General features: G+C 67.1%; 109 protein-coding genes and 1 tRNA gene (2 of these 110 only partly in view). 47 read left to right on the top strand and 63 right to left on the bottom strand.

The window, feature by feature from the left end:
• The 6 genes from AVTE2539_RS21130 to AVTE2539_RS21105 all read left to right on the top strand — a co-directional run.
• Positions 1 to 71 carry the final stretch of a methyl-accepting chemotaxis protein gene (locus AVTE2539_RS21130; RefSeq protein ID WP_284413620.1) on the top strand. The gene continues 1,660 nt to the left of window position 1, outside the view, so the window shows 71 of its 1,731 coding nt (coding positions 1,661-1,731); its start codon lies off the left edge, out of view; its stop codon occupies positions 69 to 71.
• Entirely contained in the window at positions 68 to 1,546 is a 1,479-nt protein-coding gene (locus AVTE2539_RS21125) for a chemotaxis protein CheW (protein WP_284413618.1), read from the top strand. The genes AVTE2539_RS21130 and AVTE2539_RS21125 overlap by 4 nt, the downstream gene beginning before the upstream one ends.
• A gap of 34 nt (positions 1,547 to 1,580) precedes the next feature.
• On the top strand, positions 1,581 to 2,078 hold the full coding sequence (locus AVTE2539_RS21120) for a GAF domain-containing protein (protein WP_284393954.1): 498 nt from the start codon (positions 1,581 to 1,583) through the stop codon (positions 2,076 to 2,078).
• Positions 2,075 to 2,470, top strand: a complete 396-nt coding sequence (locus tag AVTE2539_RS21115) for a response regulator (RefSeq protein ID WP_284393956.1) — start codon at positions 2,075 to 2,077, stop codon at positions 2,468 to 2,470. The genes AVTE2539_RS21120 and AVTE2539_RS21115 overlap by 4 nt, the downstream gene beginning before the upstream one ends.
• Before the next feature lie 91 nt (positions 2,471 to 2,561).
• On the top strand, positions 2,562 to 4,445 hold the full coding sequence (locus AVTE2539_RS21110) for a bifunctional diguanylate cyclase/phosphodiesterase (RefSeq protein ID WP_284413615.1): 1,884 nt from the start codon (positions 2,562 to 2,564) through the stop codon (positions 4,443 to 4,445).
• A gap of 48 nt (positions 4,446 to 4,493) precedes the next feature.
• Positions 4,494 to 5,993: an FAD-linked oxidase C-terminal domain-containing protein gene (locus AVTE2539_RS21105; RefSeq protein ID WP_284413613.1), complete on the top strand. Its 1,500-nt coding sequence runs from the start codon at positions 4,494 to 4,496 to the stop codon at positions 5,991 to 5,993.
• Positions 5,994 to 6,027: 34 nt separating this feature from the next.
• On the opposite strand, the gene AVTE2539_RS21100 is transcribed toward AVTE2539_RS21105, so the two are convergent.
• Both AVTE2539_RS21100 and AVTE2539_RS21095 read right to left on the bottom strand, forming a co-directional pair.
• Positions 6,028 to 6,612 carry a GYF domain-containing protein gene (locus tag AVTE2539_RS21100; protein ID WP_284393963.1) on the bottom strand — a complete coding sequence of 195 codons (585 nt, stop codon included), beginning with the start codon at positions 6,610 to 6,612 and terminating at the stop codon, positions 6,028 to 6,030.
• Entirely contained in the window at positions 6,609 to 7,295 is a 687-nt protein-coding gene (locus AVTE2539_RS21095) for a hypothetical protein (RefSeq protein WP_284413611.1), read from the bottom strand. Before AVTE2539_RS21095 ends, AVTE2539_RS21100 begins: the two co-directional genes overlap by 4 nt.
• Before the next feature lie 141 nt (positions 7,296 to 7,436).
• On the opposite strand from AVTE2539_RS21095, the gene AVTE2539_RS21090 reads away from it, so the two are divergent.
• Both AVTE2539_RS21090 and AVTE2539_RS21085 read left to right on the top strand, forming a co-directional pair.
• The gene (locus AVTE2539_RS21090; protein WP_272566944.1) at positions 7,437 to 7,862 is read left to right on the top strand and encodes an XRE family transcriptional regulator; all 426 of its coding nucleotides are present in this window, start codon (positions 7,437 to 7,439) and stop codon (positions 7,860 to 7,862) included.
• Positions 7,863 to 7,955: 93 nt separating this feature from the next.
• Entirely contained in the window at positions 7,956 to 8,375 is a 420-nt protein-coding gene (locus AVTE2539_RS21085; protein WP_272566942.1) for an XRE family transcriptional regulator, read from the top strand.
• 22 nt (positions 8,376 to 8,397) lie between these two features.
• Here the strand turns inward: AVTE2539_RS21085 and AVTE2539_RS21080 are convergent, their stop codons facing one another.
• Together AVTE2539_RS21080 and AVTE2539_RS21075 are read right to left on the bottom strand one after the other, a co-directional pair.
• Complete coding sequence (locus AVTE2539_RS21080; protein WP_284413608.1) at positions 8,398 to 9,705, bottom strand: DUF445 domain-containing protein; 1,308 nt, start codon at positions 9,703 to 9,705, stop codon at positions 8,398 to 8,400.
• A 41-nt stretch (positions 9,706 to 9,746) separates the two neighbouring features.
• Positions 9,747 to 10,889, bottom strand: coding sequence for an aminotransferase class V-fold PLP-dependent enzyme (locus tag AVTE2539_RS21075; RefSeq protein ID WP_284413606.1), 1,143 nt, complete (start codon positions 10,887 to 10,889; stop codon positions 9,747 to 9,749).
• Positions 10,890 to 11,117: 228 nt separating this feature from the next.
• Between AVTE2539_RS21075 and ltaE the strand changes: the two genes are divergently transcribed.
• Positions 11,118 to 12,191 carry a low-specificity L-threonine aldolase gene (gene ltaE / locus AVTE2539_RS21070; RefSeq protein WP_284413604.1) on the top strand — a complete coding sequence of 358 codons (1,074 nt, stop codon included), beginning with the start codon at positions 11,118 to 11,120 and terminating at the stop codon, positions 12,189 to 12,191.
• Positions 12,192 to 12,611: 420 nt separating this feature from the next.
• Here the strand turns inward: ltaE and AVTE2539_RS21065 are convergent, their stop codons facing one another.
• The 4 genes from AVTE2539_RS21065 to AVTE2539_RS21050 are packed head-to-tail and all read right to left on the bottom strand — an operon-like array spanning position 12,612 to position 18,654.
• Entirely contained in the window at positions 12,612 to 13,733 is a 1,122-nt protein-coding gene (locus tag AVTE2539_RS21065) for an HlyD family secretion protein (protein WP_284413602.1), read from the bottom strand.
• Positions 13,730 to 15,904, bottom strand: a complete 2,175-nt coding sequence (locus AVTE2539_RS21060) for a TolC family protein (RefSeq protein ID WP_284413600.1) — start codon at positions 15,902 to 15,904, stop codon at positions 13,730 to 13,732. The genes AVTE2539_RS21065 and AVTE2539_RS21060 overlap by 4 nt, the downstream gene beginning before the upstream one ends.
• Before the next feature lie 28 nt (positions 15,905 to 15,932).
• Positions 15,933 to 17,258 (bottom strand): glycosyltransferase family 2 protein, encoded by a 1,326-nt coding sequence (locus tag AVTE2539_RS21055; protein WP_284413598.1) that lies wholly within the window; start codon positions 17,256 to 17,258, stop codon positions 15,933 to 15,935.
• A 4-nt stretch (positions 17,259 to 17,262) separates the two neighbouring features.
• A complete protein-coding gene (locus AVTE2539_RS21050) occupies positions 17,263 to 18,654 on the bottom strand; it encodes a TackOD1 domain-containing metal-binding protein (protein ID WP_284413596.1) in 1,392 nt (463 codons plus the stop codon).
• Positions 18,655 to 18,962: 308 nt separating this feature from the next.
• Here AVTE2539_RS21050 and AVTE2539_RS21045 point away from each other — a divergent pair, with 308 nt between their 5' ends.
• The gene (locus AVTE2539_RS21045; RefSeq protein WP_284413594.1) at positions 18,963 to 20,573 is read left to right on the top strand and encodes a methyl-accepting chemotaxis protein; all 1,611 of its coding nucleotides are present in this window, start codon (positions 18,963 to 18,965) and stop codon (positions 20,571 to 20,573) included.
• A 19-nt stretch (positions 20,574 to 20,592) separates the two neighbouring features.
• Here the strand turns inward: AVTE2539_RS21045 and AVTE2539_RS21040 are convergent, their stop codons facing one another.
• Positions 20,593 to 21,315: a YggS family pyridoxal phosphate-dependent enzyme gene (locus tag AVTE2539_RS21040; protein ID WP_284413592.1), complete on the bottom strand. Its 723-nt coding sequence runs from the start codon at positions 21,313 to 21,315 to the stop codon at positions 20,593 to 20,595.
• Positions 21,316 to 21,354: 39 nt separating this feature from the next.
• Here AVTE2539_RS21040 and AVTE2539_RS21035 point away from each other — a divergent pair, with 39 nt between their 5' ends.
• The 4 genes from AVTE2539_RS21035 (at position 21,355) to AVTE2539_RS21020 (ending at position 25,281) form a co-directional block, all read left to right on the top strand.
• Positions 21,355 to 22,398 carry a type IV pilus twitching motility protein PilT gene (locus tag AVTE2539_RS21035; protein WP_092744851.1) on the top strand — a complete coding sequence of 348 codons (1,044 nt, stop codon included), beginning with the start codon at positions 21,355 to 21,357 and terminating at the stop codon, positions 22,396 to 22,398.
• A 77-nt stretch (positions 22,399 to 22,475) separates the two neighbouring features.
• Complete coding sequence (locus AVTE2539_RS21030) at positions 22,476 to 23,111, top strand: cyclic nucleotide-binding domain-containing protein (protein ID WP_272566930.1); 636 nt, start codon at positions 22,476 to 22,478, stop codon at positions 23,109 to 23,111.
• A 33-nt stretch (positions 23,112 to 23,144) separates the two neighbouring features.
• Positions 23,145 to 24,281 carry a PilT/PilU family type 4a pilus ATPase gene (locus AVTE2539_RS21025; RefSeq protein WP_272566929.1) on the top strand — a complete coding sequence of 379 codons (1,137 nt, stop codon included), beginning with the start codon at positions 23,145 to 23,147 and terminating at the stop codon, positions 24,279 to 24,281.
• A 67-nt stretch (positions 24,282 to 24,348) separates the two neighbouring features.
• Positions 24,349 to 25,281 (top strand): NAD(P)-dependent oxidoreductase, encoded by a 933-nt coding sequence (locus AVTE2539_RS21020; RefSeq protein WP_284413590.1) that lies wholly within the window; start codon positions 24,349 to 24,351, stop codon positions 25,279 to 25,281.
• 105 nt (positions 25,282 to 25,386) lie between these two features.
• Here the strand turns inward: AVTE2539_RS21020 and AVTE2539_RS21015 are convergent, their stop codons facing one another.
• The 3 genes from AVTE2539_RS21015 to AVTE2539_RS21005 form a co-directional block, all read right to left on the bottom strand.
• Positions 25,387 to 26,064 carry a BON domain-containing protein gene (locus AVTE2539_RS21015; protein WP_487088864.1) on the bottom strand — a complete coding sequence of 226 codons (678 nt, stop codon included), beginning with the start codon at positions 26,062 to 26,064 and terminating at the stop codon, positions 25,387 to 25,389.
• The gene (locus tag AVTE2539_RS21010; protein WP_284413588.1) at positions 26,061 to 26,657 is read right to left on the bottom strand and encodes an SIS domain-containing protein; all 597 of its coding nucleotides are present in this window, start codon (positions 26,655 to 26,657) and stop codon (positions 26,061 to 26,063) included. Before AVTE2539_RS21010 ends, AVTE2539_RS21015 begins: the two co-directional genes overlap by 4 nt.
• A gap of 103 nt (positions 26,658 to 26,760) precedes the next feature.
• A complete protein-coding gene (locus tag AVTE2539_RS21005) occupies positions 26,761 to 27,144 on the bottom strand; it encodes a YraN family protein (protein WP_284413585.1) in 384 nt (127 codons plus the stop codon).
• Here AVTE2539_RS21005 and rsmI point away from each other — a divergent pair.
• Entirely contained in the window at positions 27,144 to 28,064 is a 921-nt protein-coding gene (gene rsmI, locus AVTE2539_RS21000) for a 16S rRNA (cytidine(1402)-2'-O)-methyltransferase (protein ID WP_284413583.1), read from the top strand. The two genes, AVTE2539_RS21005 and rsmI, sit on opposite strands and share 1 nt — an antisense overlap.
• A 74-nt stretch (positions 28,065 to 28,138) precedes the next feature.
• On the opposite strand, the gene AVTE2539_RS20995 is transcribed toward rsmI, so the two are convergent.
• From AVTE2539_RS20995 to AVTE2539_RS20870, 26 genes are all read right to left on the bottom strand, one after another.
• Positions 28,139 to 29,395, bottom strand: coding sequence for an Hsp70 family protein (locus AVTE2539_RS20995; protein WP_284394015.1), 1,257 nt, complete (start codon positions 29,393 to 29,395; stop codon positions 28,139 to 28,141).
• Between the two features lie 258 nt (positions 29,396 to 29,653).
• A tRNA-Met gene (locus AVTE2539_RS20990) sits at positions 29,654 to 29,730 on the bottom strand.
• Between the two features lie 25 nt (positions 29,731 to 29,755).
• Positions 29,756 to 30,154: a 50S ribosomal protein L17 gene (gene rplQ / locus AVTE2539_RS20985; RefSeq protein WP_284406975.1), complete on the bottom strand. Its 399-nt coding sequence runs from the start codon at positions 30,152 to 30,154 to the stop codon at positions 29,756 to 29,758.
• Between the two features lie 90 nt (positions 30,155 to 30,244).
• Positions 30,245 to 31,237 carry a DNA-directed RNA polymerase subunit alpha gene (locus AVTE2539_RS20980; protein WP_272549398.1) on the bottom strand — a complete coding sequence of 331 codons (993 nt, stop codon included), beginning with the start codon at positions 31,235 to 31,237 and terminating at the stop codon, positions 30,245 to 30,247.
• 111 nt (positions 31,238 to 31,348) lie between these two features.
• Positions 31,349 to 31,972, bottom strand: a complete 624-nt coding sequence (rpsD, locus tag AVTE2539_RS20975; RefSeq protein ID WP_272566916.1) for a 30S ribosomal protein S4 — start codon at positions 31,970 to 31,972, stop codon at positions 31,349 to 31,351.
• Between the two features lie 89 nt (positions 31,973 to 32,061).
• Complete coding sequence (gene rpsK / locus AVTE2539_RS20970; protein ID WP_011793799.1) at positions 32,062 to 32,466, bottom strand: 30S ribosomal protein S11; 405 nt, start codon at positions 32,464 to 32,466, stop codon at positions 32,062 to 32,064.
• Between the two features lie 18 nt (positions 32,467 to 32,484).
• A complete protein-coding gene (gene rpsM / locus AVTE2539_RS20965; protein ID WP_056670935.1) occupies positions 32,485 to 32,850 on the bottom strand; it encodes a 30S ribosomal protein S13 in 366 nt (121 codons plus the stop codon).
• 22 nt (positions 32,851 to 32,872) lie between these two features.
• Complete coding sequence (gene rpmJ, locus AVTE2539_RS20960) at positions 32,873 to 32,986, bottom strand: 50S ribosomal protein L36 (protein ID WP_011793797.1); 114 nt, start codon at positions 32,984 to 32,986, stop codon at positions 32,873 to 32,875.
• A 149-nt stretch (positions 32,987 to 33,135) separates the two neighbouring features.
• On the bottom strand, positions 33,136 to 34,455 hold the full coding sequence (gene secY / locus AVTE2539_RS20955) for a preprotein translocase subunit SecY (RefSeq protein WP_284413580.1): 1,320 nt from the start codon (positions 34,453 to 34,455) through the stop codon (positions 33,136 to 33,138).
• Positions 34,456 to 34,478: 23 nt separating this feature from the next.
• The gene (rplO, locus tag AVTE2539_RS20950) at positions 34,479 to 34,910 is read right to left on the bottom strand and encodes a 50S ribosomal protein L15 (protein ID WP_272569571.1); all 432 of its coding nucleotides are present in this window, start codon (positions 34,908 to 34,910) and stop codon (positions 34,479 to 34,481) included.
• Between the two features lie 10 nt (positions 34,911 to 34,920).
• Complete coding sequence (gene rpmD / locus AVTE2539_RS20945; RefSeq protein ID WP_056670941.1) at positions 34,921 to 35,103, bottom strand: 50S ribosomal protein L30; 183 nt, start codon at positions 35,101 to 35,103, stop codon at positions 34,921 to 34,923.
• A gap of 14 nt (positions 35,104 to 35,117) precedes the next feature.
• Positions 35,118 to 35,636, bottom strand: coding sequence for a 30S ribosomal protein S5 (rpsE, locus tag AVTE2539_RS20940; RefSeq protein ID WP_272549406.1), 519 nt, complete (start codon positions 35,634 to 35,636; stop codon positions 35,118 to 35,120).
• Positions 35,637 to 35,653: 17 nt separating this feature from the next.
• Positions 35,654 to 36,019 carry a 50S ribosomal protein L18 gene (rplR, locus tag AVTE2539_RS20935; RefSeq protein WP_272549407.1) on the bottom strand — a complete coding sequence of 122 codons (366 nt, stop codon included), beginning with the start codon at positions 36,017 to 36,019 and terminating at the stop codon, positions 35,654 to 35,656.
• 11 nt (positions 36,020 to 36,030) lie between these two features.
• The gene (gene rplF / locus AVTE2539_RS20930) at positions 36,031 to 36,564 is read right to left on the bottom strand and encodes a 50S ribosomal protein L6 (protein ID WP_272566914.1); all 534 of its coding nucleotides are present in this window, start codon (positions 36,562 to 36,564) and stop codon (positions 36,031 to 36,033) included.
• A 24-nt stretch (positions 36,565 to 36,588) separates the two neighbouring features.
• Positions 36,589 to 36,984: a 30S ribosomal protein S8 gene (gene rpsH / locus AVTE2539_RS20925; protein ID WP_005793636.1), complete on the bottom strand. Its 396-nt coding sequence runs from the start codon at positions 36,982 to 36,984 to the stop codon at positions 36,589 to 36,591.
• A gap of 20 nt (positions 36,985 to 37,004) precedes the next feature.
• Entirely contained in the window at positions 37,005 to 37,310 is a 306-nt protein-coding gene (gene rpsN, locus AVTE2539_RS20920) for a 30S ribosomal protein S14 (RefSeq protein ID WP_272549410.1), read from the bottom strand.
• 8 nt (positions 37,311 to 37,318) lie between these two features.
• Positions 37,319 to 37,858, bottom strand: coding sequence for a 50S ribosomal protein L5 (gene rplE / locus AVTE2539_RS20915; protein ID WP_272566913.1), 540 nt, complete (start codon positions 37,856 to 37,858; stop codon positions 37,319 to 37,321).
• Between the two features lie 9 nt (positions 37,859 to 37,867).
• Positions 37,868 to 38,188: a 50S ribosomal protein L24 gene (gene rplX, locus AVTE2539_RS20910; RefSeq protein ID WP_272549412.1), complete on the bottom strand. Its 321-nt coding sequence runs from the start codon at positions 38,186 to 38,188 to the stop codon at positions 37,868 to 37,870.
• Between the two features lie 9 nt (positions 38,189 to 38,197).
• Positions 38,198 to 38,566 (bottom strand): 50S ribosomal protein L14, encoded by a 369-nt coding sequence (gene rplN, locus AVTE2539_RS20905; RefSeq protein ID WP_025596343.1) that lies wholly within the window; start codon positions 38,564 to 38,566, stop codon positions 38,198 to 38,200.
• 194 nt (positions 38,567 to 38,760) lie between these two features.
• Complete coding sequence (locus tag AVTE2539_RS20900) at positions 38,761 to 40,353, bottom strand: glycerol-3-phosphate dehydrogenase/oxidase (RefSeq protein ID WP_284413577.1); 1,593 nt, start codon at positions 40,351 to 40,353, stop codon at positions 38,761 to 38,763.
• A gap of 153 nt (positions 40,354 to 40,506) precedes the next feature.
• The gene (locus tag AVTE2539_RS20895) at positions 40,507 to 42,237 is read right to left on the bottom strand and encodes an ABC transporter substrate-binding protein (protein WP_284394143.1); all 1,731 of its coding nucleotides are present in this window, start codon (positions 42,235 to 42,237) and stop codon (positions 40,507 to 40,509) included.
• 113 nt (positions 42,238 to 42,350) lie between these two features.
• Positions 42,351 to 42,659 carry a DUF2160 domain-containing protein gene (locus AVTE2539_RS20890; RefSeq protein ID WP_284413575.1) on the bottom strand — a complete coding sequence of 103 codons (309 nt, stop codon included), beginning with the start codon at positions 42,657 to 42,659 and terminating at the stop codon, positions 42,351 to 42,353.
• A gap of 150 nt (positions 42,660 to 42,809) precedes the next feature.
• Positions 42,810 to 43,622 carry a carbohydrate ABC transporter permease gene (locus AVTE2539_RS20885; protein WP_272549418.1) on the bottom strand — a complete coding sequence of 271 codons (813 nt, stop codon included), beginning with the start codon at positions 43,620 to 43,622 and terminating at the stop codon, positions 42,810 to 42,812.
• Entirely contained in the window at positions 43,615 to 44,511 is an 897-nt protein-coding gene (locus tag AVTE2539_RS20880) for a carbohydrate ABC transporter permease (protein WP_272549419.1), read from the bottom strand. The genes AVTE2539_RS20885 and AVTE2539_RS20880 overlap by 8 nt, the downstream gene beginning before the upstream one ends.
• The gene (locus AVTE2539_RS20875; RefSeq protein ID WP_284394149.1) at positions 44,508 to 45,584 is read right to left on the bottom strand and encodes an ABC transporter ATP-binding protein; all 1,077 of its coding nucleotides are present in this window, start codon (positions 45,582 to 45,584) and stop codon (positions 44,508 to 44,510) included. The genes AVTE2539_RS20880 and AVTE2539_RS20875 overlap by 4 nt, the downstream gene beginning before the upstream one ends.
• A gap of 1 nt (position 45,585) precedes the next feature.
• On the bottom strand, positions 45,586 to 46,668 hold the full coding sequence (locus AVTE2539_RS20870) for an ABC transporter ATP-binding protein (protein WP_284413668.1): 1,083 nt from the start codon (positions 46,666 to 46,668) through the stop codon (positions 45,586 to 45,588).
• 342 nt (positions 46,669 to 47,010) lie between these two features.
• Here AVTE2539_RS20870 and AVTE2539_RS20865 point away from each other — a divergent pair, with 342 nt between their 5' ends.
• The 5 genes from AVTE2539_RS20865 to proC all read left to right on the top strand — a co-directional run bounded on the left by AVTE2539_RS20865 (position 47,011) and on the right by proC (position 52,956).
• Positions 47,011 to 48,276 carry a porin gene (locus AVTE2539_RS20865; protein ID WP_272566906.1) on the top strand — a complete coding sequence of 422 codons (1,266 nt, stop codon included), beginning with the start codon at positions 47,011 to 47,013 and terminating at the stop codon, positions 48,274 to 48,276.
• A gap of 367 nt (positions 48,277 to 48,643) precedes the next feature.
• Complete coding sequence (locus tag AVTE2539_RS20860; RefSeq protein ID WP_284394152.1) at positions 48,644 to 49,408, top strand: DeoR/GlpR family DNA-binding transcription regulator; 765 nt, start codon at positions 48,644 to 48,646, stop codon at positions 49,406 to 49,408.
• 52 nt (positions 49,409 to 49,460) lie between these two features.
• The gene (gene glpK / locus AVTE2539_RS20855) at positions 49,461 to 50,993 is read left to right on the top strand and encodes a glycerol kinase GlpK (RefSeq protein ID WP_284394154.1); all 1,533 of its coding nucleotides are present in this window, start codon (positions 49,461 to 49,463) and stop codon (positions 50,991 to 50,993) included.
• 360 nt (positions 50,994 to 51,353) lie between these two features.
• Positions 51,354 to 52,004, top strand: a complete 651-nt coding sequence (locus AVTE2539_RS20850) for a hypothetical protein (protein ID WP_284413572.1) — start codon at positions 51,354 to 51,356, stop codon at positions 52,002 to 52,004.
• A 106-nt stretch (positions 52,005 to 52,110) separates the two neighbouring features.
• Complete coding sequence (proC, locus tag AVTE2539_RS20845) at positions 52,111 to 52,956, top strand: pyrroline-5-carboxylate reductase (protein WP_284413570.1); 846 nt, start codon at positions 52,111 to 52,113, stop codon at positions 52,954 to 52,956.
• A gap of 94 nt (positions 52,957 to 53,050) precedes the next feature.
• Here proC and ubiA read toward each other — a convergent pair whose 3' ends face one another.
• From ubiA to AVTE2539_RS20815, 6 genes are all read right to left on the bottom strand, one after another.
• A complete protein-coding gene (ubiA, locus tag AVTE2539_RS20840; RefSeq protein ID WP_284413568.1) occupies positions 53,051 to 53,926 on the bottom strand; it encodes a 4-hydroxybenzoate octaprenyltransferase in 876 nt (291 codons plus the stop codon).
• Positions 53,927 to 54,047: 121 nt separating this feature from the next.
• Positions 54,048 to 54,572 carry a Dps family protein gene (locus tag AVTE2539_RS20835; protein WP_284394159.1) on the bottom strand — a complete coding sequence of 175 codons (525 nt, stop codon included), beginning with the start codon at positions 54,570 to 54,572 and terminating at the stop codon, positions 54,048 to 54,050.
• Between the two features lie 153 nt (positions 54,573 to 54,725).
• A complete protein-coding gene (locus AVTE2539_RS20830) occupies positions 54,726 to 56,480 on the bottom strand; it encodes a dipeptidase (protein WP_284413566.1) in 1,755 nt (584 codons plus the stop codon).
• A 230-nt stretch (positions 56,481 to 56,710) separates the two neighbouring features.
• Positions 56,711 to 57,676, bottom strand: a complete 966-nt coding sequence (locus AVTE2539_RS20825) for a LysR substrate-binding domain-containing protein (RefSeq protein ID WP_272566898.1) — start codon at positions 57,674 to 57,676, stop codon at positions 56,711 to 56,713.
• A gap of 808 nt (positions 57,677 to 58,484) precedes the next feature.
• Positions 58,485 to 58,772 carry a hypothetical protein gene (locus AVTE2539_RS20820; RefSeq protein ID WP_284413564.1) on the bottom strand — a complete coding sequence of 96 codons (288 nt, stop codon included), beginning with the start codon at positions 58,770 to 58,772 and terminating at the stop codon, positions 58,485 to 58,487.
• 228 nt (positions 58,773 to 59,000) lie between these two features.
• Positions 59,001 to 59,228 carry a hypothetical protein gene (locus AVTE2539_RS20815; protein WP_284413563.1) on the bottom strand — a complete coding sequence of 76 codons (228 nt, stop codon included), beginning with the start codon at positions 59,226 to 59,228 and terminating at the stop codon, positions 59,001 to 59,003.
• Positions 59,229 to 60,217: 989 nt separating this feature from the next.
• Here AVTE2539_RS20815 and AVTE2539_RS20810 point away from each other — a divergent pair.
• Positions 60,218 to 60,649 (top strand): hypothetical protein, encoded by a 432-nt coding sequence (locus AVTE2539_RS20810; protein ID WP_284413561.1) that lies wholly within the window; start codon positions 60,218 to 60,220, stop codon positions 60,647 to 60,649.
• Positions 60,650 to 60,909: 260 nt separating this feature from the next.
• Here the strand turns inward: AVTE2539_RS20810 and AVTE2539_RS20805 are convergent, their stop codons facing one another.
• The 5 genes from AVTE2539_RS20805 to recG form a co-directional block, all read right to left on the bottom strand.
• Positions 60,910 to 61,221, bottom strand: a complete 312-nt coding sequence (locus tag AVTE2539_RS20805; protein WP_284413559.1) for a hypothetical protein — start codon at positions 61,219 to 61,221, stop codon at positions 60,910 to 60,912.
• An 8-nt stretch (positions 61,222 to 61,229) separates the two neighbouring features.
• A complete protein-coding gene (locus AVTE2539_RS20800) occupies positions 61,230 to 62,966 on the bottom strand; it encodes a polymorphic toxin type 37 domain-containing protein (protein WP_284413557.1) in 1,737 nt (578 codons plus the stop codon).
• A gap of 185 nt (positions 62,967 to 63,151) precedes the next feature.
• Positions 63,152 to 63,439, bottom strand: coding sequence for a hypothetical protein (locus AVTE2539_RS20795; RefSeq protein WP_284413555.1), 288 nt, complete (start codon positions 63,437 to 63,439; stop codon positions 63,152 to 63,154).
• Positions 63,440 to 63,449: 10 nt separating this feature from the next.
• A complete protein-coding gene (locus AVTE2539_RS20790) occupies positions 63,450 to 68,189 on the bottom strand; it encodes an RHS repeat-associated core domain-containing protein (RefSeq protein ID WP_284413553.1) in 4,740 nt (1,579 codons plus the stop codon).
• A 123-nt stretch (positions 68,190 to 68,312) separates the two neighbouring features.
• A complete protein-coding gene (gene recG / locus AVTE2539_RS20785; protein ID WP_284413550.1) occupies positions 68,313 to 70,520 on the bottom strand; it encodes an ATP-dependent DNA helicase RecG in 2,208 nt (735 codons plus the stop codon).
• 124 nt (positions 70,521 to 70,644) lie between these two features.
• Here recG and AVTE2539_RS20780 point away from each other — a divergent pair, with 124 nt between their 5' ends.
• From AVTE2539_RS20780 to AVTE2539_RS20755, 6 genes are all read left to right on the top strand, one after another.
• Complete coding sequence (locus tag AVTE2539_RS20780; RefSeq protein ID WP_284413548.1) at positions 70,645 to 71,931, top strand: cyclic di-GMP phosphodiesterase; 1,287 nt, start codon at positions 70,645 to 70,647, stop codon at positions 71,929 to 71,931.
• A 33-nt stretch (positions 71,932 to 71,964) separates the two neighbouring features.
• Positions 71,965 to 72,936, top strand: coding sequence for an AraC family transcriptional regulator (locus AVTE2539_RS20775; RefSeq protein ID WP_284413546.1), 972 nt, complete (start codon positions 71,965 to 71,967; stop codon positions 72,934 to 72,936).
• Positions 72,937 to 73,003: 67 nt separating this feature from the next.
• Positions 73,004 to 73,795 carry a fumarylacetoacetate hydrolase family protein gene (locus AVTE2539_RS20770; protein ID WP_284413544.1) on the top strand — a complete coding sequence of 264 codons (792 nt, stop codon included), beginning with the start codon at positions 73,004 to 73,006 and terminating at the stop codon, positions 73,793 to 73,795.
• A gap of 132 nt (positions 73,796 to 73,927) precedes the next feature.
• Positions 73,928 to 74,929, top strand: coding sequence for an alpha/beta hydrolase family protein (locus tag AVTE2539_RS20765; protein ID WP_502868960.1), 1,002 nt, complete (start codon positions 73,928 to 73,930; stop codon positions 74,927 to 74,929).
• Between the two features lie 107 nt (positions 74,930 to 75,036).
• Positions 75,037 to 76,134, top strand: coding sequence for a tRNA preQ1(34) S-adenosylmethionine ribosyltransferase-isomerase QueA (gene queA, locus AVTE2539_RS20760; protein ID WP_284413542.1), 1,098 nt, complete (start codon positions 75,037 to 75,039; stop codon positions 76,132 to 76,134).
• A 55-nt stretch (positions 76,135 to 76,189) separates the two neighbouring features.
• The gene (locus tag AVTE2539_RS20755; protein ID WP_442867407.1) at positions 76,190 to 77,068 is read left to right on the top strand and encodes a DMT family transporter; all 879 of its coding nucleotides are present in this window, start codon (positions 76,190 to 76,192) and stop codon (positions 77,066 to 77,068) included.
• 59 nt (positions 77,069 to 77,127) lie between these two features.
• Here AVTE2539_RS20755 and AVTE2539_RS20750 read toward each other — a convergent pair whose 3' ends face one another.
• Together AVTE2539_RS20750 and AVTE2539_RS20745 are read right to left on the bottom strand one after the other, a co-directional pair.
• Positions 77,128 to 78,120 (bottom strand): Bug family tripartite tricarboxylate transporter substrate binding protein, encoded by a 993-nt coding sequence (locus AVTE2539_RS20750; protein ID WP_284413539.1) that lies wholly within the window; start codon positions 78,118 to 78,120, stop codon positions 77,128 to 77,130.
• A gap of 62 nt (positions 78,121 to 78,182) precedes the next feature.
• Positions 78,183 to 79,388, bottom strand: a complete 1,206-nt coding sequence (locus AVTE2539_RS20745) for a pyridoxal phosphate-dependent aminotransferase (RefSeq protein WP_284413536.1) — start codon at positions 79,386 to 79,388, stop codon at positions 78,183 to 78,185.
• A 143-nt stretch (positions 79,389 to 79,531) separates the two neighbouring features.
• On the opposite strand from AVTE2539_RS20745, the gene AVTE2539_RS20740 reads away from it, so the two are divergent.
• The gene (locus AVTE2539_RS20740; protein ID WP_284413534.1) at positions 79,532 to 80,503 is read left to right on the top strand and encodes a LysR family transcriptional regulator; all 972 of its coding nucleotides are present in this window, start codon (positions 79,532 to 79,534) and stop codon (positions 80,501 to 80,503) included.
• Positions 80,504 to 80,546: 43 nt separating this feature from the next.
• On the opposite strand, the gene AVTE2539_RS20735 is transcribed toward AVTE2539_RS20740, so the two are convergent.
• Together AVTE2539_RS20735 and AVTE2539_RS20730 are read right to left on the bottom strand one after the other, a co-directional pair.
• Positions 80,547 to 82,166: a gamma-glutamyltransferase family protein gene (locus AVTE2539_RS20735; protein WP_284413532.1), complete on the bottom strand. Its 1,620-nt coding sequence runs from the start codon at positions 82,164 to 82,166 to the stop codon at positions 80,547 to 80,549.
• Between the two features lie 40 nt (positions 82,167 to 82,206).
• Positions 82,207 to 83,190 carry a Bug family tripartite tricarboxylate transporter substrate binding protein gene (locus tag AVTE2539_RS20730; protein WP_284413530.1) on the bottom strand — a complete coding sequence of 328 codons (984 nt, stop codon included), beginning with the start codon at positions 83,188 to 83,190 and terminating at the stop codon, positions 82,207 to 82,209.
• A 175-nt stretch (positions 83,191 to 83,365) separates the two neighbouring features.
• Here AVTE2539_RS20730 and AVTE2539_RS20725 point away from each other — a divergent pair, with 175 nt between their 5' ends.
• Positions 83,366 to 84,274: a LysR family transcriptional regulator gene (locus AVTE2539_RS20725; RefSeq protein ID WP_284413528.1), complete on the top strand. Its 909-nt coding sequence runs from the start codon at positions 83,366 to 83,368 to the stop codon at positions 84,272 to 84,274.
• 12 nt (positions 84,275 to 84,286) lie between these two features.
• On the opposite strand, the gene AVTE2539_RS26375 is transcribed toward AVTE2539_RS20725, so the two are convergent.
• The 8 genes from AVTE2539_RS26375 to AVTE2539_RS20680 all read right to left on the bottom strand — a co-directional run bounded on the left by AVTE2539_RS26375 (position 84,287) and on the right by AVTE2539_RS20680 (position 93,531).
• Entirely contained in the window at positions 84,287 to 84,715 is a 429-nt protein-coding gene (locus tag AVTE2539_RS26375) for a T3SS effector XopP-like protein (protein WP_502868957.1), read from the bottom strand.
• Between the two features lie 1,822 nt (positions 84,716 to 86,537).
• Positions 86,538 to 88,430 (bottom strand): T3SS effector XopP-like protein, encoded by a 1,893-nt coding sequence (locus AVTE2539_RS20710; protein WP_284413522.1) that lies wholly within the window; start codon positions 88,428 to 88,430, stop codon positions 86,538 to 86,540.
• A 375-nt stretch (positions 88,431 to 88,805) separates the two neighbouring features.
• Positions 88,806 to 89,525: a uracil-DNA glycosylase gene (locus AVTE2539_RS20705; RefSeq protein WP_284413520.1), complete on the bottom strand. Its 720-nt coding sequence runs from the start codon at positions 89,523 to 89,525 to the stop codon at positions 88,806 to 88,808.
• 74 nt (positions 89,526 to 89,599) lie between these two features.
• Positions 89,600 to 90,400 carry an indole-3-glycerol phosphate synthase TrpC gene (trpC, locus tag AVTE2539_RS20700; protein ID WP_284413518.1) on the bottom strand — a complete coding sequence of 267 codons (801 nt, stop codon included), beginning with the start codon at positions 90,398 to 90,400 and terminating at the stop codon, positions 89,600 to 89,602.
• Positions 90,401 to 90,429: 29 nt separating this feature from the next.
• Positions 90,430 to 91,059, bottom strand: a complete 630-nt coding sequence (locus AVTE2539_RS20695; protein ID WP_284413516.1) for a hypothetical protein — start codon at positions 91,057 to 91,059, stop codon at positions 90,430 to 90,432.
• A 188-nt stretch (positions 91,060 to 91,247) separates the two neighbouring features.
• Positions 91,248 to 92,279, bottom strand: a complete 1,032-nt coding sequence (gene trpD, locus AVTE2539_RS20690) for an anthranilate phosphoribosyltransferase (protein WP_284394214.1) — start codon at positions 92,277 to 92,279, stop codon at positions 91,248 to 91,250.
• Positions 92,280 to 92,299: 20 nt separating this feature from the next.
• Positions 92,300 to 92,965: a LysE family translocator gene (locus AVTE2539_RS20685; RefSeq protein WP_284413515.1), complete on the bottom strand. Its 666-nt coding sequence runs from the start codon at positions 92,963 to 92,965 to the stop codon at positions 92,300 to 92,302.
• On the bottom strand, positions 92,962 to 93,531 hold the full coding sequence (locus tag AVTE2539_RS20680) for an aminodeoxychorismate/anthranilate synthase component II (RefSeq protein WP_284394222.1): 570 nt from the start codon (positions 93,529 to 93,531) through the stop codon (positions 92,962 to 92,964). Before AVTE2539_RS20680 ends, AVTE2539_RS20685 begins: the two co-directional genes overlap by 4 nt.
• Positions 93,532 to 94,067: 536 nt before the next feature.
• Here AVTE2539_RS20680 and AVTE2539_RS20675 point away from each other — a divergent pair.
• The 5 genes from AVTE2539_RS20675 to AVTE2539_RS20655 all read left to right on the top strand — a co-directional run bounded on the left by AVTE2539_RS20675 (position 94,068) and on the right by AVTE2539_RS20655 (position 100,288).
• Positions 94,068 to 95,657, top strand: coding sequence for a hypothetical protein (locus AVTE2539_RS20675; RefSeq protein ID WP_284413513.1), 1,590 nt, complete (start codon positions 94,068 to 94,070; stop codon positions 95,655 to 95,657).
• 41 nt (positions 95,658 to 95,698) lie between these two features.
• Positions 95,699 to 96,079 (top strand): HrpB1 family type III secretion system apparatus protein, encoded by a 381-nt coding sequence (locus AVTE2539_RS20670; protein ID WP_272565598.1) that lies wholly within the window; start codon positions 95,699 to 95,701, stop codon positions 96,077 to 96,079.
• Between the two features lie 10 nt (positions 96,080 to 96,089).
• Positions 96,090 to 96,602, top strand: coding sequence for a GNAT family N-acetyltransferase (locus AVTE2539_RS20665; protein WP_284413511.1), 513 nt, complete (start codon positions 96,090 to 96,092; stop codon positions 96,600 to 96,602).
• The gene (locus AVTE2539_RS20660; RefSeq protein ID WP_284413509.1) at positions 96,584 to 97,360 is read left to right on the top strand and encodes a hypothetical protein; all 777 of its coding nucleotides are present in this window, start codon (positions 96,584 to 96,586) and stop codon (positions 97,358 to 97,360) included. The genes AVTE2539_RS20665 and AVTE2539_RS20660 overlap by 19 nt, the downstream gene beginning before the upstream one ends.
• Before the next feature lie 225 nt (positions 97,361 to 97,585).
• Positions 97,586 to 100,288: a hypothetical protein gene (locus tag AVTE2539_RS20655; RefSeq protein ID WP_284413507.1), complete on the top strand. Its 2,703-nt coding sequence runs from the start codon at positions 97,586 to 97,588 to the stop codon at positions 100,286 to 100,288.
• Positions 100,289 to 100,426: 138 nt separating this feature from the next.
• Here AVTE2539_RS20655 and AVTE2539_RS20650 read toward each other — a convergent pair whose 3' ends face one another.
• Positions 100,427 to 101,155 carry a lytic transglycosylase domain-containing protein gene (locus AVTE2539_RS20650; RefSeq protein ID WP_284413505.1) on the bottom strand — a complete coding sequence of 243 codons (729 nt, stop codon included), beginning with the start codon at positions 101,153 to 101,155 and terminating at the stop codon, positions 100,427 to 100,429.
• Positions 101,155 to 102,669: a methyltransferase regulatory domain-containing protein gene (locus AVTE2539_RS20645; RefSeq protein WP_284413502.1), complete on the bottom strand. Its 1,515-nt coding sequence runs from the start codon at positions 102,667 to 102,669 to the stop codon at positions 101,155 to 101,157. Before AVTE2539_RS20645 ends, AVTE2539_RS20650 begins: the two co-directional genes overlap by 1 nt.
• Before the next feature lie 347 nt (positions 102,670 to 103,016).
• On the opposite strand from AVTE2539_RS20645, the gene sctC reads away from it, so the two are divergent.
• The 13 genes from sctC to sctL form a co-directional block, all read left to right on the top strand.
• Positions 103,017 to 104,945 (top strand): type III secretion system outer membrane ring subunit SctC, encoded by a 1,929-nt coding sequence (sctC, locus tag AVTE2539_RS20640; RefSeq protein ID WP_284413500.1) that lies wholly within the window; start codon positions 103,017 to 103,019, stop codon positions 104,943 to 104,945.
• Positions 104,942 to 105,934 carry a secretion protein gene (locus tag AVTE2539_RS20635; RefSeq protein ID WP_284413498.1) on the top strand — a complete coding sequence of 331 codons (993 nt, stop codon included), beginning with the start codon at positions 104,942 to 104,944 and terminating at the stop codon, positions 105,932 to 105,934. The genes sctC and AVTE2539_RS20635 overlap by 4 nt, the downstream gene beginning before the upstream one ends.
• A gap of 26 nt (positions 105,935 to 105,960) precedes the next feature.
• The gene (locus tag AVTE2539_RS20630) at positions 105,961 to 106,224 is read left to right on the top strand and encodes a hypothetical protein (RefSeq protein ID WP_272565616.1); all 264 of its coding nucleotides are present in this window, start codon (positions 105,961 to 105,963) and stop codon (positions 106,222 to 106,224) included.
• Between the two features lie 18 nt (positions 106,225 to 106,242).
• Positions 106,243 to 106,668: a hypothetical protein gene (locus AVTE2539_RS20625; RefSeq protein ID WP_284413496.1), complete on the top strand. Its 426-nt coding sequence runs from the start codon at positions 106,243 to 106,245 to the stop codon at positions 106,666 to 106,668.
• Positions 106,669 to 106,777: 109 nt separating this feature from the next.
• The gene (locus AVTE2539_RS20620; RefSeq protein WP_284394232.1) at positions 106,778 to 106,981 is read left to right on the top strand and encodes a hypothetical protein; all 204 of its coding nucleotides are present in this window, start codon (positions 106,778 to 106,780) and stop codon (positions 106,979 to 106,981) included.
• An 82-nt stretch (positions 106,982 to 107,063) separates the two neighbouring features.
• Positions 107,064 to 107,267, top strand: coding sequence for a hypothetical protein (locus AVTE2539_RS20615; RefSeq protein ID WP_284394233.1), 204 nt, complete (start codon positions 107,064 to 107,066; stop codon positions 107,265 to 107,267).
• Positions 107,268 to 107,349: 82 nt separating this feature from the next.
• Positions 107,350 to 107,553 carry a hypothetical protein gene (locus tag AVTE2539_RS20610; RefSeq protein WP_284394233.1) on the top strand — a complete coding sequence of 68 codons (204 nt, stop codon included), beginning with the start codon at positions 107,350 to 107,352 and terminating at the stop codon, positions 107,551 to 107,553.
• A gap of 76 nt (positions 107,554 to 107,629) precedes the next feature.
• On the top strand, positions 107,630 to 107,830 hold the full coding sequence (locus tag AVTE2539_RS20605) for a hypothetical protein (protein ID WP_284394234.1): 201 nt from the start codon (positions 107,630 to 107,632) through the stop codon (positions 107,828 to 107,830).
• Positions 107,831 to 108,056: 226 nt separating this feature from the next.
• On the top strand, positions 108,057 to 108,533 hold the full coding sequence (locus AVTE2539_RS20600; protein WP_284394235.1) for an HrpB1 family type III secretion system apparatus protein: 477 nt from the start codon (positions 108,057 to 108,059) through the stop codon (positions 108,531 to 108,533).
• Positions 108,534 to 108,560: 27 nt separating this feature from the next.
• On the top strand, positions 108,561 to 108,944 hold the full coding sequence (locus tag AVTE2539_RS20595) for a type III secretion protein (protein WP_272565623.1): 384 nt from the start codon (positions 108,561 to 108,563) through the stop codon (positions 108,942 to 108,944).
• Positions 108,945 to 108,967: 23 nt separating this feature from the next.
• The gene (gene sctJ / locus AVTE2539_RS20590; protein WP_284413494.1) at positions 108,968 to 109,807 is read left to right on the top strand and encodes a type III secretion system inner membrane ring lipoprotein SctJ; all 840 of its coding nucleotides are present in this window, start codon (positions 108,968 to 108,970) and stop codon (positions 109,805 to 109,807) included.
• A 40-nt stretch (positions 109,808 to 109,847) separates the two neighbouring features.
• Positions 109,848 to 110,471, top strand: a complete 624-nt coding sequence (locus tag AVTE2539_RS20585) for a type III secretion protein HrpB4 (RefSeq protein WP_284394238.1) — start codon at positions 109,848 to 109,850, stop codon at positions 110,469 to 110,471.
• Positions 110,465 to 110,931: the beginning of a type III secretion system stator protein SctL gene (gene sctL / locus AVTE2539_RS20580; RefSeq protein WP_284413492.1), read on the top strand. The gene runs 736 nt beyond the window's last position; the window shows 467 of its 1,203 coding nt (coding positions 1-467); it begins with the start codon at positions 110,465 to 110,467; the stop codon falls past the right edge of the window. The genes AVTE2539_RS20585 and sctL overlap by 7 nt, the downstream gene beginning before the upstream one ends.

Here is a 110,931-nt window from a genome sequence, read left to right as displayed (position 1 = left end):
CCTCCACCCAGGACGTCGTCGTGCTGCTGGACAAGCTGCAAGGCGCCAGCTCCGGGCGCCCGGGCGCATGACCCCACCGGGCAGCCCCTCCACGCCAGCGGCGGCCGACGCCCCCGCGCGCGCCCAGGCGCATGTGCGGGTGCGCGTGGGCGATTGCCACATCGCCATCGCGGCGGTGCATGTGGAGCGCGCGATCGCCATCCCGCCGCAGGGCCTGGCGGCCCCGCCCCGCCGCCAGGGCGCCCTGGCCGGCATGATCGACCTGCAGGGCCGGCCGGTGCCGGTGGTGTCGCTGGAGCGCTGGCTGCCCATCGCCGCCTCGCCCGCCGGCGGCGCGCCACAACGGGTGCTGGTGCTGCACGCGGGGCCGGCGCGGATCGGGGTGCGGGTGGACGAGGTCCTGGGCGTGAAGCCCGTCGATCCGCAGGCCATCGTGCGCGTGCACCATGACGGCGGCCAGGAGGAATTGTTCCAGTCGGTCGTGCCCGCCTCGGCCGGCGCGCCGATCCTGTCGGTGCTGGAGGTCGAACGCCTCATGGCCCTGTGCCAGGTGTGGTGCGACGACCCTGCGCTGGCCACGGACCCGGCCCCTGCGACCGCCGCCGAGCCGTCGGCAGCCCGCCCCCTGGACCACCAGGCGCTGGCCGAGCGGCATGCGGTCTTCGCCGTGGGCGACGACCTGTGGGCCGTGCCGGCGCGCGCCATCCACACGGTGGTGCCAGTGCCGCGCATCGAACTGAACGTGCCCCCCGGCCACTTCACGGTGGCCATCAGCACGCTGCGCGGCCGCAAGCTGCCGCTGGTGGACGTGGCCGCCGGTGCCGCGCTGCGCCCCTGGGTGGCCGTGCTGGAAAGCCAGGGGCAGTGGATCGGCCTCACGGCGGACACCTGCAGGCAACTGGCCGACCTGGCCGAGGCCGACCTGGCGCCCACCCCCGGCGATCCGCTGCTCAAGGGCCTGGCCCTGGTGGCCGGCCTGGGCACGCTGCGGGTGCTGGACATCGGCAAGCTGTTCGAAGCCGTGCCCGAGGCAGCCGTGAGCGAAGTGGCGCCCGCGGCTGCGCCGGTGGACGGGGCCGAGGGTGCCGGCGGTGCGCCGACGGATGCGCAGGCCGACGCGGACCAGGCCGGCGGCCACTTTCTGGTGTTCGAGGCCGACGCGCTCTATGCCTCGCCGGTGGACCACGTGGTCGGCGTCGTCGACCTGCCGCAGCCGGTCATCGACGAGCTGGTCCGGGGCCGGACCGCCGTGATGGACTGGCGCGGCACGACGCTGAAAGTGGCGTGCATGCCTTCTCTCAACGGCCGGCCTGGCGCCGAGCCGCCGCGCATGGCCATCCTGCTGCAACCCGACCCGGCGGATCACGCGACCGTGGGCATCGCAATTGCCCGGCTGTGCGACTGGCTGCCGGCCCACCGCGCCGACGTGCGCGCAATGCGGCTCGGCTCGGTGGGCGAGTTCCGCATGGTCACGCACCAGCGCGGCGGCGCCAGCGCCAGCATGGTCGTGGTCGATCTGGGCCAGATGGCCTACCTGCTCGGCTGACGCACCCCACCCTTCTCCCAAGGACCCACCCCCCATGACCCCAGCCAGGACCCCCGAGAACGAAGCGCAGCGCCTGCGCGCGCTGCAGGAACTGATGCTGCTCGACACGCCCCCGGAGGAGCGCTTCGACCGGTTCGTGCGGTTCGCCGCCGAACAGCTGGACGCCCCGATCGCCCTCATGAGCCTCATCGACGACCAGCGGCAATGGTTCAAGTCGCGCGTCGGACTCGCCGTGCCCGAAACCAGCCGCGATGTGTCTTTTTGTGCCCACGCCATCCTGCAGCCGGACCTGTTCGTGGTGGAAGATGCGAACCTCGACGCGCGTTTTGCCGACAATCCCCTGGTGACCCAGGCCCCGCACATCCGCTTCTACGCCGGCGCCCCGCTGTGCGCGCCGACCGGCGAGCGCCTGGGCACGCTCTGCATCATCGACACCAAACCCCGCAGCCTCACCGTGACCGAGCGGGCCGTGCTGCGGGCGCTGGGCACCCTGGCCAACGAAACCATTGCCGGCAAAGACAAAGACGCATGACCCGTCCACCCTCCCTGCCCATCCTTTTGCTGGTGGAGCCGCAATTCGTGCTGCGCCGCACGATCGTCTCGGTCGCGCGCGACCTCGGCCTGGTGGACTTCCAGGAAGCCACCAGCGTGGCGCGGGCCCTGCCCGTGCTGGCAGCCCAGCCCTTTTTCGGCCTGGTGCTCGATTGCGACGATGCGGCTGCCTCCACCGACCTGCTGGCGCGCCTGCGCAGCGGGGCGTTCGCCTGCCCGGCCGACATGCCCGTGCTGGCCATGTCCTCGCTGCCCGACCCGGAGCGCGATGCCTGGCGCGAAGCCATCGGCGTCACGGGCACGCTGCGCAAGCCCTTCAAGATCGGGGCCCTGCTCGAATCGGTGCAGGCCATGGCGGGGCGCCGGCCATGAGCGCGCGGCCCGCTCGCCTGGCGGTGTGCGGCCCCCTGGCAGGCGCGGGCGCCGCGCCCCCGTTCATCACGCCGTTGGGAGACCGCCGCCCGTGCCACCGCTGAGTTCGATCCCCCGCCCCGAAGACACGGACCCGGCGCTCGAACCGGAGCTGCAGCGCATCTGCGCCCTGCGGGCCACCGGCCTGCTGGAGACGCCAGACAGCGACGGCTTCGACCGCATCACGCGGCTGGCGAGCGCCCTGTTCGACGCCCCCATCGCGCTGGTGACGCTGGTGGACAGCGAACGCCAATGGCACAAGTCGCGCGTGGGCCTGTCCGCGCGCGAGCTGCCACGCTCGGTGGCCTTTTGCCACCACACCATCCAGTCCGCCGACGTGATGGTGGTCGAGGACACCCTGCTGGACGAACGCTTCGCCCACAACCCGCTGGTGACCGGCGAACTGGGCGTTCGCTTCTACGCAGGCGCCCCGCTGGTGCTGCCCGGCGGCCAGGCGCTGGGCGCCCTCTGCATCCTGGACCAGCACCCGCGCACCTTCGATGCCGTGCAGTGCCAGCAGCTGCAGGACCTGGCCGCGCTCGTGCTGAACGAAATCGCGCTGCAGCGCACGGCCGGGCGCATCAACGAGATCACCAGCCTGTACAACCGGGCCCAGCTCGTGCAGGACCTGACGAGCCTGTGCAACCAGACGCCGGGCGAAATGCGCACGCTCGTACTGCTGGACGTGATCCGCGACCGCGACCTGCAGCAGGCCGTCCGCGCCATCGGCATCGCACCGCTGGAGGCCGGCCTGCGCGACGTGGTGGCGCACCTGATGCAGGCCCTGGGCCCGCAGGTGCAGCTGTACCACGCGTCCGAAACCCGGTTTGCCTACCTGCTGCCCGAAGGCAGCGCGCAGGCGCAGGAGCAGGCCGTGCTGCGCGTGCAGCGCCACCTGCAGGAGGCGTTCCGCATGAGCCGGGTGGTGCTGGATCTGTACCTGGTGGCGGGCCTGACGCGCTTCAGGCTGGATGCCGAATCCGCGGGCGACGTGCTGCGCCGCGCGACGTCGGCCCTGCACCAGGCGGACGAGCTGAACCGTGCCTTCGTCTGGTACACCCCCGAGTCCGACACCGCCCACCGCCGCGCCTTCGCGCTGCTGCGCGGCCTCACGCAGGGCCTGGCGGAGGGCGAGTTCCGCCTGGTGTACCAGCCCCAGTTCGAGGTGCGCCACCAGCGCTTTTCCGGCGTGGAGGCACTCATCCGGTGGCGCCACCCGCGCCACGGCAACGTCTCGCCCGCCGAGTTCATCGCGCAGGTGGAGCAGACGGCCCTGATCCACCTACTCACCGAATGGGTGCTGCACACGGCCCTGGCCCAGCTGGCGGAATGGAACCGCCAGGGCCTGCAGATGACCATGGCGATCAACGTGTCCGCCCGCAACCTGGAGCACCCGGATTTCGCCACCGTGCTGCGCAACGCCATCGCGCTGCACGGCGTGGCGGCGCAGCAGCTGCACATCGAGTGCACCGAGAACGTCGCCCTGACCGGCCGCGCCACGCAGCGCGTGCTGGAGGAGATCCGCGCCATGGGCCTGAAGGTGTCGCTGGACGACTTCGGCATCGGCTACTGCAACCTGTCGTGCCTGCGCGGGCTGCCGGCCGAAATGCTCAAGCTCGACCAGTCGCTCGTGATGCCCATCGCCCACGACATGCAGGCCTGGACGCTGCTGCGCACCATCATCTCGCTGGGCCAGCGCCTGGGCTACCAGCTCGTGGCCGAAGGCGTGGAAACCCAGGAGATCCTGGACATGGTCTCCGAGGCGGGCTGCGACCTGGTACAGGGCTACTTCCTGGCCTACCCCATGGAGGCCGGCGAGGTCGCGCCGTTCTTCGCCGCGCGGGCGGCGGCGGCTCCGGGAAAGCTTTTCACGGCCGGCGCGAAAGAACTTCACGCGAACTCGCCCGCCCAGCCCCCCGTTTGGCGGCCGGATTGACGTAGAGTGCCCTTTCAGCGGTGCCCGCCTGGGGCCCCGCGGCACCCCATGACGACCGCCAACGCCCCCTCCCCCTCAACGTCCCCCGCCGCCGCCATCCGCGCGCGGCTGATCCCCGCGCTGCAGGCCGTGCTGCCCGCGCATGCGCTGCTGTGGCAGGCCGAGGACACCACGCCCTACGAATGCGACGGGCTCACCGCCTACCGCCAGCGCCCGCTGGCCGTGGCCCTGCCCGAGACCGAGGACCAGGTGCAGGGCGTGCTGCGCGCCTGCCACGCGCTGTCGGTGCCCGTGGTGGCGCGCGGGGCCGGCACGGGGCTGTCGGGCGGGGCCATGCCGCACGCCCTCGGGGTGACGCTGTCGCTCGCCAAGTTCAACCGCATCCTGCGCATGGACCCGGTGGCGCGCACCGCCGTCGTGCAGTGCGGCGTGCGCAACCTGGCCATCAGCGAGGCCGCCGCGCCCCACGGGCTGTACTACGCGCCCGACCCGAGTAGCCAGATCGCCTGCACGATCGGCGGCAACATCGCCGAGAACTCCGGCGGCGTGCACTGCCTGAAATACGGCCTCACGGTGCACAACGTGCTGCGCGTGCGCGGCTTCACCATGGAGGGCGAGCCCGTCACCTTCGGCAGCGAGGCGCTGGATTCGCCCGGCTACGACCTGCTGGCCGCGGTGATCGGCAGCGAGGGCATGCTGGCCGTGGCCACCGAAGTGACCGTGCGCCTCATCCCCAAGCCGCAACTGGCGCGCTGCATCATGGCCAGCTTCGACGACGTGCGCCGGGCCGGCGATGCGGTGGCGGCGATCATCGCGGCCGGCATCATTCCGGCGGGCCTCGAAATGATGGACAAGCCCATGACCGCCGCGGTGGAGGATTTCGTCTGCGCCGGCTACGACCTCACCGCCGAGGCCATCCTGCTGTGCGAGAGCGACGGCACGCCCGAGGAAGTGCACGAGGAGATCGGCCGCATGAGCGAGGTGCTGCGCGCGGCCGGCGCCACTGCCCTCACCGTGAGCCAGGACGAGGCCGAGCGCCTGCGCTTTTGGAGCGGCCGCAAGAACGCCTTTCCGGCCAGCGGCCGCATCAGCCCCGACTACATGTGCATGGACTCGACCATCCCGCGCAAGCGGCTGGCCGACATCCTGCTGGCCATTGCCGCGATGGAAAAGAAATACGGGCTGCGCTGCGCCAACGTGTTCCACGCGGGCGACGGCAACCTGCACCCGCTGATCCTGTTCGATGCCAACGACCCCGACCAGCTGCACCGCTGCGAGCTGTTCGGCGCCGACATCCTGGAGACCAGTGTCGCCATGGGCGGCACGGTGACGGGCGAGCACGGCGTGGGGGTGGAAAAGCTCAACTCCATGTGCACCCAGTTCACCACCGAGGAGAACGCGCAGATGTTCGCGCTCAAGGCCGCCTTCGACCCGGCGGGCCTGCTCAACCCGGGCAAGGTGATCCCCACGCTCAACCGCTGCGCGGAGTACGGAAAGATGCTGGTGCGCGGCGGCCGGATCGCCCACCCGGACCTGCCGCGGTTCTGAACGGCGCGCGGCCGGCCGCTGCCCATTCCCGCGCTCAGAGCATCAGCACCACAAGCAGGCACACCACCCAGGCCGCCAGGGGCGCGAGGCCCTGCCCCAGCCGCCGCGCGCGCCGGTAGAGGTAGGCGGGCGCCAGCCACACCCAGCCGCGAAAGCCTGCGGTGTCGTGCCCGGCGCGCCACAGCCAGCGCTCGTCCACGAAGGCCAGCAGCACGTTGAACGCCACCGTCAGGAAGAAGAACGCCCCCGACTGCACGGCGCGTTGCGACACGTACGGATCGCGGTACACGAGGTAGGCCACGAAACCCTCCAGCGACACGCCCATCACCGGCGCGCAGGCCAGCAGCCAGGCCAGCGTGTTGTTCACGCTGCCGGCCCAGGGATCGGCGGGCGCGGGCAGGCCCAGGTGAGGCCCCAGGTGCGGTCGGAATTCTGAATGCTCCACCGGCACCCAGCACGGCAGGCCCGGGCGCCAGATGCGCTGGCCCGGGGGCAGGCGCCGGGCATCGATCAGGCGCACGATCTCGTCGTCGGGCACCGGGCCGCGGCACTCGCCCTGCGCCTCGTAGAACCAGCGGGCGTCCTCGCCCAGGTGGATGTCGACTTCCATGGTGTTCATCGCAACCACTCCCCTCGGCGCAAGGTGGCGGAGGCCCGCTCGGACGGATGGAGGACGGTGGGATCGGCCGGCGGCACCCGCATGACGGGCCGCGCCGCCGCGAGCCGGTGGTGCACGGCCCCGGCGGCGGGCAGTGGGCGGTAGCCGCGCCATGCCCGCTCCAGCAGGTGCCGGTAGCCCGGCGACAGGTCCGGGCCGTCGTGCGCGGCCTCGGCGAACACGAAGTCGGCCGACACCGGCTCGCGCGCGGTGTGGCTGGCGTATTCGGTGTCCACGCGCGAGCCGATCCAGACCGGCGCGGGCGCGTCCATGCGCCATTCGGTGATCTCGCGCACCCGCCGGAAATCGACCGACCGCTGGCGCAGCAGGTACAGCGCCTCGGCCCCGCCCGGCTCGCGCGCCGGCTCGGGCGGCAGGGCCGCGAGCGCCTCGCGCGTGAGCCGCGCATAGTGCGCCGTGGCGGGCCGGTGCTCGCAGGCATACTCCACGATGCGGCGCCCGCGCGCATCCTGGAACGAGCGCCACTGCACGGCCGCGCAGGCCCCGCGGCCATCGAGCGCCGCGCCCACCACCCGGCCCGGCACGTCGCCGCGCTCCAGCCCCTTCACCTGCCGCACCGCGCCGTCGCCGCAGCCGGCGAGCGCCATCCCGGCGCAGACCAGCGCCACCCATCCCTTGTGCATCGTTCTTGCTCCCCTGCCGAGACCCTCGGCCAAGCCCTGACAGGCCCGCCGGAATTCGGAAAGTTGACTTTTAATCAATTGTTTGCCGTGACTTTATCCGAAAATCAATCTTCCGTCACGGGGTCTGCCTAGCGTGCCGCCATGCACGATCCCAAGCAGCGGTTTGCCGAGAAATTACGAGAAGCCATGACAGCCGCCGGCTATGAGCCCAAGCCCTCCGTGCTGGAGCGGGAGTTCAACACCCGGCACTGGGGCAAACCCATGACCCTGCACGGCGTGCGCCGCTGGCTGCTGGGCGAGACCATGCCCGATGCCCGCAAGCTCATCACCCTGGCCGAGTGGCTGGGCATGCCGGTGCAGGAGCTGGCCTTCGGCGTTGCCGACGGCAACGCGGTGCGCGAGGAAGCCGCCCAGTGGCACGTCGGCGTGGGCTACGAGGACCGCGAGCTGTTCGACACCTACCTCAAGCTGCCGGTGCCCAAGCGCCGCCTGGCGCGCGAGGTGATCTTGGCCATCGCCAAGGCCCACGCGGCCGATCAGCCCAAGCCGGCCGGCAAGCCCCATTGACGCGGTCGCTGATCGTCACCCCGAATCACGATGGCCGCGTAACTCGAAGACGGAGTCAATCCACGGCCAACGGGCGTGCCTAGCGTGCCGCCCATGCAAGATCCCAAGCAACTGTTTGCCGAGAAATTACGCCAAGCCATGGTGGCTGCCGGCTACGAACCCAAGCCCTCCGTCCTCGAGCGGGAGTTCAACACCCGCCACTGGGGCAAGCCCATGACCCTGCACGGCGTGCGCCGCTGGCTGCTGGGCGAAACCATGCCGGATGCCCGCAAGCTCATCACCCTGGCCGAGTGGCTGCGCATGCCGGTGCAGGAACTGGCCTTCGGCACGCCCACGCCGCAGGCGCGCGAAGAAGCCGCCCGCTGGCACGTGAACCTGGGGTACGAAGACCGCGAACTGTTCGAGACCTACCTGAAGCTGCCCGTGCCCAAGCGCCGCCTGGCGCGCGAGGTGATCCTGGCGATCGCCAAGGCCCAGGCCGCCGAACAGACCCCGCGCGGCGGCAACCGCTGACAGCCCCCCGGCCGCCGGCCCCTCAGCCGGCGAACAGGGCGCCCACGCCCTGCGCCAGGTCGTCCGCATGCGACAGCACGAACAGCAGCAGGCCGATGAAGCCCCCCACCACCGTGCCGTTGATGCGGATGTACTGCAGGTCGCTGCCGATGTGCAGCTCCACCAGGCGCGTCAGCTCCTTGGCGTCCCAGCGGTCCACGGTGTTGCGGATGTGCTCGGCCACGAACTGCGACAGCTCGGGCGCCCACTGCGCCGCCCACAGCTCCAGCCGCACGTTCAGCCGCACCCGCAGCGCCGGATCGCCCGCGAGCGACAGGCCCAGCCACTGGCCCATGGCCGCCACCTTGCGCGAGACCGCCGAATCCTCGTCGGCCAGGTCGCGCTGCAGGCGCTCGCGCAGGCTGGTCCACAGCGTCTGCACGTAGCGCCCCAGGGTGGCGTCGTTTTGCAGATAGTGGCGGATCGCCATGCCGCGCTCGGCCCATTCCGGGTCGGACTGCAGGCGCTCCACCAGCCGCTGCACCGCCCCGTCCAGCGTGCCGCGCAGCTGGTGGGCCGGGTTGCCGGCCACCTCGGCCAGCAGGTTCTCGATGGCCTGGGCAATGGCGCCCGCGCCCTTCTCGCTCAGCCAGTCGGTGGGCAGCACCTTTTCCTTCAGCGGGTGCTCGCGCTTGATCCACTGCACGATGGTCTCGGCGATGAAGGTGCGGGTCTGCGGGTCGCGCACCAGGGTGGACAGGCGCGCCAGCAGGTCGTCGAGCAGCGCCTGGTGGCGGCCGTTGTGGGTGAGCGCCTCCAGCGCCATGGCCATGGTGCGCGACAGGTCGATCTGCCCGATCAGCGTGCGCGCGGCGTCGTTCATGAAGCGCTGGATGCGCTCGTCCTCCACCGTCTCCAGCGCCGACAGCGCCAGGCGCGACATCTGCCGCGCCAGCAGCTCGGCGTTGCCCGGCGAGGTGAGCCACTGGCCCAGCATGTGGGCCGGGTCGTGGCGGCGGATCATGGTGACCAGCGAAGGCGCATCGAGGAACTCGTCGCGCACGAACGACGCCAGGTTGCCGCCGATGCGCGCCTTGTTGCGCGCGATGATGTCCGTGTGCCGCTGCACGAAGGGCAGCGGAATGCGCCGGAACAGGGCCGACACGGCGAACCAGTCGGCCAGGGCGCCCACCATGGCCGCCTCGGCCACGGCGCGCACGCATTCCACCGCCAGGCTGCGGGGCAGCGCATAGGTCAGCGCGAACACGGCGGCCACCGCCAGCAACAGGCCGGTGGCCAGCCACTTGGCCCGGGTCAGTGCGCGGGCCTGGTCTTCGTGGGTGCTCTGCATCGCGCAAGGATAGCCCGAGACCCCTGTGGGACAGGGCCGCTTCAGTGCGCTGGCGGGGCGGCGATCCGGTCCAGCGCCGCGGCCAGGTGGCCCACGGTGCGGTCCACGTGGTGCCACTTCTCCAGCCCGAACAGGCCGATGCGGAAGGTCTGGAAGTCCGGGCCCTCACCGCACTGCAGCGGCACGCCGGCGGCGGTCTGCAGGCCAGCCTCCATGAACTTCTTGCCGTTCTGGATGCCGGGGTCGGTGGTGTAGCTCACGACCACGCCCGGTGCCTCGTAGCCCTCGGCGGCCACGCTCGGAAAGCCCCGCTCGCGCAGCAGCGCGCGCACCCGGGCGCCCAGTTCGATCTGTTCGGCGCGCACCTTGTCGAAGCCGTAGTCGCGCGTCTCCACCATCACGTCGCGCAGCTGCACCAGCGCGTCGGTGGGCAGGGTGGTGTGGTAGGCGTGCTGGCCCTTTTCGTAGCCCTCGGCGATCTGCATCCACTTCTTGAGGTCGCAGGCGAAGCTGCTGCTCGTGGTGCCGTCGATGGCCTGGCGGGCGCGCTCGCTGAGCATGACCATGGCGCAGCAGGGCGAGCCGCTCCAGCCTTTTTGCGGGGCCGAGATCAGCACGTCCACGCCGGTGGCCTGCATGTCCACCCACACGGCGCCGGAGGCCACGCAGTCCAGCACGAAGAGCGCGCCCACGTCGTGCGCGGCCTCGCTCACGGTGCGCAGGTAGTCGTCGGGCAGCAGAATGCCACTGGCGGTCTCGACGTGGGGCGCAAACACCACCTTGGGCGATTCGGCGCGGATGGCGGCCGCCACGTCATGGGCCGGGCACGGGGCCCACGGAGCCTGCGGGCCCTCGCCCTGCCGGCGGGCCTGGCACACCACTGCGCCGCCGCCCAGAGCGCCCGCATCGAAGATCTGGCTCCAGCGGTAGCTGAACCAGCCGTTGCGCACGATGAGCACCTTCTCGCGGTTGGCGAACTGGCGCGCCACCGCCTCCATGCCGAAGGTGCCGCTGCCGGGCACCAGCACCGCCGTGTGGGCGTGGTAGACGCCCTTGAGCGTGGCCAGGATGTCCTGCATCACGCCGGTGAAGCGCCGGGACATGTGGTTGAGCGCCCGGTCGGTGTAGACCACCGAGAATTCGAGCAGACCGTCGGGATCGATATCGGGCAGAAGGCCGGGCATGGTTGTCTCCGTGAGGGCTGGGCCATCGCGCCGCACACGCCGCACAGGCCGCGCTGGCCGGCAGACGGGGCGAACAAGGCCGAAAAATTGAGCGGGCCAGCTTAGCACGCGCACTTTCCGCAGGCCGCCCGCCCGCATCGCCGCCGCGATGGACGCAGTGCGCCCAACGCCGCTAGGATGCCGGACCGACCCTTTTCGACCCCAAGCCCCCACCAGGAGCCCCTCCCGATGCCCGACTTTCGCAGCGACACCGTCACCCAACCCACGCCGGCCATGCGCGACGCCATGTTCCAGGCCCCGCTCGGCGACGACGTGTTCGGCGACGACCCCACCGTGAACGCCCTGCAGGACCATGCGGCGCAACTGCTCGGCTTCGAAGCCGCCCTGTTCGCCTGCTCCGGCACGCAGACCAACCTGATCGCGCTCATGGGCCACTGCCAGCGCGGCGACGAAGCCATCGTGGGCCAGAGCTGGCACACCTACCGCTGGGAGGCCGGCGGCATGGCGGTGCTGGGCTCCATCCAGCCGCAGCCGGTGGAGACCCAGCCCGACGGCACGCTGCGCGTGGCCGACATCGCCGCCGCCATCAAGCCCGACGACCCGCACTTCGCTCGCACCCGCCTCGTGGTGCTGGAAAACACCACCGGCGGCCAGCCGCTGCCCACCGGCTACATCGCCGAGGTGGCCGCCCTCGCCCGCTCGCGCGGCCTGGCCATGCACCTGGACGGCGCGCGCATGTTCAACGCGGCCACGGCCAACGCCGAGAAGAACGGCACCGACGTGTACGACGAGGCGCGCGCGATCTGCTCGCACTTCGACTCGGCCTCGGTGTGCCTGAGCAAGGGCCTGGGCGCCCCCGTGGGTTCGCTGCTGCTGGGCTCGCACGACTTCATCCGCCAGGCGCGGCGCACGCGCAAGATCCTGGGCGGCGGCATGCGCCAAGCGGGCTTTCTGGCCGCCGCGGGGCTGCACGCGCTGCAGCACCACGTGCGCCGCCTGGCCGACGACCATGCCCTGGCGCGCCGGCTGGCCGAGGGCCTGGCCGAAGCCGGCCGCAGCCACCCCGTGCTGCAGGGGCGCCTGACCGTGGCCTCGGCCCACACCAACATCCTGTTCACCGACGTGGAGGCCGACGTGGCCCCGGCCTTCACCGCGTGGCTGGCCCGGCACGGCGTGCGGGTGACCAGCGGCCTCTACGGCCGGGGCACGCGCCTGCGCTGGGTGGCGCACCTGGACGTGGGCCCCGAGGACGTGGCGCAGACGCTGGAGTGCGTGCGCCGGTTCGACGGGCGCGGGCAATGATCCGCTGAGGGGTCGGCAGGGGCTGCAGTCCCTGTGTCGCGCCGCAGGGGCGCGTGGGTTGAAACTAAGCGATGAACGGGGGCTCGATGCCTGCCAGACGTCGCGCCTCTCGCAGGCGCGTGGGATTGAAACAACGGCGATATTTCGGACTGGGATGTGTCCAGCGTGTCGCGCCCCAAGTGGGGCGCGTGGGTTGAAACCGTGTCGGGCACCTGGAAGGCCAGCCGGCCTGCCAGGTGCACCGCGCGGACGGGTGGATGCCAGCGCGCTGGATCGGCCCGCGCCCTCGCACAGGGTGGCGCTTGAGCGGACACCCGCCTGCAAGCAAGCAAGCAAGCAAGCAAGCAAGCAAGCAAGCATAATGCTATATTTTTTATAGCAACACAGGCAATCAATACTAGGGCATGAAGGGGTTTTTAATCAAAACCCGCTCCACACCCAGTCGAACCGCACATCCAGCGGCAACTGGTGGATGCGGTAGGCCGCGGGCAGCGGCTCCAGCGGGCGCAGGCGCACCACGATCGACGGCATGCGCGGCGACAGCGGCGAGACGCGCTCGGCGGGAAGGCGTTCGGCCTCGGCCACCACGCCGACCACCTCGGCGCGGATGCGCCCGCCGTCCATGAATTGCAGGCTGGCCTGGCGCCCCACCTGGGCGTAGCGCGCCTCGTTGGGCAGCACGTAGGCGTGCACCATGGGCGCCCCTCGCCCCTGCAGCACGGCCACGTCGGTGCCGGGCACCACCCACTCGCCGCGGCGAACGAGCTGGCGCACCACGGTGGCGTCGAAGGGCGCGACCACGTCGGGCGACGGCAGCGCCGCGCCGGCGGCCAGCGGCCCCGTGCCCGCGTTCGTGCCCGGCGCCCCCGGGGACGCGAGCGGCATGGGGCTCTGCGCGCGCAGCGCCGCCTGGGCGAGTGCGCGGTCGCGCGCCACCTGCGCGGCGGTCTCGGCCCGTTCGGCCCGCGCGCGGTCCACGCCGGCCTGGGCCTGCATCGCCTGCAGGCGCACGCCATCCAGTTCCTGGCGCGTGGCCGCGCCCTGCAGGCGCAGGCCTTCCATGGTGCGCACGCGCTCCTGGTGCAGGGCCGCCTGCCGCAGCGCCAGGCGCTCGGCCTCCTTCAGCCCGGCCAGGCGCGCGGCCTGGCCCTGCGCCACGGCCTGGGCCACGGCCGGATCGGTGGCGGCGGCCAGCGGCGCGGCCAGGGCCGTGGAGGCCGGCGCCCCCGCGGCCGTGGGCGGCTCCAGCACCATCACCGGCTGGCCCGCGGGCACGGTCTCGCCCACGGCCACGATGCGCGCCACGCGCCCGGAGGTGTGCACGCCCACGGCCACCTGCTCGGTGACGACGAAGCCGGGCGCCGTCTCCCACCAGTAGGCGATGGCAAAGCGCATCAGCAGGTAGGCCGGCGCTGCGAGCACCATGGCCAGCAGCAGGTACCAGCGCCAGCGCGGCACCTGCCGCTTGGCGGCGGCGTAGCGCACCGGCAGGCCGTTGGCCTCTTGCGCCGAACCCGGCGGAATGTCGAACTGGATCTTCACGGGGCCGCCCCTTCAAAATCTTCCCACGCCTGCACGACCACGCCGGCGAACGCCGGCAGGTCGGACAGGGACTGTGCGAGCGCGCGCCAGCGCTGCAGGGCCGCGGCGCGGCCCACGCCATGGCTGCTTTCCTCGCGGGTGAGCGAGTCCTCCATGCTCTGGGCCACCGCCACCCGCAGGCCGGGCACGGCCTGCCGCACCAGCGGGCGCGCCAGTTCGGCCGCGCGCTCTGGCCGGCTCACGTAGACCATGGCCACGACCTCGGTGGCGCCGGCGGCCTGCAGGCGCTGCGCGAGACCGGGCACCTGCAGCTCGCGGTAGTGCGTGGTCAGCGCCAGGGGCCAGGGCGTGGCGGCGCGCACCGCGCGCAGCGTGGCCACGGTGCCGTCCTCCCAGCCGGGCTGGTCGGCGGCGTCGAGCTGGCTGCGCTCCAGGTCGAGGTTGAGCCCGTCGAACGGCAGGTGGCGCAACGGCGCCAGCAGCGCCAGCAGGGCCTCGCGCCCGGCGGGCAGCACCCAGCTGGGCTCGCCCAGCATCAGCTCCACCGCCATGCCCCGATCGTGCGCGTGCTCCAGCAGGCGCCGCAGGGCGGCGCGGCCCGGCGGGCGGGCCAGGGCGCGCAACTGCGCGCTGGTGAAGGACAGCAGCACGCGCTGGCTGTCCTGCGGCATGGCATCGAGCCGGGCGGGCCGGTCCAGCAGCGCCTGCCCGCTCCAGGAGAACCACCCCAGGCCCGGCGCGCGGGCTGGCGGGGCCGGCTCGCCCCGCGCCGCCGGCGGCAGCGCGGACAGGGCGGTGAGCGCGGGCGCGAGCAGGTCGGGCAGGGGCTCGGCCGCGCCCGGCTGCGGCGGGCAGGGGCTGCCGAGCGCCAGCACGTCGAGCGCGGCCAGCGCCCGGCGCTCCGAGCCGTCGACGACCTGCAGCGAAGCCTGGTAGAGGGCGTAGCGCGCCATCAGCAGGCGCGAGTAGCCGTCGCCGTCGAAGGCATCGAGCCGCAGGCGCGCCACGCGCAGGCCCTCCTGGGCCGCCTGCAGCCGGTTCAAAAAGCCGGGCATCTCGCCGCCACGCAATTGCCAGTCGGCCAGGGCCTGGTCCAGCACCGAGCGGTATTCGCCCAGGCGCAGTTCCATCAACTGATCGGCCCGGTCGCGCTCGCTCTGCAGCTGGCCCCGGGCGGCGTCGCGCTGCGCGCGCCACTCCAGGGGCATGGAGAAATCCACGCCGACGACGGTGCTGCGGCCCGGCTGGCCGCCGATGTCGCGGCTCACCGATTGCGACAGCGACACGCCGGCCTCCAGGCCCGTGTGCTGCGCGTTCTCCAGCTGCGCGGCGGCGGTGTCGCGCTCGGTGCGGGCCTGGGCGATGGCGGGGTCGTCGCCCGCCTGCGCGAGCAGCGCCTCGCGGTCCATGCAGCGCGCGGGCCAGCCCGGGATGGCGGTGTCCACCCGCGCCACGGGCTGCCCCGCCAGCCGCGCGAGCGTGCGCAGCGCGCTGGACTGCGCGGCGCGCTGGGCATCGTGCGCGGCCTGCACGCCGTCGAACAGCGCCGACAGGTCGAGCCGGTCGGCCTCCAGCATCACGCCGGCCTGGCGCCGATGCAGCAGCTGCGCCTCCACGGGCGCGCGCACGGACAGGAATTCCTGCGCCAGCAGGCGCCGCTGCAGGCTGTGCGCGAACCGCACATAGGCTTGGCGCACGGCCAGCCGCACGTTCCGCTGCGCCTGGGCCTGCCGCAGCCGGCCCAGCGATTCGGCGCCCTCGGCCTCGCGCACGCCACGCTGCTGGGCCTCGCGGCTACCCAGCAGCGGCCAGCGCACGCCGACCTGGGCCTGGCCGCGCTGGTAGTCGCGGCTGGTGGTGTCGGTGACGGACTCGCGAACGCCCCCGAGGCTGGCGCCGCCGAACACGCGCGCGCCCTGCCCGGCGCGCGCCGCGCCGGTGCGCTGCGCGGCCACGTCGGCCTCGGCCTGCGCCAGCCGCACGGCCGGGGCCTGCACCTCGGCCCAGCCTTCCAGCTCCGCCAGGGTGGCGGGCGCCTGGGCCAGCACGTCGGCGGGCAGTGCGGGCGGCGCCTCCAGCGCCACCACGGGGGGCGCCAGCGGCGGGGCCGGCTCGGCCGCCGGCGCGCCCGCGCCCCACCCCAGCAGGCACAGCACCGCGGCCCATGGCAAAAGACGTTCCCCCAGGCGATGCGGCATATCAGAATTTGGTTTTGCGCAGCACCCACCAGGGGGCCATCGCGGAGTCCAGGTGGGTCTTCAGGAAGACCTCCTGCAGGATCGAGAACGTGCAGTGCACGCGGTTGACGAAGGCGAAGAGCGGAAACAGCGGCAGGAACCGCAGGTAGGCCGCGTCGTGCCGGGGCCGCTCGGACACGGCCACGAGGTACAGCAGGAAATAGAACAGCAGCGCCGCGAGGTACACCGCGTAGACGAACCCCAGCACCCCCAGCACCGCCCCCACCGGCAGCGTGAACAGCATCACGCCGGTGTAGGCCACGATGAGGAAGGGCATGAGCACCTGCATCACCAGGCCGTTCACCACCACGAAGAGGAAATTGCGCCAGCCCAGCAGGCGCGGGCGCAGGTTCAGGCGGAACTTGCGGATGAAGATGTAGAACATGTCGCCGTCCCAGCGCAGACGCTGGCGAAAGAACACGCGCCAGGTGTCCGGCGCGTCGGTGTGGCCCACGGCATGCGGGTCGAACACGATGCGCAGGCCCGGATGGCGGCCGAAGTACTGCTTGATGCGCATCGTCATGTCCAGGTCCTCGGCGGTGCCCGCGTCCCAGCCGCCCAGGTTGCGGATGAAGCTGGCGCGGAACACGCCGAACGCCCCCGAGATGTTGTTGACGATGTTGAACTCCGACAGCCCCGTCTTGCCCGCGCCGATGGACAGCATGTATTCCAGCGCCTGCATGCGCGCGGCCAGCGAGCGGCGGGCGTTGCGCACCCGCAGGCTGCCGGCGACGCCCACCACGCCGGGGTCGTCGAAGTGCCGCGTGGCATGGCGCACCATGTCGTTGTCGAACGAGGTGTCGCCGTCCAGCGCCATCACGATCTCGCCGCTGGCGATCGACAGGCCGGCGTTCAGCGAAGACACGCGGCCGCCGCGCTGCCACTTGGGCAGCACCACCAGCGCGCGCCGGCGCGCACCGGCCAGCAGTTCTCGCGCGCCTCGAGCCGCACGCAGCGTGGGCTCGTTCTGCACCGCGCCGTCCACCACGGCGATGATCTCGATGAAGCCCGGGTAGATCTGCTGGGCGAGCGACTGGATGGTCTTGCGCACGTCGTCGCCCTCGGAGTAGCAGGTGATGACGCAGGACACGCGCGGATAGCGCTCGCGCTGCAGGTAGGGCCGGTGCTCGCGCAGGCCGTACTTCACCATGCCCGAGCACACGAGCAGGAAGAACGGCGCCTCCAGCAGCACCACGAACGGGAAGAACTTGAGCGCCAGCTCCACCCACGACTGGTGCGTCGCGCTGGAAAACAGCGTGACGAACGCGAACACCACCTGCTCCCACATGCGTTCAGGCCCCGTCGCGCAGCCGCGCCATCAGGTCCGCGGCCTGCTCGCCGGAGCGCAGGCCGCCCGGCACCTCCAGGTGCCGGATGCGCGTGCGCAGCGGCATCGCGGCCGCGCCGCCGCCCGCGCCCTGGAGCGACGCCTGCAGGCGCGCGGCCAGTCCCTCGGGCGAGGAGAACGGCAGGAAGAGCCAGAGGCATTCCTCCTGCGTGCGCGTGGTGATGTCCGAGGTGCGCAGCAGCTCGTGCAGGCGCCGCGCGAACTCGTCGAGCATCAGGAACACGCGCGAGGCGCCTTCGCGTTCGATCACCTCGGCCGCGTTCTGGAACTCCACCAGCATCAGCGCGAAACGCATCTCGCCGTGGCGCGCATGCGTGGCCAGCGCCCAGTCGAGCATGCGGCGGAAATCGGCGGGCGGCACGTAGTGCGCGGAGTCGAGCGCGGCGAACGATTCCTGGATCTGCCCGGCACGCAGCGCGGCGCGGCCCTGCGGGCTCAGGCGCAGCGACGAGATCTCGCGCACGTCCAGCGTGCTGGGCTCGGCCGTGGTGCGGCAATCCAGGCAGCGGGCCACCACCTGGGTCTCCACGAACACATGGTGGCAGCTGCCGCAGGCGTACTGCGTGAGCGGCCGGTCGTAGTCCACGCCGATGTGCCGCAGCATCGCGTTGCACTTGGGGCACGAGAGCGCGCCATCGGCATGGAAGTCGGCCTCGGGGGCCACGTGGCCGCAGGCGAAGCAATGCAGCGAGGGCGACTTGCGGATGTGGATGCTGGTGCAGTGCGGGCACACGTCCAGGTAGTGGATGTGCGCGCTGCCGCAGGTGCGGCAGTGCCGCGTGCGGTCCACCAGCTCGGCGGGCTCCAGCAGCCGGCGCCGCGTGAGCCCGGCCAGGCACGCATCGGCATCGTCGCCGGGCCGGGCCAGCGCCTCGACCATCGGGTAGCGGTACAGCGCCAGGCTGGCACGGTCGCATTGCGGCTGCAACTGGGCACCGTCGCGCAGGCACAGGAAATACAGCACCCGCTCGTCGAAATGCAGGGCCGCGGGATCGAGCGGCAGGCTGCGCCGCACGGCCAGGCACAGCTCGCTGGCGGCCAGGGCGGCAGCATACGGCGCGGCGCCATCGGCCAGCCAGGGCGGAGCCGCATCGCCGGGCGCCACGAACAGGGGGCGGTCCCACCAGACGCTGGCGCGCAATTGCGCCGCCAATGCGGCGGGGGCATCGCCCTCCCAGCCGTCCAGGTAGAACCCCAGGGGCTCCACGCCGGAGTCTGCGAAGGCCTCCCATGCACTCCAGGCCCCGGCCCTCGATTCGCCGGCCGCCAACTGCCCGGAAGGCCGCAGCACCACCATCGTTTCCAACGCCACGGCCGGCGTGATTTCAACATTCAAAACAACTATCCATTCCCGTTACGCCATAGAGCATGGCCGGCCGCATTCTAAGAGTGGGCCTTCCCGCACCCGGTAGGACAAGGCCGTCCGCAAGCCAGTGCTGTGCAACCCTTTGCAAGCGCGGGCTGGCCGCGAATTCGCCACTCACGCCTACCGAATCGGCTCGGCCCAATCCTCAACAATTCTCAAAAAGGACGGCGATCCAACACCCCGTTTTTGGTGATTGAAATTTGTCACGCACCTGTCAAAAATTACAAAAGGAAACGAACGAAACCAATCCACACCACTCCTGCAACCGAGGTGAAACCATGAAGCTTTCGAACATCAAGATCGCCCACCGCCTGGCGCTGGGATTTTCCCTGCTCATCCTGCTGATGCTCGGCCTGACGGTCATCGGCGTGAACCGGGTGTCCAACATCAACGCCAGCCTGGCCACCATCGGGGACTTCAACAGCGCCAAGCAGCGCTATGCCATCAATTTCCGCGGCAGCGTGCACGACCGCGCCATCGCGCTGCGCGACGTGACCCTGGCCACGCGCCCCGACCAGCTCCAGGCCGAAATCGACCTGATCCAGAAGCTCGCAGGCCACTATGCGCAGTCGGCAGCGCCGCTGGACCAGATGTTCGCCTCCACCCCGATCGAGCCCCGCGAGCGGGAGGCCCTGGACCGCATCAAGGAGGTCGAATCACGCGCCCTGCCGCTGACCCGCCAAGTCATCGAACTGAGCGGCGCCCACCAGCCTGAGAAGGCCATCCAGGTTCTGCAGGAGCAGGCCCGACCCGCCTATGTGGAGTGGCTGGCCAGCATCAACCGGCTGATCGACATCGAGGAGGAAAAGAACAAGGCCGAATCGGCCAATGCGCGGTCCGTCGCCCAGGGGTTTTCCATCCTGATGCTGGTGCTCAGCGGCACGGCGATCGTGGTGGCGGCGACGACGGCCTGGCTCATCTCCCGCAGCATCGTGCGCCCCATCCAGCGGGCGGTGCAGGCCGCCAGGACCATGGCCACCGGCGACCTGACGCAGGCCGTCGAGGCCCGGCAGACCGACGAGGCCGGCCAGCTGCTGCAGTCGCTGGAAGCACTGCGCGACAGTTTCCAGAACGTGCTGTACGACGTGCGCCGCACGTCCGAGGCGGTGGCGGCATCCAGCACCGAGATCTCGCAAGGCACCCATGACGTGTCCAGCCGCACCGAGCACCATGCCAGCGCCCTGCAGCAGACCGCGGCGTCCATGGAGCAATTGGGCTCCACTGTGCGCCAGAACGCCGACAACTCCCGCCAGGCCAGCCAGTTCGCCATCCAGTCCAGCGCCGTGGCCATCCAGGGCGGCGAGGTCGTGACCGAGGTGGTCGAGACCATGAAGGGCATCCACGAAAGCTCCCGCAAGATCGCCGACATCATCGGCGTCATCGACAGCATCGCGTTCCAGACCAACATCCTCGCCCTCAATGCCGCGGTGGAGGCGGCGCGCGCGGGCGAGCAGGGCCGGGGCTTCGCCGTGGTCGCCAGCGAGGTGCGCAGCCTGGCCGGCCGCTCGGCCGAAGCCGCGCGAGAGATCAAGCACCTGATATCCACCAGCGTGCAGCGGGTCGAGCAGGGCAGCGTGCTGGTGAACAAGGCCGGGGCCACCATAACGGAGGTGGTGTCGTCCATTCGCCGCGTGACGGACCTCATGCAGGAAATCAGCGCGGCCAGCAACGAGCAGGCGATGGGCGTCGCCCAGGTCGGCCAGGCCGTGTCGCAGATGGACCAGGTCACCCAGCAAAACGGCAGCGTGGTCGTGCAGATGGCGGCGTCCGCCAGCGGCATGAAGGACCGCACCAGCGCCCTGCTGCAGGCCGTGGGGGTGTTCCGGCTGAATCAGGAAAACGCCGAGGCCGGTTCGTCGCCGCAACTGGGCTGGGCCCGCCGGGCCTGAGCGGGGCGCGGCCCCGGCCTCAGGCGGGGGCCGCCCTGGTGCCGAAGACGCCCGTGCCGACCCGCACCAGGGTGCTCCCCGCGTGGATCGCGGCCTCCAGGTCGGCGGTCATGCCCAGCGACAGCGTGTCGAACGCCGCGAAGCCCTCGCCACCCTCCCCCCGGATCTGGTCGAACAGCGCCTTCGCCGCCGCATGGACCGCCAACTGCGCGGCGAAATCGGGGGCCACGTCCGGAATGCTCATCAGGCCCCGCAGCCGCAACCGTGGCAGCCGCGCAACAGCCTGTGCCAGGGCCCGGGCCTCGGCCGGCGGCACGCCCGCCTTGGTCGCGCCGCCGTCCACATTCACCTGGATGCACACCTCCAGCGGTGCCAAGCCGGCGGGCCGCTGCTCCGACAGGCGCTGCGCGATCTTTTCGCGGTCCACGGTGTGGACCCAGTCGAAATGCTCGGCCACTTGCCGGGTCTTGTTGCTCTGCACGGGACCGATGCAATGCCACTGCAGAGGCGGCGTCCAGGGCATGGCGCCGCCTTGCAGCGCGGCGATCTTCGCCACGCCTTCCTGGATGTAGTTCTCGCCGAACGCGCGCTGCCCGGCCTCGGCGGCACGGCGCACGGCGTCGTCGCCGAAGGTCTTGGAAACGGCCAGCAAGCGCACGCTGGCAGGGTCGCGCCCGGCTGCGGCGCAGGCCTGCGCGATGCGCCCAAGAACCTGTTGGAGGTTGTTACCAATCGTCGTCATAATGATTCCTCTGAGCGTACCAAACGACCGAGGGACCCCGTGGACATCACCCAACTGCTGGCATTCAGCGTGAAGAACAAGGCTTCTGACCTGCACTTGTCGGCGGGCCTTCCACCCATGATCCGGGTCCACGGCGACGTGCGGCGCATCAACGTCGATGCGCTCGACCACAAGACCGTCCACGCCATGGTCTACGACATCATGAGCGATGCGCAGCGCAAGGCCTACGAAGAGTTCCTGGAAGTGGACTTTTCCTTCGAGATCGAGGGCCTGGCGCGCTTTCGCGTCAACGCCTTCAACCAGAACCGCGGCGCGGCCGCCGTGTTCCGGACCATTCCGAGCAAGATCCTGACGCTGGAGCAGCTCAACGCCCCCAAGATCTTCGGCGAACTGGCCTTGAAGCCGCGCGGCCTGGTGCTGGTCACCGGCCCCACGGGCTCGGGCAAGTCCACCACGCTGGCGGCCATGGTCAACTTCCTGAACGAAAGCGAATACGGCCACATCCTCACGGTGGAGGACCCGATCGAGTTCGTGCACGAATCCAAGAAGTGCCTGATCAACCAGCGCGAGGTCGGGCCGATGACGCTGTCGTTCGCGGCCGCCCTCAAGTCGGCATTGCGCGAAGACCCGGACGCCATCCTGGTGGGCGAAATGCGCGACCTGGAAACCATCCGCCTGGCCATGACGGCCGCGGAAACGGGCCATTTGGTGTTCGGCACGCTGCACACCTCCAGCGCCGCCAAGACCATCGACCGGATCATCGACGTGTTCCCCGCCGAGGAAAAGGAAATGGTGCGGGCCATGCTGTCCGAGTCGCTGCAGGCCGTCATTTCGCAGACGCTGTGCAAGACCAAGGACGGCCAGGGCCGTGTCGCGGCGCACGAGATCATGCTGGGCACCAGCGCCATCCGCAACCTGATCCGCGAGGCCAAGGTGGCGCAGATGTACTCCACCATCCAGACCAGCAGCAGCGCTGGCATGCAGACCCTCGACCAGAACCTGACCGACCTGGTCCGGCGCAACGTCATCAGCCCGGCCGAGGCGCGGGGCAAGGCGAAGATCCCCGACAACTTCCCGGGTTGATGCACACCGCATCCCTCCCCGTCCACCCACCCCAGAGATTCGCGGCCTTTTTCAGGCGGCACACCGGAGCATCCCCTATGAAAGGCATCCTCGGCCTGTTGAAGGCCAAGACCCGCGGCGGCAAAGCGGCGGAAGAAGGCGGCGACTCCGTCTTCTTCACCACCGCCTTCGCCGGACAAGGCGTGGACGACGCCATGCTGGTGCCCTGGGAAGCCCGTGCCGTCGAGGTGGGCGCCAGGCGCATGGCCGCCAGCCGCGGCGGCAAGCTGCTGCAGGCGCTGTGGTCCAAGGACAAATACATGGCGCACCTGGACCGGGACGCCGTCGAGCGCATGGAGCGCTTCTTCGAGTTCGCGGCCGTCGCGCCCAACCGCGATGTGATCCGCCAGGACGAGTACGGCAACTTCATGGTGGTGCTGCTCACCGGCACGATCGCCGTCGATCGCGTGCAGCCCTGGGGCGAGCACCTGCGCTTGGCGGAAACCCGTCCCGGCGATATCCTGGGCGAAATGTCGCTGCTGGACAGCGGTATCCGCTTTTCGGCCTGCACCACGCTGACCGACTGCGAGATCGCGGTGCTCAGCGCGGAGGCCATGGACGACATGATGACCAAGGACCCCCAGCTGGCCGCCAGCCTGGTGGCCCTGCTGGCACGCAAGCTCTCGCTGCGCCTTCGCGTCGTGAGCGCCCGCCTGTCCGATAGCCAGAAATGACGCACCGCGCTGCAACCACCCCAGGGAGAGCTGATGGAACGCGATCAGGCCAGTAAATTCATCAACGATCTGCTCAAGCTCATGGTGAGCCGCGGCGGCAGCGACCTGTTCATCACGGCCGAGTTTCCGCCCGCGATCAAGGTGGACGGCAAGGTCACCAAGGTGTCGCCCCAGCCGCTCACACCCGCCCACACGCTGACGCTGGCGCGCGCCATCATGAGCGACAAGCAGGTGGCGGACTTCGAGCGCACGAAGGAGTGCAACTTCGCCATCTCGCCTGCCGGCATCGGGCGCTTCCGCGTGAATGCGTTCATCCAGCAAAGCCGCGTCGGCATGGTGCTGCGGACTATTCCGCTCACGCTGCCGACCATCGACGGGCTGGGCGTGCCGCAGGTGCTCAAGGAAGTCACGATGACCAAGCGGGGCCTGTGCATTCTGGTGGGCGCCACGGGCTCGGGCAAATCGACCACGCTGGCGGCGATGGTGGACTGGCGCAACGAGAACTCGTTCGGCCACATCATCACCGTGGAAGACCCGATCGAGTTCGTGCATCCGCACAAGAACTGCGTGGTCACCCAGCGCGAAGTGGGACTCGATACCGACAGCTGGGAAGCCGCCCTCAAGAACACGCTGCGGCAGGCGCCGGACGTCATCCTGATGGGCGAGATCCGCGACCGCGAAACCATGGAGCATGCGGTCGCCTTCGCCGAAACCGGCCACCTGTGCTTGGCCACGCTGCACGCCAACAGCGCCAACCAGGCGCTGGACCGCATCATCAACTTCTTCCCGGAAGAGCGGCGCGCGCAGCTCCTCATGGACCTGTCGCTCAACCTGCGCGGCATGATCTCCCAGCGCCTCATCCCCAAGCAGGATGGCAAGGGCCGGGCCGCCGCGGTCGAGGTGATGCTGAACACCCCTCTGATCGCCGACCTGATCTTCAAGGGCGAAGTCGCCGAGATCAAGGAGATCATGAAGAAGAGCCGGAACCTCGGCATGCAGACCTTCGACCAATCGCTGTTCGACCTGTTCGAGGCCAACGTCATCACCTACGAAGACGCGCTGCGCAATGCCGATTCGCTGAATGACCTGCGCCTGCAGATCAAGCTGGGCAGCCAGCGCGCCAAGACCACCGACCTGGCCTCGGGCACCGAGCACTTCGCCATCGTCTGACGCCAGCCGCCCCACCACCCGCCCTTGCCCGGCGGGTTTTCTTTTTTCTGAAATGGAGCCCTCTCCCATGCCCAGCACGAATCCCCGCAGCTACGACGCCACGCCTTCCCGCAAGGTCGCCTTTCTCGGCCTGGGCGTCATGGGCTACCCCATGGCGGGGCACCTCGCCCACGCCGGCCATTCCGTCACCGTGTACAACCGCACCGCCGCCAAATCGGCCGCCTGGTGCGAGGAGTTCGCGGGCACCGCCGCGCCCCGGCACGCTCCCACGCCGCGCGAAGCGGCCCAGGTGGCGGACATCGTCTTTTGCTGCGTCGGCAACGACGATGATCTGCGTTCCGTCACGCTGGGTGCCGACGGCGCATTCGCCGGCATGCAGCCCGGCGCGGTCTTCGTCGATCACACCACGGCATCGGCCGAGGTCGCTCGCGAACTGTACGGCGCGGCGCGCACGCTGGGATTGCAGTTCATCGATGCCCCCGTGTCCGGCGGCCAGGCCGGGGCCCAGAACGGCCAGCTGACCGTGATGTGCGGCGGCGACGCTGGCACCTTCGAAAACGTGAAGCCCACGGCGCTGGCCTTTTCTCGGGCCTTCACCCGCGTGGGCGACAGCGGATCGGGCCAGTTGGCCAAGATGGTCAACCAGATCTGCATCGCCGGCATCGTGCAGGGCCTGTCGGAGGCCATCGCCTTCGGCCAGCATGCCGGGCTCGACATGCCACTGGTGCTGGACGTCATCGGCAAAGGGGCCGCACAGAGCTGGCAGATGGACAACCGCGGCAAGACCATGGTGGAGGGCCGCTTCGACTTCGGCTTCGCCGTGGACTGGATGCGCAAGGACCTCGGCCTGGTCCTCGACGAATCCCGCCGCAACGGCGCACGCGTGCCGGTCACAGCGCTGGTGGACCAGTTCTATGCCGATGTGCAGCAGCACGGCGGCGCCCGGTGGGACACCTCCAGCTTGATCACGCGGCTGGGGCGCCAGAAAACGAACGGATAAAAGAACCGATCGCTCAGCCCGGCCGCCCCGGGCCGCGCCTTCGTGGCGGTGGCCAGCGGTCCGGTGTCGGAACCGCTTCTTGACGAACTCGCTGGCAGCCGACGCTCAGCGGACCGGCACGTTGGGCGAAGCGTCCGTGGTGACCGGCGCGGGACGCTGCTGCGCGAAGCCACGCTCCAGTTCCTGCTGCGTGATGATCTCGAACACGCGCACGACCTTGCGCACGCCGTTCACGCCACGGGCGATATCGGAAGCCCGGTCCGCCTCGCGCTGCGTCACGCGTCCCATGAGGTACACCGTCTCGCGCTCGGTGACCACCTTGTAGGCACTCGCGAACAGGTCCTTGGCATCGACAAAGCTTGCGCGCACCTTGCCGGTGATCAGCGTGTCGTTGGAACGCTGCGTGAGGGAACTGGGGGGCATCACGGCCAGGTCGTTGACGACCGAGCGCACGTTCTCCACGGCCAACGCGGTCTGCTCGAGTTTTTCCTTGTCCTGCGCGGTCGGCACTTCGCCCGTCAGCAGCACTTGCCGGTTGTAGCTGGTCACATTGACATGCACGCGGTCGCCGAAGGTGTCGCGAATGCGGTTGGAGGCGCGCAGTTCGATGCCTTCGTCCTCCACCTGCGTGCCCGTCGTGCGCCGGTCCGACGCCATCATACTGCCCATGACGGCAGCGCCGCCTACCACCAGCGGAGCGCATGCCGAGAGGGCCGCCCCCAAGGCGCCCACGGCCAGCAGGGTGCAAGTCAATCGGGTCAAGCGGGTCATCGGGAAGCTCATAGCGGTATCTCCTGTTCACCAAGTAATTGGGCGTCCACGCCGTCGCACAAGCAGTGCAGGACGAGCGAATGCACCTCCCGCACGCGTGCGGCGCGGTCGTGGGGCACGGCGATCAAGACGTCGGTCTCGCGCAGCATGCCGGCCAGCCGGCCGCCGCTGCGGCCCGAGAGGGCGACGATGGTCATGTCTCTTTCATGCGCTGCATCGCATGCGGCCAGCAGCGGCAGGTCATTGCCGGACTCCGACAGTGCCAGCAGGACATCGCCCGCGTGCCCGAGCGCGCGCACCTGGCGCGCCAGCGCGTCGATGTCCGGGCCCTCCAGGCCTGCGGGGGTCCAGATCGCGTCGGGCGCCAGTGCCATGGCGGCCAGTTCCGGCCGCTCCCGCTCGAACCCAGCCACGCACAGTGCCGCAAACTGCTGCGCCTGCGCCGCGGCCGGGCCGCTGCCGCAGGCAAGCACCTTGCCGCCGCTGGTGACGCAGGCGAGGATGGCCTGCACAGCGGAAGCGATGGGATGGCTCAGGGTCTGCGCGGACTGGTATTTGAGGTCGGCGCTGTCGATGAAATGCTGTTGGATGCGTTGCTCTAGCATGAGACAAAGATGATACCCGGGGGGTCGGCGCCGTTTGGGTCAACCATGGACGGCAGGCGTAAAACACTGCATCCTGTTTGACTCCAACCAAGGGCTCGAAGCGTTACTGCGCCTCGAAGGCGCCACGCAGCCACTGCACTGAATCGCCTTCCACCAGGACCGCATCGAATCGACATGGCGGCGGTGCAGGCAGGCGCATCAGGTAGCAGCGGGCGGCGAACACGATCCGCTGCTGCTTGGTCCGGCCGATGCTGGCACCCGCGCCGCCAAACGCGCTGCTGGCGCGGCTTCGCACTTCCACGAACACCACCGTGCCATCGCGATCCCGCACGATCAGATCGATCTCGCCGCCGCCACGCCCGGGCGTTCGATAATTGCGCTCGACCAGCCGCAGTCCAGCGGCTTGCAGGTGGGCCAACGCGAGGTCTTCGGCAGCATTGCCGACCACGCGCGTGGTGGCCACCGGTTTTTTCCCAAGGAATCCCATTGAGCGCCTCTTTCGCTTCAGCCCTGAACGCCGCACGCGACGCGGCGGCTGCGCAGCATTATCCGCAAGGGGCTCTGTACGTGGTGGCCACGCCCATCGGCAACCTGGCCGACATCACACTGCGGGCGCTGCACGTTCTGCAACTGGCCGACACCATCGCCTGCGAAGACACCCGCCACACCCAGGCGCTGCTGCGTGCCTACGGCATAGAAAGACCCGGCAGCCAATTGCTGGCGGTGCACCAGCACAACGAGGCCGAGGCATCGCATGCGGTAGTGGAGCGTTTGCGCGCAGGGCAGCGGGTGGCCTACGCCAGTGACGCGGGCACCCCGGGCGTCAGCGATCCGGGAGCACGGATCGTCGCTGCCGTGCATGCGGCAGGGTTGCGCGCCGTGCCGCTGCCAGGGGCGAGCAGCGTGACCTCGGCACTCAGCGCAGCAGGCGCCGTGGCCCAGGGGGCCGAAGGTTTTCTTTTTGCCGGCTTTCTTCCGACCAAGAGCGGTGAGCGGGCAACGGCAGTGCAGCAGCTCGCCACGGAGACCCGCTGTGTGGTGCTGCTGGAGGCCCCGCACCGCATCGCCGAACTGGCACAGGCCCTTGTCATCCTGGGAGAACGGCAGGTCACGCTCGCCAGGGAGCTGACCAAACAGTTCGAAGAAATTGCCACCCAGCCCGCCCATGCCCTGCCCGCCTGGCTGGCCAGCGGACCACAACGCTCGCGGGGCGAGTTCGTGGTGCTGTTGCATCCGGTGCAGGCAGCGCAGGACGATGGCGACAGCCTGCGCGTGCTGAAGTTGTTGATGCAGGAACTCCCGCTCAAGACCGCCGTCCGCCTGGCGGCCGAGATCACAGGGGCATCGCGCAATGCCCTGTACCAATCGGCTTTGGCGCTCAAGCAGGAAGGTGGAGCACAGGCCTAGCGGACCTGGCACATGCCAAGCGATGCAATGCAGCCACTGGCGATGGTGAACGCATCCCCCTGCAAGCAAGTCCGTTAGCCGACCGTGTACGCAAGTCCGGACGCCACGCCGCCGAACAGGTCGCCTTCCATCTGAGTCACGTGTGGGAAGGCCTTCTTCAACGCGGTACGCAGTGGACGTAATGCAGAAGAGCCACCCGTGAGATAAATGGCATCGATGCCATCGGCATCCAGTCCGGCCTTGCGCAGGCATTCCTGGGCGCAATCCACGATCTGCTGCAAAGGCCCTTCCAGTTGCGCCTCCAGAACATCGGGTGAAATGAAGGATTGCAGATCGGATTCGAGCCAATCCAGCACGATTAGTTCTTCAGCGCTGTTTTGCGACACCGCGATCTTGGCCTGCTCCACCGCATTGGCCAAACGGTGCCCCCATCGCTCGTTGAGCACCTCCATCAATCGGTCGTGCAGGCGAAGGTCTGCATAGTCGGTCCGAAGGGCTTGCGCTTCCCTCAGGGCTTTGGCGCTGTACAGCCACTGGATCAGGTGCCATGTCGATAGATCGAAGAACACGCGGCTGGGGACCTCCCGACCACTGGGTCCGATGTGGCGCAAACCGAGCAGCGGCATGACCTGAGCCCGGCTCAACCGCTGGTCGAAATCGGTCCCACCCAAGTGCACCCCGGAAGTGGCCAGCACGTCGGAACTGCGATCGGCCAGCAGAGCACGTTCGGGGCCGAGGCGCACGACGGTGAAATCCGAGGTCCCCCCGCCAATGTCCACTACCAGCACCAACGATTCCTGTGTGATCCGCTGTTCATGGTCCAGCGCCGCCGCGATGGGCTCCAGTTGGAAGGAGACATTGGTGAACCCGGCATCCAAGGCCGCCTGCCGCAAGGCGTCTTCCGCCTGCGCATCACGCGCTTCGTCGCCATCCACGAAGTGGACAGGCCGCCCCATGACAACGCGGTCCGGCATCGCACCCAGCGCTTGCCGGGCCTGTCCCGCCAACGTGCGCAGAAACAGCGCGATGATGTCCTGATAGCTCACCATGTTCTGGTACACCGCCGTCTTGTCCTGCAGCAGCGCGCTGCCCAGAAGGCTTTTCAGCGACCGCATGAGCCGCCCCTCGGTGCCTGCGAGGTAATGCGCCACGGCATCCCGCCCGATGTGGGTTCGATGGTCTTCCGTGTTGAAGAACAGGGCGGTCGGCAATGTGGTTGCGGCCCCTTCCAACGGCAGCAATGTGGCCACGCCCCGACCCCGTCTCAGCGCCATGGCGGAATTGGAGGTGCCGAAATCAATGCCAAGCGTGGTTTCTTCTGAGGATGTCATCGTGAACAAGGAGAGATGGGCATCAACCCCTGGATGGGTAAGACGGCATCAGAGCATCGAGAAGCTGTTGGCAAACACACCTTCTTAATGTGCAGCGCACCACTGCGAAGCCTCTGGACCCATGAAAGATGCAGCGCTTCACCCGCTTGACTGGAGGCTAGCTGAAGCTCGTTATCAGTATTTATCCAGTGAGTTAAACGACAAAAAACAAAAAAGCCCACTGTTTAGTGGGCTTTTTTGAGAGCGTTTCCGCTTTATTGGTTGCGCGAGGAGGATTTGAACCTCCGACCTTTGGGTTATGAGCCCAACGAGCTACCAGACTGCTCCATCGCGCGGCAAGAGATGAATTATAACCTACTTTTATGCTTCTGCGGAAGCATTTGCGGTTTCTGCAGATTCTTCTGCACGATCAACCAGTTCGACATACGCCATAGGTGCATTGTCACCCACGCGGAAACCCATCTTCAGGATGCGCGTGTAGCCGCCTGGACGTGCCTTGAACCGGGGGCCGAGCACGTTGAACAGCTTGGTCACGCTGTCACGATCACGCAGGCGATCGAATGCCAAGCGGCGATTGGCCAAAGTGTCTTCCTTTGCCAGGGTGATCATGGGTTCCACCACACGGCGCAGTTCCTTGGCCTTGGGCAGCGTGGTCTTGATGGCCTCGTGCTCGATGAGCGAGTTCATCATGTTCTGCAGCATCGCGAGTCGGTGCGAGCTGGTGCGATTGAGTTTACGAAGGCCGTGTCCGTGGCGCATGGTGCTTTCCTTATGAGTAATTAAATCGGGCAGCCGTATCAGGTACTGCCCAAGGCACTGGCTCCCATCGAGGGAGCCCAAAATTATAACTTAACGCTTGTCCAGGCCTGCAGGTGGCCAGTTTTCCAGCTTCATTCCCAGAGTCAAACCACGGGAAGCCAAGACTTCCTTGATTTCATTGAGCGACTTACGGCCCAGATTAGGCGTCTTCAGCAACTCGTTCTCGGTGCGCTGGATCAGGTCACCGATGTAGTAAATGTTCTCGGCCTTCAAGCAGTTGGCGGAGCGCACTGTCAATTCCAGCTCGTCCACAGGGCGCAGCAAGATCGGATCGAACGTTGCACTGCCGCGAGGACCTGCTGGCGCATCGAATGCGGCCAATTCGCCGCCCTCGAGTTGCGCAAACACAGCCAGTTGTTCCACCAAAATCTTGGCGGATGCTCGCACGGCATCTTCCGCCGTAATGGCACCATTGGTCTCGATTTCGACAACCAGCTTGTCCAGATCGGTGCGCTGCTCGACGCGGGCGCTTTCCACGGTGTAGCTCACGCGCTTGACCGGAGAAAAAGATGCATCCAGCACAATGCGGCCGATCGACTTCGTCGATTCGTCGGCATAACGGCGCAGATTGCCCGGCACATAGCCACGGCCTTTTTCTACCTTGATCTGCATGTCCAGCTTGCCGCCCTGCGACAGATGAGCAATGACGTGATCCGGGTTGACGATTTCAACGTCATGGGGCGTCTGGATATCCCGCGCCGTGACCACGCCCTCACCGTCCTTGCGAAGGCTCAGCGTGACTTCATCGCGGTTGTGGAGCTTGAACACCACGCCCTTGAGATTCAACAAGATGTTGACAACATCTTCCTGCACACCATCGATGGATGAATACTCGTGCAAGACACCTGCGATCGTGACTTCCGTTGCTGCGTAACCCACCATGGACGAGAGCAGAACACGGCGAATGGCATTGCCCAGAGTGTGGCCATAGCCGCGCTCAAAGGGCTCCAACGCGACCTTGGCACGATTGTGGCCAAGCTGCTCGACATTGATCGCCTTGGGTTTCAGCAAATTGGTTTGCATTCAGACTTCCTCTCAATACCCCCAGCTCGTTACACCGGTAAGGCTGGTGAAGCGCCTATACCGCGATGCCTCGCGGTATAGGAACAATTTTCTCGAATGTGCGCTAAATGCTTAGCGCGAATAGAGTTCAACGATCAGGGATTCGTTGATGTCAGCGCCGAATTCGTCACGATCCGGGACCTTCTTGAAGATACCTTCGGCCTTGTCGGCATTCACTTCCACCCAAGCTGGCATACCCACTTGCTGGGCCAGCTGCAAGGCTTCGACCACGCGACCTTGCTTCTTGGACTTTTCACGCACAGCCACCACATCGCCCGTCTTGACGAGGTACGAGGCGATGTTGACGGATTGGCCGTTCACCGTGATGGCCTTGTGCGAAACAAGTTGGCGTGCTTCTGCGCGCGTGGAACCGAAGCCCATGCGATACACCACGTTGTCCAGGCGGGATTCCAGCAGGAACAGCAGGTTGGCACCGGTGTTGCCCTTGCGGCGATCAGCGGCTTCGAAATAGCGGCGGAATTGCTTTTCCAGCACGCCATACATGCGCTTGACCTTCTGCTTTTCGCGCAGTTGCAGACCATAGTCGGACGTGCGAGCACCGGAGGTGCGGCCATGCTGACCTGGCTTGGAGTCGAACTTGGCCTTGTCCGCGATAGAGCGGCGAGCGCTCTTCAGGAACAGGTCAGTGCCTTCACGGCGGGAGAGTTTGGCCTTGGGGCCGAGGTAACGTGCCACTTGAGCTTCCTTGGATTGTCATCTTCCGCAACATCATTGCGGGAGCCACCTGCTGCTAAAGCAATCAGGTGGCGGTGGGCTTATAAAAATTAGATGCGACGGCGCTTTTGCGGACGGCAGCCGTTATGGGGAACCGGCGTCACGTCAGAGATCGACGTGATGCGGATACCCAGGGCGCCCAGCGCGCGCACCGACGATTCACGACCAGGACCTGGGCCCTTGATCTCGACATCAAGATTCTTGATGCCTTGTTCAATGGCAGCACGACCCGCGACTTCGGATGCAACCTGTGCAGCGAACGGCGTGGACTTGCGCGAACCCTTGAAACCTTGACCACCCGACGACGCCCAGGACAAGGCATTGCCTTGGCGATCGGTGATCGTGATGATGGTGTTATTGAACGAAGCATGCACGTGCGCGATACCGTCCGAAACGTTCTTGCGAACCTTCTTGCGAACGCGCTGTGCAGCGTTATTGGCGGGAGACTTTGCCATGTTGATCTTTCAATCTTTTTACTTCTTCAGCGCCGCAGCACCCTTGCGCGGCCCCTTGCGGGTACGAGCATTCGTGCGCGTACGCTGACCACGCATGGGCAGACCGCGACGATGCCGGAAGCCGCGGTAGCAGCCAATGTCCATCAAGCGCTTGATGTTCATCGTGGTTTCGCGACGCAGATCACCTTCGATGGTGAACTGCGCGATCTGATCGCGAATCTTTTCGAGATCGCCGTCCGTCAGATCCTTGATCTTCTTGGAATAAGCGATGTCACAGGCTTCGCAGATCTTGCGAGCGCGGGTGCGACCGATGCCAAAAATGGCGGTCAAGCCGATTTCAGCATGCTGATGCGGCGGAATATTAATGCCAGCGATACGTGCCATATGCGTCCTCTAATACTTTCAATCAACCTTGGCGCTGCTTATGGCGCATGTCCGTGCAGATCACGCGCACCACACCTTTGCGGCGGATGATCTTGCAGTTGCGGCAGATTTTCTTGACCGAAGCCGAAACTCTCATTTCATTCTCCTAAAACTCGTCTTTTCGTCCCGGCCCACTGCGCGGAACACAATTTGCGCCCGCGATGACTCGGAGGCATCAATAAACCGTATCCACCAAGGCCAACCCGCCACTATAGCGCATTTGCCAAGATTCCACTTGTGACTGACTCAGCTGCCAGGCGTTGCTTTGAAGTTGGCCTTCTTGAGCAACGACTCGTACTGCTGCGACATCATGTAGTTCTGCACCTGGGCCATGAAGTCCATGGTGACCACCACAATGATCAGTAAAGAGGTGCCACCAAAATAGAACGGCACGTTGTACTTCAAGATCATGAACTCGGGGAGCAAGCACACAAAGGTGATGTACACCGCTCCAGCCAGCGTCAAGCGAACCAGGATCTTGTCGATGTAGCGAGCCGTCTGTTCTCCAGGACGAATCCCAGGAATGAAGGCACCACTCTTCTTCAAGTTGTCTGCAGTCTCCCGGCTGTTGAACACCAATGCGGTGTAGAAGAAGCAGAAGAACACAATGGCTGCTGCGTAGAACATCACATAGATCGGCTGACCCGGGGTCAGTGCTCCAGAAATGTCACGCAACCAACGCATCGACTCACCCGCACTGAACCAGTTCACCACCGTCGCCGGCAACAAAATGATCGACGAAGCAAAGATCGGCGGAATCACCCCAGCCATGTTGAGCTTCAAAGGCAGATGCGACGATTGCCCGCCATACACCTTGTTGCCCACCTGGCGCCTCGCGTAATTCACGAGAATCTTTCGCTGACCTCTTTCGACAAACACGACGAAATAGGTCACTGCCGCCACGATCAGCACGATGAAGATCGCAGCCAGGATGCTCATCGCACCTGTGCGCACCAGCTCCAGCAATCCACCGATAGAACTCGGCAGCCCTGCAGCGATACCTGCGAAGATCAGGATCGAAATCCCGTTGCCCAAGCCACGCTCTGTGATCTGCTCACCCAACCACATCAGGAACATCGTGCCAGCCGTCAAGCTCACCACGGCCGTCATGCGAAACCCGAAACCGGGACTCAGCACCAGCCCTGCGGAACTCTCCAATGCCACAGCAATGCCCAGCGACTGGAATATGGCCAAACCCAGCGTTCCATAACGCGTGTATTGCGTGATCTTGCGCCGCCCTGCTTCGCCTTCCTTCTTCAGCTGCTCGAACGTCGGAACGACGTAGGTCATCAGCTGCATGATGATCGACGCCGAGATATACGGCATGATCCCCAGAGCGAAAACCGTGAAGCGCGAGAGCGCTCCACCCGAGAACATGTTGAACAGGTTCAGAATGCCACCCTGCTGGCCACTGAACAGCTGTTGCAGCTGCGCCGGATCAATGCCCGGCACGGGAATGTGCGCTCCGATGCGGTACACGACCAACGCCAGCAGCAGAAAAACCAGCCGGCGACGCAAATCGCCGAACTTACCGGTTTTCGCAATTTGAGCTGCGTTAGTAGCCACGGATGCGTTCCTTCAGAACGTATTCAAGCCAGGCTGCCGCCGGCAGCTTCGATGGCCGCCTTCGCGCCCGCCGTTGCACCGATGCCAGTCAACTTGACCGACTTGCTCAGTTCGCCACTCTTGATGACCTTCACCACCTTGATCAGCTGACCCACCAAACCGGCGCTCTTGAGCGCCAGCAGGTCGACTTCAGCAAGACCCAGTTGGTCCAGCGCCGTCAGGGTCACTTCTGCATTGAACTTCAGCAGATGGGACTTGAAGCCGCGCTTGGGCAGGCGACGCTGCAGAGGCATTTGACCGCCTTCGAAGCCCACCTTGTGGTAACCGCCAGAACGCGATTTTTGACCCTTGTGACCGCGACCCGCGGTCTTGCCCAGACCAGAGCCGATACCGCGACCAACGCGGCGCTTGGCATGCTTGGCTCCGTCTGCAGGCTTGATGCTATTGAGTTCCATCATCAACCTCTCAGAGGACTTTGACCAGATAGCTGATCTTGTTAATCATGCCGCGCACTTCAGGGCTGTCCTGCAGTTCGCTGATGCTGTTCAGCTTGCGCAGGCCCAGGCCGCGTACGGTGGCACGGTGCGATTCCTTGGTGCCGATCGGGCTGCGCACCAGTTGAATCTTGACGGTTTGTTGCGTAGTCATTTGCTCAACTCCGTTCAGGCGAAGATGTCTTCGACCGACTTGCCGCGCTTGGCTGCCACTTCCGAGGGGGTCGTGGAATGCACCAGCGCATCGAACGTTGCGCGGACCATGTTGTAGGGGTTCGACGAACCGTGGCTCTTGGCCACGATGTCGGTGATGCCCAACACTTCGAACACAGCACGCATCGGGCCGCCCGCAATGATGCCCGTACCCTTGGGTGCGGGAGCCATCATCACGTGTGCAGCACCATGGTGGCCCGTCACTTGATGGTGGATGGTGCCGTTCTTGAGCGACACCTTCACCAGATTGCGGCGAGCTTCTTCCATTGCCTTTTGCACGGCTGCAGGCACTTCTTTCGACTTGCCCTTACCCATGCCGACGCGGCCATCACCGTCGCCGACCACAGTCAGTGCGGCGAAACCGAGAATACGGCCGCCCTTCACGACTTTGGTCACGCGGTTCACCGCGATCATTTTTTCGCGCAGACCGTCGTCCTGACCTTCGCTCTGCACTTTGGGTTGAAATTTAGCCATTTTGTATTTCGCTCCGCTTAGAACTGCAGGCCAGCTTCACGTGCAGCGTCGGCCAAAGCCTTGACGCGGCCGTGATAGGCAAAACCTGCACGATCGAATGCAACCTTCTCGATGCCGGCCGCCTTCGCCTTTTCAGCGATGCGCTTGCCGATGATCTGGGCAGCGGTGGCATTGCCACCCTTGCCAGAGCCACCGAGGGACTTGCGCACATCGGCTTCTGCCGTCGATGCGCTGGCCAGGACCTTGCTGCCGTCGCCGGAGATAACACTGGCGTAGATGTGAAGGTTCGTGCGATTCACCGTCAAACGCGCCACGCCTTGCTGCGCAATGCGAATGCGGGTCTGGCGCGAACGACGAAGACGCTGCTCTTTCTTGGTCAACATGTTGCAGCTCCTTATTTCTTCTTGGTCTCTTTGATCGTGACTTTTTCGTCCGAATAACGGATGCCTTTACCCTTGTAGGGCTCGGGCGGACGAACGGCACGGATCTCAGCGGCCAATTGGCCGACGCGCTGGCGGTCGGCACCCTTGATCACGATTTCGGTCGGGGTTGGAGTCGCAACCGTGATGCCAGCAGGCATTTCGAAGTTCACGGGGTGCGAGTAACCCACGCTCAGATTCAGCTTGGCACCTGCAGCCTGGGCCTTGTAGCCCACGCCGATCAGGTTCAGCTTCTTTTCGAAGCCCTTGCTGACACCCACCACCATGTTGTTCACCAACTGGCGGATCGTGCCACTCATGGCATTCGCTTCACGGGACTCGTTGACAGGCTCAAAGCTGAGCTTGCCGTCCTTGATGGAGACCTTCACAAGCGCGCTCTGGGTCAGCGACAGCGTGCCGCCCGTACCCTTCACATTGATCTGGTCGTCCTTGATGGACACATCCACACCTGCGGGGATGGTCACCGGCATTTTTCCTACGCGGGACATTTCAGTTACTCCTCAATGCCACGTTTAAGCGACGTAGCAAAGCACTTCGCCGCCGACACCGGTAGCGCGCGCTTTGCGATCGGTCATCACGCCCTTGGGCGTCGTGACAATTGCCACACCCAGACCGTTCATGACTTGCGGGATGGAATCACGGCCTTTGTACACACGCAGGCCAGGACGGCTCACGCGCTCGATACGCTCGATCACCGGACGACCGGCGTAGTACTTCAGTGCGATTTCAAGTTCGGACTTGCCGGCTTCGGTCTTGACCTGGAAGCCGTCGATATAACCCTCGTCCTTCAGCACTTGTGCGATGGCGATCTTCACTTTGGAAGACGGCACCAGCACGGTTGCCTTGGACACCATTTGCGCGTTGCGAATGCGGGTCAGCAAGTCAGCGATGGGATCACTCATGCTCATGTTGTATCTCTCCTGCCCGCTTACCAGCTGGCCTTGGTGACACCAGGGATGTCGCCGGCAAAAGCCAGTTCACGGATCTTTGCGCGAGCCAGACCGAATTGGCGGAACGTGCCACGTGGGCGACCGGTGATTTCGCAACGGTTGCGCTGACGCGTGGGGTTGGCGTTGCGTGGGAGCTTTTGCAGACCCAGACGGGCTGCTTCACGCTCTTCATCGCTGCGCTTCATGTCGCTGGCAACTGCCTTCAATTCCGCATACTTTGCTGCGTACTTGGCGGCCAATTTTTCGCGCTTCAGTTCGCGCTGGATCAAAGCTACTTTAGCCATACGCTGCCTCAGTTCTTGAACGGGAAACGGAAACCAGCGAGAAGCGCCTTCGCTTCTTCATCGCTACGTGCCGTCGTGGTGATGCTGATGTTGAGACCGCGCAAGGCATCCACCTTGTCGTACTCGATTTCAGGGAAAATGATCTGTTCCTTGACACCGATGTTGTAGTTGCCACGGCCATCAAAAGCCCGGCCAGAGATACCGCGGAAGTCCCGGACGCGAGGCAGAGCAACGGTCACGAAACGATCCAGGAATTCGTACATCTGAACGCCACGCAGGGTGACCATGCAGCCGATGGCCTGGCCTTCGCGGATCTTGAAACCGGCGATGGCCTTCTTGGCCTTGGTCACCACGGGCTTCTGACCAGCGATCTTGGTCAGATCGGCGACGGCGTTGTCCATCACCTTCTTGTCCGACACGGCTTCGCTCACACCCATGTTCAGGGTGATCTTCGTCAGCCGAGGGACTTGCATCGGAGAGGTGTAACCGAACTGCTTGGCGAGTTCGGGGGCGATTTTTTCGCGGTAGTGTTGTTGCAGTCGTGCCATGTTGACTCCTTAGGCCGCCTTGATTTCAGCGCCGCTGGACTTGAACACGCGAACGCGCGCACCATCAGCCTGCACCTTGATACCTACACGATCAGCCTTGCCGGTAGCCGCATTGAAGATGGCCACGTTGGACTGATGGATCGGCATGGCCTTTTCCACGATGCCGCCGGTCGTACCCTTCATGGGGTTCGGCTTGACATGCTTCTTGACCAGGTTGATGCCGTCGATGACCAGATAGGAGTCATCCTTGCGCAGCGACACTGTGCCGCGCTTGCCCTTGTCGCGCCCGGTGAGCACAACGATTTCGTCGCCCTTGCGAATCTTGTTCATGGCGCGTCCTCAGAGAACTTCAGGAGCCAGGGACACGATCTTCATGAACTTCTCGGTACGCAGTTCACGCGTCACGGGCCCGAAGATGCGGGTGCCGATGGGCTCCAGCTTTGCATTGAGCAACACTGCTGCGTTGCCATCGAATTTGACGAGCGAACCGTCGCCACGGCGAATACCCTTCGCCGTACGAACCACCACTGCGCTGTAGACCTCGCCCTTTTTGACGCGGCCACGCGGAGCGGCTTCCTTGATGCTCACCTTGATGATGTCGCCGACACTGGCGTAGCGACGCTTGGAACCACCCAGCACCTTGATGCACAGGACGGACTTCGCGCCGGTGTTGTCGGCAACGTCTAACCGAGATTCTGTCTGGATCATTTCAATATTCCCAACTTGCACCGGCAGGATTGACAGCCCCAGAGAACGTCTCAAGGGCTGAAGATCAGCCAATCAGTCTTGGGCCCGTCGTCCATGCCGCAAACCATTTGCAGCACTTCCCGCTGGGCAGAAACCTCGCGCTTGAAACGCGAAGCCCTCGATTTTGTCAAAAAGCGCAACTGGCGTCAAGCACTTCACAACGGGACGTCCAAATACTGCCGGGCCAACGCCTGAAACACCTCCAGTTGGGGGTCGAGGCCGAGCTCCTCGCGCAGGATCTCGCCCACGCGCGGGGCCAGACGAGCGGCTTGGGCCGCATCCAGGAAAAGCATCCGGCTGCGGCGGGCCAGCACATCTTCCACCGTGCGGGCGTACTCGTAGCGGGCGGCGAATCGCACCATCGCCTCGGTCAGCCCCTCTGACAGCGCGGTGTCCGCGCCTGGCAGGCCGTCGATGAAGGATGCCTCACTGCCATAGGAGTGCAGGCCTTGGGGCGCGCTGATGCGGTGCTGCACCGCCTGCTGGGGGGAGCCCACGAGGGGAAGATGGCGCGTCACGCCGCTCGGGCGCTCCGTCAGCAACCCCGCAGTGAAGCATTTTTGCAACACGTCCTCCGCCATGGCGCGGTACGTGGTCCATTTTCCGCCGGTGACGGTGACCAGTCCGCTCGCGCTGGCGATCACGGTGTGCTCGCGGCTGATGCTCTTCGTGTTGTCACCGTCGTCGTCCTGCGGCTTGACCAGAGGACGCAATCCGACCCAGATGCTGCGCACATCCGAAGGGGCCGGTGCCCGGGTCAGGTAGCGGGCGGATTCGCTGAGGATGAACGCCACTTCCTCCTTGAACGGTAGGGGCTCTCGGGCTAGGTCCTGGCGGGGGCTGTCTGTTGTCCCCAGGATGACCTTGCCCAGCCACGGCACGGCAAACAGCACCCGGCCATCGGCCGTCTTGGGCACCATGAGCGCATGGTCGGAAGGCAGGAACTCGCGGTCCACCACGATGTGCACGCCCTGGCTGGGTGCCACGATGGGCTTGGCGGGGCGTCCGAGCGCCGCGGCATCCTGCTGGCGGAACGCATCCACCCACACACCGGTGGCATTGACCACGCATTTCGCTCGCACGCTATAGGTGGTGCCGGTTTCGCGGTCCTCGCAGGTGAAACCCGCCACCTTGCCGGCCTCGTGCACCAGATCGCGCGCGGAGCAGTAGTTGACGAGCAAGGCCCCGCGCTGCGCCGCCGTGCGGGCCAAGGCGAGCGCCAGCCGGGCGTCGTCGAACTGGCCGTCCCAGTACTTGACCCCGCCTTTGAGCCCTTCCTTGCGGGCCGTGGGCAGCAGGCGCAAGGTGCTTTCCCGGCCCAGGAATTCGGTGGCGCCCAGGCCGGCCTTGCCCGCCAGGACGTCGTAGGCCTTGAGTCCCACGCCGTAGAACGGCGTTTCCCAATAGCGGTAGGACGGCATCACGAAAGGCAGCGGCTGCGCCAGGTGGGGGGCGTTGTTCAGCAGCGTGGTGCGCTCGTGCAGCGCTTCGCGCACGAGGGAGATATTGCCCTGCGCCAGATAGCGCACGCCCCCGTGCACCAGCTTGGTGGCGCGGGAGGATGTTCCCTTGGCGAAATCGTGCGACTCCACTAGGACCACGCTGAAGCCCCGCGCGGCGGCGTCCAGTGCCACGCCCAGGCCTGTCGCTCCGCCCCCGATCACCGCCAGGTCGTAGAGGCGGGGCTCGGCCAGCCGAGCCAGCAGTTCGGAGCGCTTGGTGTACAGGGGGGTGGTCACGGTATTCATGGGATCGATTGTCCATGCGTCTCGGAAAAACCAAGGGTTAACCCTTGATTCACCGCAAAAAACAAATCCGCCCAGGCCCTTGCAGACAAGGACGAGGGCGGGAGGTGGGCAAATCAGGCCGGCGGTGCGTGGGCGCCGGCCCATCCTGCCGGGTCAGCGCACCTTGCCGTCCTTCCAGGCCTGCAGCAGGCGGTCATAGGCAATGGTTTCGCCCTTGGGCTTTTCGTTGGCCAGCTTGGCCCAGGGGGCAGCCTTGTCGCTCAGCCACTTGGCAGGATCGCCCTTGGGATTGAGCTTGGGTGCGCAATGGGCCATGCCGGCGCGCTCCAGGCGGGCCATGACCTGGTCCATCTCATCGGCCAGCGTGTCCATGGCGCCCTGCGGGGTTTTCTCGCCCGTGACGGCCTGGGCCACGTTCTTCCACCACAGCTGCGCGAGCTTCGGGTAGTCGGGCACGTTGGTGCCGGTGGGCGACCAGGCCACGCGGGCCGGGCTGCGGTAGAACTCGACCAGGCCGCCGAGCTTGGGCGCCATGTCGGTCATGGCCTTGGACTGGATGTCGCTCTCGCGGATGGGCGTCAGGCCCACGATGGTCTTCTTGAGCGAGACGGTCTTGGCAGTCACGAACTGGGCGTAGAGCCAGGCGGCGGCCGTCTTGTTGGCGTCATGGCCGTTGAAGAACGACCACGATCCCACGTCCTGGTAGCCGTTCTGCATGCCGGGCTTCCAGTACGGGCCGTTGGGGCCAGGCGCCATGCGCCACTTGGGCGTGCCGTCGGCGTTCACCACGGGCAGGCCGGGCTTGACCATGTCGGCGGTGAAGGCGGTGTACCAGAAGATCTGCTGGGCGATCTGGCCTTGCGCCGGCACGGGGCCGGATTCGCCGAAGGTCATGCCCATGGCTTCCTTGGGCGCGTACTTCTTCATCCAGTCCACGTACTTGGTGAGCGCGTACACGGCCGCGGGCGAGTTGGTCGCGCCGCCGCGGGACACCGAGGCGCCCACGGGCGTGCACTTGTCCGCCGCCACGCGGATGCCCCATTCGTCGATCGGCAGGCCATTGGGCGTGCCGATGTCGGCAGCGCCCGCCATGGACAGCCATGCGTCGGTGAAGCGCCAGCCGAGCGAGGGGTCCTTCTTGCCGTAGTCCATGTGGCCGTAGATGGCCTTGCCGTCGATGGTCTTCACGTCGTTGCTGAAGAATTCGGCGATGTCTTCGTAGGCGCTCCAGTTCAGCGGCACGCCCAGGTCGTAGCCGTACTTGGCCTTGAACTTGTCCTTCAAGTCCTTGCGCTCGAACAGGTCGGCGCGGAACCAGTACAGGTTGGCGAACTGCTGGTCGGGCAGCTGGTAGAGCTTGCCGTCCGGCGCGGTGGTGAACTTGGTGCCGATGAAGTCCTTCAGGTCCAGCCCAGGGTTGGTGAACTCCTTGCCGGCGCCCGACATGTAGTCGGTCAGGTTCATCATCTTGCCGTAGCGGTAGTGCGTGCCGATCAGGTCGGAGTCGCTGATCCAGCCGTCATAGATCGACTTGCCCGACTGCATCGAGGTCTGCAGCTTCTCGACCACGTCGCCTTCCTGGATCAGGTCGTGCTTGACCTTGATGCCGGTGATCTCCTCAAAGGCCTTGGCCAGCGTCTTGGACTCGTACTCGTGCGTGGTCAGGGTTTCCGACACCACCGAGATTTCCTTCACGCCCTTGGCCTGCAGCTTCTTGGCCGCGTCGATGAACCACTTCATCTCGGCCAGTTGCTGGTCCTTGGCCAGCGTGGACGGCTGGAATTCGCTGTCCACCCACTTCTTGGCTTCCGCCTCGCCCGCCATGGCCGTGTTGCCGGCCAGGACCGCGACGGCCAACGCCAGCGCCGAATACTGCATCTTCATAGTGCTTGTCTCCTGATAGTCAGTTGAATCGACTCCCCTTTGCATTCCAGCGGCCGCCGGGTCCGGGGGATGGGTCGGACCGGCGGCAGAAAAAACTCCAGGCAACTGTGCCGTCAGCCCTTGCGCAGGATCAGCACCAGCAAGGCCATCGACAGCACGAAGCTGATCCAGATCGACGGCTCGGCCGACAGCGAGAACCACTGCACCAGGTGCCCGCTGATGCCCACGAAGGCCAGGTTCACATAGGCGGCGGCCAGCAGGCCGATGAAGAGGCGGTCGCCGCGCGTCGTCGCCAGCGGCAGCCAGCCACGCCGGAGCAGGGTGGGGGACTTGATTTCCCACACCGTCATGCCGGCCAGCATGAGCACGATGCACAGGAAGAAAACGGCCACCGGCGTGGTCCAGGCCATCCACTCAAACATGGGTACCTCCCTGAGCGCCTGCGGCGCTTCCTCCCCGGGGGACGCAGCTGGCGGCCGGGCAAGGCCCGTTCCACGGCTGCCGCTGGCCTTGGACGCATCGCGCGCTCTGCGGTGAAAGTGTGTGATTCATGCTTGTGCTCCCTTCACACGTCAAACCCGGCCCATCGCGAAACCCTTCGCGATGTAGTGCCGCACGAACCAGATGACGATGGCACCCGGCACGATGGTGAGCACACCGGCCGCGGCCAGGGTGGCCCAGTCCATGCCGGAGGCGCTCACGGTGCGCGTCATCGTCGCCACGATGGGCTTGGCGTTCACGCTGGTGAGCGTGCGCGCCAGCAGCAGCTCGACCCAACTGAACATGAAGCAGAAGAACGCCGCCACGCCCACGCCGGCCTTGATGAGTGGCAGGAAGATGGTCAGGAAAAAGCGCGGGAAGCTGTAGCCGTCGATGTAAGCCGTCTCGTCGATCTCCCGCGGGATGCCGGTCATGAAACCTTCCAGGATCCACACCGCCAGGGGCACGTTGAACAGCAGGTGGGCCAACGCCACGGCGATGTGCGTATCCATCAGCCCCACGGTCGTGTAGAGCTGGAAGAACGGCAGCAGGAACACCGCGGGCGGCGTCATGCGGTTGGTCAGCAGCCAGAAGAACACGTGCTTGTCGCCCAGGAACTGGTAGCGCGAGAACGCATACGCCGCCGGCAGCGCCACGGTGAGCGAGATCACCGTGTTGATGGCCACGTAGATCAGGCTGTTGATGTAGCCCGAGTACCAGGACTCGTCGGTGAAGATGGTCTTGTAGTTGTCCCAGGTGAAGTGCTGGGGAAAGAACGAGAACGTGGAGAGGATCTCCGCGTTCGTCTTGAAGCTCATGTTGACCATCCAGTAGATGGGCAGCAGCGCGAAGACGATGTAGGCCGCAAGGAAGAGGCTCCGCTTGCGAAAGCGCTTTTCATTCATGGCCGGCTCCGGTCTGTGCGTCGGTGCCCACGCGCTGCATCCAGTTGTAGAGGATGAAGCACAGCAGCAGGATGATGAGGAAGTAGATCAGCGAGAACGCCGCCGCCGGGCCCAGGTCGAACTGGCCCACGGCCTTCTGCGTGAGGTACTGGCTGAGGAAGGTGGTGGCATTGCCCGGCCCGCCGCCGGTGAGCACGAAGGGCTCGGTGTAGATCATGAAGCTGTCCATGAAGCGCAGCAGCACCGCGATCATCAGCACGCCGCGCATCTTGGGCAGCTGGATGTAGCGGAACACGGCGAACTTGCTCGCGCCGTCGATGCGCGCGGCCTGGTAGTAGGCGTCGGGAATCGAGCGCAGCCCGGCGAAGCACAGCAGCGCCACCAGCGGCGTCCAGTGCCACACGTCCATGACCAGCACGGTGAGCCAGGCCTGCGTGGCGTTGCCGGTGTAGCTGTAGTCGATGCCGATGTACTGCAGCGCGGCGCCCAGCAGGCCAATGTCGGCGCGGCCGTAGATCTGCCAGATGGTGCCCACCACGTTCCACGGGATCAGCAGCGACAGCGCCACCGTCACCAGCACGGCGGAGGACTTCCAGCCCTGCGCGGGCATGGACAGCGCCAGGCAGATGCCCAGCGGGATCTCCACCGCCAGCACGGCGAGCGAGAACGTGATCTGGCGCCACAGGGCCGCATGCAGCTCTTCGTCGCGCATCACGGCGGCGAACCATTCGGTGCCGACGAACACGCGCCGCTCGGGCGAGATGATGTCCTGCACCGAGTAGTTCACCACGGTCATCAGCGGCAGGATGGCCGAGAACGCCACGCACAGGATGACGGGCAGGATCAGGAACCAGGCCTTCTGGTTCACCGGTTTGGTCGTGGTGCTCATGCCAGCAACTCCTCGTTTTGGTAGAAGCAGGTGTGGCGCCCCAACACCTGCAGCCAGACCGTGTCGCCCGCCGAAGGCACCGCCTCGCCGGTGCCCAGGCGGGCCTTGAGCGTGTGCTCGCCCACGCGGGCGGTGAGCAGGAAGTAGGTGCCGATGTCCTGCACCTTCTCCACCGTGCAGGGCAGCGCGCCGGGCTGCCCTGCCGCGGCGATGGCCAGGTACTCGGGGCGCACGCCCACCTGCAGCGCGCCGGCCGGCAGGGCCTTGCCCGCGGGCCGCGCCAGGCGGTGGCCCGCGACGACGATGGCATCCGCTTCGCCCTGCGCGGGCAGGAAGTTCATGCCCGGCGAGCCGATGAAGTGGCCCACGAACACGTGCTGCGGCCGCTCGAACAGCGCATCGGCCGCGCCCACCTGCACGGCGCGTCCGCGCGTCATCACCACCACCTCTTCGGCGAAGGTCAGCGCCTCCACCTGGTCGTGGGTCACGTAGATCAGGGTCAGCTTGAGCTCGTGGTGGATCTGCTTGAGCTTGCGGCGCAGCTGCCACTTGAGGTGCGGATCGATCACCGTGAGCGGCTCGTCGAAGAGCACGGCCGCCACGTCGGAGCGCACCAGGCCGCGCCCGAGCGATATCTTCTGCTTGGCATCGGCGGCCAGGCCCGAGGCGCGCTGGTCGAGCTGCCCGCTCATGTCCAGCATCTCGGCGATCTGGCCGACGCGCTGGCGGATCTGGGCCTCAGGCACCTTGCGGTTCTTGAGCGGAAAGGCGAGGTTCTCGGCCACCGTCATGGTGTCGTAGATCACCGGAAACTGGAACACCTGGGCGATGTTGCGCTCCTGCGGGCTCGCGTGGGTGACGTCCTTGCCGTCGAACAGCACGCGCCCCTGCGAGGGCACGAGCAGGCCCGACATGATGTTGAGCATGGTCGTCTTGCCGCAGCCCGAGGGGCCCAGCAAGGCATAGGCGCCGCCGTCGCGGAACTCCATCGACAGCGGCAGCAGCGCGTAGTCGCTGTCCTGCTGCGGGTTGGGCTTGTAGGCGTGCGCCAGGTCCAGATTGATGCGCGCCATCTCAGCGCCCTCCCCGGCGCGCGGGCGCCAGCAGCAAGGCGCCGTCGGCGCCGAAGACATAGGCTTCGCCCGGTGCCAGGTGCAGCGTGATGGCCGTACCCAGGTCGAAGTAGTGCACGCCCGTGACCTGCGCCACGAGTTCGCCCCAGGGCGTGTGCGCATGCACGAAGGTGTCCGAGCCCGAGATTTCGGCCAGTTCCACCGTGCCGCCCACCGCCACGTCGCCGGGGCGCGCCTGCAGGCGCAGGGCGCTCGCCCGCACGCCCACGGTCAGGCCCGTCGCGGCGCTGCCCGCCGGCAAACCCTGCGGCAGCGCCAGCAGGCCGCCGCCGGCCATGCGCACGCCGCCGGCGGCCGCATCGGCGGCGATCAGGTTCATCGGCGGGTCGCTGAAGGCGCGGGCCACGCGCAGCGAACTCGGGGCATGGAAGACCTCGGCCGTGGGGCCGTACTGCAGCAGTTCGCCTTCGTGCAGCACGGCGGTGTAGCCGCCCAGCAGCAGGGCCTCGCCCGGCTCGGTGGTGGCATAGACCACGGTGGAGTCGCCGGCAGCGAACAGCTGGGTCAGCTCGTCGCGCAGTTCCTCGCGCAGCTTGTAGTCGAGATTGACCAGGGGCTCGTCCAGCAGCATGAGCGGCGCGCCCTTGGCCAGGGCGCGGGCCAGCGCCACGCGCTGCTGCTGCCCGCCCGACAGCTCGGCCGGATAGCGGTTCAGGAACATGTCGATGTGCAGCCGCTCGGCCAGGGCGCGCACGCGCTCGGCGATGCCCTTGTCGCCCCGCAGCTTGAGCGGCGAGGCGATGTTGTCGGCCACCGTCATGGAGGGGTAGTTGATGAACTGCTGGTACACCATGGCCACGTTGCGCTCGCGCACGGGCACGCCGGTCACATCGACACCATCGACGCGCACCCGGCCTTCGGTGGGCGTGTCCAGCCCCGCCATGATGCGCATCAGGCTGGTCTTGCCGGCCTGCGTGGCGCCCAGCAGCACGGTCACCGCACCGCTGTGCAGCGCCATGTCCATGCCATGGAGCCAGGTCTGCGCTCCCACCCGCTTACTGATGCGGTCCATTACCAGTTGCATCACGCAACCTTTCCTGAAGGCCCCTTGCGGCCAGTTGAACGTGCAAAACGCGCAGTGCCTGACGGAACCTGCGCGCTTCGAATGGCTTCATTTTTGTTCTTTTTCGTTCGTATCGAATCAAGGTTTACCCTTGATTGATTCGTTTTCGTTCGCTTCAACGCTGCGATGCGGCGGGCCGCATTCGGTCGGGACCGGGTTCCGGGTTTCCCCCTGTGTCACAAATGCCCAGTCCGGCATTCCCCTCCTTTACCGACCGAGGCGTTGCCTCTAGTCTCAGCCTTCCAAAAGCGCCGCATGCTGTCGCCGCCCCTCCACTCCCCTTTTTGCCATTCGGAAGTCCTTATGAAGAAAATGCGTACGCTGTCGGCCGTCGTTCTTGGCTGCGCCTCGTCGGTCGCCATGGCGCAAAGCACGCCGCCAGGCACCAGCAGCCTCACCATGTATGGTCTGGTGGACCTGGGCATCAACTACATGACCGGCGCCCCAGGTGGCAACCTGACGCGGCTCACCAGCGGCAACATGGAAGGGTCCCGCCTGGGCTTCAAGGGCAATGAGGACCTGGGAGGCGGCTACCGCGCGATCTTCACGCTCGAGTCGCGGATCGAAGCCGATACCGGCAGCCTCAGCAACCGCCCGCCCTCCCTGGGCCAGTTGCCGGACCGGCTCAGCACCGCCTCCTCGCTGGGCCTGCCCGCCGCCCTGCAACCCGCGGTCTCGGCCGTGGCCGCGCAGATCGGCTCCCAGGTGGGCGTCAACCTGGGCAACAGCATTTTCGACCGGCAGATCTTCACCGGCCTGGTCACGCCGTTCGGCGCCTTCACCGTCGGCCGCCAGTACACGCCCGGCTACCTGGCCACCGGCAACTTCGACGCGATGAAGACCGAGTCCAGCCTGGCCCTGGGGCAACTGGTGGCGATTCCGGCCTCCTTCGACATCCGCGTGAGCAATTCGATCCAGTACGCGCTGCAAAAGGACGGCCTCACCGCCACGGCCATGTATGCGGCGGGCGAAGTGGCCGGCAAGCCGAGCGCACGGCGGCTGCTGGGCATCATGGCCATCTACAAGGGCGACGGCTATTCCTTCGGCGGCGGCTACAACACCCGCAACAACGAGCTGGGCCAGAAGTCGCTCACCAACGCCATCCTGGGCGCGACGCTGGACATCGGGCCGGGCACGCTGTCCGGCCAGTACGCCACCATCAAGGACGACCACCCCACCGACCTGTCGACCATTGCCACGGGCCTGTCGGCCAACCCGGCCACCGCCCCCGTGGCCACGCTGGTGCAGAACGCCTTCGTGCAGGCCTTCAAGCAGGATGCCCGCCTGTTCCAGATCGGCTACCGCATCACCACCGGCCCGCACACCGTGACCGTGGCCTACAACAACATGAATGACCGGCGGCCGTTCGATGCCGACCGCTATTCCTACGGCGCGGCCTACACCTACGCCCTGTCCAAGCGCACCGACGTCAGCGCCGTGCTGACGCACCTGGAAAACAAGAACACCTCGCAGGACCTGCTGGGCGGCAACGGCTTCCTCGGCGGCGTGGCGTCAGCCCCGGGCAAGGACGTCAACAGCCTGACGCTGTCGATCCGCCACCGCTTCTGACGCACCCGGCGCATTCCGCCCGCTGCGCCACACCGAAATCCCCCGCAAGGGGGATTTTTCGTTGGGGCGCCATTCTTCCGTCCTTCAGGCCTGCGCGTGCGAGCGCACCGCCCCCACGCCCTGTGTCCAGGCTCCCACAGCTCTCCACCACGCCCTTGCGCTGCGTTTTCCCGAGCAAGGCCCGGCAAACCGCACCCTTCCCCACCCCCCAGCCCACCCGAAAGGAGCCGCCGCGATCGAGCGTGTTGCTTTGTGATCGTTTTTCATCAAGGTTTACCCTGGAACGGTTCGTTTTGGTTCGCTTTAAAGTAAGACCAGCGCCTTTGCCCGTCCTGCGCCTTCATTTCGCTTCGTTGCCCCACCCTCCGTGAACACCAATCCCCGCCAACTGCGCCTGCTCGAAGAGGTCCGCTCCCGCCAATCCGCCACCGTGGAGGAGCTGGCCGACACCTTGGGCGTGACGCTGCAGACGGTGCGGCGCGACGTGCAGCGGCTGGCCGAACTGGGGCTGGTGCGGCGGTTCCACGGCGGCGTGCGGGTGCCGACCTCCACCGTGGAGAACCTCGGCCACACGCAGCGCGAAACCCTGCATGCCGACGGCAAGGCCCGCATCGCGCGCGCCGTCGCGGCCCAGGTGCCCAACGACTGCTCGCTGATCCTCAACATCGGCACCACCACCGAAGCCATCGCCCGGGCACTCATGCACCACCGCGGCCTGCGCGTCATCACCAACAACCTGAACGTGGCCGCCATCCTGAGCGGCAAGCCCGACTTCGAAGTCATCGTGGCCGGCGGCGTGGTGCGCTCGCGCGACCGCGGCATCGTGGGCGAAGCCGCGGTGGATTTCATCCGCCAGTTCCGGGTGGACATCGCGCTCATCGGCATCTCCGGCATCGAGTCGGACGGCACGCTGCGCGACTTCGACTACCGCGAGGTGAAGGTAGCGCAGACCATCATCGCCCAGGCCCGCGAGGTCTGGCTGGCCGCCGACCACAGCAAGTTCAGCCGCGCGGCGATGGTGCAGGCCGCCACGCTGGCGCAGATCGGCCGGCTGTTCACCGATGCACCGCCGCCCGAGCCCTTTCCCGCGCTGCTGCGCGATGCCGGCGTGGACTGCACCGTCGCTGGATGACGCCCCCACCGCCCTGCGGCACCCTGCCGGCCCTCTCCCTCCAGAATCCACCATGACCTATTTGCTCGCCCTCGACCAAGGCACCTCCAGTTCCCGCAGCATCGTGTTCGACGAGCGCGGCCACATCGTCGCGCAGGCACAGCTGGAGCTGCCGCAGATCTACCCGCAGCCCGGCTGGGTGGAGCACGACCCGCGCGAGATCTGGCGCACCCAGCTGGCCACCGCGCGGCAGGCCCTGGCCCAGGCGAATCTGAAGGCCGGCGACGTGCGGGCGCTGGGCATCACCAACCAGCGCGAGACCACGGTGCTATGGAACCGGCGCACCGGCGAGCCCGTGCACCACGCCATCGTCTGGCAGGACCGCCGCGCCGAGCCGCTGTGCGCCGAGCTGCGCGAGCGCGGCTTGGCCGACACCATCCAGGCCAAGACCGGCCTGCTGATCGACGCGTATTTCTCGGGCACCAAGCTGCGCTGGCTGCTGGACCACGTGCCCGGCGCGCGCGCCCAGGCCGAGCGCGGCGAACTGGCCTTCGGCACCGTGGACAGCTGGCTCATCTGGCAGCTCACGCAAGGCCAGGTGCACGTGACCGACGTGAGCAACGCCGCGCGCACCATGCTCTTCAATGTGCGCACCAACCAGTGGGACGATGAACTGCTGGAGTTGCTGCAGATCCCGCGCGCCCTCATGCCCGAGGTGCGCCCCTCCAGCGCCCACTTCGGCGACACCCACCCCGAGCTGCTGGGCAGCGCCCTGCCCATCGGCGGCGTGGCCGGCGACCAGCAGAGCGCGCTGTTCGGCCAGGCCTGCTTCAAGGCCGGCATGGCCAAGAACACCTACGGCACCGGCTGCTTCATGCTGATGCACACGGGTCAGAAGTTCCAGACCTCCACCAACGGCCTGCTCACCACCAGCGCGGCCCAGATCGGCACGGCGCCGCCCGGCGCGGCCTCGCTCAGCCTGGCCGGCAGCACGCCCGAATTCGCCATGGAAGGCAGCGTGTTCGTCGGCGGCGCCGTGGTGCAGTGGCTGCGCGACGGCCTGCGCGCCATCTCGGCCAGCAACGAGGTGCAGTCGCTCGCCGAAAGCGTGCCCGATTCGGGCGGCGTGATGATGGTGCCGGCCTTCACCGGCCTGGGCGCGCCCTACTGGAAGCCCGACGCGCGCGGCACCATCACCGGCCTCACGCGCGGCACCACGCTCGCCCACATCGCGCGGGCGGCGCTGGAGAGCATCGCCTACCAGAGCGCCGCGCTGCTGCAGGCCATGAGCCGCGACGCCGTGGCCGCCGGCGGAGCACCGGTGAGCGAGCTGCGCGTGGACGGCGGCGCCTGCGTGAACGACCTGCTCATGCAGTTCCAGGCCGACCTGCTGGGCATTCCCGTGGTGCGGCCCGCGGTGATCGAGACCACGGCGCTGGGCGCGGCCTACCTGGCCGGCCTGTCGAGCGGCGTATACCGCAGCACCGACGAGCTGTCGGACCTGTGGCGCGCCGAGCGCCGCTTCATGCCCACGCTGGGCGCCCCCCGCGCCCGCGAACTCATGGCGCGCTGGGAGCACGCCGTGCGGCAGGCCTCGCTCGACTGAAGGCCGCGCCACACCTGTCACGCTAGCCACTTTTCGTCGCGCCGCCGCGTTCGAGACATCCCGCAAGCTGGCACCGGAGCATTGCGGCATGCTGCCGGTGTGGCGGCCACCGTCCCGGCGCACGCCGCGGGCGCAGGCATCGCTCCATCTGCCAAAGCCTGGCACGCAATTTCGGCCAGGGCTGCAGCTCTTCGCATTTGACCCAAACGCCCAGATGACCTCTCCTAGGATCGAAAACGATAGCGAAAGCTATTAATAATCGTGCCGCATTGTCCGATGCGGCTTATTTCCTAATCTGCCGGGCCTCCGGTACAACGGCCCTCTCGGGCGAGGAACCATCCAATGGCTGCCATCAAACAAATGCAAACCAAACCCACCAACCTGACGGGCGGAGTCAGCTCCCTACCCGCGAACCGCAGCGAGGCCGCACGGCAAGCCAGCTCCACGCTGGCCAACCACATGCGCTCCAGCGGTCAGGACACGGTGAACATGAATGATCTGTTGAAGCTGGCCCGCAACGAGGACGGCAAGACACCCACCAATGTCTCGGACGCCGCCAGTTTCATGGTGTCGAACCCTAAATTGTTCTCCGCGCTGGAGTCTCGCGACGACGCGGCAGGCACGCGCGACGGCATCGCCAGCGTGGACAGCTTCGACCATGCCGCCAACGGTGCTTTCGACGACATGATGAACGCGCAACCGATCTCTCCCCTGCTGGCCACGTTCAGCAGTCACCCCACCATGCCGGACTACGAGGTCAAGGACACGCTGAACACGTTCCGCGCCGGCAGCCCCGACAAGCAACTCACCGCGCAGAACTTGTACGAACTGTCGCAAAACCCCGCACCCGACGCGCCGCCCGCGCTGGCGCAGGCGGCGCGGCGCGCCTTGACGGACCCCAAACTGCTGAAGGAACTGGGGTTGAACGACGGTCCCGGCGCCCCGCGCAAAACGCTGGAGCCTTCATTCGACATCGGCAAGGCCACGGTCACCGTGACCATCACTGCCTGAGCGAAGGGGTCGCGCCATGGCGCGCTAACATCCTGGTGACCCAGGCCGCAAGCTCCCTACGGGGGCTTTCTTCTTTGCGCGGCCGCCTTTTCAACCAACGCACGCCATGACCTCAGACACGCACGCCCCCGCCCTTACCGAGCAATCCGCCATCGCCTTCATCGGCGGGGGCAACATGGCCAGCGCCATCATCGGCGGGCTGATCCGCCAGGGCGTGCCGGCCGCGCAGATCGAAGTGGTCGAGCCCTGGGCCGAGGCCCGCGCCGCCCTGCTCTCGCAGCACGGCATCACGGCGCACGAAGCGGCTGGCCCCGCGCTGGTCCGGGCCGGCACCGTGGTGTGGGCCGTCAAGCCCCAGACCTTCCAGGAAGCCGCCCGGCAGGCGCGCGCCCACACCGCCGGCGCCGTGCACCTGAGCGTGGCCGCCGGCATCCGCTCGGGCAGCATCGCCCGGTGGCTGGGCAGCGAACGCATCGTGCGCGCCATGCCCAACACCCCGGCGCTGATCGCCCGCGGCATGACGGCCCTCTACGCCCGCCCCCAGGTGACCGCCGCCGAGCGCGCGGCCATCGAGCGGATCATCGCGACGACGGGGGAATTCCTGTGGGTGGACGACGAGCCGCAGCTCGATGCCGTCACCGCCTTGTCTGGCTCTGGCCCGGCCTATGTGTTCCGCTTCCTGGAGGCCATGACCGAGGCCGGCGCCGCCATGGGCCTGACCCGCGCCCAGGCCCACCAACTGGCCGTGGCCACCTTCGCCGGCGCCTCCGAACTGGCCCGCCGCTCGGACGAGCCGCCCGAGGTGCTGCGCCAGCGCGTCACATCCAAGGGCGGCACCACCTACGCCGCCCTGCAGTCGATGGAGCAGGACGAAGTGCCCCAGCGCTTCATGCGCGCCCTGGAGGCCGCGCGTGAGCGGGCGCGCGAACTGGGCGACGAGTTCGGCGCCTGATCGCCAGCGCGGGCGGTCGCCCCGCCGGCTTCAAGCCAAAACGCCCTCCAGCACAATAAGTACTAGGGCATAGTGCTACAAAATAAATAGCAACCTATCGCAGCGCGTAACCCACGGCGATGCCGGCGAACAGCGTGAACCCGATCCAGTGGTTCTCGCGGAAGGCCCGAAAGCAACCCTCGCGCGTGCGGTGGCGGATCAGCGCGAAGTGCCACGCCACCTGGGCCAGCACCGCGCCGATCGCGAGGTAGAACGCCGCGCCCAGCCCCAGCGGCGCCAGCGAAACGCCCCAGAACGCCACCAGCAGCAGGTAGAACGCCAGGATGGCCGCCACGTCGAAGCGGCCCAGGGTGATGGCCGACGTCTTCAGGCCGATCTTCAGGTCGTCGTCGCGGTCCACCATGGCGTATTCGGTGTCGTAGGCCAGCACCCAGAACAGGTTGCCCAGCACCAGCCACAGCGCCAGCCACGGCACCTCGCCGCGCACGGCGGTGAACGCCATCGGAATGCCCATGCTGAAGGCCACGCCCAGCACCGCCTGCGGCATGGAGAAGAACCGCTTGGTGAACGGGTACAGCACCGTCACCGCCAGCGCCGGCACCGACCACGCGATGGTGATGGCATTGGTGGTGAGCACCAGCGCGAAGGCGACCAGCGCCAGCACCGCGCCCACGGCCAGCGCCTCGCGCGGGGAGACGGCGCCGCTCGTCACCGGCCGCTGCGCCGTGCGCTTGACGTGCCGGTCAAACCGGCGGTCGGCCACGTCGTTCACGCAGCAGCCCGCGCTGCGCATCAGGATGGTGCCCAGCGTGAACACGGCCAGCAGGTGCCAGCCGGGGAATCCGCCCGCCGCGACCCACAGCGCCGACAGCGTGGGCCACAGCAGCAGCAGCCAGCCGGCCGGTCGGCTCCAGCGGATCAGGTCGAGGTAGAGCGACAGGCGCGACGGCGTGGGGGCGGAAAGCTGCATGGCGCGAACAAAGGAGAGGAAAGGAAAGAAAAAGAGAGAAAGAGAGGCGACCCGGGAAACGAAAACGCCCGCACGGGTGGGCGGGCGCTGGCTGGGCAGGGCCGTGCAAGGCCCGGCCGGCTTACTCCTCCAAGAGCGAGCGCAGCATCCAGGCGGTCTGCTCGTGCACGGCCAGGCGCTGGGTCAGCAGATCGGCCGTGGGTTCGTCGCTGGCCTTGTCGGCCACCGGGAACAGCTCGCGCGCCGTGCGGGCGACGGCCTCGTGGCCCTCGACCAGGATGCGCACCATCTCCAGCGCGTGGGGCGGCTCGGTGGGCGCGTCGGGCAGCGAGGTGAGCTTGCCGAACTGGGCGTACGAGCCCGGCGCCGCATGGCCCAGCGAGCGGATGCGCTCGGCCACCGGGTCCACCGCGTTCCACAGCTCGGTGTACTGCCCCATGAACATGGTGTGCAGCGTGTTGAACATCGGGCCCGTCACGTTCCAGTGGAAATTGTGGGTGGTGAGGTACAGCGTGTAGGTGTCGGCCAGCAGGCGCGACAGGCCTTGCGCGATGGCCGCGCGGTCCTTGTCGCTGATGCCGATGTTGATGCGCGGTGCACCGCTGGCGCCGGCGCGGGCAAGGGGGGTCTTGGGGGTCTTGGCCATGGAGAACTCCTTCGGGTGCTGAACTGAACGATGCGTTGCGTTGCCGCTGCCATCTTGCCGGCCCGGGCGGGCCCCCGCCGCTGCCGGGGAGGCGTGGCGCCCGGGCGCCTGAAACACTTTAGCGCATGCAGGGCGGCCAGCGGCCGCCAGTGGTCACTGCATCTGCGGCAGGTTGCCGATGCGCACCAACATCTCGGTGAACATCTGCATGTCGGCGTCGAGGTCGGCCACTTCCTTGAATTCCTTCGCGTTGTGGGCCGTGTACTTCTTGCCCGGCATCGCGGGGCCGAAGTTGATCGCGTTGGGCATCAGCTTGGCCGTGGTGCTGCCGGCCGTGGGCACGGGCTTGGCCTCCAGGCCCGTGGTGTCGCCGAAGGTGTTGAGCAGCGTGGAAAGCCAGGCGCCCTTGGGGTCGCGCGCCATCCACTCGCCCTGGCTGTGGTCCACCTCGACCGCCACGCCGGCCTGCGCGCCCCACGCCTGGATGCGCGCGGCGGTGGCCTTCGTCAGCACGTCGGCGGTGCTGCCGCGCGGCATGCGCACGTTCACCAGCACATCGACCTTGCCGTCCTTCTCGCGCACCAGGTTGGGCGACATCGTGAGCGGGCCCATGAAGTCGTCGCTGTACGCCAAGCCCATCGTGCGGCCCAGGTAATCGGTGCCGTACAGGTCGGCGATGTAGCGCACCGCGCTGGCGTAGCCGTTGGCCGCCAGCGGCACGCCGGACTCCTGCAGGAACAGCGCCAGGCGCGGCAGCGGGTTCACGCCCTCTTCGGGGCGCGAGCCGTGGGCCGACGTGCCCGTGACCTTGACCGTTAGCGCGGCGCCGTCCTGGACGATGTCGATGGCGAAGGGGCCGCCCTGGCCCGCGTACTTGGCGATGAAGGCCTCGCGGGCCGCGCCCAGGCGCTGCGCCGCGGCGGCCAGATCACCCCCCGTGAGGCGCGCGGTGGCCGTCTGCGGCACGGCGTTGGCCGAGGCGGCGCCCGCCATCGCGGCGATGGTGACCGCACCGGCCGGCACGGCGGCGGCAGGTGCCAGGGCGAACGAGGCGCGCAGCGCGCCCGAGCCCTTTTCGGCCACCACGGCGGGGTACTTGCTGTCCAGCACGATGTTGTACTCGGGCAGCTGGGTCTTGGCGCGGTAGTACTTCATCGCGTCGCCGCCCGTCTCTTCGGTCGTCTCGACCATGAGGCGGATCGTGCGCGCCATCGGAAGGCCGCTGTCCTTCACCGCCTTCATCGCGTACAGCACCGCGGCGATGGAGCCCTTGTCGTCGATGGAACCGCGGCCGTACAGGTTGCCCCCCACCCGCGTGAGCTTGAACGGGTCCAGCCGGGTGCCGTCGTCCAGCACCCATTCGTCGGCCACCACGGGCACCACGTCGGCGTGCGTGAGGATGCCGAATTCTTCGGTGCCCGTGCCGGGCAGCTTCACTTCGAAGATGCGGTTGTCCACGTTGCGGTATTGCAGGCCGAAATCCTTGGCCATGCCTTCGACCAGCGTGCCGAAGGCGATGATGGCCCGGTCCTCGTGCGGGGGCACCTTGTCGGCGCGCACCGTGGGAATGGCCACCATCTTCGCGGTCGTGTCGATCACCGCCGTGTGGTGGTGCAGCCGGTTGTACAGGCCCAGCAGGCGGCTGATGTTCACCAGGTCGTCGCCCGCCAGCGTGGCCTTGGACTCATACGCCTTCACGCTGGGCGCCAGCGCAGGGTAGGTGCGCACCGCGCGTTCGAGGAACGCGCTGAAATCGCCGCTGGGCGCGCCCGTCTCGGCGACCACCAGGCGGTCCAGATCGGGTTTCTTGAGCGTGCCCGCCAGGGGCGCGGCGTCGGTCGGCGCGGTCACGCTGGAGCAGGCCGAAAGGCCCAGGGCCAGGCCGGCCGCCATCAAAAGCTTCTTCATGAATGTCCTCGGGATTATGGAGAGCGCGGCGCCCCGCGCGGACCGCATGTGGCGCGGCCCGCGCCAGGCCGGGGTGGAGGATGCCCACCCACCGGCCGCGCGCGGGGCGAAGTTTAGCCCTGCCCCGAGGCGTTTCGGTGAAGCCGGCAACCCGCACGCGCGGCGGCCAGCGCCGACCACCGGGCCGCCAGGCCCGCAAAAAAGAAGCGGAAGAGGCCGCTGGCCTGCGGTCAGGACAGGCGCGTCATGCCCGGCAGTTCGCAGGCGTAGATCGCGTTGCGCAACGCGGCGATGGCCTCGTAGCGGGTGAAGCTGCGGCGCCAGGCCAGCACCACGCGGCGCATGGGCGGCGGGCTGCCATCGGCCTCCTGGATCGGCAGGTAGCGGATGTGCGTGTCGTCGCTCTTGCGGCGGCGCGACCCCGTGTGCAGGGCATCGCGCGGCACCGACAGGCGCGGCACCAACGTCACGCCCATGCCGGCCGACACCATGTGCTTGATCGTCTCCAGCGATGAGCCCTCGAACGTGCGGCGGATGCCCTCGGCATTGCTCGCGTAGCGCGCGAACTCGGGGCAGACCTCCAGCACATGGTCGCGAAAGCAATGGCCCGCGCCCAGCAGCAGCATGGTCTCGCTCTTGAGCTGCGCGGCGGAAATGGATTTCTGTTCGGCCAGCGGGTGGCTGCTGGGCACGGCCGCCATGAACGGCTCGTCGTACAGCGGCGCCATCGCCAGGCCCGTGTCGGGAAACGGCTCGGCCATGATCGCGCAGTCGATCTCGCCGGTGCGCAGCATCTCCAGCAGCTTGACGGTGAAGTTCTCCTGCAGCATGAGCGGCATCTGCGGCGTGCGCGCGATGGCGTGGCGCACCAGCTCGGGCAGCAGGTAGGGACCGATCGTGTAAATCACGCCCAGCGTGAGCGCCCCGGCCAGCGGGTCCTTGCCGCGCTTGGCGATTTCCTTGATGGCGGCGGCCTGTTCCAGCACGCTCTGCGCCTGGCGCACGATCTCGTCGCCCAGCGAGGTGACCGACACCTCGCCCGCGCTGCGCTCGAAAAGTTTGACCTCCAGCTCGTCTTCCAGCTTCTTGATGGCCACCGACAGCGTGGGCTGCGACACATAGCAAGCATCGGCCGCCCGGCCAAAGTGCTTCTCCCGGGCCACAGCGACGATGTATTTGAGTTCCGTGAGGGTCATTGTTGGATGCGGATTGGCGAACGCGACATTGTGCGCCGAGATGAAACCCCTGTCGGTCGGCAGTTCGCGGGGAGTTCGGTGGGGGGGAAGGAACTTTACCCAGGCTTCACATTGGGTGGCGGGGCGGGCCAGGGGCTGGCGAAAGGTGTGTTGGATGCCCAGAAAACGCTGGCGACCGAGGCATGCGCGTTGCGCCCCAATGGGCCTTGCCAGCCATCTTCGCCGCGGTTTTCCTTATGACCGAATAGGCTTCATGCCTTAGAAAATCATGGTCATGATGCTATTAAAAATATAGCGCATCGAATGTGTTTGATCCGACCTCTGGCGAGGGCGAGTCGTCGGTCCAGGGGGATGGATTCCGTCCGCATTGGACGGCGGGGAAATTAACGCCTTGTCGCCATGCATCGCTCTGAACACTGCTGCGGGAGCACCAACGCCATAAGGCAAATTGATTTGCCACATAAACGATCAGATGACTTTCGTGTTGTTCGGGTCTCCTGCCGGCGCCTCGCTGTTGCAACTCCTGCGTTGGCCCATTACAGAAATATCAGTGCCATCTTCGGCAGGCCATTGCACGGTGATCGCGAAGTGGTTAGGCCCTGACAGCCGCGCATCGCTCTGACGCACCCGATGACCACAGAGGTATCACAGCGCCGGGCGGGCCAGCCTTCAAGCCGGCCATGGTGATGCAACGTTTAGCTGCTGTAGGGCAGGTAATTACCGCTTTTTTCTTGGCAATCCACTAGCGTAAGTACTTCTCCACCCTCAGGGTTTTGGGCATAGATTTTTCCATGAACCATCTACCGTCTTACCCAAAAACAAATTTGTACCAGTAGTTCTTCTTGTCGTTAAACCAAGGATCTTCGTGGCCGCTGCAAAGTGGTTGAAGACATTTCTTGTCCAACTGATATCTAGTCATTAATCCAGCCAACTCATAGAAACTCACTTGATCGATTGGCATCTCGATTTTCAAGTCGAGCCCATCTGGCGTTACGGTAACCGCCTTGATGGCGGCAACACCCTGTAGCCAAGCAAAGAAATGGTCTTCATCCGCCTCGCAATAAAAGCAGGCCGGCTCAGGAATAAGCAGCATCATGGTGAATTGATTTAATATTTTCCAACCTCCAGCTTCCATATCTATTTTTTAGATTTTACAGACAGCGAGATCCCTGATGCAAAGGCCAGCCTTTCTGAATGTTCAAGACCATTAATCAAGCCCTGCATAATTCTGCGATCTAATCCTTCTTTGGCTTCTGTTCAGCGGCATTTGTTGCCACTGACCGAATCGCACCTGCAATGAATTACTTTCGACCCGAATCGTCAACTATTTTTGCCGGATTCGCATGAACTGGACACAAGACTTTTCCCATAGCGTCGGAGCCCCAGCCTGCATCCGAGCCAAGCCAGCCATCTTTACAGACCACTTTTCCACAGGATCAGTTGCGGGCTCATCCAAACTTTTTTGAAATAGATTAAAACATCCATCTGCTTGACAAGTTATTATTAATTCGGCAAATGCCAAATTTGCAATTGGATCATCTGATTCGGTCATGACTTGAATGCTCCATTAATAATTTCTCGTAATTGCTGCCTAGCGGCCGGCGTCAAAGCGTCAAATCTATCAAGTCGATCAATAGCGCCTAAACCAACGTCTCTAATATAAGCGGCCTGCGCGGACGTCCCGGCATTACGTATTTTTCAAGCAAAAGATTCAACAACCGCTCGAAGTTGAGCGCCGGCTTCAACCGGAAATGCCGAGCCTCCTGATCTCACAATCTGTTCAATTTCTCGAATTACGACTGGGTCAATCTTTGCGGCGGCGCCCAACAGTACTCCCTTGATAACCCCAGGACCAATACAAATATTCGCCCCACCTCTGCTGGAAATACCCCCCATCATCCACCCGTGGCTGCTGAAACATCGGCGAGCAACTTGACCCGTTGTCCAGCAACGGAGAGTCTCCATACCCTCCACCCGGCATCACGCTTGCGAAGCCAGAGGGATCAACGAGATTCCTCTGCGTGCCCTGCATAGAGGTAGCGGTTTTCCCCCATCCAGCCCAATCGGATCGGCCTACGTGATGCTGGCGCCTGGCCAGGGCCAACAGCTGCGTCTTGGCGACAACGCGGCCCAGCGCGTCGCGCTGCCAGCGGGTGGTGACGCGCTGGTCCTGCATTCGCTCAATAAGCCCACGCTGTCGTTGGGCGCGCCTGCCGCGTTGTAGGCCGCACCGGCCAAGTCGTAGCGCAGCACGGTGGCGATGCCATCGGCATATTGCAGGCGGGTGGGCCGGCCCAGCAGATCGCGAGTGGTTATTTCTTTTTGTTGATTCGGTGGTGCACGATGGCGTGCCCGATACCGGGCAGACTTCCCCAATCAAGCACGAAAGCCAACCAAGCCAAGCTACTCAACAGATTGTCCGGAAAGAGATAAAACCCAAGGAACATCAGAATTCCACCCAGCAGAGGTATCCAGGATGGCGATGGTTTCTTTTTGATGAACGCCACATAAAAGCAGCGCCAATTCAGGAACACCAGCCAAGTGCCGACCAGAAACAACAGTGCGCACAAAGCTTTCATTTCAAAAAAACCACCATACGCTATCAAACCTCAGCCCTATGATTCAATTCTTATTTATTTTTCTCAACCGTCGATCAATCCACTTGTAAAGCAAAAAGTTATAAAAAAATCCAGGGATGCAGCCAAAATCAAAGAAAAAGAACAACCACCAGAATGGTTTTTGAAGAAGACAAAAACCAAAGGCCAAACATCCACCTCCAACAAGCGGGATCCAAGATATATTCTTATTCTTTATAAAAATTCCATGGAAAGCATACCAATTATAAAAAACAAAAGGAATTCCCAGAAGGATAAACAGCGCTCCCACAATCATGGCTTGCAAATCCGTTGTCCAAATATCGCTTTAAATGCTTCCCAGCCAGTTGGGGTTGCCAGGGAAGTGACTAGAATTTGATAACTGGTTCCGGTTGAATATGGTGCGGGCTGATTCCATGGGGTTCTTTCCCATTTAAAAGATCGCGCGTAATTTCAACGATTAACGCCACCCTTCATCACCCAATCCCCCGCTTCAAGCCTTCGCGACCCCAACGAGAAACGGCGATAGTTTCAGGCGCTGCACAAAATAAAGGCGCGGATGCAGAGCCAACCAAACTAATTGCCGAAGGTGTGAGGCCACCAGTGACGGCAGCTCCTAAAACCGCAATTAGTCCGTAACTAAACTTGTCGCCGATTGCTTCCTTCTTTAAACATTGCACTGTACCAATAGCCTTGCGAGTCATTAAGCCATTCGAATTTCTTTTTCTCCGCAAACGCACGCAAAGGAGCAAGTGGTATTTCATAACGCCAAAGTAGCGCGACTAATTCACGCATTGCCTCTTTATTAAGCGAAGCAATGCTGACATCAATCAACAAATCCCGTCCCACACCCTTAACGCTGCGTATTGCGGTTATTTCCCCCAACCCCTGAAACAGGCGCCGCTCATCGCCTCGCGAGTAAAAACTGCCCAACGCTATTTGCAAAATCATGTCGCCCCCTATCGACGGTGACCGCCAGGATAAACATTGTCATACCGGCCGCCTGGATACTGCACATCCCAATGGGGGCCACCATGAGCATCGCCTGTGGAACCAGAGTCTGGTCCCGTAGGGCACCACACACCGCCATCAGATCCTTGCCAACCGTAGCCGCGTCCATTTGGATTACGAACCCAGCTTTCACCCCCCTTAGGATCTTTGAAGCCTTCGGCATCACTGGGTTTACCAGGCGCCTTAGGTCCATTTGGGTCATATGCATTCTTAGGCGGTTTCGCAAACATGCGATCCAACCCATAGCTCAGCGCACCTAAACCCGTTCCGATAGCAATATCTGTCCCAGTGATGATCGCTGGAATGAACGGAATGGCGATTGCGAACTCGCCTGTCGGGTCGGTATAAGAGGCCGGATTTCCTCCCACATACGAGAACCGGTTCCACCCCCCATCCAGCCCAATCGGATCCGCCTGGATGTACCGCCCTCCCTCCCGGTCGTAGTACCGATTCAGGTTGTACGCCAGTCCCGTCTCTTCATCCCACACCTGCCCCGGATACCGCAGGTCGAATTTGATGGCTTCCGCATAGTTGGCGCTGCCTTGCCCGCTCTGCGCATAGCCCGTGGCGCCGGTTGTCGGGTTCGCCTCTCCAAACCCCGTGATCAGCCATTGCCACACCACCTGGCCCTGCATGTTGGTCAAGCGCCGTGGCGTGTTCAGATGGTCCGCATCAATGGCATACAGCCGCCCATTGATCTGCGCCGCCACCGGCATCGGCCCGCTGGCCGTGGGCAGGTAGATGACCTCCGTGCTGTCCATCTCCCCAGCCGGCGCGGCGCTGTTGCTGCTCCTGCGGTTGCCGTACTGGCCCAGCACGGTGCTGCCGATGCCGTCTTCGGCATAGACCGTCTGCTGGGTGATGGCGGGGTTGTTCGCCCCGGACAGCCGCGCGTCGCTCTTGAATACCCGCTGGCCCAGGGCGTTGTACGTGTAGCTCACGGCCAGTGCGTTGGCCGGGTCGGCATTCAGGCCGGCCTTGGCGATGCGGCCGTCGCTGCCGTAGTGCAGGTAGTTGTCGCCCTTCCTGGTGAGCGAGCCGCTGGCGTCATGGCTGTAGGCCACGGTGCTGGTTTGCGCACTGCCGCTGGCGGGCTGGAACGTCTGCGTGTAGTTCTGCAGCCGGTTGCTGCCGCTGATGGCGACGTAATTGCGTTTGAGCGTGGCCGTGCCCGCCGCCGTGGTGCTGCTGTAGTGGCTCTGGCTTCGGTTGCCGTTGGCGTCCCACGCGTAGCCGCTGGCGTTGGCTCCCAGGGTGTCGCTCAGCGCGCTGCCCGTGGGTAGCGTGAGGCCCGCCGGCGCGCTGTGGGCACTGGCGGTGAGCCGGCCCGTGGCGTCGTAGGTGTTGGCGCTGGTGATCACGGCCTGCTGCGCCCCCGTGGCGCCGCGCAGGGCGTGCCGCTGCTGCACCTGGGCCAGGCGCCCGGCACTGTCCCAGGCCAGTTGCGGCAGCAGCCGGCTGGCGGCCAACTGGCCCGCCAGGGTGTAGCTGCGCTGCTCGGTCAGGCCGGGCGCGGGTCCGGCCGAGCTCTCCCGCATGACGTTGCCCCGGACGTCGTTGGCATACGTGGTGGCCACGCCGGCGAAGTCCTGGGCGCCCTGCACGGCGCCCAGGACTTCGTAGGACAGCGAGGCCACATTGCCCAGGGCCTGCAATGCGATGAAGACGGCCCAGACGACCCTCATGAACCTCCTCCCGTTTGATGTGAGGCCTGACATCAGGTCAAACAGGCCTTACGCCCTAGTAAATCATGGTCATGATGCTATTAAATATATAGCAATCAAGACGTACAACGGCCAGGGTTGGATGTCAGGGTGTTGCATCGGCTCGCATGAGATCTCCCACGCAAGGCTTGAAAAATAAGCAGCAGTTACTTATTTTCAAAGTCCTTAATCAGCCCCTCAAAACCAATGAGCGACTCTTCAATAGAAGCCTTGTCTGCTTCGGTCAAATCATTGCCACCATTAATTGCCGCTGCGTTTATCTGCTCCATGGATAAAATGACGGGAAAAACCGCATTTCGCCATAATTCATTTTCAAAAACACTCCCAACCCCCTCAATCCGATGAATAAGTGAGTTTAAATCAAGTGTTCCATCACGATATTCATTGATGGCTTGCCGCAGCACGAAGGCTTGACGAGAGAAAAAATCGTCCATTGCAACCTCATTACCTAGGGATAACTGTAATTACCTGCCCATTTCCACCGGTAACAACAACCACACCGTTGGGCCCCGTGTGCACTGTCGTTCCAGGTTGATTTCCTGACGACGCTCCCCCATTCTGAATGGCATCCTCTACCGCTGAGGGGGGAACACCGCGACCTTGCATTCGGTCTAGTGCATGCCCGGTGTAATCTCGACCTCCGATATTTGTCGGCCGATTGGTACCTGGCTTCACATCTATCGGACCACCTCTCTGGCCAGTAGGCGTACTCGGATCTTTGTCTCCATCACCTGCACTCTCTGAATTCATCCAATTTCTGGATAAATAATCCCAAGTTTGCTTGCAAGCATTTGCAGTAGTAATAGCAGCCCCACCTGCAGCAGCCGCACATAGTGGATTGCTCATACATGCAATTACCGCTGCCGGAATTGCTAAACCCTTTGGGTCACTCCATCTCAGCGGATTGCTATTCACATATCCAAACCGATTCCACCCCCCATCCAACCCAATCGGATCGGGCTGGAGGTACCGCCCTCCCTCCCGGTCGTAGTACCGATTCAGGTTGTATGCCAGTCCCGTCTCTTCATCCCACACCTGCCCCGGATACCGCAGGTCGAATTTGATGGCTTCCGCATAGTTGGCACTGCCTTGCCCACTCTGCGCGTAGCCCGTCGCCCCGGTCGTCGGATTGGCCTCTCCAAACCCCGTGATGAGCCATTGCCACACCACCTGGCCCTGCGTGTTGGTCAGGCGCCGTGGCGTGTTCAGGTGGTCCGCATCGATGGCATACAGCCGCCCATTGATCTGCGCGGCCACCGGCATCGGCCCGCTGGCCGTGGGCAGGTAGATGACCTCCGTGCTGTCCATCTCGCCCGCCGGCGCGGCGCTGTTGCTGCTCCTGCGGTTTCCGTACTGGCCCAGCACGGTGCTGCCGATGCCGTCTTCGGCATAAACCGTCTGCTGGGTGATGGCCGGGTTGTTGGCCCCGGACAGCCGCGCATCGCTCTTGAACACCCGCTGGCCCAGGGCGTTGTACGTGTAGCTCACGGCCAGTGCGTTGGCCGGGTCGGCATTCAGGCCGGCCTTGGCGATGCGGCCGTCGCTGCCGTAGTGCAGGTAGTTGTCGCCCTTCCTGGTGAGCGAGCCGCTGGCGTCATGGCTGTAGGCCACGGTGCTGGTTTGCGCACTGCCGCTGGCGGGCTGGAACGTCTGCGTGTAGTTCTGCAGCCGGTTGCTGCCGCTGATGGCGACGTAATTGCGTTTGAGCGTGGCCGTGCCCGTCGCCGTGGTGCTGCTGTAGTGGCTCTGGCTTCGGTTGCCGTTGGCGTCCCACGCGTAGCCGCTGGCATTGGCGCCCAGGGTGTCGCTCAACGCGCTGCCCGTGGGTAGCGTGAGGCCGGCCGGCGCGCTGTGGGCGCTGGCGGTGAGCCGGCCCGTGGCGTCGTAGGTGTTGGCGCTGGTGATCACGGCCTGCTGCGCGCCCGTGGCGCCGCGCAGGGCGTGCCGCTGCTGCACCTGGGCCAGGCGCCCGGCGCTGTCCCAGGCCAGCTGCGGCAGCAGCCGGCTGGCGGACAACTGGCCCGCCAGGGTGTAGCTGCGCTGCTCGGCCAGGCCGGGCGCGGGTCCGAAGGCCGGCCACTTCCAGCCGGTGGGCTGGCCCAGCGGGTTCCAGGTGATGGCGGTGAGCAGCGGCTGGCCGTTCCATTGCAGCCCGGTGAGCTGGCCCGTGGCGTCGTACTGGTACTGCAGCTTCTTGCCGCTCGCGTAGGTGAGGGTGGCGATCTGCCCGGCTCCGCCATTGCGGGCGCCGTCCGGCCCCGCCGGCACATAGGCCTGGGCCAGGGTGCGGCTGTCGCCGTTGGCCAGCACCTGGGTGCGGGCGGTGACCCGGCCCAGCGGGTCGCGCTGCCAGCGCGTGGTGACGCCCGCGTCCTGGATCTCGCTCAAGGACCCGATGCTGGCCTGCGGCGTGCCGGGGGCGTTGTAGCTGGCGCCGGTGAGGTCGTACCGCCACACGCTCTGCTTGCCGTCCTTGAAGAGGATGCGCGTCAAGCGCCCCGCCGCGTCCCGCGTGAGCCCGGTGGTGCGGCCCAGCGCATCGCTTAACTGCGTGGGGCGCCCCAGTGCGTCGTATTGCACGTTGGCCGCGCCGCTGTCGGCCGAGGTCTCCCGCGTGGCGTTGCCCCGGATGTCGTTGGCATACGTGGTGGCCACGCCCGCGAAGTCCTTGGCGGCCTGCACGGCGCCCAGCCCGTCATAGGACAGCGAGGCGACCTTGCCCAGGGGGTCGGTGATTTCCGCGACGCGGCCCAGGGGGTCGGTGGCGTACCGGTAGCGCTGGCCCAAGGCGTTCTCGGCGGCGAGGCGCTCGCCGTTGGGGCCGTAGGCGTAGCGGTCCACTTGGCTGCCTGCCTTGACGGTTTCCAGTTGGTTGGCGGCGTTGATGCCCCGCTCCTGGCGCCACACGGTCTGGCCCGCGGCGTCTTTGACTTCCTGCAGGATGACGTTGTTGAACAGGTCGTACCCATAGCTGCCCGAGGCGCCCCGGTTGTCCTTCCACGAGGCCAGCCGGTGCGCGCTGTCGTAGGCGTAGTCGATCTGGTAGCCGTCCGGCTGGGTCGTGCGCGAGCGCTGGCCAATGGCGTTGTACTGGTGGGTCCATTGCATCCCGAGGACCGAGACGTTGCCGAGCAGGTTCCAGGGGTTGTTGCCATAGGCGTACTGGATTTCCAGGCCGTTGGGCAGGAGCTTGCCCACCAGGCGGCCATCGCTGTAGCTGTGGTTGGTGCGCCGCCCGAACGGGTCGGTGGATTCGAACACCAAGGGCGTGTTGCTGTGGTACGTGTTTTCGCGCCGCACGCCCAGGGCATCGATTTCGGCGGTGACCAGGCCGCCCTGGTATTCCCATCGGCGGACGGCGGCCTTGGCTGCGCCGTCGGGCAGGCTGGCGTCGTACACCCGCTCGGTGAGGACGTTGCCGTCCGCGTCGTAGGTGTATTCGGTGACGCGGTTGCCATCGGTGACCTTGACCGGCAGGCGGTAGGTGGGGTGCCACTGCGTGGCGACCCGGCGCTCCTGCGCGGTGCCCTTGGCGTGGGTGGCCAGCAGGGGCAACTGGCGGTCGTTGTCCCATTCGTAGGTGGTCTGGCGGCCAGCGAAGTCCACCTCCGCCGTGACGAGGCCGGCGGCGTTCTGCACCCGGCGGTTGACCGGGCGGTAGGCCAGCCCCGGCGCCGACGAGGCACTGGTGACGGCCAGCGCCTTGTTCTGCACGGTGTAGCCGTACCGGCGGGTCTGGCCGAGCGGGTCCTTCACGCCGACCTGGCCCGAGGCGATGTCGGTGTAGTCGAACTGGTGCGCCAGGGCGTCGCCCGCATGCGCGGCCTTGAGCGTGCGGCCCAGCGCGTCGTAGCTGAACTGGGCGAAACGGCTGCCGTTCTCATCGACGATGGCGGTCAGCAGGAACGGGTTGCCGGTGTCTTCGTACAGGTAGGTCTTCTGGTACTGGTCCTGCAGGCGGGACGACACCAGCCGGTCGCCCACGCCGTCCTGGTAGCTGTACCGGTAGGTGGTGGTTTGGTAGTCCGGCGTGATGAGCTTCTCGATCAGCCGATCGCCCCAGACGAGGGTGAGGGTCTGGCCGAAGGCGTTGGTGATGGTGGTCAGGCGCCCGTAGGTGTACCCGTAGGTGGTGACCCAGCCGTTGCGCGCCCTGCGGCTCAGGAGCTTGCCCGCGCTGTCGAAGGTGAGCACGGTGTCGTCGCTGGCGTTCCGAAAGCGCCACAGGCCATCGGCCTGGGCCAGCGTGTCGCTGCGCTGGTCGCCCACCCAGTCCTGCTGCGCGCCCGCGCGCTGAAAGCCCCGCTCCTCGCCGTTGCCGAAGAGGACGGTCGCAACGCCTTCGGACACCCGCAGGCTGATGGCATGGTTGTGCCCCCACTGGCGGCCGAAGCCCCGGCTGGCGCGGGCGGAGTCCAGCGCCCAGTGGCTGCGGTAGATGCGCACGAAGTCCAGGCTGCCGCCCCACGGGTCCCGGTGGTCCACGATCTCCTGGAAGTTCTCTCCGGTGGCGGGAATGACGGGGTCGCCCACGCACATGCCGTCCTGCCCGCCAGGGAACACGGAGACACCCCGGTAGCCGTCGCCGGGCGGCGGCACCGGGGGTGGCGGCGGCGGCAGGGGCGGCGGGGGTGGGGGAGGAGGTGGCGGCGGTGGGGGTGGCGGCGGGGGCGGTGGTGGCGGATCGGGGTCGATCAATTGCTTGGGGCCGCACCAGCCGCTGATTTCGGAGTCGCGCACATCACCTCGGTAGGCGCTCAGGCAGACGCAGGAGAACTGGTCGGTGTCCCGGTCGTATTTGGGCCGGCTTTCGGTCCAGCCCGCCGGGTTGTAGAGGTATTCGGGGTGCTCGTTCTTGGGACGGTTGCAGATGGGCATGATGCTGGGGCCAAATCCTTCCACGTTCTCGCAAGGATCGGGGCCCAGGGAAGGAATCCCTGTACAGAAATTGCGTCCATAGCTCGACCGCGCGCAAAACTGGGTCGGCCCATATCCGGCTGGCAACGCGCCGCACACGCCCGCCACCGTGTTGGACAGGACCGTGTATCGCATCACGGGCGCCCGCGGGGCCTCCACGTCGATGCCGTACCCAAACGGCTTGCTTCTGTCGATCCCCCCTGCCTCCGCCACGCCCCAATAACCCATGGCCTGCAATGCGATGCAGGCGGCCCATACAACCCTCATGAATCCCTCTCCCATTTGATCTTGAGTTACGCATTTTATCGACTGCGCAGAAACCCGAACATCGAGATACAGGGAGTTACATTACCCGCGACCTGCACTGAAAATGCGCCAGGCCTTTTGTCTTCACGCCTTCAGATAATCCGACTTCCCGCCCAGCCACCGCATCACATGCCGCTCGGCCAGGGCGGGAAACCGGTCGAGCATGTGCGGTGCCAGCTCCCTCGCCCACTCCAGCAGCACGGTGTCGGTGGCCAGGTCGGCAAAGCGCAGCAGCGGCGCGCCGGACTGGCGGGCGCCCAGGAATTCGCCCGGGCCGCGGATGTCCAGGTCGCGCCGGGCGATCTCGAAGCCGTCGTTGGTTTCGGCCATGGCCTTGAGGCGTTCGCGGGCGGTCTCGCCCAGCCGGCCGCTGTCGTTGGTGGAATACAGCAGCACGCAGGCCGAGGCGGCCGCGCCCCGCCCCACACGCCCGCGCAACTGGTGCAGCTGCGACAGGCCGAACCGCTCGGAATGCTCGATGACCATGAGCGAGGCATTGGGCACGTCCACGCCCACCTCGATCACGGTGGTGCTGACCAGCACGCCCATGGCGCCGCTGGTGAAGAGCGCCATGACGGCCTTTTTCTCGGCGCTGGGCATGCGCGAGTGCAGCAGGCCCACCTGCACGGGCGCCTGGCCTGCCGCGATGCCGCCCTGCAGGGCCTCGCTCAGCTCGGCATGGGTGGCGGTGGCGTTGGACAGGTCCAGCGCCTCGCTTTCCTCGATCAGCGGGCACACCCAGTACACCTGCCGGCCCGAGGCGACCTGGGCGGCGATGCGCTCGATGACCTCGTCCTTGCGGCTGTCCGCGATGAGCTTGGTGACGATGGGGGTGCGCCCGGGGGGCAGCTCGTCGATGGTGGAGACGTCCAGGTCGGCGTAGTAGCTCATGGCCAGGGTGCGCGGGATGGGCGTGGCGCTCATCATGAGCATGTGCGGCTCCATGCCCTGCCCTTCGAGCTTTTGCCGCAGCGCCAGGCGCTGCGCCACGCCGAACCGGTGCTGCTCGTCGATCACCGCCAGGGCCAGGCACCGAAAGCGCACCTGCTCCTGGATCACGGCATGGGTGCCGACCACCAGCGCGGCCTCGCCGCTCTCCACCAGGGCCAGCATGGCGGCGCGCTCTTTCTTCTTTTGCCCGCCGACGAGCCAGGCCACGCGCTGGCCGCGCGCGGCCAGCAGGGGCTCCAGCCAGCCGACGAGCTTGGCGAAGTGCTGCTCGGCCAGGATTTCGGTGGGGGCCATCAGCGCGCACTGCCAGCCGGCGTCGATGCACACGGCGGCGGCCAGGGCGGCCACCACGGTCTTGCCCGAGCCCACGTCGCCCTGCAGCAGGCGGTGCATGGGCACGGAGCGGCCCAGGTCGCGGGCGATTTCCTCGCCCACGCGCCGCTGGGCGCCCGTGAGGCCGAAGGGCAGCACGGCCAGCAGCTGTTCGGCCAGCGCCAGGCCGCCGTCGCCGGGCGGCGGCGCCTGCAGCACCGGCGCGCGCAACCGGGCCCGTTCGCGCTTGGACTGCTGCTGCGACAGCTGCTGGGCCAGCAGTTCCTCGGCCTTGAGCCGCTGCCAGGCGGGGTGGCTGTGGTCCTCCAGGGTGGCGATGGCCACGTCCGGCGCCGGGTGGTGCAAAAAAGTGAGCGCCTGCCGCAGGTTCCACCCCGGCGCCAGGCCGTTTTGGCCGGGCACACGGCCCACCGGCGGCTCCACGCCGGGCGGCAGCGTCTCGGACAGCTCCACGCGCTGCAGGGCGCTCACGATGGCGCGGCGCAGGTAGGCCTGGGGCAGTTGCGCGACGGTCGGGTAGACCGGGGTGAGCGCGGCCGGCAGGTCGCCGCTGGCCGTGCGAAAGGCCGGGTGCAGCATCTGCCGGCCCCAGAAGCCGCCCTTCACCTCGCCCCGGATGCGCAGGCGCGCGCCCACGGCCAGGGTCTTCTGGTGGGAGGGGTAGAAGCTGAAGAACCGCAGTTCGCAGGTGCCGGTGCCGTCGTCCACCTGCACCAGCAGCTGGCGGCGGGGGCGCAGCTGCACCTCGCTGGAGACGACGGTGGCTTCGATCTGCACGGTGTCGCCGTCCCGGGCGTTGCGCAGGGGGGTGATGCGGGTTTCGTCCTCGTAGCGCAGGGGCAGGTGCAGGGCCAGGTCGATGTCGCGCACCAGCCCCAGCTTGCGCAGGGCCTTCTGGGCGGGGCTGGGGGCGGGGCGGGCACCGGCGGGGGCGCCCGGGGCGCCCGCACGCCCGGGCGCGCCTGCGGAACCGGCGGCGGCAGTGGCGGCGGCGCTACGGTCGGTCATGGGAAGGGGGAGCGGGCGCAGGCAAAGCGCAACAAGAGGAAACCGGCATGGGCAGAAAAGGCTAACATGCCAGCGCCGTCGTTCGGCGTTTTTTGCGGACGCACCCGCGTTACCCACTGGTCCCATGCTCAAGCGAATCAGCGTCCAACATCTTGCCCTGGGCATGTACCTGCACCAGTTCTGTGGCTCCTGGATGGACCACCCGTTCTGGCGCACCGGCTTCGTGCTCCAGGACCCCGAGGACCTGGCACGCATCCACGGCACCACCATCGCCGAGGTCTGGATCGACGTTTCCAAGGGGCTGGACGTGGCCTCCGATGTGGCCACCACCTCGCCCGAAGAGGCCGAGGCCCGCCTCGATACCGACTTCAGCCAGCTGCAGGAGATGCCGGACCTGAAGATCCCGCCCGCCCCGCCGCCTGCCCCGTCCCAGCGCGTGCGCTCGCTGGCACCGACCAGCATGGCCGAGGAGCTGGGCCACGCGGCGTCGATCTGCCACCACGCCCGCCAGGCCGTGTCCTCGATGTTCCACGAGGCCCGCATGGGCCGCGCGGTGGATTCCAGCGATGCGCGCAGCCTGGTGCAGGAAATCTCCGATTCGATCACCCGCCACCCGTCGGCGCTCATCAGCCTGGCGCGGCTGAAGACGGCGGACGACTACACCTACATGCATTCGGTGGCGGTGTGCGCGCTGATGGTGGCCCTGGGGCGCCAGATCGGCCTGGACGCCGCCCGCATCCGCACCTCCGGCCTGGCCGGGCTGATGCACGACATCGGCAAGGCGGCGATCCCGCTGGTGGTGCTGAACAAGCCCGGCAAGCTCACCGACGAGGAATTCGACATCGTGCGCAGCCATTCCGAGCACGGCTACCGCATGCTGCTCGAATGCGGCGGCGGCGTGGAGGACGAGGTGCTGGACGCCTGCCTGCACCACCACGAGAAGATGGACGGCTCGGGCTACCCGCACCGCCTGCCGGCCGAGCAGATCAGCCTGACCGCGCGCATGGCCTCGATCTGCGACGTGTACGACGCCGTCACCTCCGACCGGCCCTACAAGCGCGGCTGGGACCCGGCCGAGTCACTGCGGCGCATGGCCGAGTGGACCAACGGGCACTTCGACCCACGCCTGTTCCAGGCCTTCGTGAAGAGCATCGGCATCTACCCCGTGGGCTCGCTCGTGCGGCTGACCTCGGGGCGCATCGGCGTGGTGATGGAGCAGGCCGCCTCGCTGGTGTCGCCACGCGTGAAGGTGTTCTTCTCCACCAAGTCCGACCTGCGCATTCCGCCCGAGATCGTCGACCTGGCCCAGCCCGGCTGCCCGGAGAAGATCGTGGCCCGCGAAGACCCGGACAAATGGCGCTTTCCGGACCTGAACGAGCTGTGGACCGGCATGCCGTCAGTGCCGCGCTGACGCCCCGGCCCTGACGCGACACCGGCCGCCCGCATGCCCCCGCTGCGCGCCAGCAACGATCCCGCGGGTGCCGTGCGCACCTATGCGATGGTGGAGCGCTCCAGCCACCTCGATTTCGACATCCGCGACCAGAGCGGCCGCGCCCCGCTCACGCAGCCCCACAAGCACGAGTATTTCCAGATCCAGGTGAACCTGGAAGGCCACACGCAGCACCACATCGGCGGCGTGGCCCGGCCGTTCACCGCGCGCACCCTGAGCTTCGTGCTGCCGCACCGCATGCACTTCGTGCCGCACCCGCCGGGCACGCGCTGGCTGGTGGTGAACTTCAGCCAGCGCTTCCTGTGGCCCGGCCTGGCCGTGGACCCGCTCGACCTGGAAGACGTGCCGCTCGCCCTGGCGCCGGAGCTGGCGCCGTTCCAGTTCCAGGAGCACCTGGACTTCACCTTCGACGAAAACGGCTTCGAGGCCGTGCAGGCGCTGCTGGACACCCTGCAGCGCGAGAACACGGCGCGGCGCCTGGCCTCGCTGGCGTGCATCCGCGGTGGCCTGCTGCAGCTGCTGGCGCTGACCTGCCAGCGCTGGGAAGGCGAGTTGCGCGCGCTGGCCGCGGCCCAGGCGCAGCGCGGCAGCCGCCGCGCGGCCATGGCCCGGCTGCTGCGCTACCTGCGCGGCGAACTGGCCGGCGACCCCACGCTGGCCGACGCGGCCGAGGCCGCCTGCCTGTCGCCCAACTACCTGGCCCACCTCATCAAAAAGGAAACCGGCAAGACCTTCACCGAGCTGCTGACCGAACGCCGGCTGGCCCTGGCGCAGGAACTGCTGCTGGCCACGGGCGAGCGCATCGGCGAGATCGCGCGGCGCTGCGGCTTTGCCGACGAAGCGTATTTCGCCCGGCGCTTTCGGCAGTGGCACGGCCTGAGCCCCAGCGCCTGGCGCGCGCAGCGGCTGCGCGAACTGCAGGGCACGGCCGTGGCGGTGCCCGGTTCCGTCCAAGTCTTGCGCTGAATCGTCCGGGTGCGCCGCGGCGGCAGCCCCTAATCTCCTGGTTCACCAGAACAACGGAGACGCTTTCATGGACCTGAACCGCCGAGACCTTTTGATGACCTCTTCCGCCACCCTGGGCGGCGCCCTGGCCGCAGGCTGCGCCAGCGTGACCGCCACCCCGTCCCAGCCCGCGCCGTTTTCGCTGAGCGTGCCGGCCGTGCCCATCGCCGGCAGCCGCGAAGTCTTTCCGGTGCACCGCATCTACTGCATCGGCCGCAACTACGCGGCCCATGCGCGCGAGATGGGGTCCGACCCGACGCGCGAGCCGCCGTTCTTCTTCCAAAAGCCCAACGACGCGGTGCAGCTCGTGCCGCCGGGCACCACGGTGGACCACCCCTACCCCGACCTCACCCGCAACTACCACTACGAGGTGGAGCTGGTGGCCGCCCTGCACAGCGGCGGGCGCAACATCGCGCCGGAGCAGGCGCTGCAGCACGTGTACGGCTATGCCGTGGGCCTGGACATGACGCGCCGCGACCTGCAAAGCGACATGAAGGACCAGAAGAAGCCCTGGGAGATCGGCAAGAGCTTCGACCTGTCGGCCCCCATCGGCCCGATCCACCGCACGGCCCAGGCCGGCCACTTTCCCAAAGGCGCCATCACGCTGTCGGTGAACGGCACGGTCAAGCAGAGCGCCGACCTGGCGCAGATGATCTGGAGCGTGGCCGAGCAGATCAGCAACCTGTCGCAGGCGTTCGAGCTCAAGGCCGGGGACCTGATCTACAGCGGCACGCCCGAGAACGTGGGCGCCGTGGTGCGCGGGGACCTGATGGTGGCGCACATCGACGGCCTGCCGGACCTCTCGCTGCGCGTGGTCTGAGCCGGGCCGCACCGGCGCCGAGAAGGCGTTGGCAGGCCGGCCGGCATGGCGGTGGCACACTGCCCCGCCATGACCTCTCCTTTAGCTCCCGAGCCCCGCCGCGCACGCGCGGCACGCGCTGTCGCCGCCCTCATGGCGCATGCCGTCTCCCTGCCCAGACGGCTGGTCCTGCCGCTGCTGGCCCTGGCCGCCGGGGTGACCCAGGCGGCGGGCCTGCGCATGATCGAGGTGCCCGCCGATGCCCAGGGCCCGGCATTGCGCGGCGCGGTCTGGACGCCCTGCGCCACACCGCCGGGGCCCGTCGGCATCGGCCCGCTCACCCTGGAGGCGGTGCGCAACTGCCCCGTGCAGGGCGCACCGCTGCCGCTGGTCATCGTCTCGCACGGCTCGGGCGGCACCGCCTTCAGCCACCACGACACGGCCGCGGCGCTGGCCGATGCGGGCTTTGCCGTCGCGGCCATCAGCCACCCGGGCGACAACGCGCAGGACCTGAGCCGCCAGGGCCAGCTTTCGGCGTTCGCCACGCGGCCGGCCGACATGCGGCGGCTCACCGATTACCTCTTGGGCGCCTGGCCCGGCCACGCGGAGCTGGACCCCGGGCGCATCGGCTTCTTCGGGTTCTCGCGCGGCGGCACCACGGGGCTCGTGGCCCTGGGCGCGGTGCCGGACTTCACCCAGCGCCCCGAGCTGTGCCCGGCCGGCTCGCCCATCCCGCTGTGCACCGAGATCCGCAACCGCTCCTGGCCCGCGGTGCCCGCGCCGGACCCGCGCATCCGCGCCGCGGTGATCGCCGACCCGCTGAACTTCTTCACCCCCGAGACACTGCAGGCCGTGAAGGCCCCCGTGCAGCTGTGGGCCTCCGCGCTGGGCGGCGATGGCGTCACGCCCGGCAGCGTCGAGGCCCTGCGCCGCGCGCTGCCGGCTACCCCCGAATGGCACGGGGTGCCCCAGGCCGGACACTTCGCGTTCCTCGCGCCCTGCCCCGCCTCCCTGGCCGAGCGGCTGCCCGCCCTTTGCCGCGATGCGCCCGGCTTCGACCGCAGCGCCTTCCATGCGGCGTTCCACCGCGAGGTGATCGCGTTCCTGCGCCAGCAGTTGGCGCCGGCCGGCGCCAGCGGCCCGTCGGCACGCTAGGGGCGGGCGCAGCCGCGCCCAGCACCGCCCCAGGGGCCCATGGGACAATCGCCCGCTGTTTTTGGTCGTTCTTTCCTTGGAACGGGCCCGTCCGGCCCTCAAGCCCCATGCCTGCCAGCCCCCGCACCTTCACGCTCAGCGATTTCGACTTCACGCTGCCCCCGCAGCTCATTGCCCAACACCCCGCCCCCGAACGCAGCGCCTCGCGCCTGCTCGACGGCCGCAGCACCGAGCCGGCCGACCGGGTCTTTCGCGACCTGCCCGGGCTGCTGCGCGCGGGCGACCTGCTGGTGTTCAACGACACCCGCGTGGTTAAGGCCCGCGTGTTCGGCGAGAAGGCCAGCGGCGGCAAGCTGGAACTGCTGATCGAGCGCGTGCTGACCGGCAACGAGGTGGTGGCGCACATGAAGGTGAGCAAGAAGCCCCTGCCCGGCGCCGTGGTGCACCTGGCGGGCGGATTGGCCGGTGGCGGCTTCGACGCCACGCTGCTGTCGCGCTGGCCCGAGGACGACGGCCCGCTGTTTCGCTTCGCGCTGCAGGGCCCCGCTGGCGAGACGCCCTACGACCTGATGGAGCGGCATGGCCACCTGCCGCTGCCGCCCTACATCGAGCGGCACCAGGAGGGCGGCGACGACCCCGATGCCGCCAAAGACGCGCAGCGCTACCAGACCGTCTTCGCCCGGGCCCCCGGCGCGGTGGCAGCCCCCACGGCGGCGCTGCACTTCGATGCGGGTGTGCTGGCCGACCTGGAGGCCCGCGGCGTGGAGCGCGCCAGCGTCACGCTGCACGTGGGCGCCGGCACCTTCCAGCCCGTCAAGACCGAGAACCTGGCCGAGCACCAGATGCACAGCGAGTGGTATGAGGTGCCCCTGGCCACGCTGGCCGCGCTGGAGCGCTGCCGCCAGCGCGGAGGCCGAGTGGTGGCGGTGGGCACGACGACCGTGCGCACGCTCGAATCGTGGGCCCTGAGCGGCCAGGCCACGGGCGACACGCGGATCTTCATCACGCCCGGCTTCGGCTTTCGGGTCGTGGACGTGCTGGTCACCAACTTCCACCTGCCCAAGAGCACGCTGATGATGCTGGTGAGCGCCTTCGCGGGCTACGAGCATGTGATGGGCCTGTACCGCCACGCCATCGCGCAGGGGTACCGCTTCTTCAGCTACGGCGACGCCATGCTGCTGCAGCGCCCGCAGCCGGCGCACTGAACGCGGGCCGCCCCGCGCCGTGACGAACCGCTCCGAGACGCCTTCCCCGCCGCCGCTGCACGCCCTGCGCAGCCGCGGCGCGGCCGTCGCGGGCATCGGCCTCACCGTGGGCGCCTGCGCATGCTTCGCGGTGCTGGACGCCACCACCAAATGGGTCAGCGCCGCCGTGCCGCTCTTCATGGCGCTGTGGCTGCGCTACCTGTTCCAGGCGCTGCTGACCACGGTGTTCGTGCTGCAGCGCGAAGGCGTGGCCGTGCTGCGCACCACGCAGCCGCGGTTCCAGGCGCTGCGCGCGGTGCTGTTCGCCGCCACGAGCCTGTTCGGTTTCATCAGCATCCAGCACCTGCCGCTGGCCGAGTTCACCGCCATCGTGGCGGCCACGCCGCTGTGCGTGACGGTGGTGGCGGCGCTGTGGCTGCACCAGCGGGTGAGCGCGCCGCGCTGGGCGCTGGTGGTCCTGGGGCTGGCGGGCACGCTGGCCATCATCCGCCCGGGGGGCGAGGCGTTCACCTGGGCGATGCTCTGGCCGCTGTGCCTGCTGGCCACCGGCACGGGCTACCAGGTCATCAGCAGCAAGATGGCAGGGCACGAGAGCCCTGCCACCACGCAGCTCTACACCGGCTGGCTGGCCGCGGCGCTGGTGTCGGTGGGCGTGCCGTTCGCCTGGACCGCCATCGCGGACCCGTGGCTGTGGGCCGGCATGTTCGCCATGGGCCTGTCGAGCGCCGTGGGGCACATGCTGCTGCTCAAGGCCTATGCGCGCACGACGCCGGTGACGATCGCGCCGTTCCTCTACAGCCAGATCGGCTTCGCCATGCTGGCCGGCTGGCTGTTGTTCCGGCACGTGCCCGATGCCTGGTCGCTGGCCGGCATCGCGGCCATCGTGCTCAGCGGAGCGGCCAGCGCCTGGCTCACGGTGCGCGAGACGCGCTAGCCCCTGCCATTCCCCTGACTCGGAACGGCGGTCGGGCCGAGGCGGGGCGCCCCAGGCGCTCAGTCGAGCTTGACGCCGGCGTCCTGGATCACGCGGCCCCACTTCTGCTTGTCCGCCACCAGGAATTCCCGGAACTGCCGTGGCGTGCTGCCGACGGGCTCCAGGCCGTCCTGCACCAGGCGCTGTGCGATATCGGGCATGGCCAGCACCTTGGCCACTTCCTGCTGCACGCGCGCGATGGCCGCGGGCGGCGTACCCTTGGCGGCGCACAGGCCCGTCCAGGTCACCGGATCGAAATTCGGCACGCCCGTCTCCGACACGGTCGGCACGTCGGGAAAGCCGGGCAGCCGCCGGGCGCTGGCCACGGCCAGCAGCCGCAGCTTGCCTGAGCGCACGTTCGGCATCGAGCTGACCGGCTGGTCGAAGATCATCGACACCTGGCCCGACAGCACGTCGGCCATGGCGCTGCCGGTGCCCTTGTAGGCGATGTGCACGATGTCGATGCCCGCGCGCGACTTGAGCATTTCGCCGGCCAGGTGGCCGCCCGTGCCGTTGCCGGACGACGCGAAATTGAGCTCGCCGGGCCTTTGCCGGGCGTACTGGACCAGTTCGCCCACGGTCTTGACCGGCAGCGCGGCATTCACCAGCAGCAGGTAGGGCGCGTTCGCGATCTGCGTGACGGGCAGCAGATCCGTCTCGGGATTGAAGGGCAGTGACTTGACCAGGTGCGGCTGGATCGACAGCGTGCCCGTGGTGCACATCAGCAGCGTGGTCCCGTCGGGCGGTGCCGACAGCACCGCCGAGGCGGCGATGTTGCCGCCCGCGCCCGGCCGGTTGTCGATCACGACCGGCTGGCCCAGGGCGTCGGCCAGCTTGGGCGCGATCAGCCGCGCGACGATGTCGTTGGAGCCGCCGGGCGAGAAGCCGACGACGATGCGCACCGGCTTGGAGGGAAACGGGTCCGCGGCCCGCGCGGCCGTGGCCTGCAGCGCGACGGCCACTCCGAGTACCGAGGCGAGGGCGAGGAAGGGGCGAAGCGACAGGCGGTTCATGGCGATCCTTGGAACGGGGCGTGGTGGGACGGGGCGGAGCGGGAGACGGGGTGGCCGAGGCATCAGGCGACCAGCGATGCACGGGCGCGGGCGATGCGCCGGCATCCTTCCAGCAACTCGTCGGTGCCGGCGGCGAACGAGATGCGGAAATGCGTACCGACGCCGTAAGCGCTGCCCTGCAGCGCGGCGAGGTTTTCGGACTCCAGCAGGTGCAGGATCCAGTCGTCGCTGCTGCGGATGGGCGTGCCCTGGGGCGTGCGCAGGCCCCACAACGCGCTGCAGGAGGCAAACAGGTAGAAGGCGCCCTGCGGCCGGTGGCAGTGCAGGCCGTCAATGGCGTTCAGCGCCTGCAGCACGGTATCGCGGCGCTCCTGGAAGATGCGCCGGCTCTGCGCCACGAAATCCTGCGGGCCCGTCAGCGCCGCCACCGCTGCGGCCTGCGCGATGGCGTTGGCGCCCGAGGTGCTTTGGGACTGCAGCTTGACCATGGCTTGGATGAGTTCCGCCGGCCCGGCCCCGTACCCGATGCGCCAGCCGGTCATGGCATAGGCCTTGGACACGCCGTTGACTGTGAGGGTGCGGGCTTTCAGCGCGGGGGCCACCTGGGCGATGGTGGCGAACGCGGCGCCGTCGTAGATGAGGTGCTCGTAGATGTCGTCCGTCAGCACCCAGACATGCGGGTGCCGTTTCAGCACGTCGGCCAGCGCGGCCAGTTCGGCGGCGCAGTACGTGGCGCCGCTCGGGTTGTTGGGCGAGTTGAGGACCAGCCAGCGCGTCCTGGGCGTGATGGCCCGCTCCAGGTCGGCCGGCTGCAGTTTGAAGCCGAGCGCCTCGGGCCCCTCCACGAACACGGGCACGCCGCCCGCCAGCCGCACCACGTCGGGATAGGACACCCAGTAGGGCGCCGGCACGATGACCTCGTCGCCCTCGGCCACCGTGCACATCAAGGCGTTGAAGATCACCTGCTTGGCGCCCGTGCCCACGATGATCTCGTTCACGCCGTAGTCCAGCCCGTTCTCGGACCGGAACTTGTGCGCGATCGCCTCGCGCAGAGCCGGCGTGCCCCCCACATCGGTGTAGCGCGTCTGGCCCGCGGCCATGGCGCGGACGGCCGCCTCCCGGATGTGCTCGGGCGTCTCGAAGTCGGGCTCGCCGGCCGTCAGGCCAAGAATGTCCCGCCCCTGCGCCCGCAGGGCGCGGGCGCGCTGGCCCGCCATGGAACTGGGAGATGGCTGGATGCGGTGAAGGCGGGGCGCGATGTGGAGCATGGAAAGGGCGGTGTTCGCAAAGGCCGGCGGACCGGGGTGAGGGCCAGTATCCGGCGCGCACTGCAGCGGCACAAATGAGTAATTGGCAGGTGCGGCCATTCCATTTCTTCCTGCCCAGCGGGGCTGCCGTACAGTGGCGCGGCATGAACATCACCTTCCGGCAACTCGAAGCGTTCTTCCTCAGCGCCCGGCTTCGCAGCTTCAGTGCCGCGGCAGCGCGCCTGCACACCACCCAGTCCGCCATTTCCAAGCGCGTGGCCGAGCTGGAGACCAGCTGCGGCACGCCGCTGCTGCACCGCACGCCGCGCGGCCTGGAACTCACGCATGCCGGACGGCAGCTCGTGCCGCTGGCGGAGGAATCGCAGCGGCTGCGGGTTCGCATCGAGCAGGAGGTGAGCGCCGACCATCCGCTGCGCGGCACCTTCCGGGTGGGCGTGACCGAGCTGACGGCGCTCACCTGGCTCACGCGGTTCATCCAGTGCGTGCAGGAGCAGCACCCGGCGCTGATGCTGGAGCCGGTGGTGGATGCGGGGCTGAAACTGTTCGAGGGACTGGAGGCCAACCGCATCGACCTGGCCATCATGCCGGGCACGTTCTGGGGCGCGGAGTACGAAACCGTGAAGGTCGGGCAGGTCGAAGATTTGTGGGTGGCCAGCCCGCGCCTGCAGATCCCGAAGCGGCCGCTGCTGCCGCACGAGTTCGAGGCCTACCCGATGCTGGAGCAGTCCACCGGTGCCTCCAAGAACCGCTTCTACGCCGCCTGGCGCGCAGAGCACGGCTTTCGCTTCAACCAGGTTTTCGCCACCAACAGCACCACGGTGCTGCGCGAGCTGACCATCAGCGGCTTCGGCATCAGCCAACTGGCACTGGATTACGTGCGCGAGGACATCCGGCAAGGGCTGCTGCGCATCGTCAAAAGCAATCCCATGCCGCCGCCCATGGTCTACAGCGCGGTCTACCGGGCCGACAGCTTCAGCCTGCCGATCCGGCGCATGGTCGACCTGGCGGCCCAGGCGTGCGACTTTTCGTTGAAAGCCAACCAGGCCTCCCTGCACCCGCCGGCCAGGCCCGCCAAGCCCTCACCGCCCGGCCGCCGCCGGCCCCCCAAGGCCTGAGCGGCTGGCGGCATCGAGCGATGGCGGGTGCCGGACGCGCTGCTCAGAACGCGGCGGCATGCCCGTCCTTGCGCGGGTCCGAGCCCGCGATGTAGATGCCGCCCTCGCGCAGCACGAGCTGGGCGCCGCCGAAGGCGAACACGCCGTGGCCCGACTCCACGGTGACCTCGTGGCCGCGCGCGCGCAGTTCGGCCAGCACGGCGGGATCGAAACCCGGCTCCACGGCCACGCCCCGGCCGCCGGTGACCCGCCAGCGCGGCGCATCGGCGGCGGCCTGCGGGTTCTGGCCGTAGCGCAGCACGCGCAGCGTCATCTGCACGTGGCCCTGCGACTGCATGGGGCCGCCCATGACGCCGAAGGCCATGCGCGGCGTGCCGTCGGCATGCATGGCGAACGCCGGAATGATGGTGTGCGAGGGGCGCTTGCGCGGGCCCACCTCGTTGGCATGGCCCGGCACCAGGCTGAAGCCGTGGCCCCGGTTCTGCAGGCTGATGCCGGTGCCCGGCACCACCACGCCCGATCCGAAGCCCATGTAGTTGGACTGGATGAACGACACCATCATTCCCGACGCATCGGCGGCCGCCAGGTACACCGTGCCGCCGCGGCGCGGCGCGCCATGGCCGGGATCGCCCGCGCGCGCCGGGTCGATGCGCAGGGCACGCTCGCGCAGGTAGGCCGGGTCCAGCAGGTCGCGCGGCGCCACGCGCATCGCGTCGATGTCGGCGTTGTGCTCGTACAGGTCGGCCAGCGCGAGCTTCATGGCCTCGATGCTGGCATGCACCGTCTCCACGTCGTCCACGGGGCGCGTGCCGATGCCCACGGCGTCGAGCAGCCCCAGCGCGATCAGCGCGGCGATGCCCTGCCCGTTGGGCGGGATTTCATGGACGACCGCATCCCCGAACGGCTGGCTCACCGTGCCCACCCAGTCGGCCTGGTGCGCGGCGAGGTCGTCCTCGGTCATCGCGCCGCCATTCGCCTGCGCATGGGCGGCCATCTGGCGGGCCAGCGTGCCGCGGTAGAAGGCCTCGCCGCCGGTGTCGGCGATCAACTCCAGCGTACGGGCATGCGCTTCGCTGCGGAAGATCTCGCCCGCGCGCGGCGCCCGCCCGCCGGGCATGAAGCACTCCGCGAAACCCGGCTGGGCACCCAGCCGGTCCGCCCCCAGCGCCCACTGCGTGGCGATGATGGGCGAGACCGGAAAGCCGCCGCGCGCGTATTCGATGGCGGGCTGCGCCAGTTGCGCGAACGGCAGCTTGCCCAGCCGCTTCGACAGCGCGACCCAGGCCGAGACCGCGCCGGGCACCGTCACGGCGTTCCAGCCGGATTCGGGAATGCCGCCGCGCTGGGCGAAGTATTCGGGCGTCCAGGCCGCAGGCGAGCGGCCCGAGGCATTGAGGCCGTGCAGTTCCTGGCCATCCCACACGATGGCGAAGCCATCGCTGCCGATGCCGCAGCCCGTGGGTTCCACCACCGTCAGCGCCATGGCCGTGGCAATGGCCGCGTCCACCGCGTTGCCGCCGGCCATCAGCATGCGCAGCCCGGCCTGGGCGGCCAGGGGCTGCGAGGCGGAAACGATGTTGCGGCCCATGACGGGGCTGCGCTGCGAGGCGTAGGGCTGGCCCCAGTCGAGGGCGGTGGCGTTCGGTGGGGGCGCTTGGGTCATGTCTTGTCTCCTTGGGTTGGGGAAGGCGCTCGGGGCGGGCTCATTGTTCCAGGGTGATCTTGCGCTCGCGGATCACGGCGGCCCAGCGTGCGCTGTCGGCCTGCACCATGGCGGCGAACTGTGCGGCCGTGCTGGGCCGGGCCGGCTCGACGCCCAGCTTGGCCAGGCTGGCGATGACGTCCGGGGCCTGCATGGCCTTGGCGAAGGCCTGGTGGATGCGCTCCACCAGCGCGGGCGGCGCACCAGCCGGCGCGTACACGCCGAACCAGGTCACCGACGAATAGCCGGGCAGGCCGGACTCCGCCAGCGTGGGCAGCTCGGGCGCGAGCGCGCTGCGCTGCTGGCTGGTCACGGCCAGGGCCCGCAGGCGGCCGCTCTTCACGTGGGGCATGCCGGTGGGAATCGAGTCGAACAGCACATGCACCTGGCCCGTCGCCAGGTCGGCGATCGACTGGGCCGTGCCCTTGTAGGGCACGTGCGTCATCTCGATGCCGGCCTGCGCGCTGAAGGCCGCGGCATTGAGGTGCACGATGGTGCCGTTGCCGCTGCTGGCGTAGTTGAGCTGGCCGGGGTGCGCCTTGGCGTAGGTGATCAGGTCCGCCACCGATTTGACGGGCAGCGAGGGCGTGACCAGCAGCACGCTGGCGGCGTCCGCCACGTGGGCCACGGGCGTGAAGTCCTTGCGCGGGTCGTAGGCCAGGCGCGGCATGAGGTGGGGCGAGATCGCATGCGTGCTGCTGGTGGTCAGCAGCAGCGTGTAGCCGTCGGCCGGGGCCTTGGCGGCCTCGGCCGCGCCGATGGTGCCGCCCGCGCCGGGCCGGTTGTCCACCACCATCTGCTGGCCCAGGTCCTGCGACACGCGCTGCGTGACCACGCGCGCCACCAGATCGGTCGCCCCGCTGGCCGGAAACGGCACGATCACGCGCACGGGGTGGCTGGGCCAGGCCTGCGCAGAGACCCCGCCGGCCGTCGCGGCGAGCGACAACGCAACGAGCAGGCAACGGGTGAAATTCACGAATCGCATGGAGCACTCCGATCGGGCACGCGGCAAAAGGGGCCATCTTAGGAATCGGTGCGCCCGCTGACCAACAGCAATTCGGCAAAGACCTTTGCCGCAACGGCAAAGCACTCGATACTTTGCACCTCCCCGGGCAAACCCCTTCCAAGCCCCTTCAAAGCCGTTTGCGCCTTTCTCCACCATGCGAGCCCACCTGCTGCAAGACACCGCCCTGCGTTACTTCCTCGAAGTGGCGCAATGCGGATCGCTGACCGAAGCCTCCGCCCGGCTGCACGTGGCCGCATCGGCCCTGAGCCGCCAGATCGCGGGGCTGGAGGCGCAGCTGGGCACGCCGCTGTTCGAGCGGCACCCACGCGGCATGGTGCTGACGGCGGCCGGCGAGATCCTCGCCACGCATGCGCGGCGCACCGGGCTGGACGCCGAGCGCGCGCTGGGCGAGATCGGCGCGCTGCTCGGGCTGCGTGCGGGCCAGGTGCGCCTGGCCACCTCGGATGTGTTCGCCAACGAACTGGTGCCCCGGCTGTGCGTGGCGTTCCAGCGCGAGCATGCGGGCATCCGCTTCACGGTGACGGCGATGCCCACCGCGCAGGTGCCGGAGGCCGTGCGCACGGGCGTGGCCGACATCGGCCTGTGCTTCAGCCGCGCGCCGCAGCCCGGCATCCAGGTGGCCCACCGCCAGAGCGCCCCCGTGCTGGCCATGCTGCCGCCCGGTCACCCGCTGGCCGGCGCCAGCCGCATCAGCCTGGCGCAGATGGCCCGGTTCCCGCTCGTGCTGCCGCCGCAGGAAACCATCGTGCGCCAGATGATCGACATGGCCTGCAGCCGCCAGGGCCTGCAGCTGGAGCCCGTGCTGGTCAGCAACCACGCCCGCACGGTGCTGGAGTTCGTGGCGCACGGCGGCGGCGTGTCGGTGTCGAGCGAAATCGCCACGCGCCATGCCGTGGCCGCAGGCGCCATCGTGGCGCGGCCCCTCGGCGATCCGGGCATGGACCTGCGCGACATCGAAGTGCAGACCCTCGCCGGCCGCGCGCTGCCCGTGGCTGCGCAGGCCTTTCTGGAGCGGCTCAAGGCGCAATTGACAGCGCCCTGAAAGCCGTTCAGATCAGCGGTGGGCCATCCGGTGCTGCAGCGCCTTCAGCACGGCGCTGTCGAGCGGCCCCCGATGCACACTGTGCAGGGCGTCGTTCAGGAGTTCCCAGGTCGCCCCCTTTCCAGACTGATCGGCCGTCTTCACATGGAATGCGTCCAGCCCGTCGAATTCGACGGTGCGGCATGCCTCGGCCGTGATCGGCACCTTGGTGTGCAAATGCACGTAGAGCGCGGGCGCCGGCCGGCCGTCAGCGAGCGTTCCCGTATCGAGCTTCACCTCGAAAAGGGTTCCATGGCGGTCGTCGGGATCGCCCTGCGAGCGCAGTTTGCGCGGCGCGCCGACGCGCAGCATGCCGCCATCCGCCGCCACGCCCTGTTGCAGCAAGTGCGAGACATGCTTGAGCTCGGGATACGGAAAGGTCTTGATCAGGTCCGTCCCCATGGCGTGAACGGCGGTGCATGGCATCGATGGCTTCGATGCGCTGGTCCAGGGCCCGAAGGGTGTCCAGGACCAGCGTCGACCCCTCCGCGCCGGCCTCCTCCAATTGCTGGCGCCGGACCTTCCACTGGCCTGGATCGCCGAACCATCCATCGAGCGTGAACCGGATCTGGCGCGCCAGGTTCAGCGGATCGTTGTTCTGCCCGATGGCTGCACCGATCGTCACGGTGTCCTTGCGAAGGGACGCACCCAACGCCAGCACGTCGCCGGGCTCCCGCAGCCTGCCGGCCTTGGGAGCGGGGAACGCTTTGAGGCGCTCTTGCGCCAGTTCAAGCACGACGGTCTGGCGAAGGGACAGCGCGACGGCTGCCGGGCCGCCGATGCCGTCCGGCAGCACATGCCCACCTACCGGGGCCTTGCGGGCCTTGCCGGCATGGGAGCGCCTGGGCGCCGGCGTGGAAGGGGATGCGGCTAAATCGTCCGGCCCCGGTGCCATCGGTGCTTCGTCGTCGGGCGGCGCCAAGTTGGACGGACGCGTGGGCACCCCCAGGTAGGTGGTGCCTTCCAGCCGGTTCGCGGTGGCAACGGACACCTTGTGCCCATCGAGCACGGCATCGCATTCCTGGGCCAGGGCCCCGATGGATTTCGCCAAACGCTTGGCGAAATCCAGGGCGACCGCCTGCGAGGCGCCCGCTTCGGTATCGAAATGGCGGCTCGCCAGCAAGATGAACGCCTGCGCGTGCCTCCGCAAGCGCAACGCACCGTTTTGCATGCGTCCCGCGTGGCCCGCCATGTCTCCCCGCATGGGCATGCGCGCGTCCTGCAGCAGATCGATCGCGGCGCGGTCCGACAGATCCACCGCGCAGCTCAACAGCGCCACGATCTCTCGGAGAATCTCGATGCCGTCCATGCCCTCTGCGACCACCATGCGATTGCCCAGGGTCCAGATCTTTTCCTTGTGCATGTCGAAGGCCTGCATCCGCAGTTTCGTGAGCGTGTGCGTGGCTTCCTTCAAGACCCCGACCAAGCCGGGGTGGGCTTTGAGATGGGCCGGAGTACCCAGCTTCTCGATGGCCTCGGACGTGGCAGTGATGTACGGCCGGATCGCCTCGATGACTTGATCGACCTGGCCGAGGTGCGCATTCAAATCCCTGTCCAAGGCGACCAGGTCCACGGGCTGGGAGCGCGCCTCCAGCATGCGCTGCGAAAGCGCATGGCCTTGCTCGACGGGCACCTCGGGAAGGTGCTGGACCAGAAAGGCCGCCAAGGCCGCGCGCTTTTGGTAGAGGGTCACGAAAGCATTTCGCCCCTGTGGGTCTTGGCGCTGGAGCTCGGTCAGGCCGTCGAAAGCGGCAATGCCGCGATCGGCCCACTGGAATGCCGTTTCCAGGATGCGCTGTTGATTGTGGGGCGTGACCCCTCCGGCCATGCACAGTCTGTCGAAGGTTTCGATATAGGCCGTCGCCTTGTCGACGGTTTCGCCGGCAACGATGGCCGCCTGCTTTTTCTCCCGCTTCTCGATCCGTGCTTGCTGCGCCGGTTTCGGTGGCCGCTGAACGGGCAGCGCCGCGCGAAGCTGGGACGTCTCTCCGCTGGCCACGGTACTTCTGGGACGGGACGGGAGATGCGCTGCAATGCCGCTGGGCGAGCCCGCCGGCGAACTGTCACGCCGCGATGAAACGCTGGGCACGTCCCGGGACGGCCCTGACGCTGGCTCCTGGCCATCGCCATGCGCGCGTGGGCTTCGGCTCGCTTTGCCGGAAGCAGTGAGTTCACCCGCCATGGACCTGCCCCTTGAAAACCCCAAAGATCAGCGTCACCCACATCAGCGCTTCATGCGCTTTTGCAGGTCCAGCAACACCTGGTCCGTCAAAGGCCCCCGGTGCACAGGGCCGAGTATCGCGGCGTTGATGCTTTCCCAGTTCTTGCCCCGCCCGCATTGCTCGGCCGTCTTGACGTGCACCGCCGCCAGGTCCTCGGGGGAGATGGTGGCGATGGCACCGGTGCCCACGACTTTCTCCGTGTGGAAATGCACGTAAAGCGACGGGGCGGGCTGCCCGTCCGACAGCGGACGCACCGCAAGGCGCACTTCGAACACCTTGCCGTGGGTGTCGTCCGGATCGCCTTCGGACCGAAGCTTGCTCACCGCTCCCTCCGGCATGGCTTCGCCCGATGCCAGCAGCATCGATACATGGCGTGCCATCGGATAGGCGTATTGCTTGACGAGCTCGATCTCGATCTGCCGGACCTGGTCGTGCAGGGCCTGCACGGCAGCGGTCCGCTGCGCCACGTCGTCGCGCAACCGTGCCATCGAAGGCTCCTCCATGACGGGGCCCGCCATGCTGTCGAGCTGCTGGCTCCGTTGGGCCCAGATGCCGGGCTGGCCGAACCAGCTCACCAGCGCATTGCGCATGGATTGCGCCACGTGGATCGGGTCGATGCCGGTATCCAAGGCGGTGCGGATGCGGGACACATCGCGATTCATCGACTCCGCCAGCGCGAAGAAGTCGAATCGCGCCCCGCCCGTCGGCTGTGGCGGCTTGCGAAACCGCTGGAGCCGCTCCGTCGCCAGTTCGATGGCGACCTCTTGCGCCGCGGACAATGCCGGCTTGCCGACCGATGGAGCCGATGGGCCGCCCGCAGAATGCGAGGCCTTGGCGTTGCGGCGGTGCTTGCGGCCGGATTTGGAGGGCCCTTCCGACACGGCCGACTCCTGCGCGGAAAGGGCGGGTTCCGCCTCCTCGATCGACGGTTCTTGAACCTGCGTCGACCGTCCCTCGACCGTGAGGTCATGAACGCGGGCAGCCATCTGCGGCGAGAGCTTTCGCGCCGTCAGCACCTTGCCGATCTCGCTGGCCAGCAACCGGATGGACGCCGCCAGCTCCAGGGCGGCCTTGCCCACCGGTGACGCCGACAGGTCCTGGTCGGGTGGCAGGTGCCGGGTCGCCTCCATGAGGTGATCCCGCGCGTGGCGCTCCAGCGCCATCACATAGCCCTCCAACCATGCCGCCTCCTGGGGGTGAGGCGCCACACGCGCATCCAACAGCAGATCGGCGGCCTTGCGCAGGTGCACGACATCGCCGACAAACTCTTTCTGCAGTTTCAGAGTCTGCTCGGTCACGCTGTCGGCAGCATCGGCTTGCGCCAGCATCATGACGCCCAGCATCACGCGATCCACGTGCGACTCAATGGCGATGAGCCGTGCCTTGGCAGCGCCCATCACCGCCGCCTTGAGCGTTGTGGCAGCGTCGGGCGTCGATTCGAACGTTTCCCGCTTTCCGAGCGAATCGATGGTGTCCGCCAGGGCCTTGCCCAAAGGCTCCAGCTCTTTGAGTTGCGCATCTGCTTTTTCGACATAGCCGGCCCAGGCCGCCTGGTAGCTTGCCGTGTCGGGGTGGTACAGCAGCTCTTGCGCCAATTGGTCGACGCCCGATTTCGGCGTGGTCATGACCATGCGGTAGGCGGACATCGTCCGCTGCTGCTCGATGAACACCGGAATGCGTGGGCCCGCGTGGTGCCGTTGGCCCATCGTCAGTTTTCCCAGCGCCTCCATGGCGAGCTGGGCTTGCTCGAAAGCGGGGGACGATGCCCTGCGCGTCAATGCAGCGTCACGCTCCAGCGACAAGCGCCCCATGAACGTCTGGTACCGATTCAGATGGGGAATCGCCTCGTCGATGGTCGTGGCCGCCGACCGGGCCGCAGGCGAAGGGCGCGCCAAAGCCGCTCCCAAGACGTCGGGCCGCGGCGGAACGTTGGCCCGTGGGCGCTGTGCTGTGGCGCCCGCCACGCGGGCGCAACGTATCCGAAGGCCCACCCTGATGCACCGTGCTGCCACGCTGCCGCCCCGCTGATGACCTGGCCGTGGGAGCCGCATCCTGCGACGATGGCGTCGTTGCAGGATGCGCGGGTGTCCCTGCGGTACGGCCGCGATGGTTGACATTTCCCGATGGCATGGAAGACCTTGACGAAGTAAATCTGCAGCCAGAAGGATGGCTGCGGTACTGCGGAAAGACTCTCAAAACCCGAAGCAGCTCAGGGGCTGGCGAAGCCCCCTTTGCATAGCGTGGGGGCCCGCCCAGCCCTCACGCCGTGGCTACTTCTCGGCGTGCTGCTGGCGAAACTCCCGCGCCTTGCCGAAGTGCCCGCACCCGATGAACGGCACGGGCGGGCGCAGCGCGGACAGCGGCGAAGGGTGGTTGGCCGTGAGCACCAGGTGGCCCCGGTCGCCCGGAATCCACACGCGCTTGGACTGGGCATGCGAGCCCCACAGCATGAACACCACCGGCCGATCGCCCTCGGCCACATGGCGGATCACCGCGTCGGTGAGCTCCTCCCAGCCCTTGCCGGAATGGCTGGCGGCCTGGCCCTCTTCCACGGTGAGGCAGGTGTTGAGCAGCAGCACGCCATTTTTGGCCCATTTGGCGAGGCTGCCGCCCGGCTCGGGCCAGGCGGGAAAGGGGGTGCCCAGGTCGCGCTGCATCTCCTTGAAGATGTTGCGCAGCGAAGGCGGCAGCTGCACGCCGGGCGCCACCGAAAACGCGAGGCCCTCGGCCTGCCCACGGCCGTGGTACGGGTCCTGCCCGAGGATGACCACGCGCACCTGATCGGGCGGGGTCAGCTCCAGCGCGCGCAGCGGCCGGGGCGGGAAGATGGCGGCGCCATCCACCAGCCGTGCCTTCAGAAACGCCAGCAGCGCCTGCCCCCGCGCACCGGCGAAAAAGGCATCCACCAGGGGCTGCCATCCGGCCGCCACGGGCCAGTCGGCAGGATCGGCGCTGTGCAGCTGGGTGGACGGCGCCACGGAATCATTCATGCTCAAAACAGCCTCCAGCACAATAAGATCTAGGGCATATAGCTATTAATTTAATAGCATCCAGCAAACCGGTGTCAGGCGAACAGCTTGGCCAGGGCCTCGCCGGGTTCCGGCGCCCGCATGAAGGCCTCGCCGACCAGGAAGGCGTTCACGCCCGCATCGCGCATCTGCCGCACGTCGGCGGGCGAGAGAATGCCCGACTCGGTCACCAGCAGGCGGTCGGCCGGCAAGTTCTTTTGCAGCGCCAGGGTGGTCGAGAGCGACACCTCGAAGGTCCGTAGATTGCGGTTGTTGATGCCCACCAGCGGCGTGCGCAGGCGCAGCGCCCGGTCCAGCTCGGCGCCATCGTGCACCTCCACCAGCACCGCCATGTCCAGGCTGCGGGCGATGGCCTCGAAATCGGCCATCTGCGCATCGTCCAGGCAGGCCGCGATCAGCAGGATGGCATCGGCTCCCATGGCCCGCGATTCATAGATCTGGTAGGCGTCCACCATGAAATCCTTGCGCAGCACCGGCAGCTGGCAGCTGGCGCGCGCCTGCTTCAGGTAGTCGGGCTGGCCCTGGAAGAATTGCCGGTCGGTCAGCACCGACAGGCACGCCGCGCTCACCTTGCCGTCTCCCTCGGCATAGCTCTGGGCGATGTCGGCGGGAATGAAATCCGCGCGCAGCACGCCCTTGGACGGGCTGGCCTTCTTGACCTCGGCGATCACCGCCGCCTGGCCCTTGGCTATTTTTGCGCGCAGCGCCCCTTCGAAGTCGCGCGTGAGCACGCGGCTTTCCGCATCCGCACGAATGGCGGCCAGGGGCGCTTTCTTTTGCGCTGCCGCGATTTCCTCGCGCTTGACGGCAATGATCTTGTTCAGGATGTCGGACATGGAAGGCAATCAGGGAATGGGAAATAGGGTCAGCGCATCGGGCGCTGGATGGTCTTCAGCAGCGGCTCGCCAGAGCGACGAATGTGAAGGCGCCCGGCCAGCATGTCAACGCAACGATCCAGCTGTTGCAATTGTTGATTCCAGGCCGCCTGGCGCACGGCAGAAAACGTAACAGAGGTCAGTTGCGCCACCGGGCCGCGCCGGACATGGCGCAACTCCAGCACAAAACAGGTGCCGTGCGCGGCGCTGCTTCCGACGTAGCAGCCCAGGCTGTGCTCCGTGGCATTCAAAACGATGGGAGGCTGAGGGCCCTGCCCCACCGCCATGATGCGCAACTGTTCGAAGTCCACACACCAGCCGCGCCACCGACGCTCCTGGCGAGCCAGTATCCAAATGGCTGCAGCAGCCAGCACGCCGGTGACTACCGCCACCCCCCAGGAAATCGGTGGCGCGTCCAGACCGGGAACCTGCATGGCCTTCCAGCCCAGAAACAGCGCAACAGGGCCCAGCATGGCGGCATACGCCCATGGGCCGCGCGGAGGGTTCAAGGCCTCGGGCAACAACAAGCGCTGTACTCGCGGCAGGGCCAACGCCAGTGCTTCGACGCTGTGGAGCGGGCCATGCTCCACCCGAGGCGGCTTCGTGAGGTCCTGCGTCATGGCATGGCGAAGTTGCATCGACCCGCGCGCATCAGCGCGCCGAGCAAAGTGCAGGCATCGTCCACCGCGCGCGCCTCGGCCACGCCCGGTGGGCTGCGGTCTTCGGGAATGCCGCGACAAAGCGCGGCATCGACCTCGGGAGGCCGAGGGCGCCGAAGTTGGCAGGGCAGCACCACATCGGTAATGCTTCAGGCCGCCAGCGCATGGGTGCGCGCGACGAGTTGCTCCAGCTTGGCGAGGGCGGCTCCGCTGGCAATGGCGGCGCGGGCGCGGACGATGCCGTCCGCGATCGAGTCGGCCACATTGGCGGCATACAGCGCCGCGCCGGCATTCAGGCAGACGATGTCCTGGGCCGGGCCGGGCTGGCCGCGCAGCACGCCCAGCAGCACCTCGCGCGACTGCTCGGGGGTGTCCACCTTCAGGGTCCGGTTGCTGGCCATGGCCAGGCCGAAGTCTTCGGGGTGGATTTCGTATTCGGTGATCTCGCCCTTTTTCAGCTCGCCCACCAGCGTGGCCGCGCCCAGGCTGACCTCGTCCATGCCGTCGCGGCCATAGACCACCACGGCGTGCTCGGCGCCCAGCCGCTGCAGCGCGCGCACCTGGATGCCCACCAGGTCGGGGTGGAACACCCCCATGAGGATGTTGGGCGCGCCCGCCGGGTTGGTGAGCGGCCCGAGGATGTTGAACAGGGTGCGCACGCCCATTTCCTTGCGCACCGGCGCCACGTTCTTCATGGCGGGGTGGTGGTTGGGCGCGAACATGAAGCCGATGCCGACCTCGGCGATGCAGCGCGCGATGGCCTCGGGCGGCAGGTTGATGTGCACGCCCAGCGACTCCATCACGTCGGCACTGCCGCTCTTGCTGGAGACGCCGCGCCCGCCGTGCTTGGCGGTCTTGGCGCCGGCAGCGGCGGCCACGAACATCGCGCAGGTGGAGATGTTGAAGGTGTTGGCGCCATCGCCGCCCGTGCCCACGATGTCCACCATGTGCGTGGTGTCCGGCACGTGGACCTTGTTGGAGAACTCGCGCATGACCTGCGCGGCGGCGGCGATCTCGCCGATGGTTTCCTTCTTGACACGCAGGCCGGTCACGATGGCCGCCGTCATCACGGGCGACAGTTCGCCGCGCATGATGAGGCGCATCAGGTGCAGCATCTCGTCGTGGAAGATTTCGCGGTGCTCGATGGTGCGCTGCAGCGCTTCCTGGGGGGTAATGGACATTCCGTTTCCTCGAATGAAGCTCAGGCGCCGGGACGCTCGGAGAGCGCAAGCCGGATGCCGAAACCGATGAACATCGCACCGGCCACGCGGTCCAGCCAATGCATACCTCGCTGGATCGCACCCTGGCGGCGGGCCATCCAGGCCGCCGCCAGCGCCCAGCCGGCGTTGACCGGAATGGCGTTGATGTTGAACAGCACGCCCAGCAGCACGAAGGCCCAGGCCTTGTTCTCGGTGCCCGGTGCGATGAACTGGGGCACGAAGGCCAGAAAGAAGATGGCCACCTTGGGGTTGAGCACGTTGGTCCAGAACCCGCCCAGGAACACCTTCTTCAGCGAAGCTGGCGCCGAGGGCGCGGCGCGCGCGGCGGCCAGATCGGCGCCACCGGCCGCGCCGGCAGGGGCCCTGGCCCACAGCATGCGAACGCCCATCCACAGCAGGTAGGCGGCCCCCACCCATTTGAGTGCCGTGAAGGCCGCGGCCGACGCAGCCAGCAGAGCCCCGACGCCCACGGCCGCCGCGACGATGTGCACGAAGCACCCGGCCGTGATCCCGAAGCCCGCGACGAACCCGGCGCGCACGCCGGATTTCAGCGCGTTCGTGACGATGTAGAGCACGTCCGGCCCGGGCGTGAGGTTGAGCAGCCATCCGGCCGCGATGAACAGGAGCAGCTGGTGCGTCTCGATCATGGCCGCGCCTGCAGGAAGTTGCGCAGCATGGCGTGGCCGTGCTCGGTGAGGATGCTTTCCGGGTGGAACTGCACGCCCTCGATGTCCAGCGTCTTGTGGCGCACGCCCATGATCTCGCCGTCGTCGGTCCAGGCCGTCACCTCCAGCACGTCCGGGCAGGTGGCCCGCTCGATGGACAGCGAGTGGTAGCGGTTCACCGTGAACTGCTCGGGCAGGCCGGCGAACACGCCTTGTTGGGTGGTGGTGATCACGCTGGTCTTGCCGTGCATCAGCTCCTGGGCCCGCACGATGGTCCCGCCGAATGCGGCCCCGATGGCCTGGTGGCCCAGGCACACGCCCAGGATGGGCAGCTTGCCGGCGAAGTGGTGGATGGCGGCCACCGAGATGCCGGCTTCGGCCGGCGAGCACGGCCCGGGGGAGATGACGAGCCGGTCGGGCGCCCGTGCGGCGATGCCCTCCAGCGTGATCTCGTCGTTGCGGTACACCTCGACCTCGGCACCCAGCTCTCCGAAGTACTGGACGATGTTGTAGGTGAAGCTGTCGTAGTTGTCGACCATCAGCAGCATGGCTTTGACCTCTTGAATGCTTGGGGGGCCGGGCCCGGCCCCCGTTGGGAAATGCACCCCCGTCACACGGCGCAGCCCGGTCCGGGCGGGTCCGCGGCTGCCGAGGCAGCGGGGGGAGACTTTTTGGGATGCGCGCCCGCGCGGGCGCACCAGGGGTGTCAGTTCGCAGGCTTGCGCCAACGAAGGGGGAAGGGTGCCGCCAGGCAAGGACGCGGATGAGGCATGGCGGCGATTATCACCTGCCTGCCCGCCCCGCCGTGCAAAGGACGGATTCGCGGGGCGCCGGCCCCTGCGCAGCCCCTCAGCCGCCCTCAGCCGCCCTCAACGAGCCCTCCGGCGCGCCGCGCTCACGCGCCACGCCGGTGCCCGCCGCACTTCGCATGGCCGCAATCCGCATCGCATACAAAGCGTTTACATACGCTTGCCACGCGGAAAGTCGGAACCTCCGCGTTGGGTCCTGCAACCGCCCCCTTTCCGTTCCGAAAAGGCCGATTGCCGTCCAGTGCATTTCTTCATCAACTGCAAGGGGTCAATCCATGGGTGCGATAAAAAACGCGTTCAAGTCAATCGCGAAGGGCATTGAAAAAGCCGTTCAGGGCGTAGGGCAAATCGCCAAAGGCCTGGCCACGCTCGATCTGAAAGGGGCGGCGGCCGGTCTCAAGAAGCTGGGAGAGGCGGGCGGAGACATCGCCCGCGGCGCCATCAACCTCACGCCGGCCGCATTGGCGGCCAATACCTTACTGGACGGGGCGCTCGACAAGGTGCTCAAGAAGGTGCAGAGCGTCGCCCAGAAGGTGGTGGACACCGCCGTGGACAGCGTCGAGGGCGGCCTCACCAGCATCAAGAAGGGCGCCGTGGGCCTGGCCAAGGGCATTGCCAAAGGCAACCTGTCCCAAGCCCTGAACGGCATCAAGGACCTGGCGCTGGGCGCCATGGAAACCGCCTCCAATTTCGGGCCCGGCGGCATCGCCAAGAACGTGGCGCGCCTGGCGGTGGACTCCACCATCGACCTGGCCACGCAGGAAGTCACCAAGGCCGCGTCCAAAGTGCTGGACCCCAACGGCACATCGCTGCTGGGTGGCCTGGCCGTGGACACGATCGGTGCAGCCACCAGCGGCGGCCTGAGTTCCTCACGCGCGGGCCGTTTCGCCGACGGCGAGAGCTTCCGCAAGGGCGCCAACGACCTGCCCGACACCCGCTCGACCGGCCTGCGCCAGAACGGGGACGACCTGTCCGGCATGTCCCCGACGGGCTTCCGCCAGGGCGCGCGCGACGCCGCCGAAACCGCGGCCCGCGATGCGGTCGATACGGTCGTTCAGAGCACCATCGACAAGCTGATGCTCAGCCTGCAGCAGACGCTGGACCCCAACAACGACTCGAACGCGGTCGGCACCGGCACGAACCTGGTCGGCGGTGCATTGCAGGACGCCGCCAGCACGGCCGTGCAGACCCGCGGCCGCCGTGGCACGGATGGCTCGCGCCATGCACAGGGCCCGGACGAAGTGCCGCCGCAGACCCGCCGCGAGGCCGTCAAGGAATCGGTGCAGAACTCGGTGCACAACGCCGTCGACATGGCCATCCAGGCCGCGGTGCAAGCCGCCCTGTACACGCTGCTGCCCAAGCTGGGGCTCGACCAGAACAGCGCGCTGGCAGCGCTCGGCCAGGGTGTGCTCGAGGACACGCTGTCCAACGTGAGCAGCCCCCGCAATGCGACGGGCCTGAAGTCGGGCAGCCGTCAGGTGGCCTCGGACCTCAAGCAAGGCCTGCAGAACTCCATCCAGGAAAAGCTGCTCGGCGTGGCGGACCAAGCCATCCAGGGCATCGTCGACCAGGTCATGGCCAAGGGCCTGCAGGGCCTGCAACCGACGGGCGGCGCATCGTCGCCGAGCGCGGGCGGCGTGGGTAGCCAGCTGGGCTCGGACCTGCGTGCCGGCATCCAGGACCGCATCCAGTCCGTGGTGAAGGACGTGATCAGCGGCGTGATGCAGTCGGTGATCGACACCGCCAACCAGGGCGTGGCCGCGGGCCTGTCCCTCGGCAAGGGCCTGCCGCAGTTGCCACAGCTGCCCACCAGCGCGACCGAAACCCGCGTTTCGATCGACATGCACATGCACATCCGCGCCTGACGCGGACGCTTCTTCCTCACCTCTTTTGAAAGGCAATGACCATGGACGACTCCAATGTTCACGAAGATCCCATCGCCGCCTTGGCCGTCTCTCTGGTCAACGCCATCCGCGAGAACCAGCTGGACGAAGCGGAAACCATGCTGGAGGAGCTGAATGCGCTCAGCCCGGACACCGAGGAGTACCTGATCTTTCCGGTGCTCATCGCGATCCAGCGGGGCTACACGCAGGAGGCCCTTCAGTACCTGAACACGCTGGGCGAGGACACCGCCCCGGAACTCAAGGCCCTGTGCCTGAACATCCTGGGCGATCCCACCTGGCACTACCACGCGCAAAGCTGCCTGGAAAGCGGCGACGAGCACGTGCGCAAATCCATGCGCGAGCTGCTCCAGCTGGAACCCGAGATCGCTGGCGATCTCGCATAGGACCGCCGCCATGCTGAAGCTCACTCCCCAGGCCGACCTGGGCGTGTTCTACGACGCGGATTCAGCCCGCTACGCGGCGGGCTGCACCCAGGACTACACGCAGACGGTCACACGCGACGCCTTCGCAGCGTTCTACGCCGAATGCCCGTCCATCGGATTCGAGTCCGATGGCGCACCGATCGGCGGCATCCTGTTCGATGGAGAACAGGCCCACATCGCGGTGCTGCCGCGCTACCACGGCCTCTGGGCCCTGCTGCTCAAGCCGGCACTGCAGTGGCTGTTTTCGCTGAAAGCCGACATTCTGGTCGCGGTGGAGAACGACAACCACCGCTGCCTGCGCTTCATGGAGCGCCATGGCTGGCAGAGGATCGAGGCCCGCGGCGACGACATCATCTACCGCATCACGCCGCAGGGCGGCCTGCGCAAGACCGAGTACCCGCGCCCCCACCGCAACGGCGCGCCGGCCGCGCGTGCGGCGGGCCCCGCCTTCTTCGGAGCATCGCCATGCCTTCACCCTCAATGAGCGCCGCCGAGCGGCAGCCGCCCCAGGCCTGGGGCGCCGGCGCGCACCGGATCGTTCCCCATGACGGCGCGGGCGTTCGCCTGCGGCTCGTGTCCATGGTCCAGCCGCCCATTCTTCTGGACGACGGGTTTCCCCGCTCTTCCGGGCTCTGGGTGTCCAGCAATCTGTTGCTGCCCGGTTGCGAAAGCGCTTTGACGCAGCGACACATGGCCGTGCAGGGCCTGCTGGTGCGGCTGGAAGCGCTGGCAGGCCAGGAGGGGCGCGAATTGAACCGCACCCTTCGCCTGTTCTCGGACAACCGGCTTTCGCAGGTGCACGCCAACAGCGCGGACTTCGAGCGCCTGAGCGCTCCCAGCGGCCTGTCGGGCCCGGCCGTGCACCCCGCCTGCGGCGACGCGATCGCGTGCATCGACGAAGAGCGCGAATGGCTGCTGGTCGATGCCCAGAAAGGCTTTCACCCCGGAGGCATGGCCCCTTCGGCGGCACTGATCGCCTCGCTCGTGCGGCTGGCCGAAGTGCCGGTGCATGCACGCCGCCGGCTGGTGGACGCCGGCGACCCCGCGGGCACGATCGAGGCGGCCAGGCCCCTGGTGCTCGAAGCCGCGCGCGCACTGGTGCAGCAAGGACTGGGCGACACGAAGGTCCAGCTGTCGGCGCAGGCCATCGCATTAGCCGAGCATCTGAGCCCGGCCCACCTGATCCAGTGGCTGCTCACCGATGCGGCGCTGCCGTTCCGCGACCAGGCCCTGCCCGCCTGACCCCCGTGGCCCGGCACCCACCGCATGGGTTCCGGGCCCCAGGGCAGGCTGCTGCAGGCCGCACCCGATCCACGCGGTACCGCTGTCCCCACGGTGGATTTTGAGGGTCGCGAAGAACGGCGTTTGCCCATCCATTCCATCTCGAATCCCGAGACACCTTTCTCCACCCTGGCAGGGAGCGTGGCCGGAAACCGCCGCCTCCGTTGTCCAACGAAAGCAGCGTTTATGAATACCACGGTCAACGGCTACACAGCCTCTCTCAGCATCAGCATCGGGCGCGCCCAGCCCGGCAAAACGGCGGGCAACACGGCCGCGCAGACCAAGGAGGCCGCAGCGGCCCTGGCGAAATACATGCACCAGAACGGCATCGACACGCAGACGCCGAATGGGCTCTACGGGCTGGCCCGCAACACCTCCGGCCAAACGCCCGAGGACGTCTCGGAAGCAGCGAATTTCATGCTGACCCACCCGGACATCTACGCACTGCTGGACCCCTCAGGCGGTGACGGTACCGCGGACGTCTCCAGTTTCGACTTCGCGGCGCGCGGCGGCTACGACGCGCAACTGCAGGACAGTGCGCCAGAGAGCGCGGTGCCGATGAACGAGCAGGCCGCCTCCGGCGCCATCGCAGCCTTCATGCGCCAGAACCATGTGCCGTCCATCGACCCCAACACGCTTTTCCAACTGGCCAAGCGGCCCAACAGCGACACCTCGCCCACCGTCTCGGCGGCAGCGAAGTTCATGCTGCAGAACCCCGAGTCCTATCGCCAGATCGAGACGAACGACGGGGGCGCCGCCGACGGCCTGTCGGAATCGGACGACTTCGAGGCGGCCGCCCAGGGTGCCCTTTCGGGGCTTTCGTCGCCCCGGCCCGCCGGTGGCTCCACGCTGCAGCCCCTGGCCGACCAGGACCGTGTAGCGCCGGTGGCGCCCCGCGCCCAGCAACGGTCCGCCCCTGCCGAGCCGCCCATGGACGCGCAGGATGCCTCCCGCATCCTGGCGGATCACATGCTCCAGGGGAACGCCTCGCCGCTGGCACGCCTGTTCAAGCCCCAGGCGATGACACCCGAACGGCTCTATCAACTGGCCGAGGGGGGCAAGGCCTCACCCGAGGTGGCGGCGGCGGCGAAATTCATGCTCCAGAACCCCGATGTCTACCGCGCCATCGAAACCCATGACGTGCCTGGCGCGGACGGCAAATCCGGCGTCGGCAACCTGCTGGCGGCCGCGCGGGGTGAGGTCCCCGGCGTGGGCGGCCAGGCCTCCAGCGCCTTGGGCAACATCCTGCAACTGCTGCGGCAATTGCTGGCGCAGCTCCAGGGCCCGACCGGTCAGCCACAGCCGACACAGGCCCAGCCGATGAACGGCCAGAGCGCGGCACGCGTCCTCGCCGACCACATGGTGCAGGAAGCCGGTGGTGCGCTCCACCTCTTCGGCAAGCGCTTTCTGCCCAAGACCCAGCCCATGACCTCGGACCGCCTGTACCAGTTGAGCCAGAGACAGGGCAAGGTAGCCGAAGCCGCGAAGTACATGCTCCAGCACCCCGACACCTACCGCGCGATCGAGACGCGCGACGTGGCCGGTGCCGACGGCAAGTCCGGCCTGGGCAACCTACTGGCCGCCGCCCGCGGCGAGATCCCTGCCGTGAAGGGCGCAACGGACTCCCTGGACAGCCTGCAAAAACTGCTGCAGCAACTGTTGAAGCTGCTGAAGGCCCATGCAGAGCCGAACCCGCCCCTGGACGGCCAGAGCGCGGCACGCGTCCTGGCAGACCACATGGTGCAGGAAGCCGGTGGTGCGCTCCACCTCTTCGGCAAGCGCTTTCTGCCCAAGACCCAGCCCATGACCCCGGACCGCCTGTACCAGCTGAGCCAGGGACAGGGCCAGGTGGCCGAAGCCGCGAAGTACATGCTCCAGCACCCCGACACCTACCGCGCGATCGAAACGCGCGACGTGGCCGGGGCCGACGGCAAGTCCGGCCTGGGCAACCTGCTGGCCGCCGCCCGCGGCGAGATCCCCGGTGTGCAGGGCCGGTCCGGCGGCTCGGCGCAGGCCCTCCTGCCGTTGTTGCAACTGCTGCTGCAACTGCTCAAGGCCACCTCGAACACCCAGCCGCCACTGGATGGACAGAGCGCTGCGCACACCCTGGCCGATCTGCTGCAGCAGCAAGGTGGCTCGATGACGCCCGACCGCCTCTACCAGCTGAGCCAGGGCCAAGGCGAGATCGCCGACGCCGCGAAGTTCATGCTCAAGAACCCCGACATCTACCGTGCCATCGAGACGCACGACGTGGCCGGGGCCGACGGCAAGTCCGGCCTGGGCAACCTGCTGGCGGCCGCGCGAGGCGAGATCCCTGGCGTCGAAGGCGGCGCGGCGCAACGCACCGCAGGCGCGAGCCGCTCCGTGCTCGATGCGCTGCTGCAACTCCTGCAGTTGCTCACGGGCCAGGGAACCGCGCAGTCCAACGGCGCTTCGCGGCCCACCCGGCCCGCGCAGCCATCGCAGCTGGACGGGCAAGGCGCCGCGCGCATCCTGGCCGACCACATGCTGGGTTGCCACGCCGGACTGCTGGCGAAGGCTTTCGGCGGCAAGGACATGACGCCGGGCCGCCTCTACCAGCTGGCCGAGAGCGGCACGGCATCGCCCCAAGTCGCCGCAGCCGCGAAGTTCATGCTCCAGAACCCCGACACCTACAAGGCCATCGAGACCCATGATGTACCTGGCGCCGACGGCAGATCGGGTGTCGGCAATCTGCTGGCCGCCGCGCGCGGCGAAGTGCCTGGCGTGGGTGGCACGCCGGCGTCGAGCGCCGGCATCCTCCAGTTGCTGGCCCAGGTGCTTCAGGGCCTTCAGTCCCGTGAGCAGCAGCGCGTGGTGCAGATCGAAATGCGGGTGAGCGTGAGCGTCCAGGTCTCCGTCAAGGCCTGACCGACCCCTCGAAGACGCAATGGGGACGATGGCCTGGGCAATGCCCCAGGCCATCGTCCTTTTTCTTGCCCGCCACTGCCGAGCGAACGAAAAAAAGGGCCGGCGATCATGTCGCGGCCCTCGGGGAAATCAGGGAAATCAGCGGGTGGCGGGATACCTGTCCAGCACCTTGCGCACGTAATCCTGCGTCTCGCGAAAAGGGGGAATCTTGTAGCCGTGCCGCACGACCGCCCCCTCGCCCGCGTTGTAAGCGGCCAGGACCAATTCGGTCTGGCCACTGAACTTGTCGGCCAGAAAGCGCAGATAGCGCACCCCGGTCTCGACATTGACGGCGGGCGTGAACAGGTCGGCGGAGGACGGCGCGCCAAAGCGCGCGGCCGTGGCCGGCATCAGTTGCATCAGGCCCAGCGCGCCCTTGGGCGAGCGGGCGTTGGGCGCGTAGGCCGACTCCACCTCGATCACGGCCTGGACCAGGTGGGGGTCGATGGAATGGCGGGTGGCGGCCGACTCGATCACCGGCCACAGCGCTTCATGGCGCCAACGGGGCGTCACCATCGCCGTGGGCCAGACCGCGCCGGACGGCGCGGCACCGGCGGTGCGTGGGGCGCGGATCACTCGCACGCTTGCCACGGCGGCCGCGCTGGCCACGGGATCGTCCCCTTCTGCCGGATCGGCCGGCGGGTCAGGCAGCTCGACCGCCCGGCATTGCCCCACGATCGCCGGATAGCGCTTGGCAATGTCGAACGCCACGCGCACCGGATCGGACTCCGGCCCCTTCACCCAGCAGTCGTAGGCGATGAGTGCGTTGGCGCCACACGCCTGCAGCGCCGCCGCTGCCACCAGCGCGTGGCGCTGCCAGCGCACCATCACAACAGGCCCAGGTGGCGCAGCACCGGGGCACGGCTGGCAAAGAAGCAGCGGGCGCTGTGCGCCAGGCGTTCGGCCGGCATCTGGCCCTCGCCCTCGCCTTCGAACCGGTCCCGCATCGCCTGGACCATTTCGTCCGCGGTCTGCGCGCCCTGGCAGGCGGCACGGATCTGCGCCATGGCGAGCGGCGACCAGCCCATGGCCTGGCCGCTGGCGGCGCAGGACAGGTAATGCAGTCCATCGTCGTCCGGCCGCTGCATGACCGCCTTGTTGAAGCGCTGCACCGATTCCCGAGCGCTCTCACGCAGTGCCACGGGCAACGCGGGATGCACTTGGGCTTCGTTTTCCAGCAGCATCAAGGCCTCGACGATGAAATCCGCGCCCAGCGATGCCAGCTCGGGCCGGCGGGCCAGTTCGCGGGCGGTGGCGGGGCCTTCTGCCAGCGCGTCCAGCAGGCGCAGGGCGGTGGCGCCGTCCACATGGTCGGCGGCGCCATCGGACAACGGGCTCTCGCGGGTTTCGCTGCGCGCGGTGGCCAGGATCCAGGACCTGTCCAGGCGGAACTGCGCATGCTGCTGCGCGCTGGCCTGGGGAGCGCCCCGGGTGTACAGATCCCAGCGGAAGGACCGGTTCACCGCGAAGTCGCGCAGGGTCTCCCGCAGCACCGGGTCATCGACCCCCCGCAGCAACTCCCGCGTGGCCGGGGGCAGGATGGCCGCATCCACCTGCTGGGACAGCACCGCGGGCGCTGCGAACTCCAGCCCCGCCTCGGCCATCTCGGCGGCGACCTGGTGAAAGTGCATGGGGTGCCAGTCGGGATTGAAATACTCGTGCGCAGCGTAGTGCGGATCGAGCCGCCGCAGCCCGTACAGGCGCGCCTGCACCGAGAGGTCGTCGGAGAAATAGGCGGGGTTCACCTTGGCGAAGTCGTCGAGGAAATCCAGCGTTTGCGACAACCGCTCGATCGGCGTTGCGCTCACCGGAACCTGGCGCAACCCATGCAGGTTCACCAGTTCGCGCAGCGGCATCTGCGCGGCCCAGCCGGGCAGTGCGTTGTGGCTCACGAACACGACGCCTCCCGGGCGCAGCCGCTCGGCGATGAAACGCATCACCACCTTGCGCAGCGACGGCGAGATCCAGGAGTACACACCATGCATGGAGATGATGTCCATGGGGGGCAGGTCACGATCGAGCAAGGTCTCGAAGGCGTCTTCGAACACTTCCACGTTCGACAGGCCCGCGTCCCGGGCCAGTTCGTTGGCATAGGCGACGTGATGGGGGTTGAAGTCGTTGCCGTAAAAGCGCATGTGCGGAAAGCAGGCCGCATGCGCCACCAGCGGCAGGCCGAACCCCATGCCCAGCTCGAAGCAGTTCAGGGGGGCCGACAGATCGGGGCCGCACACGCCGCGGGACTCCAGGGCCACGCTCATCTGCGCGGGCGAGAGGGCGCGGTAGTAACCGCGGGTATAGGGTTCGCTGCGCACGTCGAGCACGGCGGGCTGGGGTGATTTCATCGGTCTTCCTCTGAGCGTTGGGACGGTGACAGGGCGTGTGCACCTTCGCTTTTCGCGAAAGGCACCAACGGCTGCGCCCATTGCAGCCGCAACGCGCGGCCAGACCGGTCCAACAGTCGAAACGATGGCCGGAAAGGCGAAGCAGAGGCGCCATGTCGCACCCTGCCCACCCCATGCCGCGCATGCCGACGCCCCTACCGGTGCCCTTCGTGACGGCCCTGGCGACGGGCCCTGAACCACCGAAATCATGGCCTTCGCGCCGCGGGCCGTGTCTTCGCCTGCGGTGCCGCGACGGCGGTGGGCCCCACCTACTCTTCGTTTGCCAGACAACGAACCGGAGTACTGCGTTGAAGTCCACCGCCCCCATCCCTCGCAAGCCATCCGCCCCCTCGGCCTGCGGCATGGGAGCCGTTCAGCGCGACACCCTCGCCGCCGTGCTGCTCGCCCTGTCTCTCACCGGGTCCGCTCTCGCACAGCCCTCCATGGGCTACATGAAGATGTCCCACCAGTTGGGCAGCCTCTCCAGCATTTCCGCCTCCGCCAACCCCTTCGCCGTTCCGGCGACGGACCGCACCCAGGGCGATGCCGCCGTGGCCACCCGGCCCGTCACCATGCCATCGGCCCGGGCCACATCGCTGTCCGCCGCGCAGGCCCTGCCCCTGCCACCCAGCGCCATCGAACCAGCGGCCTGGGAGAAGGGCCGATTCGTCTACCGGGCGGAAAACAAGCGGATTGCGGACGTGCTGCAGGACTTCGCCGCCAGCCGCGGCACCCCAGCCATCGTGGCCGACGGGGTGGACGGCGTGGTCAACGCCAACTTCGATCTCAAGCCGCGCGAATTCCTTGACAGCGTCTCCCGGGCCTATAACCTGTTGTGGTACCACGATGGGTCGGCGTTGTACTTCTATCCGGGCCGCTCCATGCAAAGCCGCATGTTCCGGCTCAAGGGTTTCAACCGGGAACAGGTGGCGGAGTTGCTGCAGTCGTTCGACCTGGGCGACAAGCGCTACCCCATCCGGTTCAACGAAGCCAGCAGCACGCTGTATGCGTCCGGCCCGCCCCGGCACCTGGAACTGGTGAGTTCGGCCCTCGAAGCACTCGACGCGGGTGTGACCGACAACAACGCCCGTACGGCGCGCGTCTTCTCGCTCCAGTTCGCCTCGGCAGGCGACCGGGCCGTGGGCAACACCACCGTGCCGGGGGTCGCGTCCATGCTGCGCAAGCTCTACGGCGAGCGCGAAAAGGAAGGCGCCAGCATCGCCCCCCTGGTGCGGATGATGGACAAGGACACCGACAACACGCGCAAGAAGCTCGGGGCGTACATCCCCCTGCCTTCGGCCAATCAGTTCCTGCCCCCGCTTCCGCGCGCCACCAACCAGGACGCCAGCACGCCGGCGTCGGACCTGCGGCCGCTGACGCCCCCTGCGAAGAACCCCGAAGAAGACAACCAGCCGCGCTTCGAGGCCGACGAGGGCACGAACTCGGTCGTGGTTTTCGGTCGCGCCGACCGCATGGCGGAGTTCGAGACCCTGATCCGCCGGCTCGACCAAAAGCCCCAGCTGGTCGAACTGGAGGCCACCATCATCGAGGTCAACTCCGATAGCGTGGATGCGCTGGGCGTGAACTGGACCTTGCGGGGCAGCGACACCAACATCAGCATGAACCTGTCCAACAGCCTCATGCCTGCCGCAGCGCTGGGCACGATCGTGGCCGACGCGGGCCGCCATCTGCTGGCCCGCGTGAACGCCCTGCAGGGCGAGGGCAAGGCCCGCGTGCTGTCCAAGCCCTCCGTCATGGGCGTCGCCAACCGGACCGCCGTCATGCGCGAAAAACGCGTGGCAACGGTGCGTGTGGCCGGCAACCTGGAAGCCAACCTGTTCCAGATCGAGGCCGGCACGCTGCTGGAGATGACGCCGCAGGTCACCCGCATGGACGGCAGCAACAACATCAAGCTCACGCTCTACATCGAAGACGGAGCGTTCGAGACGAACGTGGTGGACCAGGTCCCCATCGTGAAGAAAACCGAAATCCGCACCGAAGCCCATGTGCGCGAGGGCGAGAGCCTGCTCATCGGGGGCATCACCGTGGAGTCGGAGCAATCCCAGAACAACGCCGTTCCCGGGCTTTCCAAGCTGCCGCTCGTGGGCGGGGCATTTCGCAACAACGAGCGCCAGACGCAGCGCACCGAGCGGCTTTTCCTCATCACGCCGCGCCTTCTCAACAACGGTTCGCCCGCCGCCCCTGTCGCCTTTTTGAACGAGGTTCGCAAGCCATGAAGCAGCTTCGCATACTGACCGGCCAGCATGCCGGCGCACAGATAAATTTGACTTCAACGCGCTACCTGATCAGCGCGGAAGACGCAGCAGATATCCAGCTCACCGACTGGACTTCGGATGCGATGTTGATCGAAGCGGGAGAGGACGGAATGATTCAGTTCGCGCTGTCGCCACAAGGCTCTGCACCGGCATTGCTCCCCATGGAGGACTTCACGCCCCATCGCATGGGTGACATCGTGCTGTGTACCGGCCCCGGCAACGCCACCTGGCCCGCCAGCGTCGATCTGATCGCCCGTCTCAGCCAGGCCCCCGTGGTCGTTCCCCAACGCCGCAAGGTGTCGCCGGTGGTCCTTTCGGCGGTGGTGGGAACCGCGCTCATGACCGCGGCGCTGAGCGCGGCCGTCGCGCCGTTGAGCCCCTCCAAGAAGGATCGCCCCGCCACCGACTCCGTCGCCCGTGAGGCGGCGCCCAAGGAGCCGCTCCTGGTGCGGGTTCAGCGCGCCCTGGCGACGGCCCCGGTCTCCGGGCTGGAGGTGATTGCCCAGGCGGATGGCGTCGTCGTGCGCGGCCTGCTGGCCGAAGCCTCGGATGCCGACACGGTACGCCAGCTGCTGGCGCCCTTCAAGTCGGAACGCATCGTGCACGCCTATGCGACGAGCACCGAAGTGGAGCAGAGCATCGCCGACGCGATTGCACGCCCGGGACTCCGTGTCCACCACCTGGGTGAAGGGCGCTTCAACGTCACCGGCGACACGCAGAACCTGTCGGCGCTCAAGGACAGCGCCACGCGCATCGCGTCCGACCTGGCACCGCTGGTCAAGCGGATCGACGTGAGCGCAGCAGAACTGCCCCCTGCAGGCGTCAAGCGCATGAGCGCGCTGATGAACACCGGGGACCTGCAGTACGTACAGACACGCGACGGCGTGAAGCACCTCTCGCCGCCGAATGCAGAGAGCCTGGCCGCCAACGACTGGTCGGTTTCCCGTTAACCCTTCACCCAACGAACGCCAACACCATGACTGCTTCCAACGAATCCATCATCTTCAGCGACCTCGCCAACCTGGACCAGGCGCTCACCGAGGACAAGAGTGGCGACCGTGCGCGGGCCATGATCCGCTACTTCGCGGAGATCGCGGATGAGAGCAGCGCCATGCTGAAGTCCACCCAGGTGGACGCCGAGCGCCAGCTCGTCACGCAGCTGATCCAGGCGTTCTACGCGTCGCAGCGCGTGATCCAGCGGATCTGGGAAACCCTGCACGGCACCACCCTGGCCGTCTGAGACACAAGGAGCCCCTCCATGCTGGTCCTCGAAGCACCCACCGCGGCCAAGAGCGCATATCCGGTGATCTACCGCAACCTCATGACCGTGGGCTTGCTGGGCACGATCTACCGGGTGGGCGAAGACGCGCAAACCATCCACTCCACCGTCGAGATGACGCTCGAAGATGCCCACGGCTACTCGCTGTACCGCACCGTTGCCATGGCGATGGCCGGCCAGCTGGGCGAAGCGCTGGAGGCCCTCGCAGCGCGCATCGAGGAAGAACCTCAGAACGGCGAGAACAAGATCGCCATGGCCGTCGCGATGCTCTTTGGCGGCGACCGGGGCTGGCGCTACTGGATCGACAACGTGCTGGCCACCCACGCAGACCAGGAGGTGCGCGAAGCCGCCTTCGGGGTGCTGAAGTACGTGGGCCAGCAAGGCCGGGGGGTCTCCCTCCACTGAACCGAAATTGGCATGGCGGCATCCGGCCGGCATGCCTCAACGAATGGAGGCCGCGCGGTGTGGCCTTCAGCAACGCGGAATGTTCCGCACTTCACCTGGGAATCCAAACATGTCCACGAGCAAAGCAGACGGCGATACGAAAGCCCTGATGGGCCGCATGCAGCAGCAGCAGAACAACCAGAACGCGATGACGGCACTGCAAGCCGAACTGAGCGAACAGCAAGGTAAGAACGCTGTCGTCTCCAACATGGCCGATGCGTTCCAAAAGAACTCCAAGGCCCTGTCGGACAAGCAAGCGCAAGGCGCGGGCTAAAGCGGCATCGCGCCATGGGCTCCAACGCTCATGGTGCTGCACCTTCTCTTTTCCAACGTTCAACTTTTAAAGGAATTCAATCATGTCGACGAGCAAAGCAGATGGCGATACCCGTGCACTGATGGGCCGCATGCAACAACAGCAGGACAACCAGAACGCCATGACGGCACTGCAAGCCGAGCTGAGCGAGCAGCAAGGTAAGAACGCCGTCATCTCCAACATGGCCGATGCGTTCCAAAAGAACTCCAAGGCCCTGTCGGACAAGCAAGCGCAAGGCGCGGGCTAAAGCGGCATCGCGCCATGGGCTCCAACGCTCATGGTGCTGCACCTTCTCTTTTCCAACGTTCAACTTTTAAAGGAATTCAATCATGTCGACGAGCAAAGCAGATGGCGATACCCGTGCGCTGATGGGCCGCATGCAACAACAGCAGGACAACCAGAACGCCATGACGGCACTGCAAGCCGAACTGAGCGAGCAGCAAGGTAAGAACGCCGTCATCTCCAACATGGCCGATGCGTTCCAGAAGAACTCCAAGGCCCTGTCGGACAAGCAAGCGCAAGGCGCGGGCTGATGCTGCATCGCGCCATGGGCCGCACCGCTCATGGCGCAGCACAGCCTTTTACTTTTTCCCTCACAGGAGAGCCCCTATGGTCAACAAAGCAGATGGCGACACCAAGGCCCTGATGGCCCGCATGCAGCAGCAGCAGGACAACCAGAACGCCATGACGGAACTGCAAGCCAAGCTGAGCGAGAAGCAAGGCCGCAACTCCGTCATCTCCAACATGGCCGACGCGTTCCAGAAAAGCTCCAAGAGCATGACGGACAAGCTTGCGCAGGCTGCGGGATGAAGCGATCGGATCCTCTTTGGATCCAAGGCGTTCCCCCCGCGCATGGATTGCAAGCCTGTCCGCAGCCGCCGCAGGCCATGCCACCTTTCATCACCACGATCGTGACCCTTCTGGCTTGCGCTTCGTACGTCGTACTGGTGAGCGCCGAGGCGGACCATCAACCGACGCCGGCGCAGGGCTGTACGCGAGCCCAGGCCGTCTATGCAGAAGAAACAGGAGTGTTTTTATGAACCCGAAATTTGAGCGCAAGGAATTCGTTACCGCGCTGATCAAACTGGTCTACCGGACCATCGCCCAGGGCATGAACGACGAGGCGTCGGACATCCTTGCCGGAATCCGCACGGTGCGCCCCAAAGTGGCGGAGCTGGACATGATCGACGGCTGGATTTCCTTCCGGCGCGGGGCCTACCGCGAATGCATCCAGCTCGTGCGCACTCTGGAGAACCACCCGGAACAGTGGGGTTCCGCGAAAGCCATGATCGCCAACTGCCAATACATGCTGGGCGATCGCGGCTGGGAGATGACGCTGAACGAGCTGGAGCAAGGCAACGCCGGCCCGGACGCACTCGAACTGGTCAGCGGCCTGGTCATCAACCGGGCCCGGGCCGCAGGCACGTTCCAGGAAACCACCGAGGCACCCAAGCCCGCCGAGGCCGCCAGCGTTTCCGCGTTCCAGATGCCTTTCATGTTCATGCGCGCCTGACACCCCTTCATTTCCGGAGAATCCACCATGGACCCCATCGGCAGCATTGGCGCGGCATCCAGTTCCCTCATCGTCGATCAGGCGTCCAGCCCCTCGATGAACATGAGCGCCGTCGCGGAAAAATTCGCCCGCATGATGAAGGACGCGCCCCCGCTGTCCTCCGTGGAGACCGAAAGCCCGTCCACGCTGGGCAAGATGCTGATCAATCAGGACGAGTCCATCCGCAAGGAAATCCAGGACACGGCGGCACTCATGCAGGCCGCGATCCAGCAGCCGCCCGGGGTGGACCTGACGGCGTACCAGGTCACTCTGATGTACCAGTTCGCCGGCACCCACTTCCAGGTCCAGGCGATGAGCAGCCTTGCGCAAACCGCCAAGACCGGCCTGCAGACGCTCATGCGCAACCAATAACCCCCTTCAGCGAAGCACCCATCATGGCGCAATCCCTCTGCTCCCGCGCGGCGATCTACCGCCAGTTTGCGCGCCGCGCGCTGATCCCGTTGCTGCTGTTGCTGGCCCTCACCGGCTGCAAGACGGACCTCTATACCAAGCAGACGGAAACCGATGCCAACGACATGGTGGCCGCCCTGCTGGAAAGCGGTGTGCAGGTGAGCAAGGCCACCACCGATGCCGGCAAGACTTGGAACGTGCAGGTCGACCAGGACGATGTGGTTCGCTCGCTGACCGTGTTGCGGTCCTATGGCCTGCCCCGCGAGCGCCACGTCACGCTCGGCGAGATGTTCAAGAAGGAAGGCCTCATCTCCACGCCGACCGAAGAACGGGTGCGCTTCATCTATGGTGTGGCCCAGCAGCTGGAGGCCACGCTGTCGCAGATCGACGGCGTCGTCACCGCACGGGTGCACATCGTGCTGCCCAACAACGACCCCTTGGCATCCTCGGTCAAGCCGGCCAGCGCTTCGGTCTTCATCAAGTACCGCGAGAGCGCCAACCTGGCAGGGCTGGTCGCCGGCATCAAGAACATGGTGGCACGCAGCGTCGAAGGGCTGGCCTATGAAAACGTGACCGTCACCCTGGTGCCGGGCATGCCTTTGAGCCCTGCCGTGCTGAAGGAAGAGTCCAACAACAGCCTGTGGATCGGCCTGGCCGCCGTGCTGTTCGTCCTTGCCGCGGCGGGTGGATGGCTGGCCTGGAAGCGCCCCGCATGGCTGCCAGCGCCGCTGCGGCGCAAGGAAGCCAGCGCATCGCAACCCGCCGCCGATGCCGCCAAACCCATCCCGGTGTCGACCACAACGGCCGCGGGAGCCTCGGCATGACGCCCCTCCCCGACACGGCCGATGGCCTGGGGCAGCGGCCATGAGCCGGGCCAGCCAACTCGCCTCGCTGGCGCAGGCGCTCCAGCTGCGGCTCGAAGCCCTGCACGAAGGCATGGACCCGAGCTGGCGTGCCCCGCTCGGACTGGCGCAATCCGCCCAGGACTGGGACCAGGGGGCCGTGGGACAGCGCATGTCCATTGCGCTGTATGAACGCAGCTGCGGCCCCCTGCCCCCCCTGCCCTCCCTGGACCACCCCGCCAGCCGTCTCGCGCTGATGGACCGGAAAAAAATGCTATCGCGGTTGTGCGCTCTCGCGTTGCTGGGACGGCCCGGTGTGCTGCGCTGCTGCGTCGAGCGCACATCGCGGGCCGCGCTGCAGCAATGCCTGGGACCGGCCTACGGCGCCTTGCGTGGCCTTCAGGAAGGCACACCCGTGCCCAGTGAAGTTGCAGCGTGGACGCCCCTCGCGTGGGCCTGGGTCGGTTACCGCGAGCTGGTGCGGGAAGGCGTGTGGCCCGACCGGGGTTTGCGCCGGCTGGCCCGCTTGTCCCTGCCCCTGTCGCGGCAGGACGAGCCCCGCGCCCGGCATGTGCCGGCGGCACTCAGTCCGGCCCATGCCCGCCTGGAGCGTCTGGAATCCCTGTTCGAAGGCACACCATGCTGATCTGGTCCAACCCGAGTGGCGCCCACCTGCGCACCGATACCGGCATCCTCCGGGCCCATGAAATCCCCACGGTGACCGGCGTGCTGGGGCTGCTGGAGAGCGTCCGAAATGAATGCGCCGCCATCCGCGAGGACGCCCAAGCGCAGGCGCTGCACACCGCCGAAGAAGCCGAACAGTCGGCCCAGGCCCTGCTGCAGCAAGCGCGGGAAGAGGCCGAAGCCCTGGTGGACGAGGCCCGGCGGGAGGCCGCTGCCGAGCGGGAACTGGGCTACGCCCATGGCGAGCGCGAAGCCGCAGCGCGGTGGCACGGCCGCTTCGCGCAGCTCAAGGCCACGCATGAAGCCGCCTGGCACGCCATGGACACCCAGCTGGCCGGCGTGGTCGCGTTGGCCGTCGAGCGCATCGTGCAGTCCGAATCGCGCGAAGCCCTGTTCCGGCGCGCCCTGTGGACCGTGAAGGA

Origin of the sequence: Acidovorax sp. SUPP2539, assembly GCF_030158975.1 — a bacterium.
Taxonomy (GTDB): domain Bacteria; phylum Pseudomonadota; class Gammaproteobacteria; order Burkholderiales; family Burkholderiaceae_C; genus Paracidovorax.
This window is presented reverse-complemented; position numbering and strand designations above follow the sequence as displayed.

Excerpts from the sequence above, each read along its gene's own strand:
- AVTE2539_RS20655 (WP_284413507.1), top strand. The coding sequence starts at position 97,586 with ATGAATACCACGGTCAACGGCTACACAGCCTCTCTCAGCATCAGCATC.
- AVTE2539_RS20645 (WP_284413502.1), bottom strand. The coding sequence starts at position 102,669 with ATGAAATCACCCCAGCCCGCCGTGCTCGACGTGCGCAGCGAACCCTAT.
- AVTE2539_RS20895 (WP_284394143.1), bottom strand. The coding sequence starts at position 42,237 with ATGAAGATGCAGTATTCGGCGCTGGCGTTGGCCGTCGCGGTCCTGGCC.
- rpsM (WP_056670935.1), bottom strand. The coding sequence starts at position 32,850 with ATGGCACGTATCGCTGGCATTAATATTCCGCCGCATCAGCATGCTGAA.
- AVTE2539_RS21115 (WP_284393956.1), top strand. The coding sequence starts at position 2,075 with ATGACCCGTCCACCCTCCCTGCCCATCCTTTTGCTGGTGGAGCCGCAA.
- AVTE2539_RS20875 (WP_284394149.1), bottom strand. The coding sequence starts at position 45,584 with ATGGCGCGCATCAATCTGGACCTGGCGCACGCCTACAAGCCCAACCCG.
- AVTE2539_RS21030 (WP_272566930.1), top strand. The coding sequence starts at position 22,476 with ATGAAAGGCATCCTCGGCCTGTTGAAGGCCAAGACCCGCGGCGGCAAA.
- ltaE (WP_284413604.1), top strand. The coding sequence starts at position 11,118 with ATGCCCGACTTTCGCAGCGACACCGTCACCCAACCCACGCCGGCCATG.
- AVTE2539_RS20635 (WP_284413498.1), top strand. The coding sequence starts at position 104,942 with ATGAAGCAGCTTCGCATACTGACCGGCCAGCATGCCGGCGCACAGATA.
- AVTE2539_RS20885 (WP_272549418.1), bottom strand. The coding sequence starts at position 43,622 with ATGAATGAAAAGCGCTTTCGCAAGCGGAGCCTCTTCCTTGCGGCCTAC.
- queA (WP_284413542.1), top strand. The coding sequence starts at position 75,037 with ATGCCTGCCAGCCCCCGCACCTTCACGCTCAGCGATTTCGACTTCACG.
- recG (WP_284413550.1), bottom strand. The coding sequence starts at position 70,520 with ATGACCGACCGTAGCGCCGCCGCCACTGCCGCCGCCGGTTCCGCAGGC.
- AVTE2539_RS20660 (WP_284413509.1), top strand. The coding sequence starts at position 96,584 with ATGCCTTCACCCTCAATGAGCGCCGCCGAGCGGCAGCCGCCCCAGGCC.
- rplF (WP_272566914.1), bottom strand. The coding sequence starts at position 36,564 with ATGTCCCGCGTAGGAAAAATGCCGGTGACCATCCCCGCAGGTGTGGAT.
- rplR (WP_272549407.1), bottom strand. The coding sequence starts at position 36,019 with ATGTTGACCAAGAAAGAGCAGCGTCTTCGTCGTTCGCGCCAGACCCGC.
- rpmJ (WP_011793797.1), bottom strand. The coding sequence starts at position 32,986 with ATGAGAGTTTCGGCTTCGGTCAAGAAAATCTGCCGCAACTGCAAGATC.
- rpmD (WP_056670941.1), bottom strand. The coding sequence starts at position 35,103 with ATGACTACGCAACAAACCGTCAAGATTCAACTGGTGCGCAGCCCGATC.
- AVTE2539_RS21005 (WP_284413585.1), bottom strand. The coding sequence starts at position 27,144 with ATGGGATTCCTTGGGAAAAAACCGGTGGCCACCACGCGCGTGGTCGGC.
- AVTE2539_RS20995 (WP_284394015.1), bottom strand. The coding sequence starts at position 29,395 with ATGACATCCTCAGAAGAAACCACGCTTGGCATTGATTTCGGCACCTCC.
- AVTE2539_RS20600 (WP_284394235.1), top strand. The coding sequence starts at position 108,057 with ATGAACCCGAAATTTGAGCGCAAGGAATTCGTTACCGCGCTGATCAAA.
- AVTE2539_RS20615 (WP_284394233.1), top strand. The coding sequence starts at position 107,064 with ATGTCGACGAGCAAAGCAGATGGCGATACCCGTGCACTGATGGGCCGC.
- AVTE2539_RS20880 (WP_272549419.1), bottom strand. The coding sequence starts at position 44,511 with ATGAGCACCACGACCAAACCGGTGAACCAGAAGGCCTGGTTCCTGATC.
- sctJ (WP_284413494.1), top strand. The coding sequence starts at position 108,968 with ATGGCGCAATCCCTCTGCTCCCGCGCGGCGATCTACCGCCAGTTTGCG.
- AVTE2539_RS20835 (WP_284394159.1), bottom strand. The coding sequence starts at position 54,572 with ATGGCCAAGACCCCCAAGACCCCCCTTGCCCGCGCCGGCGCCAGCGGT.
- AVTE2539_RS20705 (WP_284413520.1), bottom strand. The coding sequence starts at position 89,525 with ATGAATGATTCCGTGGCGCCGTCCACCCAGCTGCACAGCGCCGATCCT.
- rpsE (WP_272549406.1), bottom strand. The coding sequence starts at position 35,636 with ATGGCTAAATTTCAACCCAAAGTGCAGAGCGAAGGTCAGGACGACGGT.
- AVTE2539_RS20850 (WP_284413572.1), top strand. The coding sequence starts at position 51,354 with ATGCAAACCAAACCCACCAACCTGACGGGCGGAGTCAGCTCCCTACCC.
- AVTE2539_RS20750 (WP_284413539.1), bottom strand. The coding sequence starts at position 78,120 with ATGAACCGCCTGTCGCTTCGCCCCTTCCTCGCCCTCGCCTCGGTACTC.
- AVTE2539_RS21100 (WP_284393963.1), bottom strand. The coding sequence starts at position 6,612 with ATGAACACCATGGAAGTCGACATCCACCTGGGCGAGGACGCCCGCTGG.
- rpsH (WP_005793636.1), bottom strand. The coding sequence starts at position 36,984 with ATGAGCATGAGTGATCCCATCGCTGACTTGCTGACCCGCATTCGCAAC.
- AVTE2539_RS21045 (WP_284413594.1), top strand. The coding sequence starts at position 18,963 with ATGAAGCTTTCGAACATCAAGATCGCCCACCGCCTGGCGCTGGGATTT.
- AVTE2539_RS26375 (WP_502868957.1), bottom strand. The coding sequence starts at position 84,715 with ATGGGGACGGACCTGATCAAGACCTTTCCGTATCCCGAGCTCAAGCAT.
- AVTE2539_RS21120 (WP_284393954.1), top strand. The coding sequence starts at position 1,581 with ATGACCCCAGCCAGGACCCCCGAGAACGAAGCGCAGCGCCTGCGCGCG.
- AVTE2539_RS20680 (WP_284394222.1), bottom strand. The coding sequence starts at position 93,531 with ATGCTGCTGATGGTCGACAACTACGACAGCTTCACCTACAACATCGTC.
- AVTE2539_RS20670 (WP_272565598.1), top strand. The coding sequence starts at position 95,699 with ATGGACGACTCCAATGTTCACGAAGATCCCATCGCCGCCTTGGCCGTC.
- rpsK (WP_011793799.1), bottom strand. The coding sequence starts at position 32,466 with ATGGCAAAGTCTCCCGCCAATAACGCTGCACAGCGCGTTCGCAAGAAG.
- AVTE2539_RS20735 (WP_284413532.1), bottom strand. The coding sequence starts at position 82,166 with ATGACCCAAGCGCCCCCACCGAACGCCACCGCCCTCGACTGGGGCCAG.
- AVTE2539_RS21090 (WP_272566944.1), top strand. The coding sequence starts at position 7,437 with ATGCACGATCCCAAGCAGCGGTTTGCCGAGAAATTACGAGAAGCCATG.
- AVTE2539_RS20815 (WP_284413563.1), bottom strand. The coding sequence starts at position 59,228 with ATGACCGAATCAGATGATCCAATTGCAAATTTGGCATTTGCCGAATTA.
- AVTE2539_RS20765 (WP_502868960.1), top strand. The coding sequence starts at position 73,928 with ATGGCGCATGCCGTCTCCCTGCCCAGACGGCTGGTCCTGCCGCTGCTG.
- AVTE2539_RS21080 (WP_284413608.1), bottom strand. The coding sequence starts at position 9,705 with ATGCAGAGCACCCACGAAGACCAGGCCCGCGCACTGACCCGGGCCAAG.
- AVTE2539_RS20980 (WP_272549398.1), bottom strand. The coding sequence starts at position 31,237 with ATGCAAACCAATTTGCTGAAACCCAAGGCGATCAATGTCGAGCAGCTT.
- AVTE2539_RS20595 (WP_272565623.1), top strand. The coding sequence starts at position 108,561 with ATGGACCCCATCGGCAGCATTGGCGCGGCATCCAGTTCCCTCATCGTC.
- AVTE2539_RS20610 (WP_284394233.1), top strand. The coding sequence starts at position 107,350 with ATGTCGACGAGCAAAGCAGATGGCGATACCCGTGCGCTGATGGGCCGC.
- AVTE2539_RS20825 (WP_272566898.1), bottom strand. The coding sequence starts at position 57,676 with ATGACCCTCACGGAACTCAAATACATCGTCGCTGTGGCCCGGGAGAAG.
- trpC (WP_284413518.1), bottom strand. The coding sequence starts at position 90,400 with ATGTCCGACATCCTGAACAAGATCATTGCCGTCAAGCGCGAGGAAATC.
- AVTE2539_RS20820 (WP_284413564.1), bottom strand. The coding sequence starts at position 58,772 with ATGATGCTGCTTATTCCTGAGCCGGCCTGCTTTTATTGCGAGGCGGAT.
- AVTE2539_RS20675 (WP_284413513.1), top strand. The coding sequence starts at position 94,068 with ATGGGTGCGATAAAAAACGCGTTCAAGTCAATCGCGAAGGGCATTGAA.
- AVTE2539_RS20620 (WP_284394232.1), top strand. The coding sequence starts at position 106,778 with ATGTCCACGAGCAAAGCAGACGGCGATACGAAAGCCCTGATGGGCCGC.
- AVTE2539_RS21040 (WP_284413592.1), bottom strand. The coding sequence starts at position 21,315 with ATGACGACGATTGGTAACAACCTCCAACAGGTTCTTGGGCGCATCGCG.
- rplQ (WP_284406975.1), bottom strand. The coding sequence starts at position 30,154 with ATGCGCCACGGACACGGCCTTCGTAAACTCAATCGCACCAGCTCGCAC.
- AVTE2539_RS20740 (WP_284413534.1), top strand. The coding sequence starts at position 79,532 with ATGAACATCACCTTCCGGCAACTCGAAGCGTTCTTCCTCAGCGCCCGG.
- rpsN (WP_272549410.1), bottom strand. The coding sequence starts at position 37,310 with ATGGCTAAAGTAGCTTTGATCCAGCGCGAACTGAAGCGCGAAAAATTG.
- AVTE2539_RS20665 (WP_284413511.1), top strand. The coding sequence starts at position 96,090 with ATGCTGAAGCTCACTCCCCAGGCCGACCTGGGCGTGTTCTACGACGCG.
- rplX (WP_272549412.1), bottom strand. The coding sequence starts at position 38,188 with ATGAACAAGATTCGCAAGGGCGACGAAATCGTTGTGCTCACCGGGCGC.
- AVTE2539_RS20630 (WP_272565616.1), top strand. The coding sequence starts at position 105,961 with ATGACTGCTTCCAACGAATCCATCATCTTCAGCGACCTCGCCAACCTG.
- AVTE2539_RS20830 (WP_284413566.1), bottom strand. The coding sequence starts at position 56,480 with ATGAAGAAGCTTTTGATGGCGGCCGGCCTGGCCCTGGGCCTTTCGGCC.
- AVTE2539_RS20770 (WP_284413544.1), top strand. The coding sequence starts at position 73,004 with ATGGACCTGAACCGCCGAGACCTTTTGATGACCTCTTCCGCCACCCTG.
- rplE (WP_272566913.1), bottom strand. The coding sequence starts at position 37,858 with ATGGCACGACTGCAACAACACTACCGCGAAAAAATCGCCCCCGAACTC.
- AVTE2539_RS20650 (WP_284413505.1), bottom strand. The coding sequence starts at position 101,155 with ATGGTGCGCTGGCAGCGCCACGCGCTGGTGGCAGCGGCGGCGCTGCAG.
- AVTE2539_RS20795 (WP_284413555.1), bottom strand. The coding sequence starts at position 63,439 with ATGGACGATTTTTTCTCTCGTCAAGCCTTCGTGCTGCGGCAAGCCATC.
- AVTE2539_RS20775 (WP_284413546.1), top strand. The coding sequence starts at position 71,965 with ATGCCCCCGCTGCGCGCCAGCAACGATCCCGCGGGTGCCGTGCGCACC.
- AVTE2539_RS20900 (WP_284413577.1), bottom strand. The coding sequence starts at position 40,353 with ATGAATACCGTGACCACCCCCCTGTACACCAAGCGCTCCGAACTGCTG.
- AVTE2539_RS20695 (WP_284413516.1), bottom strand. The coding sequence starts at position 91,059 with ATGACGCAGGACCTCACGAAGCCGCCTCGGGTGGAGCATGGCCCGCTC.
- AVTE2539_RS20585 (WP_284394238.1), top strand. The coding sequence starts at position 109,848 with ATGAGCCGGGCCAGCCAACTCGCCTCGCTGGCGCAGGCGCTCCAGCTG.
- AVTE2539_RS20790 (WP_284413553.1), bottom strand. The coding sequence starts at position 68,189 with ATGAGGGTTGTATGGGCCGCCTGCATCGCATTGCAGGCCATGGGTTAT.
- AVTE2539_RS21020 (WP_284413590.1), top strand. The coding sequence starts at position 24,349 with ATGCCCAGCACGAATCCCCGCAGCTACGACGCCACGCCTTCCCGCAAG.
- ubiA (WP_284413568.1), bottom strand. The coding sequence starts at position 53,926 with ATGCAGCTTTCCGCCCCCACGCCGTCGCGCCTGTCGCTCTACCTCGAC.
- AVTE2539_RS20805 (WP_284413559.1), bottom strand. The coding sequence starts at position 61,221 with ATGATTTTGCAAATAGCGTTGGGCAGTTTTTACTCGCGAGGCGATGAG.
- AVTE2539_RS20625 (WP_284413496.1), top strand. The coding sequence starts at position 106,243 with ATGCTGGTCCTCGAAGCACCCACCGCGGCCAAGAGCGCATATCCGGTG.
- AVTE2539_RS21055 (WP_284413598.1), bottom strand. The coding sequence starts at position 17,258 with ATGTGGGAGCAGGTGGTGTTCGCGTTCGTCACGCTGTTTTCCAGCGCG.
- AVTE2539_RS21075 (WP_284413606.1), bottom strand. The coding sequence starts at position 10,889 with ATGCCCGGCCTTCTGCCCGATATCGATCCCGACGGTCTGCTCGAATTC.
- AVTE2539_RS20890 (WP_284413575.1), bottom strand. The coding sequence starts at position 42,659 with ATGTTTGAGTGGATGGCCTGGACCACGCCGGTGGCCGTTTTCTTCCTG.
- AVTE2539_RS20865 (WP_272566906.1), top strand. The coding sequence starts at position 47,011 with ATGAAGAAAATGCGTACGCTGTCGGCCGTCGTTCTTGGCTGCGCCTCG.
- AVTE2539_RS20780 (WP_284413548.1), top strand. The coding sequence starts at position 70,645 with ATGCTCAAGCGAATCAGCGTCCAACATCTTGCCCTGGGCATGTACCTG.
- rplO (WP_272569571.1), bottom strand. The coding sequence starts at position 34,910 with ATGGAACTCAATAGCATCAAGCCTGCAGACGGAGCCAAGCATGCCAAG.
- AVTE2539_RS21010 (WP_284413588.1), bottom strand. The coding sequence starts at position 26,657 with ATGCTAGAGCAACGCATCCAACAGCATTTCATCGACAGCGCCGACCTC.
- rplN (WP_025596343.1), bottom strand. The coding sequence starts at position 38,566 with ATGATCCAGACAGAATCTCGGTTAGACGTTGCCGACAACACCGGCGCG.
- proC (WP_284413570.1), top strand. The coding sequence starts at position 52,111 with ATGACCTCAGACACGCACGCCCCCGCCCTTACCGAGCAATCCGCCATC.
- AVTE2539_RS20725 (WP_284413528.1), top strand. The coding sequence starts at position 83,366 with ATGCGAGCCCACCTGCTGCAAGACACCGCCCTGCGTTACTTCCTCGAA.
- AVTE2539_RS20800 (WP_284413557.1), bottom strand. The coding sequence starts at position 62,966 with ATGAGGGTCGTCTGGGCCGTCTTCATCGCATTGCAGGCCCTGGGCAAT.
- trpD (WP_284394214.1), bottom strand. The coding sequence starts at position 92,279 with ATGTCCATTACCCCCCAGGAAGCGCTGCAGCGCACCATCGAGCACCGC.
- AVTE2539_RS21125 (WP_284413618.1), top strand. The coding sequence starts at position 68 with ATGACCCCACCGGGCAGCCCCTCCACGCCAGCGGCGGCCGACGCCCCC.
- AVTE2539_RS21095 (WP_284413611.1), bottom strand. The coding sequence starts at position 7,295 with ATGCACAAGGGATGGGTGGCGCTGGTCTGCGCCGGGATGGCGCTCGCC.
- glpK (WP_284394154.1), top strand. The coding sequence starts at position 49,461 with ATGACCTATTTGCTCGCCCTCGACCAAGGCACCTCCAGTTCCCGCAGC.
- AVTE2539_RS20685 (WP_284413515.1), bottom strand. The coding sequence starts at position 92,965 with ATGATCGAGACGCACCAGCTGCTCCTGTTCATCGCGGCCGGATGGCTG.
- AVTE2539_RS21105 (WP_284413613.1), top strand. The coding sequence starts at position 4,494 with ATGACGACCGCCAACGCCCCCTCCCCCTCAACGTCCCCCGCCGCCGCC.
- AVTE2539_RS20870 (WP_284413668.1), bottom strand. The coding sequence starts at position 46,668 with ATGCAACTGGTAATGGACCGCATCAGTAAGCGGGTGGGAGCGCAGACC.
- AVTE2539_RS20605 (WP_284394234.1), top strand. The coding sequence starts at position 107,630 with ATGGTCAACAAAGCAGATGGCGACACCAAGGCCCTGATGGCCCGCATG.
- AVTE2539_RS21085 (WP_272566942.1), top strand. The coding sequence starts at position 7,956 with ATGCAAGATCCCAAGCAACTGTTTGCCGAGAAATTACGCCAAGCCATG.
- AVTE2539_RS20745 (WP_284413536.1), bottom strand. The coding sequence starts at position 79,388 with ATGCTCCACATCGCGCCCCGCCTTCACCGCATCCAGCCATCTCCCAGT.
- AVTE2539_RS21015 (WP_487088864.1), bottom strand. The coding sequence starts at position 26,064 with ATGAGCTTCCCGATGACCCGCTTGACCCGATTGACTTGCACCCTGCTG.
- AVTE2539_RS21025 (WP_272566929.1), top strand. The coding sequence starts at position 23,145 with ATGGAACGCGATCAGGCCAGTAAATTCATCAACGATCTGCTCAAGCTC.
- AVTE2539_RS20730 (WP_284413530.1), bottom strand. The coding sequence starts at position 83,190 with ATGCGATTCGTGAATTTCACCCGTTGCCTGCTCGTTGCGTTGTCGCTC.